The sequence below is a fragment of the Xanthomonas sp. WHRI 8932A genome (assembly GCF_035012785.1).
Classification (GTDB): domain Bacteria; phylum Pseudomonadota; class Gammaproteobacteria; order Xanthomonadales; family Xanthomonadaceae; genus Xanthomonas.
Window position 1 is genome coordinate 1 of sequence record NZ_JAYGQQ010000006.1, and the last position, 115343, is coordinate 115343.

Annotated in this window: 95 protein-coding genes, 5 other RNA genes and 1 pseudogene (1 of these 101 running past the window's edge); 55 read left to right on the forward strand and 46 right to left on the reverse strand. The window is 65.6% G+C overall.

The annotated features are described in order from the left end of the window. Window positions 1-190: 190 nt before the first annotated feature. Together VC212_RS10760 and rlmJ are read right to left on the reverse strand one after the other, a co-directional pair. Window positions 191-733, reverse strand: a complete 543-nt coding sequence (locus tag VC212_RS10760; RefSeq protein ID WP_055849802.1) for a GNAT family N-acetyltransferase — start codon at window positions 731-733, stop codon at window positions 191-193. 397 nt (window positions 734-1130) lie between these two features. Beyond that, window positions 1131-2039, reverse strand: coding sequence for a 23S rRNA (adenine(2030)-N(6))-methyltransferase RlmJ (gene rlmJ, locus VC212_RS10765; protein ID WP_055849804.1), 909 nt, complete (start codon window positions 2037-2039; stop codon window positions 1131-1133). 204 nt (window positions 2040-2243) lie between these two features. On the opposite strand from rlmJ, the gene creB reads away from it, so the two are divergent. Beyond that, window positions 2244-2948, forward strand: a complete 705-nt coding sequence (gene creB, locus VC212_RS10770) for a two-component system response regulator CreB (protein WP_193553230.1) — start codon at window positions 2244-2246, stop codon at window positions 2946-2948. A 49-nt stretch (window positions 2949-2997) separates the two neighbouring features. Further along, window positions 2998-4446, forward strand: coding sequence for a two-component system sensor histidine kinase CreC (gene creC / locus VC212_RS10775; protein WP_323515734.1), 1449 nt, complete (start codon window positions 2998-3000; stop codon window positions 4444-4446). Window positions 4447-4736: 290 nt separating this feature from the next. Here creC and VC212_RS10780 read toward each other — a convergent pair whose 3' ends face one another. Continuing rightward, a complete protein-coding gene (locus VC212_RS10780) occupies window positions 4737-5549 on the reverse strand; it encodes a C1 family peptidase (protein WP_323515732.1) in 813 nt (270 codons plus the stop codon). A gap of 442 nt (window positions 5550-5991) precedes the next feature. Between VC212_RS10780 and creD the strand changes: the two genes are divergently transcribed. The 7 genes from creD to VC212_RS10815 all read left to right on the forward strand — a co-directional run bounded on the left by creD (window position 5992) and on the right by VC212_RS10815 (window position 12789). Next, window positions 5992-7311 (forward strand): cell envelope integrity protein CreD, encoded by a 1320-nt coding sequence (gene creD, locus VC212_RS10785; RefSeq protein WP_323515730.1) that lies wholly within the window; start codon window positions 5992-5994, stop codon window positions 7309-7311. 7 nt (window positions 7312-7318) lie between these two features. After that, on the forward strand, window positions 7319-7741 hold the full coding sequence (locus VC212_RS10790; protein ID WP_323515728.1) for a hypothetical protein: 423 nt from the start codon (window positions 7319-7321) through the stop codon (window positions 7739-7741). A 51-nt stretch (window positions 7742-7792) separates the two neighbouring features. Beyond that, on the forward strand, window positions 7793-8395 hold the full coding sequence (locus VC212_RS10795; protein ID WP_323515746.1) for a GNAT family N-acetyltransferase: 603 nt from the start codon (window positions 7793-7795) through the stop codon (window positions 8393-8395). A gap of 70 nt (window positions 8396-8465) precedes the next feature. Continuing rightward, window positions 8466-9362, forward strand: a complete 897-nt coding sequence (locus VC212_RS10800; RefSeq protein WP_323515725.1) for a carbon-nitrogen hydrolase family protein — start codon at window positions 8466-8468, stop codon at window positions 9360-9362. 156 nt (window positions 9363-9518) lie between these two features. Next, complete coding sequence (locus tag VC212_RS10805; protein ID WP_055849814.1) at window positions 9519-10610, forward strand: DUF3616 domain-containing protein; 1092 nt, start codon at window positions 9519-9521, stop codon at window positions 10608-10610. Between the two features lie 243 nt (window positions 10611-10853). Next, window positions 10854-12257, forward strand: coding sequence for a glutamate--tRNA ligase (gene gltX, locus VC212_RS10810; RefSeq protein ID WP_323515722.1), 1404 nt, complete (start codon window positions 10854-10856; stop codon window positions 12255-12257). A 13-nt stretch (window positions 12258-12270) separates the two neighbouring features. Continuing rightward, complete coding sequence (locus VC212_RS10815) at window positions 12271-12789, forward strand: Fur family transcriptional regulator (RefSeq protein ID WP_323515719.1); 519 nt, start codon at window positions 12271-12273, stop codon at window positions 12787-12789. 490 nt (window positions 12790-13279) lie between these two features. Here VC212_RS10815 and VC212_RS10820 read toward each other — a convergent pair whose 3' ends face one another. Beyond that, complete coding sequence (locus VC212_RS10820) at window positions 13280-13900, reverse strand: TetR/AcrR family transcriptional regulator (RefSeq protein WP_055849822.1); 621 nt, start codon at window positions 13898-13900, stop codon at window positions 13280-13282. Between the two features lie 126 nt (window positions 13901-14026). On the opposite strand from VC212_RS10820, the gene VC212_RS10825 reads away from it, so the two are divergent. Genes VC212_RS10825 through VC212_RS10840 form a run of 4 tightly spaced genes read left to right on the forward strand, consistent with a single transcriptional unit; the run spans window position 14027 to window position 20559 of the window. Beyond that, window positions 14027-15226: an efflux RND transporter periplasmic adaptor subunit gene (locus tag VC212_RS10825; RefSeq protein ID WP_323515718.1), complete on the forward strand. Its 1200-nt coding sequence runs from the start codon at window positions 14027-14029 to the stop codon at window positions 15224-15226. Window positions 15227-15241: 15 nt separating this feature from the next. Then, window positions 15242-18388 (forward strand): efflux RND transporter permease subunit, encoded by a 3147-nt coding sequence (locus tag VC212_RS10830; protein WP_115528493.1) that lies wholly within the window; start codon window positions 15242-15244, stop codon window positions 18386-18388. Window position 18389: 1 nt separating this feature from the next. Next, a complete protein-coding gene (locus VC212_RS10835) occupies window positions 18390-19877 on the forward strand; it encodes an efflux transporter outer membrane subunit (RefSeq protein WP_323515716.1) in 1488 nt (495 codons plus the stop codon). Between the two features lie 7 nt (window positions 19878-19884). After that, window positions 19885-20559 carry a helix-turn-helix domain-containing protein gene (locus VC212_RS10840; protein ID WP_323515743.1) on the forward strand — a complete coding sequence of 225 codons (675 nt, stop codon included), beginning with the start codon at window positions 19885-19887 and terminating at the stop codon, window positions 20557-20559. Between the two features lie 88 nt (window positions 20560-20647). Here the strand turns inward: VC212_RS10840 and VC212_RS10845 are convergent, their stop codons facing one another. Next, complete coding sequence (locus VC212_RS10845) at window positions 20648-21550, reverse strand: LysR family transcriptional regulator (protein WP_323515715.1); 903 nt, start codon at window positions 21548-21550, stop codon at window positions 20648-20650. A 340-nt stretch (window positions 21551-21890) separates the two neighbouring features. Between VC212_RS10845 and VC212_RS10850 the strand changes: the two genes are divergently transcribed. Continuing rightward, on the forward strand, window positions 21891-22397 hold the full coding sequence (locus VC212_RS10850) for a cupin domain-containing protein (RefSeq protein WP_055849832.1): 507 nt from the start codon (window positions 21891-21893) through the stop codon (window positions 22395-22397). Window positions 22398-22540: 143 nt separating this feature from the next. Here VC212_RS10850 and VC212_RS10855 read toward each other — a convergent pair whose 3' ends face one another. Next, window positions 22541-23452 carry an AraC family transcriptional regulator gene (locus VC212_RS10855; RefSeq protein WP_323515713.1) on the reverse strand — a complete coding sequence of 304 codons (912 nt, stop codon included), beginning with the start codon at window positions 23450-23452 and terminating at the stop codon, window positions 22541-22543. Window positions 23453-23662: 210 nt separating this feature from the next. Between VC212_RS10855 and VC212_RS10860 the strand changes: the two genes are divergently transcribed. Then, on the forward strand, window positions 23663-23866 hold the full coding sequence (locus VC212_RS10860) for a hypothetical protein (protein WP_323515712.1): 204 nt from the start codon (window positions 23663-23665) through the stop codon (window positions 23864-23866). 252 nt (window positions 23867-24118) lie between these two features. Here the strand turns inward: VC212_RS10860 and VC212_RS10865 are convergent, their stop codons facing one another. Next, window positions 24119-25039, reverse strand: a complete 921-nt coding sequence (locus VC212_RS10865) for a LysR family transcriptional regulator (RefSeq protein WP_323515710.1) — start codon at window positions 25037-25039, stop codon at window positions 24119-24121. Between the two features lie 98 nt (window positions 25040-25137). Here VC212_RS10865 and VC212_RS10870 point away from each other — a divergent pair, with 98 nt between their 5' ends. Together VC212_RS10870 and VC212_RS10875 are read left to right on the forward strand one after the other, a co-directional pair. Next, window positions 25138-26346 carry an MFS transporter gene (locus tag VC212_RS10870; RefSeq protein WP_323515708.1) on the forward strand — a complete coding sequence of 403 codons (1209 nt, stop codon included), beginning with the start codon at window positions 25138-25140 and terminating at the stop codon, window positions 26344-26346. A gap of 156 nt (window positions 26347-26502) precedes the next feature. Beyond that, complete coding sequence (locus VC212_RS10875) at window positions 26503-27540, forward strand: aldo/keto reductase (protein WP_323515706.1); 1038 nt, start codon at window positions 26503-26505, stop codon at window positions 27538-27540. A 257-nt stretch (window positions 27541-27797) separates the two neighbouring features. On the opposite strand, the gene VC212_RS10880 is transcribed toward VC212_RS10875, so the two are convergent. The 5 genes from VC212_RS10880 to VC212_RS10900 form a co-directional block, all read right to left on the reverse strand. Continuing rightward, window positions 27798-28397 carry a hypothetical protein gene (locus VC212_RS10880; RefSeq protein WP_323515705.1) on the reverse strand — a complete coding sequence of 200 codons (600 nt, stop codon included), beginning with the start codon at window positions 28395-28397 and terminating at the stop codon, window positions 27798-27800. A 1-nt stretch (window position 28398) separates the two neighbouring features. Further along, window positions 28399-30141, reverse strand: coding sequence for a S8 family peptidase (locus VC212_RS10885; RefSeq protein WP_323515740.1), 1743 nt, complete (start codon window positions 30139-30141; stop codon window positions 28399-28401). Window positions 30142-30292: 151 nt separating this feature from the next. Beyond that, a complete protein-coding gene (locus VC212_RS10890) occupies window positions 30293-30904 on the reverse strand; it encodes a hypothetical protein (RefSeq protein ID WP_115528486.1) in 612 nt (203 codons plus the stop codon). A gap of 1 nt (window position 30905) precedes the next feature. Then, window positions 30906-32699 (reverse strand): S8 family serine peptidase, encoded by a 1794-nt coding sequence (locus VC212_RS10895; protein ID WP_323515703.1) that lies wholly within the window; start codon window positions 32697-32699, stop codon window positions 30906-30908. An 889-nt stretch (window positions 32700-33588) separates the two neighbouring features. Beyond that, a complete protein-coding gene (locus VC212_RS10900; RefSeq protein ID WP_323515700.1) occupies window positions 33589-35967 on the reverse strand; it encodes a TonB-dependent receptor in 2379 nt (792 codons plus the stop codon). A 289-nt stretch (window positions 35968-36256) separates the two neighbouring features. On the opposite strand from VC212_RS10900, the gene VC212_RS10905 reads away from it, so the two are divergent. Then, window positions 36257-36331, forward strand: a non-coding RNA gene (locus tag VC212_RS10905) — sX9 sRNA. 102 nt (window positions 36332-36433) lie between these two features. Here VC212_RS10905 and VC212_RS10910 read toward each other — a convergent pair. From VC212_RS10910 to VC212_RS10920, 3 genes are all read right to left on the reverse strand, one after another. Then, on the reverse strand, window positions 36434-37663 hold the full coding sequence (locus VC212_RS10910) for an MFS transporter (protein WP_323515697.1): 1230 nt from the start codon (window positions 37661-37663) through the stop codon (window positions 36434-36436). Then, window positions 37660-38082, reverse strand: coding sequence for a helix-turn-helix domain-containing protein (locus VC212_RS10915; protein ID WP_323515694.1), 423 nt, complete (start codon window positions 38080-38082; stop codon window positions 37660-37662). Before VC212_RS10915 ends, VC212_RS10910 begins: the two co-directional genes overlap by 4 nt. A gap of 454 nt (window positions 38083-38536) precedes the next feature. Then, window positions 38537-40603, reverse strand: coding sequence for a TonB-dependent receptor (locus VC212_RS10920; RefSeq protein WP_323515692.1), 2067 nt, complete (start codon window positions 40601-40603; stop codon window positions 38537-38539). A 159-nt stretch (window positions 40604-40762) separates the two neighbouring features. On the opposite strand from VC212_RS10920, the gene VC212_RS10925 reads away from it, so the two are divergent. Both VC212_RS10925 and VC212_RS10930 read left to right on the forward strand, forming a co-directional pair. Beyond that, a complete protein-coding gene (locus VC212_RS10925) occupies window positions 40763-41179 on the forward strand; it encodes a MerC domain-containing protein (protein ID WP_115529109.1) in 417 nt (138 codons plus the stop codon). Window positions 41180-41458: 279 nt separating this feature from the next. Continuing rightward, window positions 41459-41641 (forward strand): 30S ribosomal protein THX, encoded by a 183-nt coding sequence (locus VC212_RS10930; RefSeq protein ID WP_055849858.1) that lies wholly within the window; start codon window positions 41459-41461, stop codon window positions 41639-41641. Window positions 41642-41907: 266 nt separating this feature from the next. Here the strand turns inward: VC212_RS10930 and VC212_RS10935 are convergent, their stop codons facing one another. From VC212_RS10935 to VC212_RS10950, 4 genes are read right to left on the reverse strand one after another with little or no spacing between them, the layout of a single operon-like run. Further along, a complete protein-coding gene (locus VC212_RS10935) occupies window positions 41908-43245 on the reverse strand; it encodes a chloride channel protein (RefSeq protein ID WP_323515689.1) in 1338 nt (445 codons plus the stop codon). 45 nt (window positions 43246-43290) lie between these two features. Then, window positions 43291-44595 (reverse strand): ectonucleotide pyrophosphatase/phosphodiesterase, encoded by a 1305-nt coding sequence (locus VC212_RS10940; protein WP_323515686.1) that lies wholly within the window; start codon window positions 44593-44595, stop codon window positions 43291-43293. A gap of 36 nt (window positions 44596-44631) precedes the next feature. Further along, window positions 44632-45177, reverse strand: coding sequence for a methylated-DNA--[protein]-cysteine S-methyltransferase (locus VC212_RS10945; RefSeq protein WP_323515683.1), 546 nt, complete (start codon window positions 45175-45177; stop codon window positions 44632-44634). Beyond that, window positions 45174-46637 (reverse strand): AlkA N-terminal domain-containing protein, encoded by a 1464-nt coding sequence (locus VC212_RS10950; protein WP_323515680.1) that lies wholly within the window; start codon window positions 46635-46637, stop codon window positions 45174-45176. Before VC212_RS10950 ends, VC212_RS10945 begins: the two co-directional genes overlap by 4 nt. A gap of 145 nt (window positions 46638-46782) precedes the next feature. Between VC212_RS10950 and VC212_RS10955 the strand changes: the two genes are divergently transcribed. The 4 genes from VC212_RS10955 to VC212_RS10970 all read left to right on the forward strand — a co-directional run bounded on the left by VC212_RS10955 (window position 46783) and on the right by VC212_RS10970 (window position 49541). Beyond that, window positions 46783-47967: a hypothetical protein gene (locus tag VC212_RS10955; RefSeq protein WP_323515677.1), complete on the forward strand. Its 1185-nt coding sequence runs from the start codon at window positions 46783-46785 to the stop codon at window positions 47965-47967. 77 nt (window positions 47968-48044) lie between these two features. After that, window positions 48045-48299, forward strand: a complete 255-nt coding sequence (locus tag VC212_RS10960; RefSeq protein ID WP_323515674.1) for a hypothetical protein — start codon at window positions 48045-48047, stop codon at window positions 48297-48299. A 275-nt stretch (window positions 48300-48574) separates the two neighbouring features. Next, a complete protein-coding gene (locus VC212_RS10965) occupies window positions 48575-49114 on the forward strand; it encodes a DUF4019 domain-containing protein (RefSeq protein ID WP_055849873.1) in 540 nt (179 codons plus the stop codon). Window positions 49115-49139: 25 nt separating this feature from the next. Further along, window positions 49140-49541: an MAPEG family protein gene (locus VC212_RS10970; protein WP_115554187.1), complete on the forward strand. Its 402-nt coding sequence runs from the start codon at window positions 49140-49142 to the stop codon at window positions 49539-49541. Between the two features lie 209 nt (window positions 49542-49750). On the opposite strand, the gene VC212_RS10975 is transcribed toward VC212_RS10970, so the two are convergent. Then, window positions 49751-50071: a hypothetical protein gene (locus VC212_RS10975; RefSeq protein WP_323515671.1), complete on the reverse strand. Its 321-nt coding sequence runs from the start codon at window positions 50069-50071 to the stop codon at window positions 49751-49753. Then, window positions 50068-50304, reverse strand: a complete 237-nt coding sequence (locus VC212_RS10980; protein WP_311240144.1) for an RNA-binding S4 domain-containing protein — start codon at window positions 50302-50304, stop codon at window positions 50068-50070. Before VC212_RS10980 ends, VC212_RS10975 begins: the two co-directional genes overlap by 4 nt. A 426-nt stretch (window positions 50305-50730) precedes the next feature. Here VC212_RS10980 and VC212_RS10985 point away from each other — a divergent pair, with 426 nt between their 5' ends. The 3 genes from VC212_RS10985 (at window position 50731) to VC212_RS10995 (ending at window position 56122) form a co-directional block, all read left to right on the forward strand. Beyond that, window positions 50731-52650 carry a DEAD/DEAH box helicase gene (locus VC212_RS10985; RefSeq protein WP_323515668.1) on the forward strand — a complete coding sequence of 640 codons (1920 nt, stop codon included), beginning with the start codon at window positions 50731-50733 and terminating at the stop codon, window positions 52648-52650. 264 nt (window positions 52651-52914) lie between these two features. Next, on the forward strand, window positions 52915-55320 hold the full coding sequence (locus VC212_RS10990; protein ID WP_115562476.1) for an EAL domain-containing protein: 2406 nt from the start codon (window positions 52915-52917) through the stop codon (window positions 55318-55320). A gap of 79 nt (window positions 55321-55399) precedes the next feature. Next, the gene (locus tag VC212_RS10995) at window positions 55400-56122 is read left to right on the forward strand and encodes a pseudouridine synthase (protein ID WP_055849889.1); all 723 of its coding nucleotides are present in this window, start codon (window positions 55400-55402) and stop codon (window positions 56120-56122) included. A gap of 280 nt (window positions 56123-56402) precedes the next feature. Here VC212_RS10995 and VC212_RS11000 read toward each other — a convergent pair whose 3' ends face one another. The 4 genes from VC212_RS11000 to VC212_RS11015 form a co-directional block, all read right to left on the reverse strand. After that, window positions 56403-57350, reverse strand: coding sequence for a DMT family transporter (locus tag VC212_RS11000; protein WP_055849891.1), 948 nt, complete (start codon window positions 57348-57350; stop codon window positions 56403-56405). A gap of 57 nt (window positions 57351-57407) precedes the next feature. Next, a non-coding RNA gene (locus VC212_RS11005) (sX9 sRNA) lies at window positions 57408-57484 on the reverse strand. A 311-nt stretch (window positions 57485-57795) separates the two neighbouring features. After that, a non-coding RNA gene (locus tag VC212_RS11010) (sX9 sRNA) lies at window positions 57796-57871 on the reverse strand. A 110-nt stretch (window positions 57872-57981) separates the two neighbouring features. Next, window positions 57982-58815, reverse strand: a complete 834-nt coding sequence (locus VC212_RS11015) for a DUF72 domain-containing protein (protein WP_323515665.1) — start codon at window positions 58813-58815, stop codon at window positions 57982-57984. Between the two features lie 484 nt (window positions 58816-59299). Here VC212_RS11015 and rraA point away from each other — a divergent pair, with 484 nt between their 5' ends. The 6 genes from rraA to VC212_RS11045 all read left to right on the forward strand — a co-directional run bounded on the left by rraA (window position 59300) and on the right by VC212_RS11045 (window position 65921). Next, window positions 59300-59800 carry a ribonuclease E activity regulator RraA gene (gene rraA, locus VC212_RS11020; protein ID WP_323515737.1) on the forward strand — a complete coding sequence of 167 codons (501 nt, stop codon included), beginning with the start codon at window positions 59300-59302 and terminating at the stop codon, window positions 59798-59800. A 22-nt stretch (window positions 59801-59822) separates the two neighbouring features. After that, entirely contained in the window at window positions 59823-61418 is a 1596-nt protein-coding gene (locus VC212_RS11025; RefSeq protein WP_323515663.1) for a serine hydrolase, read from the forward strand. 194 nt (window positions 61419-61612) lie between these two features. Next, window positions 61613-62878: a cation:proton antiporter gene (locus tag VC212_RS11030; RefSeq protein WP_055849898.1), complete on the forward strand. Its 1266-nt coding sequence runs from the start codon at window positions 61613-61615 to the stop codon at window positions 62876-62878. Between the two features lie 288 nt (window positions 62879-63166). Further along, entirely contained in the window at window positions 63167-63763 is a 597-nt protein-coding gene (locus tag VC212_RS11035) for a plasmid pRiA4b ORF-3 family protein (protein WP_055849901.1), read from the forward strand. A gap of 75 nt (window positions 63764-63838) precedes the next feature. Beyond that, window positions 63839-63914, forward strand: a non-coding RNA gene (locus VC212_RS11040) — sX9 sRNA. 174 nt (window positions 63915-64088) lie between these two features. Further along, window positions 64089-65921 carry an ABC transporter ATP-binding protein gene (locus tag VC212_RS11045; protein ID WP_323515662.1) on the forward strand — a complete coding sequence of 611 codons (1833 nt, stop codon included), beginning with the start codon at window positions 64089-64091 and terminating at the stop codon, window positions 65919-65921. Between the two features lie 1000 nt (window positions 65922-66921). On the opposite strand, the gene VC212_RS11050 is transcribed toward VC212_RS11045, so the two are convergent. Beyond that, window positions 66922-68730 carry a DUF885 domain-containing protein gene (locus tag VC212_RS11050; RefSeq protein ID WP_323514977.1) on the reverse strand — a complete coding sequence of 603 codons (1809 nt, stop codon included), beginning with the start codon at window positions 68728-68730 and terminating at the stop codon, window positions 66922-66924. A gap of 234 nt (window positions 68731-68964) precedes the next feature. Here VC212_RS11050 and VC212_RS11055 point away from each other — a divergent pair, with 234 nt between their 5' ends. Both VC212_RS11055 and VC212_RS11060 read left to right on the forward strand, forming a co-directional pair. Next, window positions 68965-69321: a GFA family protein gene (locus VC212_RS11055; RefSeq protein WP_055849904.1), complete on the forward strand. Its 357-nt coding sequence runs from the start codon at window positions 68965-68967 to the stop codon at window positions 69319-69321. Then, window positions 69318-70121, forward strand: coding sequence for a DUF4349 domain-containing protein (locus VC212_RS11060; RefSeq protein WP_055849906.1), 804 nt, complete (start codon window positions 69318-69320; stop codon window positions 70119-70121). Before VC212_RS11055 ends, VC212_RS11060 begins: the two co-directional genes overlap by 4 nt. Window positions 70122-70444: 323 nt before the next feature. On the opposite strand, the gene VC212_RS11065 is transcribed toward VC212_RS11060, so the two are convergent. The 4 genes from VC212_RS11065 to VC212_RS11080 form a co-directional block, all read right to left on the reverse strand. Continuing rightward, on the reverse strand, window positions 70445-70738 hold the full coding sequence (locus VC212_RS11065) for a hypothetical protein (RefSeq protein ID WP_023903350.1): 294 nt from the start codon (window positions 70736-70738) through the stop codon (window positions 70445-70447). Window positions 70739-70819: 81 nt separating this feature from the next. Continuing rightward, the gene (locus VC212_RS11070; RefSeq protein WP_115560113.1) at window positions 70820-72253 is read right to left on the reverse strand and encodes a DUF2867 domain-containing protein; all 1434 of its coding nucleotides are present in this window, start codon (window positions 72251-72253) and stop codon (window positions 70820-70822) included. Between the two features lie 30 nt (window positions 72254-72283). After that, window positions 72284-72598 (reverse strand): metalloregulator ArsR/SmtB family transcription factor, encoded by a 315-nt coding sequence (locus tag VC212_RS11075; RefSeq protein ID WP_055849910.1) that lies wholly within the window; start codon window positions 72596-72598, stop codon window positions 72284-72286. Window positions 72599-72953: 355 nt separating this feature from the next. Next, window positions 72954-73889 carry a LysR substrate-binding domain-containing protein gene (locus tag VC212_RS11080; RefSeq protein ID WP_055849912.1) on the reverse strand — a complete coding sequence of 312 codons (936 nt, stop codon included), beginning with the start codon at window positions 73887-73889 and terminating at the stop codon, window positions 72954-72956. 170 nt (window positions 73890-74059) lie between these two features. Between VC212_RS11080 and VC212_RS11085 the strand changes: the two genes are divergently transcribed. Then, window positions 74060-74947: a DMT family transporter gene (locus VC212_RS11085; protein ID WP_055849914.1), complete on the forward strand. Its 888-nt coding sequence runs from the start codon at window positions 74060-74062 to the stop codon at window positions 74945-74947. Between the two features lie 45 nt (window positions 74948-74992). Here VC212_RS11085 and VC212_RS11090 read toward each other — a convergent pair whose 3' ends face one another. The 3 genes from VC212_RS11090 to trxA all read right to left on the reverse strand — a co-directional run bounded on the left by VC212_RS11090 (window position 74993) and on the right by trxA (window position 78447). Beyond that, window positions 74993-75940, reverse strand: coding sequence for a peptidylprolyl isomerase (locus VC212_RS11090; RefSeq protein ID WP_193552623.1), 948 nt, complete (start codon window positions 75938-75940; stop codon window positions 74993-74995). Window positions 75941-76137: 197 nt separating this feature from the next. After that, on the reverse strand, window positions 76138-76587 hold the full coding sequence (locus VC212_RS11095) for a DUF4442 domain-containing protein (protein ID WP_055849919.1): 450 nt from the start codon (window positions 76585-76587) through the stop codon (window positions 76138-76140). A 999-nt stretch (window positions 76588-77586) separates the two neighbouring features. After that, window positions 77587-78447: a thioredoxin gene (trxA, locus tag VC212_RS11100; protein ID WP_055849921.1), complete on the reverse strand. Its 861-nt coding sequence runs from the start codon at window positions 78445-78447 to the stop codon at window positions 77587-77589. A 162-nt stretch (window positions 78448-78609) separates the two neighbouring features. Between trxA and VC212_RS11105 the strand changes: the two genes are divergently transcribed. The 8 genes from VC212_RS11105 to VC212_RS11140 all read left to right on the forward strand — a co-directional run bounded on the left by VC212_RS11105 (window position 78610) and on the right by VC212_RS11140 (window position 86911). Beyond that, the gene (locus tag VC212_RS11105) at window positions 78610-79221 is read left to right on the forward strand and encodes a DUF998 domain-containing protein (RefSeq protein WP_055849924.1); all 612 of its coding nucleotides are present in this window, start codon (window positions 78610-78612) and stop codon (window positions 79219-79221) included. 72 nt (window positions 79222-79293) lie between these two features. Further along, complete coding sequence (leuS, locus tag VC212_RS11110) at window positions 79294-81936, forward strand: leucine--tRNA ligase (protein ID WP_055849926.1); 2643 nt, start codon at window positions 79294-79296, stop codon at window positions 81934-81936. A gap of 412 nt (window positions 81937-82348) precedes the next feature. After that, entirely contained in the window at window positions 82349-82996 is a 648-nt protein-coding gene (lptE, locus tag VC212_RS11115; protein WP_055849928.1) for an LPS assembly lipoprotein LptE, read from the forward strand. A gap of 166 nt (window positions 82997-83162) precedes the next feature. Next, a complete protein-coding gene (gene holA / locus VC212_RS11120) occupies window positions 83163-84191 on the forward strand; it encodes a DNA polymerase III subunit delta (protein WP_055849929.1) in 1029 nt (342 codons plus the stop codon). A gap of 188 nt (window positions 84192-84379) precedes the next feature. Next, a complete protein-coding gene (nadD, locus tag VC212_RS11125; protein ID WP_055850413.1) occupies window positions 84380-85057 on the forward strand; it encodes a nicotinate-nucleotide adenylyltransferase in 678 nt (225 codons plus the stop codon). Window positions 85058-85114: 57 nt separating this feature from the next. Continuing rightward, on the forward strand, window positions 85115-85525 hold the full coding sequence (rsfS, locus tag VC212_RS11130) for a ribosome silencing factor (protein WP_055849932.1): 411 nt from the start codon (window positions 85115-85117) through the stop codon (window positions 85523-85525). A gap of 11 nt (window positions 85526-85536) precedes the next feature. Next, the gene (locus VC212_RS11135) at window positions 85537-86652 is read left to right on the forward strand and encodes a J domain-containing protein (RefSeq protein ID WP_055849934.1); all 1116 of its coding nucleotides are present in this window, start codon (window positions 85537-85539) and stop codon (window positions 86650-86652) included. Between the two features lie 182 nt (window positions 86653-86834). Then, a non-coding RNA gene (locus VC212_RS11140) (sX9 sRNA) lies at window positions 86835-86911 on the forward strand. Between the two features lie 201 nt (window positions 86912-87112). Here VC212_RS11140 and VC212_RS11145 read toward each other — a convergent pair. Next, entirely contained in the window at window positions 87113-88648 is a 1536-nt protein-coding gene (locus tag VC212_RS11145) for an alkaline phosphatase PhoX (RefSeq protein WP_055849936.1), read from the reverse strand. 121 nt (window positions 88649-88769) lie between these two features. Between VC212_RS11145 and rlmH the strand changes: the two genes are divergently transcribed. Next, window positions 88770-89240, forward strand: coding sequence for a 23S rRNA (pseudouridine(1915)-N(3))-methyltransferase RlmH (gene rlmH, locus VC212_RS11150; protein WP_055849938.1), 471 nt, complete (start codon window positions 88770-88772; stop codon window positions 89238-89240). Window positions 89241-89304: 64 nt separating this feature from the next. Continuing rightward, a pseudogene (locus VC212_RS11155) lies at window positions 89305-89391 on the forward strand (23S rRNA (pseudouridine(1915)-N(3))-methyltransferase RlmH); the annotation flags it as partial. Between the two features lie 405 nt (window positions 89392-89796). On the opposite strand, the gene VC212_RS11160 reads toward VC212_RS11155, so the two are convergent. Both VC212_RS11160 and VC212_RS11165 read right to left on the reverse strand, forming a co-directional pair. Beyond that, complete coding sequence (locus tag VC212_RS11160) at window positions 89797-90471, reverse strand: energy transducer TonB (protein ID WP_055849943.1); 675 nt, start codon at window positions 90469-90471, stop codon at window positions 89797-89799. Between the two features lie 817 nt (window positions 90472-91288). Further along, complete coding sequence (locus tag VC212_RS11165; RefSeq protein ID WP_115528450.1) at window positions 91289-92026, reverse strand: SIMPL domain-containing protein; 738 nt, start codon at window positions 92024-92026, stop codon at window positions 91289-91291. A 130-nt stretch (window positions 92027-92156) separates the two neighbouring features. Between VC212_RS11165 and VC212_RS11170 the strand changes: the two genes are divergently transcribed. From VC212_RS11170 to VC212_RS11180, 3 genes are all read left to right on the forward strand, one after another. Then, complete coding sequence (locus VC212_RS11170; RefSeq protein WP_055849947.1) at window positions 92157-92729, forward strand: Maf-like protein; 573 nt, start codon at window positions 92157-92159, stop codon at window positions 92727-92729. Further along, on the forward strand, window positions 92729-94228 hold the full coding sequence (gene rng / locus VC212_RS11175; protein WP_055849948.1) for a ribonuclease G: 1500 nt from the start codon (window positions 92729-92731) through the stop codon (window positions 94226-94228). Before VC212_RS11170 ends, rng begins: the two co-directional genes overlap by 1 nt. A 143-nt stretch (window positions 94229-94371) precedes the next feature. After that, window positions 94372-98295, forward strand: a complete 3924-nt coding sequence (locus VC212_RS11180) for a YhdP family protein (protein WP_323514975.1) — start codon at window positions 94372-94374, stop codon at window positions 98293-98295. Here VC212_RS11180 and VC212_RS11185 read toward each other — a convergent pair. Continuing rightward, the gene (locus VC212_RS11185) at window positions 98283-99038 is read right to left on the reverse strand and encodes a DUF6065 family protein (protein WP_323514974.1); all 756 of its coding nucleotides are present in this window, start codon (window positions 99036-99038) and stop codon (window positions 98283-98285) included. The two genes, VC212_RS11180 and VC212_RS11185, sit on opposite strands and share 13 nt — an antisense overlap. 99 nt (window positions 99039-99137) lie before the next feature. On the opposite strand from VC212_RS11185, the gene tldD reads away from it, so the two are divergent. After that, window positions 99138-100583 carry a metalloprotease TldD gene (gene tldD, locus VC212_RS11190; RefSeq protein ID WP_115513378.1) on the forward strand — a complete coding sequence of 482 codons (1446 nt, stop codon included), beginning with the start codon at window positions 99138-99140 and terminating at the stop codon, window positions 100581-100583. Window positions 100584-100926: 343 nt separating this feature from the next. On the opposite strand, the gene yjgA is transcribed toward tldD, so the two are convergent. Beyond that, window positions 100927-101505 carry a ribosome biogenesis factor YjgA gene (gene yjgA, locus VC212_RS11195; protein WP_055849956.1) on the reverse strand — a complete coding sequence of 193 codons (579 nt, stop codon included), beginning with the start codon at window positions 101503-101505 and terminating at the stop codon, window positions 100927-100929. A 199-nt stretch (window positions 101506-101704) separates the two neighbouring features. Between yjgA and pmbA the strand changes: the two genes are divergently transcribed. Then, window positions 101705-103072, forward strand: coding sequence for a metalloprotease PmbA (pmbA, locus tag VC212_RS11200; protein ID WP_323514973.1), 1368 nt, complete (start codon window positions 101705-101707; stop codon window positions 103070-103072). 343 nt (window positions 103073-103415) lie between these two features. Continuing rightward, the gene (locus VC212_RS11205; RefSeq protein WP_055849960.1) at window positions 103416-103805 is read left to right on the forward strand and encodes a DUF4870 domain-containing protein; all 390 of its coding nucleotides are present in this window, start codon (window positions 103416-103418) and stop codon (window positions 103803-103805) included. A gap of 67 nt (window positions 103806-103872) precedes the next feature. On the opposite strand, the gene VC212_RS11210 is transcribed toward VC212_RS11205, so the two are convergent. The 5 genes from VC212_RS11210 to VC212_RS11230 form a co-directional block, all read right to left on the reverse strand. After that, window positions 103873-104970, reverse strand: a complete 1098-nt coding sequence (locus VC212_RS11210; RefSeq protein ID WP_323514972.1) for a M35 family metallo-endopeptidase — start codon at window positions 104968-104970, stop codon at window positions 103873-103875. A gap of 472 nt (window positions 104971-105442) precedes the next feature. Next, complete coding sequence (locus VC212_RS11215; protein ID WP_323514971.1) at window positions 105443-106318, reverse strand: farnesyl diphosphate synthase; 876 nt, start codon at window positions 106316-106318, stop codon at window positions 105443-105445. Window position 106319: 1 nt separating this feature from the next. Then, window positions 106320-106583, reverse strand: coding sequence for an exodeoxyribonuclease VII small subunit (locus VC212_RS11220; RefSeq protein ID WP_005995187.1), 264 nt, complete (start codon window positions 106581-106583; stop codon window positions 106320-106322). A 31-nt stretch (window positions 106584-106614) separates the two neighbouring features. Then, window positions 106615-107916: a tRNA lysidine(34) synthetase TilS gene (gene tilS / locus VC212_RS11225; RefSeq protein WP_323514970.1), complete on the reverse strand. Its 1302-nt coding sequence runs from the start codon at window positions 107914-107916 to the stop codon at window positions 106615-106617. A 323-nt stretch (window positions 107917-108239) separates the two neighbouring features. Beyond that, the gene (locus VC212_RS11230; RefSeq protein ID WP_323514969.1) at window positions 108240-109973 is read right to left on the reverse strand and encodes an alkaline phosphatase; all 1734 of its coding nucleotides are present in this window, start codon (window positions 109971-109973) and stop codon (window positions 108240-108242) included. A 115-nt stretch (window positions 109974-110088) separates the two neighbouring features. Between VC212_RS11230 and VC212_RS11235 the strand changes: the two genes are divergently transcribed. After that, the gene (locus VC212_RS11235; protein WP_115513372.1) at window positions 110089-111429 is read left to right on the forward strand and encodes a dicarboxylate/amino acid:cation symporter; all 1341 of its coding nucleotides are present in this window, start codon (window positions 110089-110091) and stop codon (window positions 111427-111429) included. Window positions 111430-111438: 9 nt separating this feature from the next. Next, the gene (locus VC212_RS11240; protein ID WP_323514967.1) at window positions 111439-112266 is read left to right on the forward strand and encodes a class I SAM-dependent methyltransferase; all 828 of its coding nucleotides are present in this window, start codon (window positions 111439-111441) and stop codon (window positions 112264-112266) included. Between the two features lie 7 nt (window positions 112267-112273). Here the strand turns inward: VC212_RS11240 and VC212_RS11245 are convergent, their stop codons facing one another. Then, window positions 112274-113005 carry a hypothetical protein gene (locus tag VC212_RS11245; RefSeq protein WP_323514965.1) on the reverse strand — a complete coding sequence of 244 codons (732 nt, stop codon included), beginning with the start codon at window positions 113003-113005 and terminating at the stop codon, window positions 112274-112276. 338 nt (window positions 113006-113343) lie between these two features. Here VC212_RS11245 and VC212_RS11250 point away from each other — a divergent pair, with 338 nt between their 5' ends. Further along, window positions 113344-113835: an acyl-CoA thioesterase gene (locus tag VC212_RS11250; protein ID WP_055849978.1), complete on the forward strand. Its 492-nt coding sequence runs from the start codon at window positions 113344-113346 to the stop codon at window positions 113833-113835. A 198-nt stretch (window positions 113836-114033) separates the two neighbouring features. On the opposite strand, the gene VC212_RS11255 is transcribed toward VC212_RS11250, so the two are convergent. Both VC212_RS11255 and VC212_RS11260 read right to left on the reverse strand, forming a co-directional pair. Then, entirely contained in the window at window positions 114034-114696 is a 663-nt protein-coding gene (locus VC212_RS11255) for a C40 family peptidase (RefSeq protein ID WP_323514992.1), read from the reverse strand. 196 nt (window positions 114697-114892) lie between these two features. Beyond that, window positions 114893-115343, reverse strand: partial view of a C40 family peptidase gene (locus tag VC212_RS11260; RefSeq protein WP_193552458.1) — the 3' portion only. 203 nt of this gene lie beyond the right edge of the window; 451 of the gene's 654 nt are visible here — the last part of the coding sequence; its start codon lies beyond the right edge, outside the window; the stop codon is at window positions 114893-114895.

Consider the following 115343-nt stretch of genomic DNA (forward strand, 5'->3'; position numbering starts at 1 on the left):
GCACCTACCGATGAACACGCCCGAAGGAAACCGATCAACGGTCGCGGATTGAGGTCCTGACCAACACAGTTGCTACAGGGACGTACTTGCGGCGTGTCCCGCGCTGGTAGGCGGGCAAGGACCCTGCAACCAGCAAGCACCGTAACGGCCTTTAGCGAATCCCCAATCCCGACCCCCCAATCCCAGCCCCTCAGGCATCCAGCTCCAGCACCATCCGCACCAGTTCCGGCGAATCCGGATGCGCCTGCGGCTTGAAGCCCAGCGATTCGGCCAGCTGCAGCATCGGGACGTTGCTCTGCAGCACGTCGCCGAACAGGCAATCCAGATACTTGCGGCGCGCCCACTTCACCAGCTTGCGCATCAATTGCCGTCCCAGGCCCTGGCCGGCGACGAAGCTGCTGACCAGGATGGTGTATTCGGCCTGGCGGGTGCCCGGCACCAATGCTGCGCGCGCCACCGCGCCGACCAGGGCTTCGCCCGGGGGCAACTGCTCGGCGGCGACCAGCACGATCTCGGTCTTGGGGTTGGGATGGGTCAGGCGCTGCACCATCTCCGGGGTGATTTCGGCGGAGGAGCGTACGAAGCGCGCGCGGATTTCCTCCGGTCCCAGCAGGCTGAATGCCCCTTGCAGCGGCGGGCCGTCCTCGGGACGGATCGGGCGGAGCAACAGGGTGCGGCCATTGGGCAGGCTGAAGTTTTCATGCCAGGGAGGCATGCGATTGCGAATGGCCATGACCGGTGTTCCTTAAAGATCGGAAGATTCTGGCACCAGCCCGGCGCGCAACCATGAATGAATCCGGTGCGCCGCTGAGGGCCATCAAGGGGTGGCAGTGCTTCCCAGACAACTGTAACGAGCGGAGCCGTGAGCCGGTCGTGAGCTTGCCCGCACGCGATCACCCCCGCAGTTGCCGCCTGTTGGCGGGGGCTGGATGGCGGCCTGCTGGATCGATCACGCCTGTTTGAGACCAGGCCCGGCGGTCGCGCCAAGGCCCTGCCTCATGCCAATGCCAGACTGCTGCGGCCATCAGCCAGCAGCCGATGCGCACTGACGCCGGTGCAAGGCGCACCGTGCGACGTGTGCCGTCGCCGCAACTGCGGCCAGGCGAATGCTCCACGGATTGCCGGGTGTATCAGGCGTCCTGGCGCAGCCATTCCAGCCGCGTGGAAGCGCCAAGTTCGCCAAGATGCTTCTTGAGCACCGGCAATGCCGGTGCCAGCACCTTGTCGAATTGCCAGGGCGCGTTGACGATCAATAGCCCGCTGCCGGTCAGGCGCAGTGGCGAGTCGTCCGGGCGCACCTGCAGCTCGGCCACCAGCACCGACTTGGCCGGCAACGTGGCCGCTTTGCGCATGAACGGCTGCAGGCTGCGACGCAGCTTGATCGGGTACCACACCATGCAGATCGCCTGCGGCCAGCGCGCCAACGTCTCGCGCACGCTATGGATGATCTGCTGGTATTCGGCGTCCTGCGACTCGTACGGCGGGTCGATCAGCACCAGCCCGCGGCCGATCTTGGTGTCGCCGGCGCGCGGCGGCAAAAATGCGCGGATGGCCGCATAGCCGTCGCCAGCATGCACGCGCACGCGGCTGTCCTTGGCGAACAGGGTCTTGAGCGCCTCCGCCTCGTCCGGCTGCAATTCGCAGAACGCCATGCGGTCCTGCTCGCGCAGGGCCTGCGCGGCCAGCAGCGGCGAGCCGGGGTAATGGTTGAGCTGGATGCCGGCGGTGGGGCGGGCCGGCTTTTGCCCAGGTACGGCGGGGCGGGCGACGGTCTGGTTGTCGGCCTGCACCGCACGCAGATAGCGCTCGACCACCTCCGGCAAGGTGGACTCGGCCATCAGCCGCATCACGCCGGCATCGGCTTCGTTGGTCTTGCGGCTTTCTTCGCCACCGAGTTGGTAGCGGCCGCGCCCGGCGTGGGTGTCGAGCACGAAAAACGGGGTGTCCTTGCGCTTGAGGGTGTCGATCAGCGCCAGCAAGGCGATGTGCTTGAGCACGTCGGCATGGTTGCCGGCATGGAAGGCGTGGCGATAGTTCATCGGGGAAGTGTAGAGCGTGCGCGGCCCTTTGCGCTGCGCGCGGGTGCGCGGCGTGGCGGGATGCACCAGCGGCATGGTCCTGAGGGCGGGGCGCCGGGAGCGCGCAGCCGCCCCGGCCATCTGTTGCCAACGTCTGTCGCCGACGCTTGCGTGCGTGCCGCGGCCTGGCAGCCTGCGCGCTATGGGCCGCGCCGGCATGCGGCTATGCTGCGCGCCATGTCCGACTCTCCCGCCCGCGTACTCGTCGTCGAAGACGAAGCCGCCATCGCCGATACCGTGCTCTACGCGCTGCGTAGCGAAGGCTATGCGGCAGAACATTGCCTGTTGGGCCGCGACGCGCTGGCGCGGTTGCGTGCCGACCCGGCCGATGTGGTGGTGCTGGACGTGGGCCTGCCGGACATCAACGGCTTCGAGGTATGCCGCAGCCTGCGCAGTTTCAGCGAGGTGCCGGTGATCTTCCTGACCGCGCGCAACGACGAGATCGACCGCGTGCTCGGGCTGGAGCTGGGCGCCGACGATTACATGGCCAAGCCGTTCTCCCCGCGCGAGCTGGTGGCGCGGGTGCGCGCACGTCTGCGCCGCCGCAGCGTGGCAGCAGTGGCCGAACCGGGTTGGCAGCCGCATGGCGCGTTCGCGATCGACCGCGACGGCAGCCGCATCCGCTACGGCGATGCCTTGTTGCCGCTGACCCGTTACGAATACGCGTTGCTGGCTGCGTTGCTGCAACGCCCCGGTGCGATCCTGAGCCGTGCGCAGTTGATGGATCGCGGCTGGGATGCCAGCGCCGACAGCGCCGATCGCACCGTCGACACCCATATCAAGACGCTACGCAGCAAGCTGCGCCTGGCGGGCGTGCCGGCCGACCCGATTCGCACCCATCGTGGCCTTGGCTACGCCCTGGAGCTGTAGCCGATGGACTGGCGTGTGTGTGGTGCGTTGAACCGAGTGGGGTGCTGACATGCGGCTCGGTCTCAAGCTGTTTCTGGGCTTCTTCCTGATCGTGGGCCTGGCCGCGTTCTTCGTGATGCGGGTGTTCGTCAACGAGGTCAAACCCGGCGTGCGTCAGGCGATGGAATCCACGTTGGTGGATGCGGCCAACGTGCTGGCAGAAATGGCCAGCAGCGACCTGGCCGCCGGGCACATCGTCGACGGCCGCTTTGCGCACAACCTGGCGCAGGCGCAGCAGCGCGACCCCAAGGCCTGGGTGTGGCGCTTCCGCAAGAACAATGTGGATTACCGCGTCACCGTGACCGATGCGCGCGGGGTGGTGGTATTCGATTCGCTGGGCCGCGATGTGGGACGCGACAACTCGCGTTGGAACGATGTCTACCGCACCTTGCGTGGCGAATACGGCGCGCGTTCCAGCCCGGAACTCGATGGCGACCCTAAAGCCACCGTCATGCATGTGGCCGCACCGATCTACGCGCCCGACCAACCCGGCAAGTTGATCGGCGTGCTCACCCTGGCCCAGCCCAATCGCAGCATCGACCCGTTTATCGAAGCCAGCCAACGCAACATCCTGCAGCGCGGGGCCTGGTTGATCGGTATTTCCGCGTTGATCGGCATCCTGATGACCTGGTGGCTGATGCGCGGCATCGGCCGGCTCAACCGCTATGCGCAGGCCGTGAGCGCCGGTATCCCGGTGCCGCCACCCAAACCGCGCGGCGATGAAATCGGCGACCTCGGCCAGGCGCTGGAAACCATGCGCCGCAAGCTGGAAGGCAAGGCCTACGTCGAGCATTACGTACAGTCGCTGACGCATGAAATGAAAAGCCCGTTGGCGGCGATCCGTGGCGCATCGGAGTTGTTGACCGAGCCGTTGCCGGAAGCCGATCGTCAGCATTTTGTCGCCAGCATCCGCGCGCAGGAACAACGGCTCACCGAAACCATCGACAAGCTGCTCGCGCTGGCTGAGGTGGAACAGCACGGTCGGCTGCAGACGCGCGCGCGCATCGCTGTGAGCAGCGTGCTGCAAGCGGCGTTGGAGGCGGTTGCGCCGCGTGCCGCCGCAGCGGGTGTGCAGCTGGAGAGTGCCGCGCCGCCCGATTCGAGCGGCGAGCAGCACGTATCTGGCGATGGATTTTTGTTGCGTCAGGCGCTGATCAATCTGCTGGAAAATGCGATTGCGTTTTCGCCGCAGGGCAGCAGTGTGCAGCTGCGTGCGCACATACATGCAGGGTACTGGCAGCTGTCGGTCGAAGACCGGGGCAGCGGGGTGCCGGACTACGCCATCGAACGCGTCTTCGAGCGCTTTTACTCGTTGGCGCGGCCGCAGACCGGGCAACGCAGCTCCGGCCTCGGCTTGCCGTTCGTGCGCGAGGTGGCGCGCCTGCACGGTGGCGATGTGGCGCTGGGCAATCGCGACGGTGGCGGTGCGATTGCGACCTTGCGGCTGCCGATCGGCTAAGCGCGGCTGACACAGCGTCGCGAGCAGTTGTCAGGTGAGTGTGGACGGCGTGCTCAGATCCGGAGAGAGGGCCATGCCGTATCGGCCGCGCCCGCCTGGCGGTGAGCGCAGGCATGTTGTTGGCCGATCTTGGTGTTAAGCAGAGCTTGGTGTTAAGTAGAGCTTGTGCAGCAGTAGGACGCCGAGAACGCACCATCGCTGCAGGAAATGCGGCATGCGGAATACGGCATGCACCAGCGCGCATGCCGTATCCGTATCAGCCGCACATCGCAGTGCGCTTCTGCGGTGCGCTAGTGCACCACGTCGGCGCCGGTGACGTCCTTGGCCACCACCGACCAGGACAGCTTGCCAAAGCCTTTGTTGCCCCACTCGGTGCCCCAGCTGTTTTCGACGATCAGCCCTTCGCTGTCGTAACCCAGCGCGATCACCGCATGCCCGCCCAGGATCGGGGTCTTGATGTCGTAGTCGACCTGATTCTTGGGGGTGAGGTCCTCAAAACCCTGCCGCACATAGAAGCCGATGGCGACCGGCGTGGACGAGGCCAGCGCCAGTTTGATCTGCTCGATCAGGGCGCGCCCGCCATCGCCGTTGCCCGCATACAGCACGGTGTACTTCCGGTAGGGCGTGGGGTTTTTGGCGGCGTTGGCGCGGTCGGCGGCGGTGGGTGGGTTCTTCCAGTTGTAGTTGCCCCACGAATAATGCTGCTCGGTAGCGATGCCTTGCGCCAGCGCAACTTCCAGCGGGGCTTCCAGCGTGGAGCCGTCATCGACGCCGCCGTTGACCTGGCTATAGAGATACATCGGGGCAAAGCGAGTTTGCGCCTGTTTGCTGGCATTGGCGTACCAGCCGGTCAAGGTGTGCGCGGTGGCCCACGACGCACACGATCCCACCTGGCCCTGATCGCCCGGCGTGATCGCCCAGGCGGTTAGGTCCACCGAGGCGGGAAGGGATTTGGCCGCGCTCGCGGTTCCGAATAGCGGGGTGACCGGCTGCATCAACGACGATGGCTTCAAACCCATTCCGTGCGTTGCCGCCTGCGCTGCGGCGGAGGACAGGCTCAGGGCGGCGAGCACGCAAAGCGCAAGTGAACATTGCTTGTTCATGGAAGACAGACTCCAGGGAGTAGAGGAATGCAGTCGTGCGCACTGTTGGAACCACGGCCGGCAAGCGGGCACACGGGTGGGACGACACCGATGCGGTGCACGCAGAAAAAAGGAAAGAGACGCCGAAGGCCGACAAAACCAGAAAGCCGTAAGCGGAATAACTCAGGAAAAGAAGGGATGGCCCTGAAGTGCGTAGCTGCGTGCTCATCCTTGCGCCTGGCGCGAAAGAACGCGGCGGTGATGCGAAGTGTCATCACTGAAACGGAAGCGTGCACTGGGCCTGCGTTGCACTTTTAAAGCGTAAAAACGCGATTTCCTGACTGGGTCACAGTGTCGGCCGGCGCGCGTGCAGAGGCGGCACTTCACATTCGCTTCAAATTCACCTCAAACCCTGGACACCGTCGCCTTGCACCCTGACCACCTCCCAGAATGAGGATGGCCGATGAAATCCCTGAAACTGTTGTTGCGGTTCGCCACCATCGGCGGGCTGATCCTGTTGTTGCTGATTCCCTTGTTGCTGATTCGCGGCACCGTGCAGGACCGTGCGCAGTACCGCGACCAGGCGGTGGAGCGGGTGGCGCAGAGCAAGGCCGGCGAGCAGCAGTTCATCGCACCGGTGCGGGTGCTGCCGTACACCGAAGATGTGCAGGTGACCGAGCCGGACGAGGAGGGCAAGTCGCACAAGGTCTGGCGCAAGCGCGATGGGCAGCTGCTGCAGACCCCTCGCACGCTCAACCTGAGCGGCGAGTTGCTGCCGTCCGAGCGCAAGATCGGCCTGTTCCGCGTGCAGGTGTATTCGTGGAAGGCCAAGCTCAAGGCCGAATTCGACCCGCTCGAGTATCCGGCCGTGGCCGGGCGCAGCTATGGTCAGCCGCATCTGGCCGTGGGCATTTCGGACGTGCGTGGCTTGGTCGGCACGCCAACGCTGCGGGTGGACGGCCGCACGCTGACGCTGGAAAGCGGCGCTGGCGGCCTGGCATCGCGCTCTGCCGGCATTCACGCCGATCTGCAGCCCTTGGGCGATCCGCTGGCCGGCAAGCTGGTCGATGGCAATGCGGTGGATATGGCATTCGTGCTGGATGGCACGCGCAGTCTGACCATCGCGCCGATTGCCGACAATAACGACATCGCGCTGCGCTCGGCGTGGCCGCATCCGTTGTTCGGTGGGCGCTTTCTGCCGAATGCGCCGACCATCAGCGAGCGTGGCTTCGATGCGAGTTGGTCGCTGTCGTCGCTGGCAACCGGTGCGCAGACGCAGCTGCAGTCGTCGCAGTCGTCGCTGGATACGCTGGAAGTGCGTCTGGTCGACCCGGTGGATGTGTATACCCAGGCCGATCGCGCCAGCAAGTACGGCATCCTGTTCGTGGTGTTGACCTTTGTGGCGTTCGTGTTGTTCGAGCTGATCAAGCGCTTGCCGATCCATCCGTTGCAATACCTGCTGGTCGGCCTGGCGCTGGCGATCTTCTTCCTGTTGCTGCTGAGCCTTTCCGAGCACATCGCGTTCTGGCAGGCGTATCTGGTGTCGGCGGCGGCGTGTATCGGCCTGCAGTTCTTCTATCTGTCCGGCGTGTTGCGGAGCTGGGTACGCGCTGCCGGGTTCTCGGTGATGCTGACGGCGTTGTATGGCGTGCTCTATAGCCTGCTGGTCTCGGAAGACAACTCGTTGCTGATGGGGGCGCTGCTGCTGTTCGGCATCCTGGCCAGCATCATGTGGGTGACGCGTAAGGTCGATTGGTACGAGCTTGGCAACAGCCTGCGCTGAGGTCGACATGCGCGCGCATGCACAGGTGTACCGGCGGGCGCAGCGTTTGCTGCCCGCCGGAATCGACACGGTGGCGCTGCTTCCCGCAGCGCCACTGTCGCAATGGGAAGGCTCGCCGCTGTCGGCGTTGCCGCTGGCGCGCGAGGGCCGCCGTGGGGTGATCGGCCTGCGCCTGCATGCGCGCACGGCGCAGGCCTTGCGTGTGGATGGATGCAGTTTTTTGCAGGCGTCGCGGCAGCAGCAGGCGCCGGCACCGGACGCACGTGTGCGCGGCTACGGGCCGTGGCAGCGCTTGAGTAACGGTAGTTACTGGGCGCGCAGTACCGATGCGCTGCTTGGGGTGCTGGTGGCCCAGGAAGAAGCGGCGGTGTGGTTGATGTGGCAACAGCCCGGCAACGCGGCCCAGCGCCATGACGGCTGGCTGCGTTGAGCCGCGGCAGTGCAGCAGCGCAACATGGCCAGGCTCGCTTACCATGGCCGCATGACCGGCACCTCCCTGATCGTTGAAACAGTTCACGGCAACGCGGTGTTGCCGTATCTGGATGCGCTAGCGCAGTTGCGCATCGCGGTGTTCCGCGCATGGCCGTATCTGTACGACGGCGATGCCGGCTACGAACGCGACTATCTGGCTGCCTATGCCGCTTCGCCCGATAGCGTGTTCGTCCTGGCGCGCGATGGCGATGCGGTCATCGGCGCCTCCACCGGCTTGCCGTTGCTCGACGACAGCGCCGCTTTCCACACGCCATTCAGCGCCGCCGGCATCGACCCGGCCAGCGTGTTTTATTTCGGCGAGTCGGTGTTGTTGTCGGCGTATCGCGGGCAGGGCATTGGCCATGCCTTCTTCGACAGGCGCGAGGCGCATGCCCGAGCATTGGGCCGCTTTACGCTCGCCGCGTTCTGCTCGGTGGAACGTGCAGCGGACGACCCGCGCAAACCTGCCGACTATCGCCCCAACGATGTGTTCTGGCGCAAGCGCGGTTACGCGCCGCAGCCAGGCATGCAGGTGCAGCTGGAGTGGGCGGAGTTGCAACATGGGCAGATCGACCACAGCTTGAGTGTGTGGACGCGCGCGCTGAAACCTTGAGCGTGGTGCAGTCGATTGCGTTGCTGCGCACGTTTTACGTCGCTATAGAGCCGTTAAAGGAAGCTTGCCGATGAATGCTCCGCTCACCATTGCCGTTGCCAAGTATCCGATCGGCAAACCCGTGGATTTCGCAGCCTTCGCCGCGCGCATGTCGGCACTGATCGGCGAGGCTGCGGCTGCCGGCGCGCGGGTGGCGGTGCTGCCGGAATATCTGTCGTTGGAGCTGGCGGCCACGTTCGGCACGCAGGTTTCGGCCGGCCTGCCTGAGTCGTTGGCGGCCATCCAGGCGCTGCGAACGGCGTGGCTGGAGCTGTTTGCCGGCCTGGCGCGGCAGCACCGGTTGCATCTGATTGCCGGGAGTTTTCTGCTGGATCTGGGCCATGGCCGCTATCGCAATCGCAGCGACTGGTTCACGCCCGACGGCGGCCACGGTTGGCAGGACAAGCTGCAACTGACCGGGTTCGAAAAAGCCACCGGGCTGATCGAGCCGGGCGATGCATTGAAGGTGTTCGAGCTGGACGGCGTGCGTGCGGCGATTGCGATCTGCTACGACAGCGAGTTCCCGTTGCCGGTGCGCGCGCAGTACGAAGCAGGCGCGCGCCTGTTGATCGTGCCCAGTTGTACCGACACTGCCGCCGGCGCCACCCGCGTGCGGGTCGGGTGTCTGGCGCGCGCACTGGAAAACCGCATGTTCGTCGCGCAATCGGTCACCGCCGGTGAGGCGCCCTGGAGCCCCGCGCTGGACATCAACACCGGCGAGGCGGCGGTGTTTGCACCGATGGATGTGGGCTTCCCCGCCGACGGCGTGCTGGCGCAAACCGATGCAGACACCGTCTGGGCGTATGCCGCGCTGGACTTCGATGCGTTCGAAGCCAGCCGCGCCCACGCGCAGGTGGCCAACGACCGCGATTGGTCGGGGCAGTTGGCGCCGGAAGTGGCGCGTGCCAAGCTGGCCGCGTTCGATTGACCAAGAACGATTGATCCCCTGCTCGCATCGTGCGCAGGCGCGGAGGTTGCAAACGCGGTGGGTGCGCTCAGCACCTGCCGCCGCATGCAGCGACCGCGCAGCTACGTGCGCAGGCCTTCAATCGCCCAACTTCGTAACACCACCCACCAGGTTCCCATGGCCAAGAAAACCCTGATTCCGCACAGCGTCCGGCTGGAGTTCGCACCCGGCGCGCTGGTGCACAGCAATCTGTCCGGCGCGGCGTTTACCGACGACTGGCTGTGGGTGGCCGGCGACGAAGCCTGCGCGGTGGATCGCCTGCGCAAGCTGCAGCCGACCCAGCGTGAGACGCTGCGCTTCGGTGAGGGCCAGAGTTTCCCACTGGCCGAGCTGCTGGATCTTCCGGGGGAGGACGCAGAGGAAGCCGATCTGGAAGGCATGGGCCTGTCGGACGGCTATCTTTGGGTGATCGGCTCGCATGGCTTGAAGCGCAAGAACGCCAAGCCCGGCCGCGACGATGCCGACAACGCCAAACGCCTGACCAAACTCAAGCTCGACGCCAACCGCCGCCTGCTGGCCTGCCTGCCGATCGAGTCCGATGCCGATGGCACGCCACGGCTGGTGCGCGAGGCTGCCGATGGCCGCCGCGCGCTGCGGCTCAAGGGCGACGCCAAGCACAACCAGCTCACCGAGCTGCTGGCCGACGACGCGCATTTTGGCCCGTTTTTGAAGATTCCCGGCAAGGACAATGGCTTCGATATCGAAGGCATCGTGGCCGACGGGAAGCGCCTGCTGCTTGGGCTGCGCGGGCCGGTGCTGCGCGGCTGGTCGGCGCTGCTGGAAATCCAGGTGGAAGCGCATGGCGACCATCTGCGCCTGGCGCCGCTGGACGACGACGGCACGCTGCTGCGCAAGCACTTCCTGCAACTGGGCGGGCTGGGCATCCGCGATCTGCATTATTCCGGCGACGATCTGTATCTGCTGGCCGGCCCCACGATGGTGTTGAACGGCGAGATCCGCCTGTTCAAATGGCCGGACGCACGCACCGTGCTGGCCGCCAACCGCGAGCCGGTGCGCTTTCAGCATGCCTTGTTGGAATCGGCGGTGCTGCCGCATGGCAAGGACAGCGACCGCGCCGAAGCCATCTGTAACCTGCCGCCGCAGCTGGCCGGCAAGGTTCCCAGCTGGCTGGTGCTGTACGACGCGCCCGGCCCGGCGCGCAGCGATGGCGAATGCGTGGTGTACGGCGACTTGTTGCGCAATCGCTGAGCCAGGCCGACGCCGGCCGCAGCGTGCAGTGCGCAGCCGGCGGTCGAGCTTCAAGGGTCTGATCGCAGCGCAGACGCGAGCGGCTGAAGGCGTTGCGCGGCAAGGACACGGGCATGCCGGCACCACCGTCGATGCGCGATGCGGCGCCGCTGCGGCACCCGACATCACCGCCGCCGCACCCGGCCGGGCAGGGCCACGCTGCGCAAGGTAAAATCGGCGCACTCCCGTTTCGCCGAGCGTTCCATGACCTGCCGCACCCGCTTTGCTCCCAGCCCCACCGGTTACCTGCACATCGGCGGCGCCCGCACCGCCCTGTATTGCTGGTTGGAGGCGCGCCACCGCGGCGGCGAGTTCGTGCTGCGCATCGAAGACACCGACCGCGAACGCAGCACCCAGGCGGCCATCGACGCCATCCTGGAGGCGATGGACTGGTTGGGCCTGGGCTACGACGAAGGCCCGGTCTACCAGACCCAGCGCATTGCCCGCTATCAAGAGGTGGCCGAGCAGCTGCTGGCGCAGGGCAAGGCCTATTACGCCTACGAAAGCCGCGAAGAGCTCGACGCCATGCGCGAGGCCGCGATGGCCAAGCAGGAAAAGCCGCGCTACAACGGCGCCGCGCGCGAGCAGCAGCTGCCGTACCGCGACGACCCCAACCGGGTGATCCGCTTCAAGAACCCGGTCGGCGGCACGGTGGTGTTCGACGACCTGATCAAGGGCCGCATCGAGATCGCCAACAGCGAGCTCGACGACATGGTGATCTTCCGCCCGGACGGCTTCCCCACCTATAACTTTGCGGTGGTGGTGGACGATTGGGACATGGGCATCACCGAGGTGATCCGCGGCGACGACCACATCAACAACACCCCGCGCCAGATCAACATCTATGAAGCACTGGGCGCGCCGGTGCCCAAGTTCGCGCACATGCCGATGATCCTGGACGAGCAGGGCGCCAAGCTGTCCAAGCGCACCGGCGCGGCCGATGTCATGCAGTACAAGGACGCCGGCTACCTGCCGCATGCGCTGATCAATTACCTGGCCCGTCTGGGCTGGTCGCATGGCGACCAGGAGTTGTTCAGCCAGCAGGAACTGCTGGACCTGTTCGATGTCAAGGACGTCAATTCCAAGGCTGCGCGCCTGGACATGGCCAAGCTCGGTTGGGTCAATCAGCATTATCTGAAGACCGATGACCCGGCCAGCATCGCGCCGCAGCTGGAATATCAGCTCGCCAAGCTTGGCCTGGACATCGGCGCCGGCCCGGCCGCTGCCGATGTGGTGGTGGCGCTGCGCGAGCGCGTGCAGACGCTGAAGGACATGGCCGAAAAAGCCGTGGTCTGGTACCAGCCGCTGGAAACCTACGACGAAGCGGCGGTGATCAAGCACCTGAAGCTCGGTGCGGAAGTGCCGCTGGGCAAGGCGCGCGAGATGCTGGCGGCGCTGAGCGAGTGGAGCGTGGAAAGCGTGTCGGCGGCGCTGCACGAGGCCGCCGCGGCGCTGGAACTGGGCATGGGCAAGGTCGCCCAGCCGCTGCGGGTGGCCATCACCGGCACCCAGGTCAGCCCGGACATTTCGCAGACGGTGTACCTGGCTGGTCGCCAGGGTGCCTTGAAACGCATCGATGCGGCACTCATCAAGATTGGAGCGGCCTGACGCCGGAGCCTGTATGACCAAGCACACGCACACCCAACCGCACGACCAGGACCATGCCTGCACGGCCCCGCATCATCACGTGGACGATGCCAACAGCTTCGTGCGCGCGGTGGAGCGCGCCTGCAGCGAGCGCGGCCTGCGGCTGACGCCGATCCGTGCCAACGTCCTGCGGCTGATCGCCGACGCCGGCAAACCAGTCAAGGCTTACGAACTGCTGGACTGGGTGCGCGAAGGCAAGGGCGTGGGCGCCGATGCCCCGCCTACGGTGTACCGCGCGCTGGATTTTTTGATGGCCAATGGCTTTGTGCACAAGCTCGAATCGGTCAACGCCTTCGTCGCCTGCCACCACCCCAACAGCGCCCAGCATTCGGTGCCGTTTTTGATCTGCGACCGCTGCCATAGCGCCGTGGAACTGGAAGACCGCGAGGTGGTGGCGCAACTGGAAGCCCGCGCCAAGGCGCTGGGATTCCAGCCGCAGGCGCAGACGCTGGAAGTGCATGGCCTGTGCGCCAAGTGCGCAGTGTCGGAGTAAGCCTCCCGCCAGGTCGCGCAACGCGCGGCTTCGGCACGCCCGCGGCGCGATGCCAGGGCAGTAGTGTGCGTAGTGGTGCAGTGAGGCGGCGGTAGCGCGCAGCCGGTTGAATGCGGCAGATCACCGGTTCCGATGCCGCCAAGTGGCGGCACCATGGGTGTCGCTGCGTGGTACAGCAACGCGTTGACGGCCCGCAGCGTTCAAGCCAGCGGGTCATCGATCATCGGTCAGCGAGCGCTCGCTTTCCCGATGCCTGACCTGCGCGCAGCGTCACCGACATTTCAAACCCGGTACGGCGCATGGAGTTCACGCGGCGCCTCCAGGCCGGGTTGGAACAGCGCGTTCGTTGAGCCGGTTCCATGCCTGATCGCGCTGACGGCGCGGTCATTTCAGTGTTCAACCACCACGCAAGCCGATGCACGCGTGATGCGCCCGCCTGCGCAGGTGATGGTGCGCGCAGCACAAACCGCAACGGCGCGGACGCAGCGCTTTAGGCCGTCTTGCCCGCCTCGCAGCCATACGCCGCCAGAAACATCTCCACCGCGCGTTGCGTGGCGTCGCGCAGATACTCGGGCGACGGATCTTTCAGCGCACCGAACAGGCAGGGCATCAGCGTTTCCGCTTCGAACAGGGCGCCCAGTTGGCGTGCGGCCAACGACGCGTCGGTACGCCGCATCAGGCCACGGTCGATCTGCAGTTGCAGAAAGTCGGCGACGCGCTGCATGCCTTCTTCCGGACCGGCATTGAAGAACAGCGCGCCGACTTCCGAGCGGCCGGAGACGCCGATGATGGTCTGCCAGATGGTGATCGAGGAGGGGGCGCACAGGAAGGTGAGGATGTCCTCGCCAAAACGCTGCAAGGCCACGGCAATGGGGCCGCTGCTCTGCGACAGCGCATCCAGCAAGGGGTCGATGTAGCTGTCGGACATGTCTTTGGCAAACGCAACGAACAGCTCTTCCTTGGACGGAAAATAGCCGTACAGCGTGCGCTTGGAGCCGCCGACCCGGGCCGCGATCTGCGACATCGACGCCCCTTCGAAGCCCAGTTCGAGGAATACCTCGCTGGCAGCCTGAATGATGGCGTCGCGCTTTGCTTCGGTTCTGACCCGCATCCCGTCCTCCTGCTAATTCATAAGTATACCAACTGGGCAGAAATGCTTGACGCCCACGGTTGAGCTTATTAGGATACCGAACCGTACCGTTTATATTTTTAATCGCGCGTCTTCGGAGACCTTCTCGTGCGTTCTCAAGCCTCTTACCGCCTGCCGTTGTTTGCTGTTGCCGCCACCGTCCTGCTCAGCGCCTGCGGCAGCCCGCCGGGCGGACCACCGCCAGAAGAGGGCACTCCCGAGATGGCGGTGCTGACCGTCAAGCAGCAGCCAGTGCCGCTGACCACCGCGCTGCCGGGGCGCACCGTGCCGTACCTGATCGCCGAAATCCGGCCGCAGGTAGGCGGCATCGTGCAGTCGCGCCAGTTCACCGAAGGCGGCGACGTCAAGGCCGGGCAGACGCTGTACCAGATCGATCCGGCGACCTACCGCGCCAGCTACGCCAGCGCCCAGGCCACGCTGGCCAAGGCGCAGGCAAATCTGCGCACCGCCAGGCTCAAGGCCGAGCGCTACACCGAGCTGGCGCAGATCAAGGCGATCAGCCAGCAGGAAGGCGACGACACCGACGCAGCGCTGGGCCAGGCCGAGGCTGACGTGGCGGCCGGCAAGGCCAGCGTGGAGACCGCGCGTATCAACCTGGCGTTCGCCCGTCTGGACGCCCCGATCTCCGGCCGCATCGGCCGCTCCAGTGTCACGCCGGGCGCGTTGGTGACCGCCAATCAGGCCACCGCGCTGACCACCATCCAGCAGCTGGACCCGATCTATATCGACGTCACCCAGCCCAGTGTGGCGGTGTTGCGGCTGAAGCAGGCGATGGCGCGCGGCGACCTGGAAAAGGCCGGCGAAGGCGCGGCCAAAGTGTCGCTGCTGCTGGAAGACGGCAGCCGCTATCCGTTGCAGGGCCAGCTGGCGTTCTCCGATGTCACCGTGGACCAGAACACCGGCTCGATCACCCTGCGCGCGGTGTTCCCCAACCCCAACGCGGATCTGCTGCCGGGCATGTACGTGCGCGCAGTGCTGCAGGAAGGCGTCAAGCAACAGGGCGTGCTGGTGCCGCAGCAGGCGGTCTCGCGCAATGGTGCCGGCAAGCCGACCGTCTTCGTGGTCGGTGCCGACCACAAGTTGCAGTTGCGCGTGCTGGACACCGACCGCGAAGTCGGGGACCAGTGGCTGGTGCGCAGCGGCCTGAAGCCCGGCGAACAGGTGGTGGTCGAAGGCGCTTCGCGTGCGCGCGACGGCATCCAGGTCAAGACCGTGCCATGGCAACCAAAGCGCAGCGACGCTGCGGGCGCGCCATCTGCGCCCAGCACGCCGCGTGCGGCAAATTAAGGCGGATCACACGACATGGCACGCTTTTTCATTGACCGTCCGATTTTCGCGTGGGTGTTGGCCATCATCGTGATGCTGGCCGGCATCCTGTCCATCGCCACCTTGCCGATTGCGCAATACCCCAGCATCGCGCCGCCCGCCGTCGCCATTACCGCCAATTATCCGGGCGCCTCGGCGCAGACGCTGGAAGACACCGTCACCCAGGTCATCGAGCAGAAGATGAAGGGGCTGGACCATCTCAGCTACATGGCCTCCACCAGCGAATCCAGCGGTGCGGTGACCATTACGCTGACCTTCGACAACGGCACCGACCCGGACACTGCGCAGGTGCAGGTGCAAAACAAGTTGTCGCTGGCCACGCCGTTGCTGCCGCAGGAAGTGCAGCAGCAGGGTGTGACGGTGACCAAGTCGGCCACCAATTTCCTCAACGTGCTGGCCTTCACCTCCGAAGACGGCAGCATGAGCGACTCGGACCTGTCCGACTACGTAGCTGCCAACGTGCAGGAAACCATCAGCCGTGTCGAAGGCGTGGGCGACACCACGTTGTTCGGTTCGCAATACGCCATGCGCGTCTGGCTTGACCCGGACAAGCTGAGCAATTTCAATCTCACCCCGGTGGATGTGCGCACTGCCATCCAGGCGCAGAACGCGCAGGTGTCGGCCGGCCAGCTCGGCGCGTTGCCGGCGGTGGCCAACCAGCAGCTCAATGCCACCATCACTGCGCAGACCCGGCTCAAGACCGCCGAGCAATTCGAAAACATCCTGCTGCGCACGCAGGCCGATGGCGCGCAGGTGCGGCTGCGCGATGTGGCACGTATCGAACTGGGTAGCGAAAGCTACAACACGGTAGGCCGTTATAACGGCAAGCCGGCCGCAGGTCTGGCGATCAAGCTGGCCACCGGTGCGAATGCGCTGGATACGGTGCGCGCCATCGACAAAAGCCTGGAAGAACAGGAGAAATTCTTCCCGCCGGGCATGAAGGTGCAAAAGCCGTACGACACCACACCGTTCGTGCGCATCTCCATCGAGCAGGTGGTCCGCACCTTGATCGAAGCGGTAGTGCTGGTGTTCCTGGTGATGTATCTGTTCTTGCAGAACTTCCGTGCCACCTTGATTCCAACCATTGCGGTGCCGGTGGTGTTGCTGGGTACCTTCGGCGTGCTCGCCGTCTTCGGTTTCACCATCAATACGTTGACCATGTTCGCGATGGTGCTGGCGATCGGCCTGCTGGTGGACGATGCCATCGTGGTGGTGGAAAACGTCGAGCGCGTGATGGGTGAGGAGCAGTTGTCGCCCAAGGACGCCACACGCAAATCGATGGACCAGATTTCCGGTGCGCTGGTCGGTGTTGCGCTGGTGCTGGCGGCGGTGTTCGTGCCGATGGCGTTCTTCGGCGGCTCCACCGGGGTGATCTACCGCCAGTTCTCGATCACGATTGTCTCGGCGATGACCTTGTCGGTGCTGGTGGCGATGATCCTGACCCCGGCCTTGTGCGCCACCTTGCTCAAGCCGGTGCACAAAGGCCATGGCATGGCCACTACTGGCTTTTTCGGCTGGTTCAACCGCGTATTCGATCGCGGCAATCACCGCTATCAAGGCGTGGTGCGGCACATGCTGGGCAAGGGCTGGCGGTACATGCTGGCCTATGCGGTGTTGCTGGCGCTGGTGGTGTTCGGTTTCATGAAGTTGCCGGTGGGCTTTTTGCCGGACGAGGACCAGGGCACGTTGTTCGTGCTGGTGCAGTTGCCGCCCGGTGCTACCGATACGCGGACCAACGAGGTGCTCAAACAGGTGGAGCATCACTTCCTGGTCGATCAGAAGGATTCGGTGTCAGGCGTGTTTGCGGTGTCCGGTTTCAGCTTTGCCGGCACCGGGCAGAACGTGGGGTTTGCCTTCGTCAAATTGCGTCCATGGGACGAGCGTACCGGCAAGGGCCAGAGCGTCACCGACGTAGCCGGCAAGGCTGGCGCTTTTTTCGCCAGCATCCGCGATGCCAGGGTATTTGCGTTCGCGCCGCCGGCGGTGTCGGAGTTGGGCAATGCCACCGGCTTCGATCTGATGTTGCAGGACCGCGCAAATCTGGGCCATGACGCCTTGATGCAAGCGCGCAATCAGTTGCTGGCCGAGCTGTCGCAAGACAAACGCCTGGTGGCGGTGCGCCCGAACGGGCAGGAAGACACGCCCGAGTTCAAGCTGGAGATCGACCCGCACCGTGCGCAGGCGATGGGGGTGTCGATCGCCGACATCAACAACACCTTCGCCAGTGCGTGGGGCAGCGTGTACGTCAACGACTTCATCGACAAGGGACGGGTCAAGAAGGTGATGCTGCAGGCCGACGCGCCTTACCGTATGAACCCGCAGGACGTCGACCGCTGGTTCGTGCGCAACAGCGCCGGCACCATGGTGCCGTTCAATGCCTTCGCGACTGCCAGCTGGCAATCGGGCTCGCCGCGGCTGGAGCGCTACAACAGCGTGCCGTCGGTGGAGATCCTGGGCATGGCGCTGCCCGGCGCGGCGTCCAGTGGCGAAGCGATGCAGATCGTGGAAGCGGCGGCGGCCAAATTGCCGCCGGGCATCGGCTTCGAGTGGACCGGGTTGTCGCGGCAGGAAAAATCCTCCACCGGCCAGACCGGCCTGTTGTACGGCCTGTCGATCCTGATCGTGTTCCTGTGTCTGGCCGCGTTGTACGAAAGCTGGGCGATTCCGTTCTCGGTGATTCTGGTGGTGCCGCTGGGCGTGTTCGGCACGCTGCTGGGCGCGATACTGACCTGGAAAATGAATGACGTGTACTTCCAGGTGGGGTTGTTGACCACCATTGGCCTGGCATCGAAAAACGCGATCCTGATCGTGGAGTTTGCCAAGGAGCTGCACGAGAGCGGCAAGAGCCTGATCGAGTCGGCGCTGGAAGCGGCGCGCATGCGTTTGCGGCCGATCCTGATGACATCGCTGGCCTTCATTCTGGGCGTGGTGCCGTTGGTGCTCGGCAGCGGTGCCGGTGCCGGCGCGCAGCATGCGCTGGGCACGGCGGTGATCGGCGGCATGTTGTCCGGCACGGTGCTGGCGATCTTTTTCGTACCGCTGTTCTTCGTGCTGGTCAGCGGGTTATTCAAGCGCCGCGCGCAACCTGCCACGCCCGCTACTCCGCAACCGACAGGACACTGACATGACACCGATTCGCATGACACTTGCCGCGATCGCGGTGGCCAGCGTGCTGTCTGGCTGCACCATGATGCCGCGCTACACGCGCCCCGATGCACCGGTGCCGGACCACTTCGCCGGTGCCGGCTCCACCACAACGCCCGATGCCGCCGAAACCGAACAGGCGCGCAACGTGGCCGATATCGGCTGGCGCGAGGTCTTCACCGACCCCGCGTTGCAGCAGGTGATCGCGCTGGCGCTGCAAAACAACCGCGACCTGCGCGTGGCCGCACTCAATATCGAAGTGGCGCGTGCGCAATACCGGGTGCAGCGCGCTGCATTGGTGCCGTCCATCGATGGCACCGGTACCTCCAACAATGCGCGCACGCCGTCCGAACTGGCCATCCCCGGGCAGCCGGCAGTGTTCCGCACCTACAGCGGTAACGTCGGCATCAGCGCGTACGAACTGGATCTGTTCGGGCGCGTGCGCAGCCTCAAGGAGCAGGCGCTGCAACAATTTCTGTCCACCGCCGAAGCGCGCCGCAGCACGCATATCAGCCTGGTCGCCGAAGTCGCCACCGCCTATCTGACGCTGGCTGCCGATCAGGCATCGCTGCAGCTGGCGCAGTCCACCTTGAGCAGCCAAAGCGACAGCTATCGCCTGCAGCAACGCAGTTTCGAGCTGGGCGTGGCCTCGCAGCTCACCTTGCGCCAGGCGCAAACCACGGTGGAAACCGCACGCGTGGATGTGGAGCGCTATACCGCGCAGGTGGCGCAGGATCGCAATGCCCTGGTGCTGCTGGTCGGCACGCAGTTGCCGGACGCCTTGTTGCCGCGCGCGTTACCCGATGGTGCCAGTGTGGACGGCAACGTGCTGGCCAGCGTGCCGGCAGGGGTGTCCTCGCAGTTGCTGCAACGTCGCCCGGACATCCTGGAGGCCGAGCGCAACCTGCGTGCGGCCAATGCCAACATCGGTGCAGCGCGCGCGGCGTTCTTCCCCAGCATCAGCCTCACCGGCTCGCTGGGCTCGTCCAGCAGCAGCCTGTCGAACCTGTTCGATTCGGGCACGCGCGCCTGGAGCTTCGTGCCGTCGCTGACCTTGCCGATCTTCAACGCCGGGCGCAATCGCGCCAACCTGGACATGGCCAAGGCCAATCGCGATATCGAAGTGGCCCGTTACGAAAAATCCATCCAGAGCGCGTTCCGCGAAGTGTCCGACGCACTTGCGCAACGCGACACGCTGGGCCGGCAATTACAGGCCCAGCAGGCGTTGGTCGATGCAACTGCCGATAGCTATCGGTTGTCGCAGGCGCGTTTCGAGCGCGGTATCGACAGCTATCTGCAGGCGCTGGATGCGCAGCGCTCGCTGTACAGCGCACAGCAGACCTTGATCGGCACGCAGTTGTCGCGCTTCACCAACTTGGTGACGTTCTACAAGGCGATGGGCGGCGGCTGGTTGCAGACCGCAGAACCGGAGATGGCCAGCGTTGCGACAGCGCAGCCCCGTGGGTGACGCCAGCCTGGCCGGTGATACGCCGCCACGCGCGCGTTCGCTATCCGGCAAACGTAGCGCGATCCTGGCGGCGGCGCGTGCGCTGTTTCAACATGACGGCTTCGACCGCACCAGCATGGACAGCATTGCCCGCCATGCGCTGGTGTCCAAGGCCACGGTGTACGCGTATTTCGCTTCCAAGGAGGTGTTGTTCCGCACCACGCTCGAGGCCTTGGCGCATGCCCCACGCAGTCATTGGGACGTGCTGCTGCAGGCGCGTGGTCCATTGGATCAGCGCCTGATTGCCGTTGCCAATGCGCTACTAAACGTTGCAAGCCGCGGTGCGCTGGACGATACCGCCTACGGGCTGGTGCGACCGCCGCTAGTGCCCAGCCAGATGCGCGAGGAGATGTGGATGCTGTGCTTCGAGCGCTACGACCGCATGATGCGCACCCTGTTGGCGCGTGAGCTCGACAAAGCTGCGTTGGCGATCGACAACCTGCCGGACGCATCGGTGCATTTCTTCGGGCTGATGACCGGCCTGCCGTCCAATGCGGCGGCACGCGAGGCGGCATCGCATGACCGCGCCGTGCGGCAAGCGGCCTATGTCAGCGGTGCGGTGGCGCTGTTCTTGCGTGCCTATCGTCCGGTGGCGGCACATCCGACGGCGCAACGTAAACGCGAGACACCCAGCGGGTTTTAGCGGCGATCCCGAGCAGCAGCGTGCCTGCGCGCGACGGGCGGTTGCGGGAAGGCTTCCTCGCGCGCAGGCGCCCGCCCACGAAACATGCTTATTCGCGCGTCAGACCTTGCCGTAGCGCATCGATCACCACGCGCAGTGCGGCGGAGGATTGGCGACGGCTGGGGTAATAGGCGTAATAGCCCTCGAAGGGCTCGCACCAGTCCTCCAGCACGCGGCGCAGCTGGCCGGCGGCGATGTGGTCCAGCACCATGGATTCCGGCAGATACGCGATACCCGCGCCGGCCAATGCGGCGCGCAACATCGCACTGCTGCTGTTGAAGGTCCATTGCCCGTCCACGCGCACCTTGACCTCGCGCCCGGCGTTGTCGAACTCCCAGGCCAGCAACCCACCGTGTGTGGGCAGGCGTAGGCCGATGCAGTTGTGCTGCGCCAGATCGGCCGGAACGGCCGGGATGGTGTGATGCACGAAGTAGCCCGGCACCGCGACCACCGCCATGCGCTGCGGTGGGCTGATCGGCACTGCAATCATGTCCTTGGCCACCTGGTCGCCCAAGCGGATGCCGATGTCGTAGCGCTCGGCCACGATATCGGCCAGACCGTAATCCACGGTGACTTCGATCCTGAGGTCCGGATAGTCGGGCAGCACTTTCGAAAGCGCCGGCCACACGTAGGCATCGGCGGCGTGGCCGGCGCTGGTGATGCGGATGGTGCCGGCCGGCTTGTCGCGGAAGTCGGTCAGCGCAGACAGCTCGTCGTCGATCTCCTGCAGCCGCGGCGCCACCGTTTCGAACAGGCGCGCACCGGCTTCGGTCATTGAGACGCTACGCGTGGTGCGGGTCAGCAAGCGGATGCCCAAGCGCGTTTCCAGGGCACGCACGGTATGGCTCAACGCCGATTGCGAGACGCCCAGCTGCGCGGCAGCGCGGGTGAAGCTGCCTTCGCGCGCCACCGTGACGAAGACCTGCAGGTCGTTGAGGTTTTCCCGAGCCATTGCTGCCAGTGCCCGCTCCAGGCATGCGATTCATGCGGCCAGCATCATGCGCGATGGCGTGTGATGGCCTCAATGTCGTGGCGGCCCGCAGCGCAGGCGCATTGATGCGCTGCGTTTCTAGCTGTATGCGGATTTGCAGGGGCAGTGCGCGCGCACATGCGCGCTACAGTGCAGGCCACCGGATGCAGGGCAGGGCGATGCTCAGCTGCCGACTGCCCTACCGATGCGGTTGCTGCTCGATCGCGCAGCAGCTACTGGTTCGCTTCGATCTGAGTGGCGCCCTGCGCGTCGCCCGGCGAGCGACCGCTACGTTGTTTCACTACGTTCAAGGAGTACTGCAATGAATCTGTTCGCAACTGCAATGTCGTTGTCGATGATGGCCGCTACCACCGCTCCGGGGGGTGAGGGGCAGGGTGGCGAGGAGCATGCGGGGCAGACGCAGGCACCGATCAAGGTAAGCCGTGCCGGCGGCGCGGCGTCGGCCGTGGGCCCGGCCGATTACTTCACCGGCAAGGTGCGTATCGATGCGCCGTTTCAGGCCGATGCGCCGGCACGCGTGGGCGGTGCCACGGTGACCTTCGAGCCGGGCGCGCGCACTGCGTGGCATACCCATCCGCTGGGGCAGACGCTCATCGTCACCGCCGGTGCGGGGCGGGTGCAGGAATGGGGCAAGCCGGCGCAGGAGATTCGCCCCGGCGACATCGTGTGGATTCCGCCTGGCGTCAAGCATTGGCACGGCGCAAACGCGACGGTGGCGATGTCGCACATTGCCATCGCAGAATCGGTGGATGGCTCGCCGGTGACCTGGCTCGAGCAGGTGACAGAGGCGCAGTACCAAGCCGATTGAGTAAGTAATCACGCTGCTGTGCTGGGTCTGCCGTTTCGACGGCACCTACTCACTGCATCGGCATCGCTGCTTGGGCAGCGCAGATGTCGCGCACAGCGCGATGTCCGCGTGCAGACGGCTGCAGCGAGGTCAGGCCAGCAGTCTCACGCCGCTTCCGTCGCGTCGGGCGCGCTTGCGCGTAACCGCTGCGCATCGCGCGCGGGCGGCTTGCCCAGAATGCGCGCGTAATCGCGGCTGAATTGCGATGCGCTTTCATAGCCGACCCGAAACCCGGCGTCAGCGGCGGTAAGCGCGTCGGCCACCATCAGCCGGCGCGCCTCGTGCACGCGCAGATGCGAGCGGTACTCCAGCGGTGTCATCGAGGTCACTGTCTTGAAGTGCGCATGGAAGGTGGAGCGGCTCATCGCCGACAGATCGGCGATCTGTTCGATGCTGAAACGCTGTGCGTAGTGCTCGCGCAACCACACGATGGCCTTGGAAATCTGGTTGAGGCGGCTATCGGCAATGGCCATCTGGCGCACTACCGTATTGGCGGGGTCGGCCATCAGGCGATACAGCAGTTCGCGCGTCACCAGCGGTGCCAGCGCGGCGATCTCCTGCGGTCGGTCGAGCAGGCCTGCCAGCCGCACCGCGGTGTCGTACAGCTGCGGTGTGCTGCGGTTGAGCAATAGACCGGCAGCTGTGGCATCGCGCTGCGGCTCGGCGAGTTCCGCATGGTGGATCGCCAGCTCGCTGAGCACGGCGGTGTCCAGGTCCAGGCAGAAGCACAGGTACGGGTGCGTGGCGCTGGCCTCGATCACCGAACCGACGATGGGCAGATCGACCGACGCCACCAGATACATCTGCGGATGATAGTGATAGGCCTGTGCGCCCAGCATCGCGCGCTTGCGGCCCTGCGCCACCAGGCACAGCATCGGCGTGTAGACGGTGGGGATGGCGTCGGTGGCGACGGCGCTGCGCATCACATGCAGCCCGGCGATCTGCGTGGCGTGCATGCCGTCGGCCGGCGCGTGGCGCAGCAGGATGTCAGTGAGGTTGGCGGTGGCGGATGGCATGCGGAACGCTCGTGCGCTGGCGCTGTGCGGCACAGCCGCGGTAGCGCGATCCTACAAGGGACGCCGTGGTGCGCCCATCAATGGCAGACTCGACAATGCCGCGGATGCTTGCGCGTGGCGGTGCGGGCGCAGCCATCAAGCCGCTGCCGCTGATCGATCACTCACGCACATTCCGTATTCTTGCGACCTGTCTCCGGTGCCCCGATCGTCATGCCTGCAAAACCCCGATCCCTAGCTGCTCCCTCCACCCCTGCCGACTGGAAGGCGATCGAGCAAGCGGCGACCGCCGAGCTTGCCAGGCGCACGCAGCTGGCGCACCAGCAGATCATCGGCCTGTTGCGCACGCACGGACATCTACTCAGCGACGCCCAGCGCCGCGCGCTGGGCAAACGCCTGCAGCGCAGCGGGAAATAAGGCGTTCGCGTCGTCGCGCCGCCAGCATCCTGGCCGCGTTGCGCCTACAGTTTGCTAAGTCCGCAGGCGGAAAATGTAGCGTGCGGCATGCGCGCAACACTCCGTAGCGGCCTAACGCCACGCCGCTGCGCGGCATCGCGGGCAAGGGGCAGAGGCCGCGCATCTGCGGGGCACTGGATCAGACCTCGGCGATCATCGCCGCGCTGCAGGACGACGACGCACACGATCTCTAGCGGGCCGTCATGCCGGTGCTCATGCGCCCGAGGTCGATTCCCATGGCGGCGTCTGGCCGAAGTGTTCGAGCAGGAACTCCACAAACGCACGCACCCGCGGCGGCTGCAGCTGGCGTGCGGGCATCACTGCGCTGATCTGCGAGGTGGGAGGCGGATAGTCGGTCATCACTTCGACCAGGCGGCCGGCGCGCAGGTCATCGGCGATATGCCAGTACGAATACATCCCGATGCCTTGCCCGGCGAGCACCGCATCGCGCACCAGTTCGCCGAAGTTGCTCTCGAAGCGGCTCTGCATGCGCACCCGTACCTCGCCGCCTTCCGGTGTCTGCAGGGTCCACAGGTCCTGGCGGCCAGTGCGGCCCATCAGCAGCACGCCTGGATGCTGCATCAATTCTTCGGGAGTGCGCGGTGTGCCGTGCCGCTGCAGATACGCAGGCGAGGCGGCCAACGTGCGGCGGTTGTCGGCGATGCGCCTGGCCACCAGGCCGGAGTCGTCCAGCGCGCCGATGCGAATGGCCAGGTCGAAGCCCTGCTGGACCAGGTCCACCAGGTCGTCGCTCAGGTGCGCGCTGATGCGCAGGCGCGGGTGGCGGGCCTGGAAGGCGGGCAGCAGCGGGGAAATGTACTGACGCCCGAACGAGGCCGACAGCGTGACCCGCAAGGTACCGCCGACATCGTGGGCGCTCTCGCGCAGGTCGTCGGCCAGCGCTTCCAGGTCGTCCACCAGCACCCGGCCGCGCGCTGCCAGTCGCTGCCCTTCCGGTGTGGGATGCAGGCGGCGGGTGGTCCGGTGCAGCAGGCGCACGCCGAGGTCGCGTTCCAGCCGCTTCAGGCGCTGGCTGGCGACCGCCACCGACAGGTCCAGGGTGTTGGCGGCGGCGGTGATCGAGCCCAGGTCCAGCACGCGCAGGAACAGCGCGATATCACCGAGACGGTCCATACATTGTCAACGTGGCATTGAAAGTGAATCAGCATAACAAGGCTTCTTGAAGAGGATCGCGTGGCGCAGGCTGTGCGCAGTCCTCCAGGGTTTCTGTCATGTCTTCTGCTGCTGCGTCCCGTCTGCCGCCAGCCCTGCTGGCGTTGACCATCGGTGCCTTTGGCATCGGAACAACCGAATTCGTCATCATGGGCCTGTTGCAGCAGGTCGCCACCGACCTGGACGTTTCGCTCACCGCGGCCGGCCTGTTGATCAGCGGCTATGCGCTGGGCGTGAGCATCGGCGCGCCGGTGCTCACGTTGCTCAGCGCTCGCTGGCCGCGCAAGTCCGTGCTGGTGAGCCTGATGGTCGTCTTCACCCTGGGCAATCTCGCCTGTGCCCTGGCGCCCGACTACGCCAGCCTGATGGTCGCGCGGGTGCTGACCTCGCTGGCGCATGGCACGTTCTTCGGCGTCGGCGCGGTGGTGGCCACCTCTCTGGTGCCGCCCGAGCGGCGTGCCTCGGCCATCTCGTTGATGTTTGCCGGCCTCACCGTGGCCACCCTGCTGGGCGTGCCGGCCGGTGCATGGCTGGGCCTGCAACTGGGCTGGCGGGCCACCTTCTGGGCGGTGACGGTGATCGGGGTGCTGGCCACGGCTGCGGTGGCGCTGTGGGTGCCGGCCGCCGCAGGTGCGGCCGCGCCGGTGTCATGGCGTCAGGAAGTGGCGGTGTTGCGGCGCGGGCAGGTGTTGCTGGCGCTGGCGATGACGGTGCTGGGCTATGCCGGCGTATTCGCGGTTTTTACCTACATCCAGCCGCTGCTGGTGCAGGTGACCGGGTTCGCGCAGGCGGCGGTGTCGCCGGTCTTGCTGGTCTTCGGTGTCGGCATGATCGTGGGCAATGTGCTGGGCGGGCGCCTGGCCGACCGGCGCGCCACTGCCGCGTTGCTGGGCACATTGGCCACGCTGGTGGCGGTGCTCGCTGCGATGGGCTTGGCCCTGCACAACAAGACCGCGATGGTGGTGGTTGTCGGGCTGTTGGGCGTGGCCGCCTTCGCCACCGTGGCGCCGCTGCAATTGCGTGTGCTCGAACATGCACGCGGTGCCGGCCAGAACCTGGCCTCCAGTCTCAATATCGCCGCATTCAACCTTGGCAACGCGCTGGGTGCCTGGCTGGGCGGTGTGGCGATCGCCACGCACGCCGGCCTGGTCGCTACTCCGTGGGTCGCCGCGCTGTTGAGCGCCGTTGGCCTGGGCATCGCGTTGTGGAGCGTGCACCTGCAACGCCGTCGCGCCGCTGCGCCGGACGCATGCGCGCAGGTGGGTTGATTCGATTCTTCAGGCGTAGCGCGCAGACCGCGCTACCGGCAGGCGTGCGGTCATTGCGCGGGTGATCGGTGAGCAGAGCGTCGTGCCTGGCACCGCGTGGTGTCGGATCGACCGGCATTGCGCGCGGGTTTTCTTTCGGTTCCAAGGAGCATTGCAATGGACACACGTTTTCTCGGCCGTTCCGGCTTCAAGGTACCGGTGCTCGGTCTGGGCACCGGCACGTTTGGCGGCAAGGGGCCGCTGTTTTCTGCGTGGGGCGATACCGATGTGGCGCAGGCGCGGCGCATGATCGATCTGTGCCTTGAGGCGGGCCTGAACCTGTTCGACACCGCCGATGTGTATTCCGACGGCGCCTCTGAAGAGATTCTTGGCCAAGCGCTGCAGGGCCGCCGCGATCAGGTGATTGTCTCGACCAAGACCGGTTTGCGCCTGGGCGATGGGCCAAACGATGCCGGTGCATCGCGCTTCCGTTTGCTGCGTGCGGTGGATGCGTCGCTGCGCCGTTTGCGCACCGACTACATCGACCTGCTGCAACTGCATGCATTCGATGCGATGACGCCGGTGGAAGAAACCCTGTCCACGCTCGATGAGTTGGTGCGCGCCGGCAAGGTGCGTTATCTGGGTGCTTCCAATTACGCCGGTTGGCAGCTGATGAAATCGTTGGCCGTGGCCGACGCACAGGGCTGGAGCCGCTTTGTTGCCAACCAGACCTATTACTCGCTGGCCGGGCGCGACTACGAATGGGAGTTGATGCCGCTCGGCATCGACCAGGACATCGGCGCGGTGGTGTGGAGCCCGCTTGGCTGGGGCCGGCTGACCGGCAAGCTGCGTCGCGGCCAACCGCTGCCGGACAACAGCCGCCTGCATGCCACCGCCACCGCCACCGCCGGCCCGGCGATCGACGATGCACGCCTGTTCGATATCGTCGATGTACTTGACGGCATTGCCGCAGACACCGGCCGCAGCGTGCCGCAGATCGCCATCAACTGGCTGCTGCAGCGGCCCACCGTGAGCACGGTGCTGATCGGTGCGCGCGACGAAGCACAGCTGCGGCAGAACCTGGGGGCGGTGGGTTGGTCGCTGACACCGGAGCAGCGTGCACGCCTGGATGCGGTGAGTGCGGTGGAGCCGCCGTATCCGTACTACCCCTATTGGCGCGGGCACTTTGCCGAACGCAGCCCGCTACCGGTGTAACCCGGGCTGTGCCATTGCACCACGCTGCAACCCGATCGCTGCAGCGTGGCCTGCGTCACCACAGCCGCTTCACAAGCGCGCAGAAAGCTGATCCTCCGGCATGGGGTGACCGGAGTGCTCGCCGACCAATGGGAGCAAGCGCACGCCAGGGTCGTCGTGCGACAACGCGTGCCCGCAGCTGCAGGCACGCGTGCCGATGTGTGTGAAGGGTGGCCGCCATGCGGGCCGATGCCGCTTAACCAGAATGGTCTGCGCCTTCAGCGCAGTCGTGGGACGGCCTGGATCACATGCAGGACCGCCTCACTGACGCCACCGCCACGACGTACCGTCGGTAAGGCCGCAAGGGCGGCGGGTACGGAGGGATAACCAATCATGCCAGTGCCGTCCTGCGCGGCCTCCAGTACCGTGCCGTTGGTCTGCCGTGCCAGCCGGGCAATGGCATCGGCGTCGCTCGCATAGACTTCAAGGCGTGGCGATGCAACGACGGGCTGGCCATTGCGTTGATTGACCGCCACCATCAACGGGGCCTCATCGGCAGTGCCAGCAGGGCTGCTAGCCGCGTTACGCGCTGCCTGGCCGAGCGTGAGCACATAGGGGCCGACGCGTGCGGGTATCCCGACATTGCCCGCAGCGCTGGCGCGACGCGCGCCGGGCGTGTCGAGTGCCTCGTTGCGCGAGCCTGCCTGCACCTGGCGTTGAATCCTGGCGCCGGGGACAAGCCTGAAGTCGGTGTCGCCGATTTTGAAACGTTGCCCGGTGGCGGCGCGCTGAAATTCCAGCCGTCCGGCTTGTTGCGCAGCTGCGGGCACGCTGGCGAGCATGCAGAGGAAGAGGGTCGTGCCGAGAATTAGCTTCATGTCAATGTCCCAGGATGCGCAGTTTGAAACCCGTCAATCGGGCGGAAACGTCCGAGCCGGTCATGTCCGTCACTTCCAATGTCCATGCGCCGGCAACGTTCTCATCGAGAAACGCATTGCTGGTGGAGAGTGGAATATCGAAGCCGGTTCCCTGTGTGATCGGGTCGAGCGCCTGGAACGGCGTCAGCACATGGCTACGCGTTCCGCTAGGTGAAATCAGCACCGCTCGCAGGTTGGTCGGCGTCTTGTGGGTGGTCTGCATCGACCATTGCACGGTGTCGACCTTGAGCGTGTCGCCCAGACGCAGCTGCAGCGTGGCCGGCGCGTCGGGCCCACCGATAACCGAGCTGCCTGCACGAGCGGCCTTCCAGCCCAGATCGCGTTGTGCCGGTAACGGTTTGAAGGAATACGCCCGATAGACCGCCTCGGCCGCGTCGACAAGGCCGAACCCGTACCAATTGCTGAAGGTGTGGCCGGCGGCGTTGGTGATCCAGCCCGGCTCAATCACGCTATCTCGGTAACGGACCACCGGTTGCGCCGGATCGATCTGGCGCGCGCTGGTGGCCAGGATATATTTGAGGTCGCGCGCGCTGAGCGAAGGGTTGGCTTGCAGGATCAGTGCGACCACGCCGGCCACCGTGGGCGCTGCCGACGAGGTGCCATTCATGGTGGCGGTGTAGTTGCAGGATGCATCGATCGACGAACTGCTGGTATCCAGGGCGTTGAGCGGTGGAGAATTTGGATCGTTCCTGTTGTCACCGACCGCGCAGCCGGTCAAATCGGTGGTGACGATGGCGGGGTCGTACAAAACGGCTCGCGGAAAATCACCAAAAAACCGGCGTTGCAAGCCGAATTCGCCGCCAAAGCCGCTGACCCACAATGCCGCGCCGGCAGAGGAGTAAGACGATCGAACGCCTTTTGCATTGACCGCGCCAGCCATGATGATCAAGGGTTGGTTGCTGACCGGATCGGTCGCCGGAGTGGAGCAGGTCACCTGCAACGATGCAGCCAACGCAGTGCATTGCTCGACGTCATTGCCCTGGGCATCCGGGATGGTGAAACTCTGGAACGTGTTGCCGCCTGATTGAATGTACAACCCGCCCTTGCCGCCTCTGCCGCTGCGCATCAGCCGCTCCAGCGAGCGCCCGGCCGCAGGAGACACGGTCGGGTAGAACGTCAGGTCGGCGCCAAAGCTGTTGTTGAAAACCTGCACATCGCGCGCTTCGGCAGCGTTGCCCCACGACGCACGCAGATTGGTATCGAAGTCGGTGGGGCTTTCTTCGGAAGACAGAATATTGAAGCCTTTCAGCCGTGCGCCGGGAGCAACGCCGCGGCCACCGATGCCGTTCCAGCCGACCGCTGCCATGATGCCGCCGACCATCGTGCCGTGCGAATCGCCGTTGCGTGGCGTCGGGTCGTTGGACCCGTCGACAAAATTCTTTGAACCACCGGGCACCACGTTGGCAAGCAGGTCGGGATGGCGCAGCTCCAGCCCGTCATCGACAACGGCCATGGTGATGCCTTGACCGCGCATGCCCAGCGTATGCAGCGGCTCGACATTCAGATCGATTCCTGCGGTGGGGCGCGTATCTGCAATCACCGTTTGCCCATTGTTGAGTAGATGCCATTGATAGCGAAACAAGGGGTCGCCTGCTTCCGGCGGTCTTGGTTGCGCCAGCGGCGAAGCAGTGGTTTGAGCCACCGCAGGTGCGATGGGCGTGATACCGCACAGGGCCAGCAACATGGCGGAAAACAGCCGTTGCCGTTGTGGGAGAGAAGTCATCAAGAGGGTCCCTTTGAATGGTGAGTGAGGATGTTGTGGTGGACGCGGAGATGGCCCCGCCGACGGCGCGCCAGAGGCCACGGCCGCAGGTGTCTGCCTGCGCCGTGGAAACTCACATCGGTTGCATGATCGCCTGCGTCACTACCAGCGATGCCTGCGCAATACCGCGACTGGCCTGCAGCTGGGTCGCTGCGCGTTGTGCCTGCTCGATCGAGGCATAGGCGATCACCGCATCACCATTCACCTGGGAGGCGTAGACGATGTTGCCGCCGGTCCCTCTGGCCGCCGTGGTCGCTGTGGCAGGTGTGGTGCCGGTCAGCTTCACCTGCGGCCTGACCAGCACCACCCGGTCGGTCCGCTCGTTCACTGCAGCGGCGAGCGTGTGCGTGGACGCGCCGGGTTGATTGCGCGCCGCGCCGGCAGGCGGATCAAGCACCACCAGGAAGCTGCCAATGCGTGCGATCACCTTGCTGCCCGGCGGCGGCGTGGCAGATCCCGCAGGCGCAACGCTGCCAGGCCCCACTCTCCGCTTGGCACCGACAGCGGATGTCTTCTGCTCGATGACCGTGGCAGTCAACATGCGGAACGTGTCCGTTCCGGAGCGGAAGCGTGTACCGGTAGCCGCTGCCAGCAGGGCCTGTGGATCGGTCGATTGCGCTGCATGCGCAACGCCGCTTGCAACGCTGCAGCCCATCAACAAGGAAACAATAAGCGCGATCTTCATGTCAGTGCCCCACGATGCGAAGGTTGAAGGACTTGAGCGCGGCGGTCTTGGTGGGTTCGCTCATGTCGGTGACTTCCAGTGTCCAGGTGCCGAGCGAGGACTCGTCCAGAAACGCATTGCTGGAGGTGAGGTCGATGTAGAAGCCGGTCTTGGCATAGGCCGCGGGGTCCAGGACCGAGAATGGCGTGGCCACCACACTGCGGGTGCCGCTGGGCGAGATGAGCACCACGCGCAGATTGCTCGGCGTCAGATGCGCAGACTGCAACGACAACTGCACTGCTTCGATCTTCATCGCCTGAGTGATGCGGATGCGCAGCGTGCCCGGCCGTGCCGGCCCGCCGATCTGGCTGGGCGGATTGGTGGACGCGACCCATTGCGTATCGCGCATGGGTGGCAGTGGAGTGAAGTGGCTCGCCTTGTAGACGGCTGCCGCGCCATCGGCCAAGCCGAACCCGTACCAATTGCTGAAGCGGTGTCCGGCGGCATTGGTGATCCAGCCCGGGTCGATCACGCTGCCCTGGTAGACCGCACGCGGCTGCCAGGGGTCGATCTGGCGTGCAGTGGTGGCCAGGATGTATTTGACATCGCGTGCGCTCAGTCTGGGGTTGGCACTCAATATCAGCGCCGCGACGCCGGAAACGGTAGGAGCCGCTGCGGAAGTGCCGTTCATGATGGCGTTGTAGTTGCACGATCCCTCGATCTTGGAGCCACTGGTGTCCAAGGCATTGATGGGTGTGAGGCCGTCGAAGTTGGAACCTGCAGAGCAACCGCTCAGGTCGGTGGTGACAATCGCCGGGTCGTAAATAGTCCGAAGGTCGATGTCTGGAGCGAACTTGCGCTGATATCCGTATTCGCCGCCAATTCCGGAGATCCAGAGCGCTGAGCCGGGCGTGGAGTACGACGAACGCACTCCCTTCGCGTTAACGCTGCCGACCACGATGGTGCCAACCAGACTGTTGATCGCCTCGATGTTGTTCAGCGTACAACCGACATTCAATGCGCGTGTCGTGTCAGGGCACAGATCGATGGTATTGCCTTCCGCATCGTCGATCAGGAAATCTTGGAAGTTGTTGCCTGACGACTTGACGTAGATGCCGCCAAGACCGCTGCGGGTCGAGCGCATCAATGCTTCCCAGGAGCGTTGTTCTGCCCGAGTAAAATCGAGGTAGAACGCTGCATTCGTTCCCCAGCTGTTGTTGAATACATCGATATTGCGCCCCTCCGGTCCCTCACCCCATGCGTAAAGGACGGCTGCGTAGTTTCTGGACGAATCGCGTGCCAGGAAGTCGAATCCTGCCAGCAGCACGTCCGGCGCCACCCCGCGCCCGCCGCGGCCGTTCCAGCCGACCGCGCCGATGATGCCGGCCACGGAGGTACCGTGGCCGCTACCCGGATCGATCGGCGTGGGGTCGTGCGAGCCGTCGCCAAAGTTGTAGGACCCGTTGGGCAGAATGTTTTCGGACATGTCTTCATGCGCCAATTCCAGTCCGTCATCCACCACACCGACGCGTACGCCACGGCCGCGGATGTTCAGCGAATGCAGGATGTCCACATCCATATCGACGCCGGGCACCGGGCGGCTGTCGGCGATCACGGCCTGTCCCTGATTGGAAATGTGCCATTGGTAGCGCAGCAATGGATCGTTGCCCTTGGAGCTGGCAGTGGTGGTGGCAGTGGAGTTGGCAGTGATGGTGGCCGCGGTCACTGGCGTATCGGCCAGTGCGGGGAGTGACGCGCCTGTGATCAGTAAGGCACCGATCAACAGCGCGAGAGGGCGCCTGCGATAAGAGTTCATTCCGTTTTAGTCCAGTCAAGGGTAGGCACGATCGACGCGACACAGTTCCCCTCCGGCCGATCAGACAATCGGCCAGTGCAACGGCTTCAACAGATTCGGGCGGTGCCTATCGAGCCCGAATCAGAAGCATCAGAGGACGTCTAAGTGAATCCACGCGGCAGCGGCCGCGGCGAGCAAAACCGATCAGGCAGCGCCGAACAGATGCGCTTGGCAGTGCCAGCACGCAGTCAGGGTCAGGTGGGATCGGATGAGACGTGCAGGAGAACAACGCGAAGAAGCAGTAACAGGGTCCATGTCCATGTATCCCGAAAGAGCCAGTGAAACGCATCGATCCGAAACGCTGGATGGATGCGGCCGGGTCATCAGTCGGCTCCCCTGAGCGCGTCCGCGCAGCCGACGCTGGCAATGCGAATGCAGTGGCAGCGATTCGATTAAAGAGGGCCCATTCCGCGCTCGCAAGCTGAGCGCCAGAAGACAGTCGCGTGACTGGTTGCGCAATTTATGCCAGGCATGCGTATTCACGCGCGCAAAGCGAAGTTTTCGGCCGCGGAATTGGCCGCAATAGTCTGAAATGTATTGCGTGCCCATAGGCACAACGCATCACGATGCGTGGGTCCGCTTCGCATCCGGGTCGGCGCACTGCGCAGATTGCGACGTTCATGCGCATCTGTCGCAGTGATGCGATGCCATACGATTCAGGACTGAGATGCTTTATGAGGGCGCGCGGCCAACGGCGCCTGGGCCGACATCCATGTCACCCGCATCGTTCAATGCAGCGTAGGGACGTGCCGGCCCGGTGACAGCATGGGCTGTCGCCATAGAAAAGGCGTCGATCCCGCGCGTGGCCCGGGATCGACGCCTTGATGCCGCGATGTCTTGAACCTGTCAGCTACCAGCGATACGCCACCGACATCTGGTACTGCCGCCCGGCAATCGGCCGGCCCATGAACACACCGCCGGTCGCCGCACCCGGCACGCGTACGTTGCCTTCGGTGAGCCCCAGCGTATCGGTAACGTTGCTGCCGCTGGCGGTCACTTCCCAATGCTCGCCTACATGCAGATTGGCGCCGATATCGACCATGTCGTAGGAGGGCAGGCGTTGGCTGTTGGCCAGGTCGGCAAAGCGATCGCCGATGTAGGAATACGTGGCAAATACCTTGAGATCGCCGAACGGCAGCATCCAGTAATAACTCGGCGTGAGCCGGAACTGCCGCTTGGGTTGGCGCATTACCTGGTTGCCGGTGAACTCGCGATAGTTGCGGTATTTCGAATCCAGCCATACCCCGGTGCCGGCCAGCTCGAAGCCGCCGAATGGGCGGATCGCGCCTTCCACCTCCAGGCCGCGCGCGCGCGAATCGCCAACGGCGGTGAAGTTATCGCCATTGGCCAGGAATGCCTGAAACGGCGAATTCTTGAACGTGTTGTAGAACGCGGTGAGATACAGATCGTAGGCGCTGGCACCGGACTTGAGGCCAAGCTCGTACTGGTCCACTTCCTGGACGCGGTTCTGACCATCGCGCAGGTTATCGAAGCCGGGAAACTTCACACCCGAGTTGACGCGTGCGAACAGGCTGTTGCTGTCATTGAGTTTGAAGTTCAAGCCGGCCGTCCACGAGAACGCCTCGTCGTCCTGATCGATGCGGCGTGTGGTCGCCAAGGCCAGCGAGGTGGCGTTGTCGTACAAGGTTGCCGGGTTGCCATCCAGGTCCACCGTGCTGGTGTCGTGCACATTGCCGGTCACGCTCTGGCGCTCGTAGCGTGCGCCCAGGTCCAATCGCAGCCGGTCGTTGAGTTCCCACTCGTCGGCCACGAAGGCGGCGATGTTTTCGCCGTCGTAGTTGGCGCGCAGATTCAAGAACGCGGTGCTGGTGAAGCCCTGGCGCGTGGCCTGGCGTCCATCGTCCAATGCCACGTCGATGCGACGTGCGTTGTTCTGTGCGGTGAGCAACATGGTGTTGCCCAGGTACCAGGTATCGGCCGAGGAATACTTGGCGTAGTACGCGCCCACGGTCAAGGTATTGCCGGCAAACAGCTCGCGGCTCAAGCGCAGATCGTTGGTAAAGGAATTCAGCCGCTTGTCCACCGACCACCAGCCGGCTTCGAGCACCTGTTGATTCGGGTCCACTGCGCCGCCGCCATTGGTATAGGTCGCGCTACCGCTGCTGCCGTAGCCGGCAATGAAATCGCTCAATCGCAGCGGCGCATCGCCGGTGAACAATGCATAGGTCGGCGCGCTGCCGCTCATCACGTTGAAGCGGTCGGCAATGGTCCAGTCGCCGATTTCCCAGTTCAGTTCGCCGCCGAACACATCGATGTTGACGCCGCGCCCATCGGCCAGGTCGCGTTGCACGGTCTCACCGTTCGGCCCGACCAGCAGATCCACGTTGCGGAAATCGCGACCGAGCAAGGTGCCGGTCTGCGCATTCAAGCCGGGGAAGCTGGACAAGTCGTTGCCGTTATTGCGCGAGAGCAGCGGAATGGCGGTATAGAAGGCATTGTTGTCGTCGGTATGCCGCGCATAGAACGACAGCTCGCCGCTGTCCCAACGCTTGCTCAAGGTGGCGCTGAACTGGCCGCCCTTGTCGGCAGAAAACTGCGGGTCGCGCACGCCATCGGTTTCGCGGAAGAAACCGCCCACGCTGTAGTACCAACCATTGCCCATCGGCCCGCTGTTGAACACGTCGATGCGGCGCAAATCATTGTTGCCGCCGGTCAGCCGCACGCTGCCCTCCGGCTCGTCCTGGCCCTTTTTCTGTATGAAGTTAACGGTCAGCCCGGGTTGCCCGTTGGAAAAGATCGGGCTGGAGCCGCCACGCAGCACTTCCATGCGCTCAACGGTGTCATCGACGCGGAACAGCGTGGAGTTCTCCAGAAACGACAGCGTCGGTGGCGGAAACAGCGGTGAGCCATCCAGTTGCATGGTCACAAACGGCGCGTCGCCTTCGGAAGGCATACCACGCACGAAGATGTTGGCACCGGTGCCGCCGCCGCTGGGTTCGGCCCACACGCCCGGTACGATCTTCAACAGGTCGGCAGTGCTCTGCGGCACCGCTTGCTGGATCTGTTCGGGGCTGGCGGTGGTGATCGAAAAGCTGGCATCGCGCTTGGCCAGTCCCTTGAAGCGCGCGGTACCGCTGACGATCACCGCATCTAGCGTGGTGGCGTCCTGCTTGGTTGTCTCTTGCGGTGCGGTCTGCGCGTGCGCCATCGGCGCAAGCAAGGTGGCGATGGTCAGCGATAACGCGTAGCGGGGCATGGATGAAGTCATGATGATTTCCTTCTGTCGCAGCAAGCGGTAGATCCCGTCGCAGTGGACGGCGTGCTGCCTGAAAAAGTGACTTGCCGCACAGGAATGCATCGATGGTGCAACAAGCCTGCACAGCGCGTGTTGCTGTTCTAACGGAGTCGCGCATAAAAGCTGTTGTGCGCCGCGTCAACGCATGCAGCGATCGACGTGTGCGTGATGCGCGAGCGTACGCATGGATCGAGCGGCTGTAGGGCAGCTCGGGAAACGGGTGTGCAGCTGCCAGGCGGACGCAGCTGATGCTCGCTGCGGCGTGTGCCACGCATACATCCCGATTCCTCCGCGTCGCCGCACCAAACTGACGACGGCTCGCTACGTTTTGGTAGCGGCTCTTGGCGCGCATGTTGACTCGAACGCATGCAGTGGCAACCACGTGCGATCGCTGCTGCGCGCAGCGTGACGAAGATGATTGCGTTGTCCTACGCGGGTCTTATGTCGCGGCAACGGTGCGCAGCGGCGCCGCTTCGCGAATCGGCAGGTTGATCAGCGCGGCCGCAACCGCAAGCACCATGTCGCCGTACCACATCCAGCTGTAGTCGCCGCTGTGTTCCAGCACCACTCCGCCCAGCCAGGCGCCGAAGAAACCGCCGAGCTGGTGCGAGAGCAAGGTCAGGCCGAACAAGGTGCCCATATAGCGCGGGCCGAACAGCTTGCCGATCAATCCCGCAGTCGGTGGCACCGTTGCCAGCCAGGTGAAGCCCAGCGCCGCAGCGAACAGATAGAACGTCAGCGGTGTGGGCGGTGCGAGCAGGTACACGCCGATCAGTACCGCGCGGCTGGCATACATCGCGCATAGCAACCACTTCATGCGCACGCGTTCGCCCAGCTTGCCGGCGACCAGACTGCCGGCCACATTGAACAGTCCGATCAGTGCGATCGACACTGCCGATACGCTGGCCGGCAACCCGCACAGCGCCACCTCGCCGGGCAGATGCGTGACCAGAAAGGCGATATGCACCCCGCAGGTGAAAAAGCCCAGATGCAGGCACCAATAACTGCGGTCGCGTACCGCCAGCCGCAGTTGCGCGCGCAGGCCGATGTCATCGGCGGCACGCACAGATGCGCTGCCCGCTGCGGATGGCACGCGGCGTAGCGGCCAGGCCAGCGGCAAGGTCAGCAGCGACACCAGTGCCAGACCGAGCATCGCCTTGGCCCAGCCGGCCGCGCCGATCATCACCTGCACCAACGGGGCGAAGACGAACTGGCCCAGCGAGCCGCCGGCATTGATCAATCCGGCCGCAAACGAACGCCGTTCCGGTGCGATGCGACTCGCGGTGGCGCCGATCAACACTGAAAAACTGCCAGCGCCGGCACCGGCTGCCGCCAGCACACCCAGCGACACGATCAAGCCCCATTCGCTGGCCAGCCACGGCGTCAGCGCCAATCCCAACGACAGCAACACGCCGCCGAATAGCAGCACCGGCAGCGGCCCGCGCTGATCGGCGATTGCACCGAATACCGGCTGCACCGCGCCCCAGACCAATTGCCCGATCGCTAATGCGAAGCTGATCGAGGCGATACCGATACCGGTCTGCCGATGGATCGGCTCGACGAACAGCCCGGTGGTCTGGCGCGCGCCCATGGTCAGCATCAGCATCGCCGAGGCGGTGAGCAGCAGGCCCCATTGCGCACTGGCGCGCGCTGTCGCCGACGCGCTCATGCGGCGGTATCCAGCACGGCGTCCAGGCGGTCCAGCGTGGCATGCAGCTGCGCGGTGGGCGCTGCACCGAACAGCGTCTCGATGCGTTGCTGTGCGGCGAGCCAGTGCGGTTGTGCGCGCCGCAGCAACCCACGGCCGCTGCGGCTCAGGATCAGCCACGTTTGCCTGGCATCCTCGCCGCGCTGAGTGGTGATCCATCCAGCGGCAAGCAAAGGCTTGAGATTGCGGGTGAGGGTGGTGCGGTCCATGCCCAAGGCCTGTGCCAGTGTGCCCAGCGACTGCGCTGTATCGAGCCGGCGCAGGATCGAATACGCGTTGAGGCTCAGCCCCACCGGTGCCAGCGCATGGTCGTACAGCTGCGATATCCGACGCGCCGCCCGGCGCAGATGAAAGCAGGTGCAGTTGGAAGTGCTGGACATGAACGCGCTCCGCAGGATGCGCGCATATTGCGTGTATATGCACTTATCTACAAGTGGCCAGCCGTGCTGCAGCTTCCCAGGCAACCGCGCCTTTTCATAAATGCCGTAGTCCCCCAACCAACCAACCAACCAACCAACCACGTAGGAGCGCACCCGGGCGCGACAACTCATGGGTTATCGCGCACTAGAGCGTGAACTGCCGCATGAAGCCCGCGGGCGAGATTCACCGGTGTTGCGAAACAGCCAGTGCTGTTACACAGGGACTACCGCTTTGCAGTGAAGCTGCACAACGCGTCCGCGTTGTCCCGGTGCCGGTCCGTCCGTGCGATTCGGGTTGCGACAAGCACTACATCCCAAGCGCGGCAATCCGATCGGCAATCGATTGACAACCCCACACAAAAAAGGCCGCCCGAAGGCGGCCTCGCTTCTACTCAGCGGGGGAGAGAGACCGCTGTCAGAAGAACATCCGCACGCCGAACGAGGCGCTGCGGCCAGGCAGCATCACATCGTCCTTGAGGAAGGAGGTGTGCACGCGTGCGTCCTGATTGGTCAGGTTGTTGCCGTCCAGAAACACTTCCCACGCATTGCTGCCGCGGTCCACGTGATACGCCAGATGCGCATCCACGAAGGTGTAGCCATCGGTCGGGGTTTCGTTCACCGCCACCTTGTCCTGCTTCATGGTGCGGGTGGCGCCAATCGAGGCGCGCCATGCATCGGCATTCCAGCGCATCTGCGCACCGAAGCGGCCCGGCGCGATGCGCGGCAGATTGTCGCCGTCCTTCAGGCGTGCACGCACGGTATCGCCGAACACGCGCAGGTCCCACGCGCCGGTGTCGTTGTTGGCCAGGTGAAACGTCGCTTCGCCTTCGAAGCCGTGGAAGATCGCATCGGCCTGCGTCCACTGGCGGATCGGCAGGAAGTCGTTGTCTTCTGCGTTGAACCACTGATTGCCGGTGTCGACGATGTAGACGAAGTCGTTGTAGCGGTTGTAGTACGCCGCCACCTTGGCATCCACCCATTCGTTCTGGAAGTTGAGCCCCAGCTCGGCCTGGTTGGCCTTTTCGGTCTTCAGATTCGCATCGCCGATCTCGAAAGCGAGCGTGGCGATATGCGGGCCGTTGGCGAACAGTTCTTCTTCGGCCGGTGCGCGCTCGGCGTGATCCAGGTTGGCGGTCAGGCGCCACTGCTCGTTGAAGCGGAAACCGCCGCTGGCCGAGAAGCTGGTCGGGGTGAAATCGCGGTCCACGCCGATGTCGGTCTGATACTTGACCTTGTCCACGCGCGCACCGACTTCAGCGGTGACACGCTCCCAGCTATTGCGCGCCACGGCGAATGCGCCGAGCGAACGGGTATCGGTCTTGGGGACGAAGGATTCTTCGCCCACCGCCTGGAAGGTGGTATCGCTGCCCTGCAGGCCGAACGCGGTCTGCCAGCCGCCACCAAAGGTGAACGAGGCTTCCACGCGGCCTTCGTTGGCGCGCTTGGTGAACACGGTGCCGACTTCGGTGCCTTCGAACTCGGTGTGCGCGTAGTCGGTATGGCCGAAGCTGTAACGCAGCGCGCTGCCTTCGCCCCACGGATCGGTCAACCCACCCTTGAGGTCGTAGCGGTCCTGCTGCAGCTTCAACGACACGCCACGCTCGCCGAGGGACGGGTCGCCCGGCTCACCGGGGTTGCCATAGTTGTCGCGGAAGCGCGAGGCCGACAGGCCGACAAAGCCCCAATCGCCGGAGAGCGAGGCGCCGATCGAGCCCACCTTGGAGTCGATCCAGCTATTGCGCTGGCGGCCTTGCGGGGTGTCGTAATCGTTCTGGTTGCGGTACACGCCATCGGCGTGGATCGACAGGCCGCTGCCGTTGCCTGCATCGACACGGAACATGTCGGTGTTGCCGTCCTTGTCGCCGCCATCGAAGCGCACTTCGGCGCGGCCGCTGAAGCCGTCCACCGGGGTTTCGGCAATGCGGCCATCGACCACGTTGACCACGCCGCCGATCGCGCCGGAGCCGTAAAGCAGCGTGGACGGGCCCTTCAACACTTCGATCTGGTTGGCCAGAAACGGCTCGATGGCCGGCGAATGGTCCTGGCTGACGGTGGAGACGTCTTGGGTGGACAGGCCATCGCGCAGCACCGCCACGCGCGGGCCGTCCAGGCCGCGAATGATCGGCCGGCCGACGCCGGGACCGAAGTTGGAGCTCTGCACGCCCGGCAGGCTGGCCACGGTCTCGCCCAGGCTCGAACTGCGCACCTCATCCAGACGCTCGCCGGCCAGCACCTCGACCGGGCGGCTCAGCTCGCCGGCCGCATCGCGCAGCGGGCTCGCGGTCACAACCACCTTGTCCAGGTCCTTGATGTGCCGGCCGCTGGAATGGGTGGCGTCATGCCGGGTGTCCGACGTCGGCGGCGTCTGCGGGTCGGCAACGTCCGGTGCGTCTTCGGCCATGGCCAGGGCAGGAGTCAACAGACTGGTCAGTGCCAGTGATAGGGCGGAGCGGCGCAGCGAGGGGATGAGCGTGGGGGCCATGTGGATCGGACTCTCTAATTGTTACTATATATCAATAGGATGGCGCAGCTTGCCTGCTGCGCCGACGGCAAGACCCGCTCTGCGCGATGCAGTGGTGCGGGCCTGGAACAAGGAAGATGTTATATTATTCCACGTCGCCGCGAGCACCTGCTGGAAGTCATGCCTCTGCCCACACTTCGCCATCTGCTAGACCGCTTCGGTGCGACCGGGTCGCTGCTGTGCGCCGTGCATTGCGCGGTGCTGCCGCTGGTGCTGGCCCTGGCGCCGTCGCTCGGGTTGTCGTTCTGGCTGGGCGATGGCGTCGAACTGGCGATCGTGATGTTCGTGACCCTGCTGGGTCTTTTCAGCCTGGTCCTGGGGTATCGCCGCCACAAGGCGCTGCATGCGCTGGCGCTGCTGCTGCCTGGCCTGGCGTTGCTTTGGGTGGGTCTGTTGTACGACCCGCTGCACCATTCGGTGGTGCCACACGCAGTGGTGATGACGCTGGGCGGCGCTTTGGTCGGCATTGCCCATCTGGTCAATCTGCGGCTGAATCACGGTCATGCGCATGTCCATGACGCGAGCTGTGCGCACTGATATGCGCTGACGCGCGACTGCGCGATGGTTGCAGTCGGTGGTGCAGACGGTCGTTTTGACGCTGTTGCCAGGCCGCTGCCGTGAGGTGACAGCCAGGCGCCTGCCGATGGTGTATGCGCTTCACGACCGGCTGGCTCACAGGCCTGCAGGCCGTCCGGGCTGCGCGGCCCCGGGCCGACGTGATAGGCTTATCGGCCTTGCGCGAGGGCACCGCCGGTGCAAACCTCGCCAAACCCGTGCCAGCACGGGAATTTGTATTCACATTCAGGAGTCGACGAAATGGGTAAGGGTGACCGTAAGACCGCCAAGGGCAAGCGCTACAACGCCAGCTACGGCAATTCGCGTTCGCACGCGGTGAGCAAGGTTGTCGTGGGTGCAGCTTCCCCGGTTGCCAAGAAGGGCGTGGTCAAGGCGCCGGCCAAGAAGGCTGTTGCCAAGAAGACCGTCGCCAAGGCCAGCTGACCCCAGCCCGCTTTGCGATCTGAAAACGCGGCGCTTGCGCCGCGTTTTTTTATTTGCGATTTCAGTGCAAAACGCTGATCGAATGCTTGCCGGGTTACCCGTGCTGATGCGGGTCTGAGCAGTGGCTGCGGTAGCGCGTCATCAGCGTCGGCATCCGTTGCGATGACGCGCAACGCATCCGAACAATGGCTCGCGCTACGTCATCAATCGGCGTTGTTCTTGATGCAGTCCGATAAAGCGCTGCGCGCATCGATAACGCCGCGTCCCTAGTGCGCTGTGTCCGCAGCCGGCGCTGGGTTCTTCGCCGCTGGCGTCAGCAACTGCTCGGCCAGTCCGCGATAGATCGGCGTCTTGCACACCAGCCCGGACACCGCGCGTGCAATCAACACGGTGGCCAGGATTGGCAGCAGCATCTGGCTGGTGTCGGTGAGCTCCAGCGAAATCACTGCCGAGGTCAGCGGTGCTTGCGTGACGCCGGTCAGGTAGGCGCACATGCCCAGCAACACGAATGTGCGTGGGTCCACGCTCGGCATCAGCACCGACAGGTTGTGGCCGATGCCGGCACCCACCGCCAAGGCGGGCGAGAACAGGCCGCCCGGGATGCCGGCCAGGTACGAGACCAGGTTGGCGATGAGCTTCATCAGGCCGAACTCATGGCCGACCACGGCATGCCCCTGCACCAGGCTGCGCGCCTGCTCGTAACCGGTGCCGAAGGCGCCTTGCCCGAACACCAGTGCCAGCCCGACCAGCGCCACGCCGCATAACGCGGCCAGCAGCACCGGGTGGCGCTGGCGCAGCGCGCCCAGCCAGCGTGGTTTGCCGCTGACGCTGGCCAGCACCAGCCGCGCGAAGATCCCGCCGAGCAGCCCGGCCACGCTGCCGCACAGCGCGATCGCCAGCCATGCCTGGCCCAGCGGCAAGGCCACCGCTACTTTGCCGAAGTAGGTGTAGTTGCCCAGCAATCCCAGCGACACCACGCCGCCGACGATCACCGCAGTGAGCAAGGTGCCGGAGAAGCGGTGCTCGAAGCGCCCGCTCAATTCTTCGATCGCAAAGACCACGCCGGCGAGCGGCGTATTGAAGGCTGCGGCAATACCGGCCGCGCCGCCAGCAAGCAGAAAATGCGAGAGCTCGCGCGGATCGTGAAAGCCGAACCAGCGCCCGAACACGTGCATCAGGCTGGCGCCGACATGCACGGTGGGGCCTTCGCGTCCGACCGATGCGCCGCCGAGCAGCGACAGCGTGGTCAACGCAAGTTTGCCCAGCGACACACGCAGCGACAGATTGGTATCGCGAAATGTTGGGTCCGGATGCTCCAGCGCGGCGATGACCTGCGGAATGCCGCTGCCGCGGGTGGGGCGCATTGCCCCGGAAGTGAGCCAGGCGAGCAGGGCGAAGATGCCCGGCGTCAGCAGCAGCGCCCACCAGATCGAATGCGCGGTGATGCGTTGAAATAACTGGAAGGCGGCATCGCTGGCCTTGGCGAACACGATGGCGACCAGGGCTACCGCAATTGCGCCACCCCAGAGTGCAGCGCGACGACGCCAGCCTTCGCTGGACAACAGCGGCCGCAAGCGGCGCGGCGAGGGATCAGAAGCAGACATCGCCCTATTGTCGCATCCGCTCGCCGCCGCGGGTGTGCGCAGTGCTCAGTGCGCAGCGTCCGGCGGCACGCGCAAGGCCGGCAGCAGGGTGGCCGGGTTACCGTCGTTGGGCGCTGCGGTGATGCCGAGCAGGCGCGTCATCAAGGCATACACATCGACGTTGTCGAACCCCGGCAAAGTCTTGCCCTGCGCCAGATCCGGGCCTTGCGCCACGAACACCGCACGCATCGAGGGCAATGCAGGATCGAACCCGTGCGAGCCGCGCATGCCTTGTTGCGCGCGCTTGGCCAATTTGTCGGGGAACAGTGCGTCCCAGCCTTCGTGCATCTGGCACACGATCGGCGGAATGCGCGGATGCGTGCCGTAATGCCAGCGCGCCGGCAGTTCGGTTTTACGCCAGCAGTCGTATTGCGCATGCGTGCCGAGCAGCATGGCCTCGGCGCTGGCCTGTTGCCCGGGCTGCGGATCGAAACCGATCACCTGACCATCGGTGACCGCGGTGGCAATCGCGGGCGGCGCGATGGCTTCCACGCTGATCGCATGCCCTGGCGCCACTTCGGCCATGCCGTGGTCGGACACCACGACGATGTTGGTGCGCGCACGGGTGCCGTCGCGCTGCATGCCGGCCAGCAACCGGCCGATGGCGGCGTCGACTGCGCGCACGCTGTCGGCGTATTCGCGCGATTCCGGGCCGTGATCGTGGCCGGCTTCATCCACGTGTTCGAAGTACAGCGTAACCAGACGATTGCGCTGCGCACCGGAGCGCGCGAGCCAGCCCAGCGTTTCGTCCACACGGGCGTCCAGGCCAACGCCTTCTTCGTAGTGACGCCATTGCGTGGGGCGCACGCCCTGGATGGCCGCCTCGCTGCCCGGCCACGACCAGGTCGCCGCATGCAAGCCAGCTTGTTCTGCGCCCACCCACAGCGGTTGGCCACCCCACCAACGCGCGTCGCCCACCGCGTCCGGCTTGCTTAGCCAGAAGCTGCCCAACGCGGGGTCGCGCATGCTGTTGTGCACGATGCCGTGGTGGTCCGGGCGCAGACCGGTGACCAAGGTGTAGTGGTTGGGAAAGGTCAGCGACGGATACGACGGCGTCATCCAACGCGCACGCACGCCATCGCGCGCAAGTTGGGACAGCGTCGGCGTGATGTCGCGATCGAGCATGTCTGCGCGCAGGCCGTCGATGGAGATCAGCAGCAAGGTGTGCGGCGTGTCGTCGGATATTGCGGCCGCCGATGTTGGCGGCGATGCGGTGAGCTGCGTCGAGGCGCTGCGCACGCCGTGCTGGGTGGAGCAGGCCGCCAGCAACGCGGTGGCTATCGTGGCAACTACAAGACGTCGATCGATCATGTCGCCAGTTTACGGCGCAGCGATGACCTCGCGAAGTCAGGGGGCCTGGGTTGCGCGCTGGTCGCCGAACAGATCGTCGGCACGCGCGATCTGGTGCGGCGACCAGCCTTCCAGTTGCAATAACGCCTGCTTGGTCGGCAGGCCGCCGCCGAAGCCGGTCAGGGTGCCATTGGCGCCGATCACACGGTGGCAGGGCAGCACGATCGGCAACGGATTGCGGCCGTTGGCGGCACCCACAGCGCGGCTGGCGGCGGGGCGACCTACCGCCTGCGCGAGCTGCGCGTAACTCCAGGTCTGGCCGAACGGAATCTGTGCCAACGTGTGCCAGACCTGCAGCTGAAAGGGCGTGCCGGCCGGTGCTAGCGGCAGGTCGAAACTGCGTCGCCCGCCATGCAGATAATCCAGCAGTTGCTCGCGCGCTTCGCGCACCAGTGCGGTATCGGGGGCATGCGTCCAGCGCGCACGTCCAGGCGCGTCGTAGCGGTTCTGTGCGAACAGGATATGGTGCACGGCGGTGGAATCGGCGGCCACGGTGAGCGCGCCGATCGGCGAGGGAAAGGTGTCGTAGTACAGCGTGGTCATGGGCGGGTGTCCTTGCGATCGACGGCGAGATGCCACAGGTGCAACACGGCATACGCGCGCCATGGGCGCCATGCCTGCGAACGTGCCTCGGTGGCCCGTTCGCTTAAACGTTCCGGCGCGCCGAGGACCTGCTGCAGGATCAGGTCGCCGGCCGGAAACGCATCCGGATGCGAGAGCGCGCGCATCGCGATGTAATGCGCAGTCCACGGGCCGATCCCGGGCAGCGCGGTGCAGGCGGCGACGAAGTCCGGCAGGCGCTGGCCGGCGCCGAAATGCAGCCGGCCTTGTGCGCAGGCCAATGCCAGTGCGCGCAACGTGGCCGCGCGTGCACGTGGCAGCCCGAGCTGTTCCAGTGGCGCGTCGGCCAGTTGTTCGGGCGTGGGAAAACTGCGGTCCAGCCCAGGCGGCATGTCGGCATGATGGCCGCCGTGGCGGTCGACCAGCCGCGCCGCCAGCGTTGCGGCACCGGCCACGCTGATCTGCTGGCCCAACACCGCGCGCACGGCCACTTCAAAGCCATCCCAGCCCCCGGGCACGCGCAGGCCGGGACGGCGCTGGATCGCCTCGGCCAACAGCGGTTCGGATTCAAGCGTGGCATGGACGGCCTGCAGGTCCGCATCCAGATCGAACAGCCGACGCACGCGGCGCACGATCTGCGGAATCTGGCGCGGGTCGGTGGCATCGATGCGCAGCAGCAGTTCCGCCCGCTGCGGCGCGGCGACGACCTCGATCAAGCTGGCGTTTCCAGGCGTGCCGATCACGCGCCGGTAGCCACTGGCATCGACCTGCTCGATCCCCGGAATCGCCCGGCGCTGCAAAAAGCCCAGCATCGCGGCCCAATCCAGCGGCGGGCGATACCCCAGGCGCAGACGCAATTGGCCGCCTGGCACTTCGGTGCGCTGCTTGCGTAGCGCCGACGGCGGCATGCCGCAGCCCTGCAGAAAGGCCGCGTTGAAACGCCGCAGGCTGTTGAAGCCGGCAGCGAGTGCGACCTCGGTGACCGGCAAGGCGGTTTCGGTGAGCAACTGCTTGGCCAGCAGTAACCGGCGCGTGCCGTGCACCTGGATCGGGGTGGCGCCAAGCCGCTGCACGAACTGCCGTTGCAGCTGCCGCGCACTCACCCCCACCGCATCGGCCAGCGTCTGCACCGGCTGCTCCTGCAGCACGCCTTCGGCAATCATCGCCAGCGCACGCTGCACGCTTTCTTCGCCCAGATGTTGCTGCGCCTGCGGCGACAGCTCCGGACGACAGCGCAGACACGGCCGGTAGCCGGCCGCACTGGCCGCCGCCGCGCTCGGGTAATAACTGACATTGCCTGGCTTGGGCGCCGGCGCCGGACACACCGGCCGGCAGTAAATGCCGGTGCTGCGCACCGCCGTGAAAAACAGCCCGTCGAAGCGCGCATCGCGCGCCAACCGGGCGCGGTCGCATTGGATTCGATCGGGCGTCAATGTCTGCATGGCGCCAGTCTATGCCCTGGCTTCGGCCGCAGCTGGCCGTTTTCGGACAGGGTTGCTGCAGAACGGCGTGTTCACGGCCGGGTCAAACCCGTGGCCCATTCAGCCATAGACTGAAGGTGAATCCGTCGCGCTCACAATCCCCATCATGCTCAAATCGCTTTGCCTGTCCGTTGCGTGTCTGCTCTTGCTGGTGGCGTGCGAACGCAGCGCGACGTCTGCCGATGCCGGGGCTGCACAGCAAAACAATGCCGGGCAGGCGGGCGATGGCGACCACATGGTGTCGGTAGATACGCCCGAGCCGGTGGCGCCACCGCCGCGTCCGCGCGCGCAGGCGGGTGAGGTAGGTTGGCCGCAGGCACAGCTGGAATCGGGCCAGGCGTGGATCAGTTGCGCCACCGATTACAGCAAGGAGGCCGGCGACGGCACGCTGCTGCCGGCACTGGATCGGGCCAGCGTGGAAGCGGCGCTGGCGCCGTGCCGCGAGACCGGGCTGGTGCGGGTGCGGTATGCGGGCAAGATCAATGCCGGCTTCGCTGCGCTGGTCTGGCGCCTGGCGGCGGTGGCCGAGCAACTACGGTTGCCGCATCGCATCGTGGATCTGGATTCCAGCGGCGGTCAGGTGGAGGCGGCGATCCGCGCCGGCGACACCATCGGCGAATCCAACTGGACCATCTGGGTGCGCGAAGGCTCGGTGTGCCACAGCGCCTGCGTGTTCGTGCTGGCGGCCGGCGATAACCGCCTGGTGGCCGGCAAGGTCGGTATCCACCGGATGATGCGGATCAGCTCCAAGGCGACGTCGCGCGCAGAGCTCAATCGCGAATTGCGCGAGGTCTACGGCAACGTCAAGGATTATCTGGAGCGCAACGGTGTGGCAGTGGCGGTGGCCGATCTGATGATGACCGTGCCTAACCGCAGCCTGAGGCTGCTGACGATGGAAGAACTACGCGAGTACGGTTTGGACGGCACCAATGCCGTACAGGACGACCTGGAGCGCATCCGGCAGATGCGCAAATGCGGCGATGCGTTTGTGCGGCGCAAGGATGCGTTTCTGGTGGCGTTCGATCAAAAGTGCAAAGGCGAGGGCGCAGATCTGGATGCGGTCAACGCGTGTGGGCTGGCCCTGAAGCAGCGCTTCGGTTTTCCGGATGCGGCCTGCCCGGAAGAAAGCCCGCTGGCCGAGACCGACGCCGCCGCCTTGCCGGCAACCCCGGCGGCCGAGACGCAGACCGGTTCCGCAGCGGATGAGCGACCACAGGCAGAACCGAGCGCCGCCGCGGCGCCGGATGCCGTAGAGACGGAGCCGTCGACGCCCGCGCACGCCGAGGGCTGAGGGCGGCGGCAAGTTTCACGCGTATCGCACTGCGCGCTGCCTATCGTCGCCCCATCACAACCGGGCCGGGGGGCACTATGCGAGGCAAGACCAAGGGCGTTGTACTGGCGTATCTGCCATCGGCGTTGCTGGTGCTGGTGGGCTTCGGCGTGGCTGAGCTGCTACGCGTCGCCGCCGCCGCACTGCATGCGCAATGGCCGGCCACGCTGGGGATGTGGCTGAGTCTGGCGGCGCTGGTGGCGGCCGTCGCACGCGCGTTCTGGGTCAGCTGGCGCCTATGGCGTCCGCGCGGCGTGGCTGCCGTGCCGCCTGCGCCCGGCGGAGAGCTCTAGCGATTCGATCCAGGCCGAACCAACCTGGTCTGGGTTAGGGCTGCGTTGAACGCGCGGTTCGCACTGGCTGCGCAGATCCGGCCTGCCGCCTGCGCTCTACCGGCGGATCAGGCGGCTTGTTACACGCCAACGCGACAGTGCCGTCCGGATCATGCAGTCAGCCGCTCCCGCCCGGATCGCGCGCCGCTTGTGTTGCGCAGGTCCGGCCATAGACTGCGCTACCCACCGCAATGTGTGCGGTCCATCTCTTTCCAACCCGTTCAAGGTGCTGTCCCATGCTCCGTCCTCGTTTGCTTGTCGCGTTGGTGTTGGCTCCAGCGCTGGCGTTTGCTCAACAACCGCAGCCGTCCCGCGCGGCCACTGCCCAGCCGGCGCCCGCGGCACAAAAACCGGCGGCGGGGCAGCCCGTACCAGCGCCCAGCGCGGCCCAGCAGGCGCAGGTCGCCAAGCAGGACGTGGAGATGACCCAGGCCGCCTTGCGCGTGGCGCAGATGGTGGATGCCAACAAGGCCGCTTCGCTGTGGGACGGTGCGTCCAGCGTGGCCAAGACTGCGGTCAAGCGCGATGCCTTCGTCGCCCAGCTCGCCGGCGAGCGTGCGCGTCTGGGTGCGATGGTCGGGCGTGGTCAGGGCTCGGTGACGCGGGTGAAGTACGGCCCCGGCGCGCAGGTGCCCGAAGGGTTGTACGTCAACGTCAGCTTCCCGACCCGGTTTGCCAACGCGCCGCAGCCGGTGCGCGAGCTGGTGTCCTTCCGTCTGGACGAAGACAAGACCTGGCGCGTTGCGGGCTACAGCCTGCGCACGGCGGCCAAGTGATGCGGCAGCTCACCAGGAGATTTGCGTGCAACTGACCATCGAACTGCAGATGCTGGGCTGGGCCATGGTGCTCGGGCTGGTACAGCTGCTGGCTGCATCGGTCAGCATGACCGCGCAGCGCGGCACCAAATGGAATGCCAGTCCGCGCGATGGCGATGCCAAGCCGTTGACCGGCGTCGCCGCACGGCTGGATCGCGCGTTTCGCAACTATCTGGAAACCTTTCCGATCTTTGCCGCAGCGGTGCTGGCGGTGACCGTAGCCGGTCGCACCAATGCGGAAACCGCCTTGGGCGTGCAGCTGTATCTGTGGGCGCGAGTGGCGTACGTGCCGGTTTATGCAGCCGGTATCCCCTACCTGCGCAGCGCGATCTGGGTGGTGTCGTTTTGGGGCATCGTCAAGCTGGTACGCGCGCTGCTGGGTGTGTAAACCAGTAAGGTTCTTGCGCATGTACGGCTGCCGTGCATGCGCTTTATCCCGGTCACGTGAAGCGCCGCGCCCTGGCTCCAGACCGGGCGCATCGGTAGTAGCAGCTGCACTGCATGCAACTGCGGGATAGCGTCATCCGCCGTCGTTTAGGCGGGCATATGCGTGCAAGCGGGCAGGCGCTACGAGCACGGCCGCCGCACTGGAACGCATCAGCGCCGCATTTGCACCCGCGCCACGATCGCATCGATCGCCGCCTGCGTATCGCCGCTGCGCATGGCCTCTTCCAGCAGCGGGATCGTCCAGGCGCACCCTGCATGGGTCAGATGCACGCGCCAATCGCCTCGCCAGCCGTCCAGCTCGTGCAACGCCAGCATGATGCAACCGCCACGGTCGGCATGGCCGCCATGGATGGATTGCTCCAGCCAGAACGGGCGCGCCGCGCCGAGTTCGATCGAAAAGACGTAGACGTCGTGCTTCGGATCTTCGGCCGACGGCGCGATATTGCGCTGTCCGATCTCGATCACCCTCATTCGTCGGACTCGGGGTCCATGGCCATGACGCGAATTTCCACGTCGTCCAATTGCACGAGTTGACCGGGGCGGATCTTCGCGGTCTTGCGCAGCTCCTGCACGCCATCGACGCTGACCGCGCCGCTGGCGACGATGGCCTTGCCCTGGCCGCCGCTATCGGCAATGCCGGCCAGCTTGAGCAACTGATTGAGTTCGATGTACTCGCCGTCCAGGTCGAATTCCAGGAATTGCATGCTGCACTCGGTCAAAAAGAAACCGATTATCCGCCCGGAACCGCCGCCGGCACCACCATGCGCAAGCCCGCACCAGACGCATGGTTGCGCGCAGGCAGCCGCAGCGCGCTGCCACCTTGCGGGCGATGCCGGCGTCGGCAGAGTGGCCGCCTACTCGCGGCGAAACCGCGCAATCTCCTCCAGCAAGCTCTCGGCCCCGGTCATGCTGCGGCCGGCTTGGGCGTCGTCGATTTGCGGGGCTGTATCCACGGGCTTGGCTCAGGTGCCGGGCAAGGCGGGGAAGTGCGTGCCAGGATGCTTCGCCGGGGCGGGCGAATCCTCACAACCTGAACAAAACGTCACGACCCTTCGACACGAAGGGGGGTAAGGGCGCACAATACCCTGCTTTGCGCCTGCCGGCTCCGTGCGGCGCCTCCGGAGTTACCCATGACCCAAGAATCTTCCGCGCCGCTGCTGTTTGCAGACCTCGGCCTCTCGGACGCTGTGATGAAAGCCGTTGCCAACGTTGGCTACGAGTCGCCGTCGCCGATCCAGGCTGCCACCATTCCCGCGCTGCTTGCCGGCCGCGACGTCCTCGGCCAGGCGCAGACCGGTACCGGCAAGACCGCCGCGTTCGCGCTGCCGGTGCTGTCCAACGCCGATCTGAACCAGCTCAAGCCGCAGGCGCTGGTGCTGGCCCCGACCCGCGAACTGGCCATCCAGGTCGCCGAGGCCTTCCAGAAATATGCCGAAGCCATTCCCGGTTTCCGCGTGCTGCCCGTCTACGGCGGCCAGCCGTATGCCCAGCAGCTGAGCGCGCTCAAGCGCGGTGTGCATGTGGTGGTGGGTACCCCGGGCCGGGTGATCGATCACCTGGATCGCGGCACCCTGGATCTGTCCCAGCTCAAGACGCTGGTGCTGGACGAAGCCGACGAGATGCTGCGCATGGGCTTTATCGACGACGTCGAAGCCGTGCTGAAGAAGCTGCCGGAAAAGCGCCAGGTCGCGTTGTTCTCGGCCACCATGCCGCCGGCCATTCGCCGCATCGCGCAGACCTATCTGAAGGACCCAGCCGAAGTCACCATCGCGGCCAAGACCACCACCTCGGCCAACATCCGCCAGCGCTATTGGTGGGTGAGCGGGCTGCACAAGCTGGACGCGCTGACCCGCATTCTTGAGGTCGAGACGTTCGACGGCATGATCATCTTCGCGCGCACCAAGGCCGGTACCGAAGAGCTGGCGCAGAAGCTGCAGGCCCGTGGCCTGGCCGCGGCCGCCATCAACGGCGACATGCAGCAGGCTGCGCGTGAAAAGACCATTGCCCAGCTCAAGGACGGCAAGCTGGACATCCTGGTCGCCACTGACGTGGCCGCCCGCGGCCTGGACGTGGAGCGCGTCAGCCACGTGCTCAATTACGACATCCCGTACGACACCGAAAGCTATGTGCACCGCATCGGCCGTACCGGTCGTGCCGGCCGCAATGGCGACGCCATCCTGTTCGTCACCCCGCGCGAGAAGGGCATGCTGCGCTCGATCGAACGCGCGACCCGTCAGCCGATCGAAGAAATGCAGCTGCCGAGCGTGGATGCCGTCAACGACACCCGCGTGGCGCGCTTCATGACCCGCATCACCGAAACGCTGGCCAGTGGCCAGATCGATATGTACCGCGATCTGCTGCAGCGCTACGAGGCCGAAAACAACGTGCCGGCGATCGAGATCGCCGCGGCGATGGCCAAGTTGCTGCAGGGCGATGCGCCGTTCCTGCTGACCCCGCCGGTGCGTGGCGCGCGCGAAGAGTTCACCCCGCAGCGCACCGAGCGTGCCGACCGTGGGGATCGCGGCGACCGCGGCGAGCGTCCGCGTTTCGAGCCGAAGTTCGAGCGTGGCCCGCGTGCCAACGACGGCGAGCGCGCACCGCGTCCGCCGCGTAGCGAGGATGCCGGCAGCGAGCGTCCGCGTCGTGACCCGGCCCCGCGTGGCGAGCCGGAGTTCGGCATGGAGAGCTATCGCATCGAAGTGGGTCACACCCACGGCGTGAAGCCGGCCAACATCGTCGGCGCCATCGCCAACGAAGCCGGTCTGGAAAGTCGCTACATCGGCCGCATCGATATTCAGGACGATTACTCGATCCTGGATCTGCCGGCCGACATGCCGCGCGAGCTGCTGACGCACCTGAAGAAGGTCTGGGTCTCCGGCCAGCAGCTCAACATGCGCAAGCTGGAAGAAGGCGAGGCGGCGGCGTCGCCGTCCAAGCCGCGCTTCCCGCGTGGTGGCAAGCCGTCCGGTCGTCCGAACGGCCCGGGGCGTCCGATGGATCGCGCCGGCGCGCCACACCGTAAGGGTCCGCCCAAGCCGCGCGGCGAGTAAGCCCCGCTGACAATCGGCTGCGCGGCGAAGCGCGGACGCAGCCGGGGTCAGTGCCGCTATTCCTTTCTAGGCATAGCCTGGCAATGCAAGCAAGCGTGTCCCGACAGGGACCGCAGATGGCGGATGGTCAGCCAGGCTGACCTTTTCCGCCGGCCGTCCGGCAAACGGACGCCGCCATACAGACTCGGCCATGACGGCCGCTACTGCCTTCAGGCGCCCACTGGGCGCCTGAATCGCATCGGGCGGCGGTGGACGAGGACGGCAATGGCGCAGGCAGCACGCAGCACACGCAGTGACCGGACCATGCACATGGTGCGCGGTTGGCTGACGCTCCCTCTGGCACTGCTGATTGCCGTGGCTGTCGGCATGGCCGTGCTCTCGGCACTGGCGATCGAAATCCAGTCCGGTGCCACCGCCTGGATCGTCGGCCAGAGCCATTGGTCCAACGCCCAGCAGGAGTCGGTGTACTGGCTGGAACGCTATCTGGTGAGCGGCGATCCGGCCGACCTGCAGGCCGCCTGCCGCGCGCTGGAAGTGCCGCTGGGCGACCGCGCGGCACGCGAAGCAGTCGAACAGCCGGTGATCGCCTGGACGGCGGTCTATGCCGGACTGGCGGCCGGCCGCAATGCCCCTGAGGACATGCCGCAAATGGTGCGTCTGTACCGCTACGGCCATGTCTTTCCGTATCTGAGCGACGCCATCGCGATGTGGAAGCACACCGATGCCGACCTGTTGAAGCTGAGTGCATTGGCCGACCGTGCCGCCTCCGTGCAGGCCGCCAGTACGCCGGATCCGCGCGCGCTGCAGGCCTTGCGCGACGATCTGCATCTGCTCGATGGCCGCATGCGCGGCGATGCGGCGCAATTCCAGGCGCTGCTGATCCGCTGCGCGCGGCTGCTGCACGACGTGATGGCGGCCTGCAGCCTTGCCACCTTGTTGTTGGTGCTGACCACCTGCGTGCTGGCGATGCGCCGTATCCGCGACTATCTGCTGTCGCACGAGGGCCGTTTTCGCACGGCGTTTCAACAAGCCGCACTGGGCATGGTCAAGTTCGATCTGCGTGGCCACGTGCTGGATGCCAACGCCTCGATGGCCAATATCCTGCGCTACCGCCCGGAGGAACTGCAGGCCCGCACGCTGGCCGAGGTGGTGCATCCGGACGACATCGTGCTGGACAGTCGCGGCATGATCGACTGGCCACGGCTGATGCAGTCCGGCGAGCTGCGCTTTCTGCGTGCCGATGGCGAGGTGATGTGGGGCCGCTGGAGCGCCTCGCTGGTGGAGCCGGGTCCGGAGGAACCCACGCTGGTGCTGGCGGTGATCGAAGATGTCTCGCACGCGCACGAGCTGGCCGACGAGGTCGCCTTCCACGCGCGTCACGATGCCTTGACCGGCCTGATCAACCGGCGCGAGATCGAACGCCGCCTGCTGCGTCTGATCGAGCCGCCGCAATCGCCGCAGCTGTGCCATGCGTTGTGCTTCGTGGATCTGGACCATTTCAAGCTGGTCAACGACACCTTTGGGCATGCGGTCGGCGACAAGTTCCTGTGCCACTTCGCCGACGTGATCACCATGCAGCTGCGTCCAGGCGACTGGCTGGGGCGGCTGGGTGGCGACGAGTTCGCGATTCTGCTGGCCAATACCGATCTGGTGCAGGCGCAGGCCTTGCTGGAACGTATGCATGGTGTGCTCGGGCAGCCATGGAGCCATCAGGGCGGCCGGCCGCTGACGCCGAGTTGCAGCTTTGGGGTGGTGGAAATTCGCAAGGGCGCCAGCGACGTCAATGCCTTGATGACTGCGGCCGATCTGGCCTGTCACGCGGCCAAGGAAGAAGGGCGCAACCGAATTCGGTGTTTTGGCGAGAACGATCTGGCATTGGCGCGGCGTCGGCATGACGGTGGCTGGATCAGCGCCGTGCAGCAGGCCATCGCCGAACAGCGGCTGCTGCTGTACGCACAGAAAATCCAGGTGCTAAGCGACCCCGGTCGCCTGCAGTACGAAGTGTTGGTGCGCATGCGCGCGCGCGATGGGCGTGTGCTGAGCCCTGGCGAATTTCTGCCTGCGGTGGAGCGTTACGGGCTTGGGCGCATGGTCGATGCCTATGTGCTGGAAACCTTGTGCGCGCAACTGGCCGACAACCCGATGCATGTGGCGACGCTGGATCTGTGCCATGTCAATCTGTCCGCGCAATCGATCGCGCAGCCGGACTTTCTCGATTTTGTCTGCGCCTTGTTCGAGCGCTATCCCACGCTGGTGCCCAAGCTGTGCATGGAGATCACCGAAACCGCGGTCATCGGCGATCTGGAACATGCGCAGCGCTTCGTGCAGAGCGTGCGTGCGCGGGGCTGCCACGTGGCGCTGGACGATTTCGGCAGCGGCCTGGCCTCGTTCGGCTACCTCAAGCAATTTACGGTGGATGTGTTGAAGATCGATTGCGGCTTCGTGCGCAATTACGCGCATGACGCGGTGGACCGCGCCGCGGTGCATTCCATTGCCCAGGTCGGCCTGGCACTGGGCATCGAAGTGGTGGCCGAAGGGGTGGAGTCGGAGGCGGATATTCCCGGCTTGCGCGATGCCGGCGTGGGCCAGGTGCAGGGCTTCAGCCTGCACCGTCCGTGCCCACTGGAAGACCTGATCGCGCCACAGCCGTTGCTGGCCGTGACCGGATAGGGCCTGCCGGCAGAGCCGGGCGCCACGCTGTGACTGCACAAAAGTACGTTGTCGGCTGTAAATCGCCGATAATCGAACGATGACAATCCGACTCAACAAACATATCGCCGACACCGGCTTCTGCTCGCGCCGCGAGGCCGACCGCCTGATCGGCGAACGCCGTGTCACCGTCAACGGTGTGGTGGCCGGCACCGGCGCGGTGGTGGGCGACGAAGACACCGTGTTGGTGGATGGCCAACCGCTGCGCGCGCGCGAGGCCAAAAAGCCCGGCGGCCGCAAACATGTCTATATCGCGCTCAACAAGCCGGTGGGCATCACCTGCACCACCGAGAGTTCGGTCAAGGGCAATATCGTCGAATTCGTCGGCCACGAGCAGCGCATCTTCCCGATCGGCCGGTTGGACAAGGAGTCCGAAGGGCTGATTTTGATGACCAGCAACGGCAACATCGTCAACGAGATCCTGCGCGCGGAAAACCGCCATCAAAAAGAGTATCTGGTGGCGGTCAACAAGGCGGTCACCGACGAATTCTTGCGTGGCATGGCACGCGGCGTTCGCATCCATAACGAAACCACGTTGCCGTGCCGCACCGCGCGTATCGCCAAGTTCGGCTTCCGCATCGTGCTGGAGCAGGGGTTGAACCGGCAGATCCGCCTGATGGCGTCCGAATTCGGCTACCGGGTCACCCAACTGCGGCGGGTGCGCATCGACAACATCAAGCTTGCCGCGCTCAAGCCTGGGCAATGGCGCAACCTGAGCGATGCGGAACTGCGCGGCCTGCTGCCGCAGCGCACCGACTGGTAAACCGGCCGGCCGGATGCGCTGCCGGATGGCAGGCGCAGTGGTCGCCATCCGGTGCTTCCGCTGCAGTCGGTATGGGCGTTCGCGTGCGGCCGCGGGGTGCGATAGCTGACCAAACGCTGCGCTTGGCGCCTTGTGGGCGCGGGCTTGGTCATCGTCATCCTCGGTAAGCGCCGGCCGCTGAAGCGCTCACGCGTTCGCTGCGAAGCGTCGGTCTCGGGTGTTACGCGACACTGCGGTCGCTGTCGGCCAACGCCGTGTCGCGGGATCTGGTGTCACTCACTCAGTCGACGATGTTCTTGGCTTCGGCGGTGCCAAGTAACTCCGGGTGCACCACCTTGCGCCGGCGTTCCAGCACCGGATGCAGAAACACCGCGCCCAGAATGATCGCAACGCCAAGATAGAACTGCAGGGTGAGCTCGCGCTGTTCGCCCAGCAGGGCGATGGCCAGCACGATGGCGTAGACCGGTTCCAGATTGGTCACCAGCTGCACCGAATACGCGCTGAGATGACGCAGCGCGACCAGCGCCAGCGCAAACGGCAGCAGGGTGCAGGCCAGCGACAGGACGAGCAGCAACACGCCATCGTGCAGGCTGGGAAGCATCAACAGATCGCCATGCAGCGATGGCAGCAGCAGCGGCATGGCCGGTGCCAGCACGGTCAGGGTCAGCGTGCCGGCGCCCAGCTCCAATGCAGTGACGGTGAGCGGGTCTGCATGCGCCACCATGCGCTTGTTGAGAGAGCCGAACAGCCCGACGAACACGGCCGAAATCGCGCCGACCACCACCCCTGCACGCATACCATCGGGCACGCCGCCGACCACCAGCGCCACTCCCGGCAACACCGCAAGGCCGAACAGCAACTCGCGCGGGCGGAACGGCCGCTGCGTCACCCAGGGCTCGATCACGGCAGTGAACACCGGCGCCAAGGCGATGCAGGTGGCTGCCACCGACGCGTTGGCCAGTTTGATCGCGCCATAGAAGGTCAGCCAGTGCAGCGCCACCAACGCGCCGATGCCGCAATAGCCCAGCACCACACGGCCAGACAAACCGCGCAAGCCGCGCCACACCCGCGGCCACAAGGCCAAGGCCACCACCACGATCAACATGCGCCACCACACCAGCGGCAATGCCTGCAGCGTGATCAACTTGCCCAGGATCGCGGTGATGCCCCAAAGCAGCACGCAGAAATGAATTTGCAGTTGCGCCTTGCGCAGGTCGGTCGTGGGCATGCGCCATTGTCGCCGAAAAGCCGCAGATCGGCGCCGTGCAATGAGCCTTGTTGGAGCGGCTGACAACACCTGGCGAGCAGTCGTCAGGTGGGTAGGGGCGGCGCGGTCAGACCCGGAGTGTATGCGTGGTACATGCCGCACCAAGCATCAACCGCGCTCGTCTGGCGGCTGCAAAGTCATCTTGTCAGCTGCTCTAAGCCCCTCTCCTGCGGGAGAGGGGTTGGGGTGAGGGTACGGTCTACTCCAGCGATTGACTCAATCGTGCGCAGGCCGCTTGGCAACTCAAAGAAGGCCGCGTCCCACCGAACGCACGTTGTAATGTTTTCACGACGTTGGCGCCCAACGACCACATTGCTCAAGACCATGCAGATAGCCGCTGGATCATGCGCTGCCGAACATCAGTCGACCAAGCATCCGCGCAATCACTCGTGGCCTGACCACAAGCAGCGAACGAAACGCAGCGTGCAGTCGTCAGGTGGGTGCGGACGGCGTTCTCAGAACCGCGTGTACGCCTGGTCCATGCCACACCGGCCGCGCCCGCCTGGTGGTGAGCGCAGTCGTTTTGTTGGCTGCTCAAAAACGTGTCGCCACACACGCCAGCCGGCCAGGGGATATCGCTGCCAGCAACACGTCATCCAGCAGACAGTTCTTTCAATAGCGCCATCGCCGCAGCCGGATTGCGCTCCTTCGCCGCACTGATGAAGAACACGAACACTTCGCGCGGCGTATTTGTGGCCTGTGGCGTGGAGTCGACATGCGGCAGGTCGGCCGGGTCGTCGCCGCGTCGCCAGGCCTGGATCCGCTCGGCCCAGCGCTTCAATGCCGGCGCCGGATAACCGGCATGCAGACGTGCCTGGCTACGCATCAGACGCGCGTAAACGAAATCGGTGGAGAGATCGGCGAAGGAGGGATGTTCGTCCGAATCGGTGAATACGGTGGCCACGCCGTGGCGGCGCACCTGCGCAAGTAGTGACGCATTCACCGCCGCAGGGTCGCGAATTTCGAGCACATGCCGCAGCGTGCGACCGCCTGCGCGTTGAGGCAGCAACGCCAGAAAGGCTTCCAGGTCGTCGGCCTGCAGCCGATGTCCTTGCTCGAATTGCCACACCAGCGGCCCCAGGGTATCGCCGAGCTCGACAATGCCGCCGACGAAGTCGTCCACCTGCGCCTTGGTGCCCGCCAGTGTGCGTGACTGGGTAATGTGCCGCGGCGCCTTGGCAGAAAACACGAAGCCGGGCGGCACGTCATCGCGCCATTTCGCATAGGTCGCCGGTTTCTGCGCGCCGTAGTAGGTGCCGTTGATTTCGATGGCAGTGACCTGGCGGCTGGCGTATTCCAGCTCGCGCCGCTGCACCAGGCCTTCGGGATAGAACATGCCTGCGCGCCATGGCGCATACACCCAGCCGCCGATACCGACATGGATGCCGTCGAGGACGGGCGGTGCGGAAGCGAACAGATCAGACATCGCAGAGAGACTCGCTGGCAAAGGTGTGCACGATGAGGTGCCGCAGTGGTGCGGCGCGGAGTGGCAGTCACAGCCTAGCGTGGCGTAGCCGGATTGGATGCGGTGTGACAGCGAAGCCGCCGGCTGGCAGTACGACCAACGGCAGCGCTCGCCGTGCCAGTCTGCGCGACGACGCACAGCCAGGCGGCATCTTCGCTAGCGCTCCCACGATGCAGGTCGCGATGACGTGCGACCGGCATTGCAACATTGGTGCAGCACCAAGCGAGGACGGCAGCGCCAGCGAATCTTTACCGCAAAGCCCGATATCCCGATCAAGCCCGGTCCAAGCGCGCCTATCGGTAGCCGCAGTCGTCTGTCGGTCGTTCTGCGCGATGCCAGCGCAGCAGGAGGCTGCCGAGCAGTCAGCGCCGAGACGACATCAACCGACACCCTGACCCCATCGCAGCCGGCTACCATGCCTGCTCAGCCGCTTGAGACCGCACCGATGACCTGGACCACGCCCGATCTGTGTGACCGCTTTCCCGAGGTGACCGTTGCCGAGCCGTTGTTCCGCCACTTTGGCGGGCGCAGCGTGTTCTCCGGGCCGATCGCGACGGTGCGCTGTTTCGAAGACAACTCACGCGTGCGCGAGCTGGCCTCTACGCCGGGCGATGGGCGGGTACTGGTGGTGGACGGCCAGGGCTCGTTGAAGCATGCGCTGCTGGGCGACCAGATCGCGGCGCAGGCGGTGGCCAATGGCTGGGCCGGCGTGTTGGTCCACGGCTGCGTGCGCGATGTCGAGATCCTGGCCACGCTGCCGCTGGGCGTGCTGGCACTGGCCGCCTGCCCACGGCGCACCGAGCGACGTGATCTGGGCGATGTGGATGTGCCGGTGAACTTTGCCGGTGTCCCGTTCGTGCCCGGTCATTGGTTGTATGCCGATGCCAACGGCGTACTGGTAACGCCGCTGCCGCTGTTGTTGGACAGTGCCAGCGTCGCAATCTGATCGACACTAAGAGAGCGTGAGAATGACCTTGAACGGATGGCTGACGGGAGGCGTGCTGATGCTGGCAACCCTGGTGACAACGACGCACGCGGCCGAGCTACCGGCCGGCATGCAGCAGTTCGATGCGCAGATGGAACGGGTGCGCAAGCAGTTCGATGTGCCCGGCATTGCGGTGGCCATCGTCAAGGATGGTCAGGTAGTGCTGGAGCGCGGCTACGGCGTGCGCGAGATCGGCAAACCCGAGTTGGTGCAGGCAGACACATTGTTTGCGATCGCCTCCAACACCAAGGCGTTTACCGCCGCGTCGCTGTCGATTCTGGCCGACGAGGGCAAGCTGTCGCTCGACGACAAGGTCATCGACCACCTGCCGTGGTTTCGGATGTCCGACCCTTATGTCAGCGGTGAAATGCGCGTGCGTGACCTGCTTGCGCACCGCAGCGGGCTGAGCCTGGGTGCCGGCGATCTGTTGTTCTGGCCGACCACCAGCTACAGCACCGAAGAGGTCGTGCAGCGCCTGGCCAAGGTGCCGTTGAAAGGCGGGTTTCGTGACCGCTACGCGTACGACAATATCTTGTACGCCGTCGCGCAGAAAGTGATCGAACAGGTCTCCGGGCAGTCCTATGCCGCGTTTTTGCAGCAGCGGATCTTCGCTCCGGTGGGCATGCGTGGGACGCGCTTCAATGCCGACCAGTTGCAGCCCGGCGACACCGCGGCGGTCGGCCATGCCAAGTACGACTTCACCGAGCTGCGCACGGCCGCACCGCTGACCTGGTCGAACAATTCCGGCGCCGGCGGCATCTATTCCAGTGCGCACGACATGGCGTTGTGGATGAACGTGCAATTGGCCGGTGGAGTATTGCCCGATGGGAAAGTGTTGTTCAGCGCCAAACGGCAGCAGGAGATGTGGTCGATGATCACTCCGATCGCGATCGCCGACCCGGCCGTGCCGGAGCTGGCGGCGGCACGCCCCAACTTTGCCGGTTACGGCGAAGGCTGGAGCCTGAGCGACTATCGTGGCCATCGGCTGGTGTGGCACACCGGCGGCTGGCCCGGCATGGTGTCGCGCCTGACCCTGGTACCCGACCAGAAACTGGGCGTGGTGGTGCTGACCAATCAGGAAGTGGGTGCGGCGTTCAACGCGGTGACGCTGCAGGTGCTGGATGCGTTCTTGCAAGTGCCGCCCACCGACTGGACCGACGCGTACGCCAAGGCCGTGGCCAAGGCCGACAGCGATGCCGACACCAGCTGGAAGAAGCATCAGGATGCACGCACCGCACGCTCGACGCCGTCGTTGCCGCTGCGCGGTTATGCGGCCACCTATCGCGACCCGTGGTATGGCGATGTGGTGATCCGCCAGGATGGCAAGCGGTTGCGGCTGCAGTTTGCCAAGACGGCGCAGCTGATCGGCACGCTGGAGCACTGGCAGCACGACAGCTTTATCGTGCGCTGGGACGACCGTTCCTTGAACGCCGATGCTTTCGTCAACTTCGCACTCACTTCGGACGGCGCGGTGCGCGAGATGCGCATGGAGGCGATCTCGCCGTTGACCGATTTCAGTTTCGATTTTCAGGATCTGGTGCTGACCCCGGTGCAGGCGGCATCGCCCGCATCGCAGTGACACGCGTCTGAGTGCGGCGCCAGCGCATCTGCCATGCGGTGCGCTCAACGCCAAGCGGAGGGGTGCCGTGTCCATCCAGAACAGCTGAATTGGCCTGCTGGCGAGGCAATCGCCGCGCTCGGTGGCCATACGGCTACCGTCCACCGGCGCGGCTCGCTATGATCCGCGCACTTCTCAGGGATGTCCCCATACGCATGACCACTCCGCAGATGTCGGTGTATTTTTTTCTGCAGGCTGCAGCGATCCTGCTGGTATGCCGGTTGGTCGGCATGCTGGCCAAGCGCCTCGGGCAGCCGCAGGTGGTGGGCGAGATGATCGCCGGCGTGATGCTGGGGCCGTCGTTGTTCGGCCTGCTGGCACCGGGTGCGCAGGCAGCGTTGTTCCCCAAGCAGACCATGGATGTGCTGTACGTGTTCGCGCAGTTCGGCGTGGGCCTGTACATGTTTCTGGTCGGTACCGACTTCCGCGGCGATCACTTCCGTGCGCGCTATCGCAGCGCGATGAGCGTGTCGCTGGCCGGTATCGCGGTGCCGTTTGCGCTGGCATTTGCGATGTGCCCGTGGTTGCTCAATGTGGAAGGCCTGTTCTCGGAAAAGGCCAAGCTCATGGAAGCCTCGCTGTTCCTGGGCGCGGCCATTGCGATCACCGCATTCCCGATGCTGGCGCGCATCATCCACGAGCGCGGCCTGACCAATAGCCCGTTGGGCACGCTGGCGCTGACCGCCGGTGCGTTCGACGATGCGGCGGCGTGGTGCATTCTGGCGGTGGTGCTGGCCAGCTTCGGCGGCAGCTGGGGCAGTGCGTACCTGGCCATCGGCGGCGGCGTCGCCTATGCGCTGTTCATGCTGTTTGTCGGCCGGCATCTGCTGCGTCGCCTGGCCGATCATGTCGTGCCGGATCAGCCGCTCAGCAACAGTATGCTGGCGATCGTGCTGATGCTGTTCTGCCTCAGCGCCTGGGCGATGGATGCGATCGGTATCCATGCCGTGTTCGGTGGCTTCCTGCTGGGCGTCTGTCTGCCCAAGGGCGCATTGACCGAGAAGCTGCGCGAGATGATGCAGCCGTTTGTGGTGGTGTTGCTGCTGCCGTTGTTCTTCACCTATTCGGGCCTGAAAACCCAGCTCAGCGTGTTGCTGCAGCCGCAGATCATGCTGGCCGGCGTCGCCATCCTGGCGGCATCGTTCATCGGCAAGGGCGTGGCCTGCTGGGCTGCGGCGCGCGCCACCGGCGAAAATAACCGCGACGCGATGGCGATCGGCTCGCTGATGAATGCACGCGGCCTGATGGAGCTGATCATCATCAATATCGGTTTACAGGCCGGGGTGATCGAGCAGGGCCTGTTCTCGGTGCTGGTGCTGATGGCGATCCTGTCCACGCTGATGGCCACGCCGCTGTTCAACTGGATCATGCGTCGCCACGCCAGCGTGACCGACGCGGTGCCGAGCCTGCAACAGCGCTGAGCGCCGGCAGCTGCTGCGCTGGCGAGGCAGCTGCGCTGCTGGTGAGATGTAGCGCTTGTCGGTTGCTTGGCCGTGCGGGCAATCCTGACGTTTGAAGGCTGCGCATTGGCTGCTGCACAGTGCGCGCGAGCGCACCGCGCCGTGCGCTGCGTGCTCCGAATGAACGCACCTGCTTGACCAGGATGGAGCGATGTCGGCTTGGTTGCTGGCGCAGCCGCAGTGCAGGCGCATTGAGGCGAGCATGCCACCGCCGCCATACTGGCGTCAGATATCAGTCATCGAGTCGTCATGACCAAGGCAAAAAAGAAGGCCGCCCAGCAGGCGGTGCAGGTTCCTGTGCCGATCTATCAGTTGCAGATCGCATTGGCGGGCAGTGCACCGCTGGTGTGGCGCAGCGTGCTGGTGTCCGGTGCAGTGCGGCTGGCGACCTTGCATCGCGTGCTGCAGCCGGTAATGGGCTGGAGCGGTGTGCATCCGTACGAATTCGACGTTGGTGGCGGGCGCTATGGCGAGTCCGGCCTGGATGTGCCGGATCGCGCGCGACTCAAGCATGCCGCGCGGGTCACGCTGGAAAGCGCGCTGGGCGAGCTCGATGCATTTGGCTATTTCTATGGGGCCGGCGCCGGCTGGCAGCACACCGTGCAGGTGCAGGCCGTCTTGCCGCCGGATGCCGGGCTGCGCGTGGCACGCTGCATCGATGGTGCTAATGCCTGCCCGCCGGAAAGCCGCGGCGGGATCGATGACTATCAGGAATTTCTGCAGATCATCGCCAACCCGGATCACCCGCAGCATGTGCAGGAACTGGCCACGCTCGGTGGGCGTTTCGATCCGGGTCACTTCGATCTGGTCGAGATCAACCGGCTGCTTGCGCGTGTTCGCGACTAAGAGCAGCGAACAAACCGACTGAGCTCGCTGTCAGGCGGGCGCGGCTGGTGCTCGGCGCTCGGCGCTCGGTGCGGCATGGACCACGCGTCCACTCCGATTCTGAGCGCGCTGCCCGCACCCACCTGACGATTGCTAGCTAGATTTGTTAGCCGCTCTAAAGGCGGATGCTTACACGGCTGCGCCATGCAGTGCCGGCGCCGCGGCATCCACAGCAGCACTGGGCACCCGCAGCGCGACCTCCCACGCGGAACTCGCCGCATCAACGCACTGCGGTTTGACGCCCAATCGGCTAGCCTGACCGCCCGGTGTTAGCGAAGTGCGTGCAATGTTCCGCTGGTTCGAGTCCCTGATCGATATCTTTCCGCCCATCGAGCGCGAGATGCCGCCCCGCAGTGTGTGGCGGTTTTATCTGCATTATTTGCGTCCGTTATGGCCGATTCTGTTGGCCACGCTGGTCGCAGGGCTGCTGCTGGCGCTGGTGGAAGTGGCGATGTTCGACTTCCTCGCTCGCATCGTGGATATGCTGGCCGAGCGACCGGGACCGGACTTCTTCCGTCGTCATGCGGGCGAGTTGCTATGGATGGCAGCGATCACGCTGGTGGCGCGGCCGCTGTTCACCGGGCTGCACAATCTGCTGGTCAATCAGGCCATTGTCCCGGGCCTGAGCAACCGCTCGCGCTGGTTGATGCACAACTACGTGGTGCGCCAGAGCCTGGGCTTTTTCAACAACGATTTTGCCGGCCGCATCGCCAACCGGGTGATGCAGACGGGCACCTCGTTGCGCGAATCGGCGGTGCAGATGGTCGATGCGCTCTGGTACATCGTGGTCTATACCGGCAGTGCCTTGTGGTTATTTGCGCAGGCCGACCCGTGGTTGATGGCGCCGCTGCTGATCTGGCTGGTGGTGTATGTCGCGTTGATGGCGTTCTTTGTGCCGCGCATGAAGGCGCGTGCCTGGGTCGCATCTGACGCGCGTTCCAAGGCCACCGGGCGCATCGTCGATGGCTATACCAATATTTCCACGCTCAAGTTATTCGCCCATGCAGGCCGCGAAGAAGCGTATGTGCACGACGCGCTCGATGAGCTGGCGGTCAAGCATCGCCGGCAGACACGGGTGACCACCGCCATGGATACGGCCATCGCGGTGGCCAACGGGTTCCTGATCGTAGGTACCTGCGCATTGTCGCTGTGGCTGTGGAACCGCGGGCAGATCAGCGTCGGTGCGATCACGCTGGCGACTGGACTGGTGATTCGCATCCACAACATGTCCGGTTGGATCATGTGGACGGTCAACGGCATCTTCGAAGACATCGGTAGCGTGCAGGACGGCATGCAAACCATCGCGCAGCCGCTGACCGTGCAGGACGCGCCGGATGCGGTGCCGCTGCGGGTCACCCAGGGTCAGGTGCACTTCGATCAGGTCCATTTCCACTACGGCAAGCGCGGCGGGGTGATCGCCGGGCTGGATCTGCAGGTGCGTGCGGGCGAAAAAATCGGCCTGGTGGGTCCTTCCGGTGCGGGTAAATCGACGTTGGTCAATGTGCTGCTGCGGCTGTACGACCTGGAGCAGGGGCGTATTTTGATCGACGGGCAGGACATCGCGCAGGTCACGCAGGAAAGCCTGCGCGGGCAGATCGGTCTGGTGACGCAAGACACCTCGCTGCTGCATCGTTCGATCCGTGACAACCTGCTGTATGGCCGGCCGCAGGCCAGCGACGCGCAGATTCTCGAAGCCGTGCGCAAGGCGCGCGCGGAGAGCTTTATTGACGCACTGGTCGATGGCGAAGGACGTCAGGGCTTCGATGCGCATGTGGGCGAGCGCGGCGTCAAACTCTCCGGCGGTCAGCGCCAGCGCATCGCCATTGCGCGCGTGCTGTTGAAAGATGCGCCGATCCTGATTCTGGACGAAGCCACTTCGGCGCTGGATTCGGAAGTGGAAGCGGCGATCCAGGACAGCCTTGATGCATTGATGGGCAACAAGACCGTCATCGCGATCGCGCACCGGCTGTCCACCATTGCGCGCATGGATCGACTGGTGGTGATGGACGCCGGCCGCATCGTCGAAACCGGCACACATGCGGAGCTGATCGCGCAGGGCGGGCTGTATGCACGCCTGTGGGCGCGGCAGACCGGTGGATTTGTTGCGGCGGATGGGTGAGGGGAACGATGCTTGAGTGCTTGAGTGCTTGAGTGCTTGAGTGCTTGAGTGCTTGAGTGCTTGAGTGCTTGAGTGCTCAAGTGCTCAATTGCTCGATGCGAGAGAAGTGAGGTCGCACGCCGGAGTCGTAACGTCGAGATCTAGCCCCTCTCCCAGCGGGAGAGGGGTTGGGGTGAGGGTACGGGGCGGAGCCGCTCGCTAGTTCGGCGACACTAGGCTTCGCTCGCGCCCTCATCCGCCCCTACGGGGCACCTTCTCCCGCGTGCGGGAGAAGGGAGAGAGTCAGCGCTTCATCCGTCTGTTGGAGCAAGCCCCTCTCCCAGCGGGAGAGGGTTGGGGTGAGGGTACGTGGCGGAGCCATTCGCTAGTTCGGCGACACCAGGCTTCGCTCGCGCCCTCATCGGCCCCTGCGGGGTACCTTCTCCCGCATGCGGGAGAAGGGAGAGAGTCAGCGCTTCATCCGTCTGTTGGAGCAAGCCCCTCTCCCAGCGGGAGAGGGGTGAGGGTACGGGGCGGAGCCACTCGCTAGTTCGGCCACACCACGCTTCGCCCACACCCTCATCGGCCCCTGCGGGGCACCTTCTCCCGCGTGCGGGAGAAGAGAGATAGTCAGCGCTTCAGCCGTTTGTTGGAGCAAGCCCCTCTCCCAGCGGGAGAGGGGTTGGGGTGAGGGTACGGGGCAGAGCCACTCGCTAGTTCGGCGACACCAGGCTTCGCTCGCGCCCTCATCCGCCCCTGCGGGGCACCTTCTCCCGCGTGCGGGAGAAGGGAGAGAGTCAGCACTTCATCCGTCTGCTGGAGCAAGCCGCTCTCCCCGCGGGAGAGGGGGTGGGGTGAGGGTACGGGGCGGAGCCGCTCGCTAGTTCGGCCACACCAGGCTTCGCTCGCGCCCTCATCCGCCCCTGCGGGGCACCTTCTCCCGCGTGCGGGAGAAGGGAGAGAGTCAGCACTTCATCCGTCTGTTGGACCAAGCCCCTCTCCCGCGAGGAGAAGGAAGTGCTTACTTGATCGGCTGATCCAGCATCAGCTCGCGTGCAAAGCGCACCGGCGGGGCGCCGTAGGACAGCATCTTGTCGTGGTACGCCTTCAGGTTGAAGTCCTTGCCCAGCTTCTCTTGCACCGCCTTGCGCGTGTCCAGATGTTCCTGCACGCCGACGAAGTAGGTCGGCAGTTGCGCCGACGATAGCTGCGCACGCACCCATTTGCCCGAGGCTTCGCTTTCCTGCTGGAAGGTGTCGTGCGTCATCAGGTGCATCGCCTTGTCGCGATCCCAGCCGTCCACATGCACGCCCTGGTCTAGGATGGCATTGGCAATGGTGCGCAGGTAGAACTTGAGCTGCACCAGGTGGAACAGCGGGTCGTTATCCAGGTAGCCCTGCTCCTGCATCATGCGCTCGGTGTACACCGCCCAGCCTTCGGCGAACATGCCCGAGCGCAGCACCGCGCGCAGCGTGGAGGGGAACTTGGCCGAGTGCCAGCCTTCCAGGTAATGGCCCGGCGTGCCCTCGTGGATGCTGAGCAGATGGATCATGCGGGTGTTGTATTCGCGCAGGAATGAATCGACCTGCTTGTCGTTCCAGTCATCCGGAATCGGCGACACCGCGTAGAAGGTCTTGAGATTCTTGTCGAGCGGGCCGGGCGAATCGCAATACGCCACCGCCACGCCACGCTGGAATTCCGGCATCAGGATGATGTCCACCGGCGAATCCGGCAGCGTCATCAAATCTTTCTGACGCACGAAGTTGGTGGACTGCGTCAGCGCTGCCTTGGCTTCGTCCACCACCTTGTCGCGCGCGGGCTTGTCGGCATACGCCAGTTCCAGCGCGGCTTCGATTGCAGCCTGTTGCTGATCGTCGGTCGGCGAGGCGGGCAGCTTCGGTGCGCCCGGTTTGTCCTTGAGCACGGTGCGCGCAATGCCGTACATCTCGCTGCGCACGCGTTTGAGTTCGGACTCCGCACGTTGTTTGATATCGGCGCGCGACAGCGACGACACCAGCGCGAATTTCAGCTTCTGATCGTACTTTTCTGCACCGACACGGAAGTCCCCCTTGGCATTGGGCACCAGCACGGTGTCCAGCCAGGTCTGCTGCTCGGTCACCGCCTTGCGCAGGTTGTCGATGGCCGCCTGCGCGCGCGCCGCTTCGATCGGGCCAAGCTGGCCGATGTTGGGCGCGATGAAGGTATCGACAATGCTCAAGATGCCCTTGTTCTGCTTGGCCACCGTCTCGGCGTGGATCTTGGGCACGCGCGCCGGGTCCAGGTTCTCGCGCGCCTGCGCAAAGATGCTCGGGATTTTTTCCATGCGCTGCGTGGCCGACGCCAGGCGCTCGGGCAGCGGCGCGAACTCGCGCGCCATCAGGCCGTACAACGCGCTACCGGCCAGGCCGTTGTAGACCTGCGGGTCCCAGGCCCAGCTCTGCAGGACCTCGGTATTCCAGATTTCCGATTGCAACTGGTTACGCAAGATCGCTGCATCGACCTGGTTCTCGCGCGACAGCTTGGCGATGTCGATCGCCTCCAGCTCGGTCAGCAGCTTCTTGCCGGCATCCAGGCTGCGCTGGCGCCCGGCGGTGCTGAGATCGTCGATCTGCGTATCAAAGCGGTGATCGCCGGTCTGGGTAGCGGTGACCGGCGACAGCTGCATCCAGGTGTCCAGGGCCTGCTTGGAGAGCGCGGTAAAGCGCGCATCCGGGGTCTGCGCGTCGTGCGCGCCGGCGGGCGGCGTGGTGCCGGCGCTTGGCGATGCGGGCTGCTGTTGGCAGGCACTCAGGCCGGCGATCAGGGCGAGGACAAGCAGGCGTTGACGCATGGTGGGTCCTGATGGAATCAATCCGCCAGCATAGGCAACTGTGCGGTTGTCCGCATCCACCATTGGTTTAGAGTGGCGATCGAATCGGTGCGCCGCCCACCAAGGCGGCCGCAGCCGTTGTCCGGCATCGGCCGGTAGCGGGCGAATCCTCGCCGCTGCCATGCCCGCTGTCGCGACCTACCGTTTGCCCGTTGTACGCCACAGTCAGGTGGCGCTTTCCAAGGAGGAAGACCCATGCTGTATGCCGGTAGTTGTCATTGCGGAAGTATCGCGTTCGAACTGGAGACCGATGCGCCGATCACCGAGGTCTACGACTGCAATTGCTCGCTTTGCCGTCGCCGCGGTGGTCTGCTCTGGTTCGGCACACGCACCCAACTGCGCCTGCAGGCGGCCGCGGAGGCGGTTGGCACCTACCGCTTCAATCATCACCATATCGAGCATCATCATTGCCCGCACTGCGGCATTGCGCCCTTCAGCGAGGGGGCCAACCCCAAGACCGGCGAAGCCAGCGTTGCGGTCAACGTGCGCTGCCTGCCCGCGCTGGATCTGACCACCTTGCGCGTGCAACAGGTCGATGGAGCCAGCCGATGAGGCGCGGCGTGCGCTGGCCCGGCATCGCGCTGCTGGTCGGCTGGGCCCTGTGCGGATGTGCGCGGCCTCAGGGAGAGATGGCCGCAGACGGCGGTGCGCCAGCGCCGGCGCCGCCAGCTGCGCAGGGCAATGCACTGGCTTACGAACACGATGTGCGGATCGAGTTGCCAGCCGATCAGATCGGCGAGCGCATCGCGGCGGTCCGTGCAGCCTGTCAGAGCGCACAGTTCGGCACCTGCGCGCTGTTGGCGGTGGAACAGGATGGTGGGCGCGAGCCCAGCGGCAGCGTTCGCATGCGCATGGTGCCCGAGGGCATCGAGCCACTGGTGCAACTGGCCGGCCAGCATGGCGATGTGGCGGCACGCAGCACGCACGCCGAGGATCTGGCCCAGCAGATTGCCGATACCGGTCTGGCACAGGCGCGGCTGCAGAAAGAACACGCGCGTCTGCTGGAATTGCAGCAACGTCGCGATCTGGCGGTGAGCGATCTGCTTGCATTGTCCAAGCGCCTGGCCGAGATCGAGGCCGAAGCGCAGCAAACCCAGCAAGAAGCGGCGCAGCAGCAACGCCGTATCCGCACCCAGTTACTGACGCTCAACTTCCGCAGTACCGGCGGGGAGCAGGGCAGAAGCGAGATTGCGCAGGCAGCTGCCGAGTTCGGTCAGGTGTTTTCGTCCAGCGTGGCGTTCGTGATCCGTGCGGTTGCGGCATTGCTGCCAGTGGCACTGGTGGCGGCGATCGTCGGCTGGCTGCTGTTGCAGGCGTGGCGCTGGCGCGCGCGGCGTCGCCGGATGTCCTGACCTGCGCGCGGCTGGGCGGCACTGCCGCACCAGCCGCGCGTGACTGGCGCCGGCGTATGTCTTTTGAAGCCGCGCTGGGTAAAGTAGTGCAGGACGCATGTGCAAAGCGCATGCAATTGCAAAGCGCATGCAATCTGGTATGTGCATCGACATGGCCGCGTGTTAACAGCGCTGTTCGACCAGGTCGCTTCCAGCGTGCTGTAAGCCTCCGGTGCGAGCACCGCTCGCTGAAACCAAGGCGCCAGCGGGCCGTAGGCTTCGTCGGGAAAAAGGCAGGCCGACTGCAGGCATCGAGCGATGCTGCAGTCTTGCCCAGCGCAGGCTCAGCCTTCGTCGACTTCGTATTCGACAAACACGTCCAGCTGCAAGGCCAGTTCCTGCACCGCGTCGCGCACCTTCTGCGCGGTGGCCTCGTTGCCGGCTTCCACTTCGAACTCGTGGCTGCCCGGACCTTCGTCGTCGGACAGGCCGGCCGAGCTGGAATCGTCGTCGTCCAGATGCGGCATCAGGTCGTCCACTTCTTCGACGTGCTCGATACCTTCGATGCTCTGCAGCAGATTGGCGATGGCACGTGCGTCGTCGTCGGTGCCGGTGATACGCATGCGAAGAGTCGGCATGGGAAAGCTTCCTTGGATTGGGGACCCAAAGCCTAGGCAGCGGTCAGGCAAGATCGGGTGATGGCTGCGTGCGCTGGTTGCTCACGCGCGCTTGGTTGTCGCCTGTGCCGGGGCGGTATCCAGCACCGGCACCAGCAGCGCCTGGGCGGCAGTGCGCAGCAGTGCCGGCGCGATGTAGCGATGGTGCACGCCGTCTACCAAGGCCATGTAGACGCGGCCAAACGTATTGCGGCAGGCCACCCGCGTCTCCAGGCTCAGCTCCACGCTGCCATCCTCCAGTACCTCCACGCCCACGCTGCTGCGGAAGACCAGGTGGCGGTCGTCGGCGCCCAGCAGTACCTGCACGCGCCGGTCCAGTGGCGCGGTGTCTTGCGCAAGCACCGGGAACCGGCCCGCGAACAGACAGTCGCGCTGCGGCGACAGCAATGACGACACCGGGCAGCCCAGCGGCGAGGTCCGCAACTGCAACGGTGCCACCAGCGCATTGCGCAGCCGCATCAGCCAGGTCACACCCGGCGGCGCGCGCTCGGTGAATCCTTCCAGCAGCAACGCCATCAAGGTGTGCGCACCGTGCTGACGCAACTGATGCGGTCGCAGGCGCAGACGCACGCTGTCCTGATGGTCGAAGCGTTGCAGATGCCGGGTCAGCAGCGAGCCGGGCTTGGGCTCGGCATGCACGCTGACCTGTGCCCGCTGCGGTGCCAGCGCAACAAACCCCACCGGCCGCCGCAGCCGGCTCACTGCCTGGCGCAGCCGGCCGCTGAAGGAGCGTAGCCGGCCGCACCAGGCAAACCGGCTGCTGCCCGGCGATGCGGCCAGCGACAGACCCACGGTGGGAATCTGCAGCGCACGCGCCTGCGCCGAGGCCAGCAGCGCAATCACTGACTCGGGCAGCGTTTCGGTGAGCGTTGCGATATCGGCGGTACCGGCCAGCACGCGTGCGCGCACCGCATCGCTCAACTCACCGCCGGCCTCATCGCTGTGGCAGGACAGTGCAAAAAACGCCGGGTGTGCGGCCTGCGCTTTCAGCGGTGCGAACTGGTGCCAGGTGCCGCCGCCAAAGCGCACGGTAAACAGGCAATCGGCTGGCAGATCGATGTGCCGCAACGCCGCCAGAAAGTGCTGCGGGTCTTGTTCGATCTGTTCCATCGAGGCGGTGCAAAAGCGCAGTTGCGCGCCACTGCTGCCGGTGATGGCAGTGAACATGCGATGCCCGGCGTGGCGATGGAACGGGTGGCCATTGGCGCCCACCGCAAACGAGAACAGCGCGGTCGATTCGCCGTGCGCAAAATCGGTGGCCGCCAGGCGTGCCGATGGCTCGTCCAGCGCATCGTGAAAGCTGGGATGCGCGCGCTGGCGGCGGCAGGCCTGGTCGATCAACGGGTTGCCGGCGCCCACTCCCAGCTGTGCGATCAGCGTGACCTCCACCGGCAGGCCGCCGCTGTAGGACTCCAGACGGACGGACGGAAAACCTGCGTGTGCGTCGGCAGGGCGGTGCTGGGGTGTGCTGAACATCGGCATGAGTCCTTTGCGGCCGGAGGTGAGTCAGGAGGTCTTCTTGGTCAAGGCACGCGCCTTGCGTTTGATCGGTGCCGAGGCCGGGCAGACCTCGAAGGCAAAGCTGCTGAGGGTGTTGACCAGGTTGTCCGGGGTGAGCCGGTAGATCACGAACTGGCCGCGACGCTCGCTGGACACCAGCCCGGCGGTTTCCAGCACCGACAGATGCCGCGAGATCGCCGGCGCGCTCATTTCGAACAACTGCCCGATCTGCCCGGCGGTGAGTTCCTGGTCTGCCAGGCACGCCAGCATCTTGCGGCGGGGTTGGGAGGCGAGGGCTTCGAAGACGCGGTCGATGGACATAAGGGTTTAAGTAATTAACGAATTAGCTAATTAATTGACTTTATGGCGGCCGATGTCAAGCGTTTTTTTTGGGGGGCGCTCCCGGGCTACGGCCGGGTGCATCTGGCGAATGCCGCAAGCATTGCTGCGATGGACGATGCCGCGGCGGCTCACGCCGGGAGCGCACGGGATCTACCGACGCTGTGGCGCAGGGTGCGGCCGATTGGCGATGAGCGCCTTTGTCGCCAGTGGCCTGCACGACTGGCAGGCCACCTCAATCCAGGAACAATAGCGCGCGCTTCGAGAACGTCACGCTCAGGTGATCCAATGATGCGACGTCTGGCCGGCGAGACTGCAGCGGTTCAAGCGGCCACTCTCACGCGGCCGGCAGTGCCACCAGTTCTGCCGGCAACGCGGGCATCGGGGTGCGTTCGTCCAGCGCTTCGCGTTTGAGCCAGTCGATGAACAACGCCGCCGCCGGGCTTGGCTCGCGGTGGCTGGGGTGCACGATGTAATACGCGTACCGAGCCTTGAGCGTGGGGCCTGGCAGCCGCACCAGTTCGTAGCGTTGCAGATAGGGCTGGGCGATGTGTTTGCGTGCCAGCACCGCGCCCAGACCGTACACCGCTGCGCGCATCGCATCGGTGCTGTCGTTGAAGGTATGCATCGGCGGCAGCGTGGTGCCGCGCACCTGGGCGGCGCGAAACCAGTCGCGCCAGCCTTGCGGCGACATGTCGCTCAGCAGCGGCAACTGGGCAATCTGCGCCGGCGTGCGCAGTGCCGCCACTTCCGGCAACGAGGGCGAGGCCACCGGGAACAGCTCATCGTCCATCAAATGGTGCGAGGTCAGCCCCGGCCATGCGCCTTGCCCATAACGGATGCCCAGTTCCGGGCCGCCTTCTTCGAAACGCGAGAACGCCGGGTCCGATTGCAGGTCCAGGCGGACATGCGGATGGGCGTGGCAAAAGCGCGGCAGGCGCGGTAATAGCCAGCAGTACGACAGCGAGCGCAGCGTGGTCACCCGCAGCGGGATGGCGTCTTCGCGCGGATGCAGGTTGCCGGCTACCGCGGCGATCTCGGCCAGTGCGGCGGTGGCGGCATCGGCCAGCTGACGGCCTTCGGCGGTGAGCTTGACCCCGCGCGGCAGCCGCTGGAACAGAGTGACACCGAGCAGCGCTTCGAGCTTGCGCACATGGTGGCTGACCGCGCTGGCGGTGAGATGCAGTTCTTCGGCCGCATGCGCGAAATTTTGATGGCGCGCGGCGGCGGCGAACACGCCCAATGCGGGCAGCAGGGTCGGGCGCAGATTCATCGAGACATGAGTCAGATTTGTGGCTGACCGCGATACTACGCGCTTGTCGGGCCTGCGGCGGCAGCCGATGCTGCGTCATCCCGTCGCGATGATCGTGCCATGTCCAGCTGTCCGCCCGAGCTTGTCTTCTGCCGTTTCAGCGCCGCACGGCATGCCGCGGGAGCACAGCCATGAGCGCGCACTCGTCGACGCAGCCGGTCGTTGCAACACGCGAATGGCGGACCCCGCTCGAGCTGGGTTTTCTCGGCATCGTGTGGGGGTGCTCGTTCCTGTTCATGCGTGTGGCGGCGCCCAAGTTCGGCACGGTGGCGTTGGTGGAAATTCGCCTGGCGCTGGGCGCGGCGGTCCTGCTGCCGTTTCTGTGGTTGGCGCGCGATCGGTTCCCCTTGCACCGCTGGCCGATGCTGGCGGCGATCGGCGTGTTGAACTCCGCGCTGCCGTTTCTGCTGTTTGCCTGGGGCGCGCAACATGCGCCGGCCGCCGTCGGTGCGATCTGCAATGCGATGACGGTGTTGTTCACTGCGTTGATCGCGTTCTTGTTCTTTGGCGAACGCATAGGTACGCGGCGCGCGCTGGCCTTGTTGGTGGGATTCATCGGCGTGCTGGTGCTGGCGACCGGCAAGTCAGCCGGGTTGAGCGTGGGCCCGGCGGCATTGGCCGGCGCAACCGCTTCGCTGCTGTACGGCATCGGCTACAACCTGGTGAAGCGCCACATGGGCGACCTGCCACCGGCTGCATCGGCGGCGTCCACGCTGGGGTGCAGTGCATTGCTGCTGGCACCGTTGGCCTGGCTGCAGTGGCCGACCACGCCGGTGCCGGCAGTGGCCTGGGCGTGTGCGACCGCATTGGGCGTGGTCTGCACCGGCTTGGCATTCTTGATGTATTACCGGTTGATCCAGCGCATCGGTCCGGCGCGTGCATCCACCGTGACCTACCTGGTGCCGGTGTTCGGTGCGCTGCTGGCGTGGTCGCTGCTGGGCGAACCGCTGACCTGGACCATGTTGCTGGCCGCGGTGCTGATTCTGGGCAGCGTCGCTTTCAGCCAGCGCGCCCGCTAAGCACGCGCGCCCCGCTTTTGCGATTCCCGATTCCCGATTCCCGACTCAGCCCGCGGGCGGTGTCCGCACCGGCAGCGGCACGTTGCACAGATCGATATGTCCGGCCGGACGCTTGTAGAAGTCGTCCTTGCGATTGCGGCGTGCTTCGGCCACATCGCGGAAGCTCTGGCTGTCGGTGCGCAACAGTTGCAACGGCGTGCGCTCCGGGGCCGGCACTTCGCTGGCCAGGCGTATTGCGCGGATCGGAGAGCGTTGCGTGGTGTCTTCGTAGAAGCCCATCGGGTCCGGCCCACGGGGGATCACGCTTAGCAACTCCATGCCCTTGACCACGCGGCCGACCACGGTGATGTTGCGGTCTAACTGCCGTGGCGACTGCCCGGTGACCACATACAATTCGGCGCCGATGCTGCTGTCTTCGTCATTGTTGCGCCCCGCGCCCAGCGTGCCGTAGCAATGCGCCAGCCAGGCTTTGCCGGTGGCGCTGTCGCGGCCTGCCGGGAAGCCTTCGACAAAGCCGACCTGTGGCGCCCAGCCATCGCTATCGGGCAGGCGCTGAAAATCCAGACCTTGCGCGGCGCGTTCGAACTCGGCAGGCAGATGGGTCTTGGCCGAGCCCAATGATTTGGCCTTGTCCGGCGTCTCGCCATCGGGGTCGCCGAACTGCACCACGAAATTATCCTGCGACCGATAGATGCTGAGCCCATCCCAGAAGCGCTCGTGGGCGAGCGTGCGGATGTTGCCCACGTGCTCGGGCGCAAATTGCGGCGCCAACTCGATGATCACCCGGCCGGTATCCAGTTCCAGGTAGAGCGTGCGATCGGGATCGAGCACGCGCCAGGCGTTGGCCGGCGAGCTGTCCAGGATCTGTTGCGGGCTGCGGTAGGCCGCATGCGCGGCAGCGGGCACTACCAGCGCGAGCAGGCAGGCAGAAACAACAGTGCGCAGCAGCATGAAGGCAACCAGCGAAGGAAAGGTGGTTGATTCTTGACCAATGCGCGCAAGGACGCAAAGCGGTGATGCGCACGCCACGACGCCGATGCGCTACGCCAGCGTCGTGGCAATGATGATTGCATGCCATTGCGGCGCACCTTGCGCAGACATGACGTGCCCGCATCGAGCGGGCGCGTCATGTCCGATTGGCGCATGGATTTATCGCTCTCCTGCTTTGCAGCAGAGCGACAGTGCTGCAGTTACTGTGCCGGTTTGCGCTTGACGTAGAGTTGCTTGCGCACTTGCGCAACGACCTCGCCATCGCGGTTGTGTATCGCGTTTTCGAACCAGCGCAGATGCTTCTCTCCGCTGGCGGTGGCGTCGCGCAGTTCGGCGAGCATGGCGTTGTCGATCACAAAATCCGCGCTCACCGTGCCGCGCCCGGGTTTGACGAAGTCGATGCTGCCGGCCTTGTCCCACACGTAGTAGTCGCGCCCCAGGTTCTGCATCACCAGCAGCATCCAGAACGGATCGGTCATCGCGAACAGGCTGCCGCCGAAATGGGTGCCGACGTAATTGCGATTCCATGGGCGCTGCCGCAGTTCCACACGCGCGAAGCGATAGTCGGCCGACAACACGGTGACGTGGATGCCTGAAAACAGATACGGCGGCCACAGGTTGATGCCGAGCTTGAACAGTGAAGCGCGCATGCGGGCCGGGTTCCATGGCAGGTCGGGTCTGCAGCATAACATTCGCATGCGTATGGTTGGCGATGAACGTCCGGGGAAGCGACTTTGCCCGTCATGTGAGTCTGTCCAGGCGTCGCGTCATCTCCGGCCGCGCAAGTCGCGCCGCCTCGCGCAGAAGGCTCGACCACCAGCGTTCTCTCGTAGGAGCGGACCTGGCCGCGACGTTGCATCACCGTTATCGGAGGAACGATTCATCGCGACCGCGGGAATGCCTCATCGCGGCCAGGTCCGCTCCTACGGGTCAGGGGGCGGGGTGGCTTGAAGTCGTCGTCGCTGCGCCGGGTGCCTTCTGCGCAATCTGGCGGGGACCGGCTCTCACGCTTTATTGCAGCGCTGCCTTACGCGTGAAGCGCCAGGGCGCCAGGGCTTGTAGGAGCGGACCTGGCCGCGACGGTGCATCACCGTTATCGGAGGAACGATTCATCGCGACCGCGGGAAGCCTCATCGCGGCCAGGTCCGCTCCTACGCGTCAGGGGGCGGGTGGCTTGAAGTCGTCGTCGCTGCGCCGTGTGCCGTCTGCGCAATCTGGCGGGGACCGGCTCTCACGCTTTGTTGCAGCGCTGCCTTACGCGTGACGCGTAGGGGAGCTAGGACTTGTAGGGGCGGACCTGGCCGCGACGGTGCGTGACCGCCACCGTTATCGCATGACGCTTCATCGCGACTGGGAATGCCTCATCGCGGCCAGGTCCGCTCCTACGCGTTCATGGGGTCGGCCGTCTTCGTCGGGTCGGTTTTCAGGATGTCGGAACTGTGGGCGGGGGACCTGTTTGGATAGGCCGGTCTGCGCGGCTTGGTAGCGGCAGGATGCAGGCCTCGCACCGCACCGCGGCGTGCCGGACCCTGTGACCGACACGCTGCGTGCAATGCGTGCAATCGACACGCTGCATGCAACCGATCTCAGCGCATGTAACCGCTCTCTGGCGTACGAAGCCGCGGCTCGCGCCACAGTGCCCGTCGCTATCAGAACACCAGCGCCGACATCTTGCGGCGGTAGCGGCCGACCAGGTCTTCGTCTTCGATCACGCGGAACGCATCGATCAGGCTGCGGCGCGGCAGGTTCTCGTCGAAGGCGCGATCCTGCCGCAGCATTTCCAGGAACTGTTCCAGCGCCGCTTCGTCGTTGCCGTCGAGCAGATGGCGCACGCCGAGCAGGTGACGCGCGCGCAGGTCGGCACCATTGGTATCCACGGTGGCCTGCAGCGCGCTGGCGTCCGGGGCGTCCTTGAGCACATTGGCAAAACTCAGGCGCGCCTTGGCACGCACCGCGCGGTCGTCGGTGGCCAGGTTGGCGGGCAGGGCGTCGATCAACTGCTCGGCCTCGGCGGTGTCGCCGGTTTTGAGCAGCGCCAGCGCCAGATCCAGCTTGAGCTCGTCCTTGTCCGGTTCGGCAGCGATCGCCTCGCGCAACGCGGCGGCCTGTGCCTGCGGGTCCAGCGGCGCCTCGGGCAGCAGCTCTTCGGCGATCTGCGGCTCGGCCGGCAGCACGCCGTGCTGGGTCAGGAATTCGCGCACCTGGCCTTCGGGCATCGCGCCGGGGAAGCCGTCGACGATCTCGCCACCTTTAACCAGGAACACCGTCGGCACCGAGCGGATCTGGAACGCCGCGGCGATCTGTTGTTCTTTGTCCACATCGACTTTGCCCAGCTCGAATGCGCCGTTGTACTCGCCTGCCAGCTTTTCCAGGATCGGCGTCAGCGACTTGCACGGCCCGCACCAGGTGGCCCAGAAATCCACCAGTACCGGTGTCGTCAACGATTTCTGCAGGACCTCGGTCTCGAAGGTGTCGGTGGTGGCATCGAATACATGCGGCTTGTCGGACATGGGCTTCCTGTATGAGGTGACGGCAACAATGGGTGGTAATGGTGGCAAACCCGGCCGACACAAGGCCAGTCCGGGACGCCGAAGGGGGTTCACGCCGTGTGCGCCCGGCACGACAATGCCGCGTCCTGGTGGCGCCAACGCGCCCCGCAGCGGAGCACCACAATGGGAAGTACCGACAGCGCGCAGCGCTACCTGGGCCTGATCGCGGCAACCGTGTTCGTGCTGGCGCTGGCCGGGTTCGGGGCCACGCTGCCGGGCTATCTGCAGGCCAGCCACCCGGTCGCGTTGCTGGGCGCGCAGGGTGTGCCGCATGCGCTGGGCTTCAATTTGCTGGCGTTCGTGCTGGTCGGTGCGCTGGGCATGATCACCGGCGTCAGCTTGCTGGCGCGCATGCCCCCCAAGGCCGGCTGGAGCCTGCGCGTGGGCGGGCAGCTCATCGTGCTGGCCGGGCTGGCTTTTGTCGGCATGGGCATGCTGCCGCTGGATCCCACCGATCTGGACGGCCGCGCCAGTCAGGCGCATGCCACGGCCTGGTTGCTGTGGGCGGTGGCGTTTGTGCCGGGCATGTTGTTGATTGCCGCAGCGCTGCTCAATACTCCCGAGACCCGCGCGCTGGCCTGGCTCAGCCTGGCGGCCGGGCTGCTGGTGGCGGTGCTGGCATTTGGCCCGCCCGGCCTGCTGCGGCAGGCCATCGCACAACGCCTGGCGTTTCTGGCCTGGGTCGGCTGGCTGGCTGTGGCGGCCTGGATCTGGCCGGCAAAGCCTGCGATCTGAGCGAGCGGTTTGGAGCACCTGCTGCACTGCGGTACCCTGTCCCGCTTTGCACCGCCCGAGCATCCGCTCCCAATGTCCACCGTCGAACCCAACGCCTACGACCCGCAGCAGGTCGAATCCTCCGCCCAGCAGTTCTGGGACGCCACCCGCGCCTTCCAGGTCGACGAGAACTCGGATAAACCCAAGTTCTATTGCCTGTCGATGCTGCCGTACCCGTCCGGTGCGCTGCATATGGGCCATGTGCGCAACTACACCATCTCCGATGTGGTCAGCCGCTACAAGCGCATGACCGGCCACAACGTGATGCAGCCGATGGGCTGGGATGCGTTCGGGTTACCGGCCGAAAACGCCGCGATCAAGAACAAGACCGCGCCGGCCAAGTGGACCTACGCCAACATCGAGCACATGCGCGGCCAGCTGAAATCGCTGGGCTACGCCATCGATTGGTCGCGCGAGTTCGCCACCTGCACGCCGGACTATTACGTGCACGAGCAGCGCATGTTCACCCGGCTGATGCGCAAGGGCCTGGCATACCGCCGCAACGCGGTGGTGAACTGGGACCCGATCGATCAGACCGTGCTGGCCAACGAGCAGGTGATCGACGGCCGCGGCTGGCGCTCCGGTGCCTTGGTCGAAAAACGCGAAATTCCGCAGTGGTTCCTGCGCATCACCGATTACGCACAGGAACTGCTCGACGGCCTGGACCAGCTGGACGGCTGGCCGGACTCGGTCAAGACGATGCAGCGCAACTGGATCGGCCGCTCGGAAGGGCTGGAAATCCAGTTCGACGTGCGCGACACCGACGGCGCTCCGCTGGACCCGTTGCGCGTGTTCACCACCCGCCCGGACACGCTGATGGGCGTGACCTTCGTGTCGATCGCCGCCGAGCACCCGCTGGCGCTGCATGCGGCCAAATCCAATCCGGAACTGGCAGCGCTGCTGGAAACGCTCAAGCATGGCGGTGTCTCCGAAGCCGAGCTGGAAACCCAGGAAAAACGCGGCATGGCCACCGGCCTGAGCGCAGTGCATCCGATCAGCGGCGAGCAGGTGCCGGTATGGGTGGCCAACTTCGTGCTGATGGGCTACGGCACCGGCGCGGTGATGGCGGTGCCCGGCCACGACCAACGCGATTTCGAGTTCGCCAACAAGTACGCCCTGCCGATCGCGCAGGTGGTCAAGCTGCGCGAGCCGCGCAATGAAGACGAACAGACCTGGGACGCCACCCAGTGGCGCGACTGGTACACCGAAAAAAGCCGCGAGCTGGAGCTGATCAATTCGGCCGAGTTCGACGGGCTGGATTTCGGCGGCGCCTTCGAGGCTTTGGCCGAGCGCTTCGAGCGCAAGGGCCAGGGCCAGCGCCGCATCAACTACCGTCTGCGCGATTGGGGCGTCAGCCGTCAGCGTTACTGGGGCTGCCCGATTCCGGTGATCTACTGCGCCAAGTGCGGCGCGGTGCCGGTGCCGGAAGACCAGCTGCCGGTGGTATTGCCGGAAAACGTGGAATTTGCCGGCACCGGTTCGCCGATCAAGACCGATCCGACCTGGCGCCAGACCACCTGCCCGGACTGTGGTGGCCCGGCAGAGCGCGAGACCGACACTTTCGATACCTTCATGGAATCGAGCTGGTACGTGGCGCGCTACACCAGCCCGAACGCACGCGACATGGTCGACCGCCGCGCCAATTACTGGATGCCGGCCGATCTGTACGTGGGCGGCATCGAGCACGCGATCCTGCACCTGATGTACTTCCGCTTCTATCACAAGCTCATGCGCGACGCGCGGCTGGTGGACAGTGACGAGCCGGTGACCAACCTGCTCACCCAGGGCATGGTTATCGCCGACACGTTCTATCGTGACGCCGACAACGGCGGCAAGGACTGGATCAACCCGGCCGATGTCGAGGTCCAGCGCGATGAGCGCGGCCGCGTCACCGGCGCGGTGCTGATCGCCGACGGCCAGCCGGTGCATATCGGCGGCACCGAGAAGATGTCCAAGTCCAAGAACAACGGCGTGGATCCGCAGTCGATGGTGGCCAAGTACGGCGCCGACACCGTGCGGTTGTTCTCGATGTTCGCCGCGCCGCCGGAGCAGTCGTTGGAGTGGAACGAAGCCGGCGTCGACGGCATGGCGCGTTTCATGCGCCGGTTGTGGGTACAGGTGCACAAGCATGTGGGCGAGGGCGCGGCCGTTGCGCTGGACGCCGCCAGCCTGAGCGCCGAGCAGAAGGCGATCCGCCGCAAGACCCACGAAACCATCGGCAAGGTCAGCGACGACTACGGCCGCCGCCACAGCTTCAACACCGCCATTGCCGCGGTGATGGAGTTGTCCAACGCGCTGGCCAAATTCGACGACGCCAGCGACCAGGGCAGGGCGGTGCGGCAGGAAGCACTGGAAGCGATGGTGCTGCTGCTCAATCCGATCACCCCGCATGCCAGCCACGCGTTGTGGCAGGTGCTGGGCGGTGGCGAAACGCTGCTGGAAGACGTGGCGTTTCCGCAGGTCGATGCCAGCGCCTTGGTGCGCGATGCGTTGACGCTGGCGGTGCAGATCAACGGCAAGCTGCGCGGCACCATCGAGGTGACGGCGGACGCAGCGCGCGAACACATCGAAGCGCTGGCCCAGGCCGAGCCCAATGCCGCGAAATTCCTGGATGGGCTGACGATCCGCAAGATCATCATCGTGCCGGGCAAGATCGTGAACATCGTGGCGGGGTGATGGCGGCTGATCGGTCCGGTTGCCATTGCCGCTCCGGGTAGTTTCCCGGAGCGGCGTGGCGACGCGGTGCAAGGTTGCTGCGGCGGTGTTGGCAACGTGTTGCACTGGCGCGTGGTGCTGCGCAGGTCCGCATGCTGCAGTGGTTCTCTGCGACTAACTGCGCTGGTGCGTCGCGACGCATGGGTGAAGTTGCCGCGATGGTTTCAGGTACTTCATTTCAGTCGCGCTTGGCGACGTGCAGGTGAGATTGTTGGGGTGGCTTCTGGTCATTCGTTTCACCGGCGCGTGGCGACGCGTTTGTCATTCCTGGGCGCCGCGTTGTTCCGCGGCGCCCTATCAAGCCCCGTTCACGCGGGCTGCGTCAGGCTAGCCGCCTGTTGCCGCCGCCGGGGCGCTCATCCAGACTGTGCCCATGATTCGATTTCCTACTGCTTTCGCTGCGTCCCTCGTGCTGGTCTCCAGCCTCACCGCCTGCGGCTTCCACCTGCGCAATTCGCTTGCGTTGCCGCCCGATACCCCGGCCGTGAAGGTGCAGTCCGCAGTGCAGTACAGCGAACTGGCCAAATTGTTGCGGCGTGGCCTCAAGGCTGCCGGCGCCACGCTGGCGGACGAAGACGCCAAGACCGGCTTTGCGCAGGTGCAGGTGTTGTCCGAGCGCTGGGGCGATTTGCCGATCGCCATCGACAGCCAGGGCCGTGCACAGGAATACAGCCTGCGCTACGCCGCCATCTTTACCGTCACCACCGCCAACGGTGCGGTGCTGGTGCCGCAGCAGGTGATCGAGCTGTCGCGCGACTACGTGTCGCCGCCGGTGGACGCCACCGGTACCGCCACCGAGCGCGAGATCCTGGCCGACGAGTTGCGCAAGGACATGTCGGCCTCGATCCTGCGCCGTATCGACAGCGTGGTGCGCGCCCGCGTGCAGCGTGGCGAGAGCCTGGAAAGCACGCCGACCGCGCCGCTGCCGCAGGCCACCACGCCGCCGGTGCAGCCGTCGACGCCCGAATCCAGCGTGCCGGCCTCGCTGCCGCCAGCGCCGCAGCCGTCGTCGAACAACTGAGCGTGGCGATCGCATCTCCTGCGTCTCTGTCAGGCAGGCGCAGCGGCTGTCCGGAACTGACAGGCGCGGCGCGTGCTTGCCGTGACCAGCGTCCCGTCGGCGCTCGCCTGCCGGCAGCGCGTGACGGCGTGTCGGCTAGCCTGCGACCTGGCGCGCGGTTGTAGGCATGGAACTTCGCCCAGAGCAGCTGGCCGGCCAGTCCAATCAGCCGTTGCAGCCGGCCTATCTGATCGCCGGTCCGGAAACCTTGCGCGTGCTCGAAGCAGCCGATGCGGTGCGCGCACGTGCGCGCGCCGAAGGCATCGGCGAGCGCGAGGTATTCGATGCCGACGGTCGCGAGTTCGACTGGAACCAGCTCGACGCCAGCTTCAACGCGCCCAGCCTGTTCAGCCCGCGCCGGCTGGTGGAAGTGCGCCTGCCCAGCGGCAAGCCGGGCAAGGACGGCGCCGAGGTCATCACCCGCTTCTGCGCCAACCCGCCGCCGGACGTGGTGCTGCTGATCACCGCCAACGACTGGAGCAAGGCGCACCAGGGCAAGTGGGCCGAGGCGATCGGCCGCATCGGCACCATTGCGGTGGCCTGGGCGATCAAGCCGCATGAATTGTCCGACTGGATCGAGCGCCGCCTGCGCGCCCAGGGCCTGCGCGCCGACGCAGCCGCGGTGCAGCGCCTGGCCGAGCGGGTGGAAGGCAACCTGCTGGCCGCCGCGCAGGAGATCGACAAGCTGGCCTTGCTGGCCGACGGCAAGACGCTGGATCTGGAGGCGATGGAATCGCTGGTGGCCGATGCCGCGCGTTACGACGTGTTCCGCCTGGCTGAAACCACCTTCTCCGGCCAGCCCGCCGCGGTGATCCGCATGCTCGCCGGGCTGCGCGCCGAAGGCGAAGCCGTCGCCGCGCTGATGCCGATCCTGATCAAGGAATTGCTGCGCACCGCAGCACTGGCGAAGGTGCAAGCCAATGGCGGCAACCTTGCGGCGGAAATGAAATCGCAGGGCATCTGGGAATCTCGCCAGGCCCCGTTCAAGCGCGCGCTGCAGCGTCATCCCGAGGCGCGCCGCTGGGAGCGCTTCGTCGCCGAGGCCGGCCTGGTCGACCGCATGGCCAAGGGCCGCGCCGACGGCGATGCCTGGGTTGGCCTGGAACGCCTCCTGGTTGCGGTGGCCGAAGCACGCGCGGTGAGATTGCTGGCGTGACAGCGGGGCAGGCCGGGCCTGGAAACCGCGCGTCCGCGATCCCGGACACGGGATCCGAAACCCGAACCACTGCACCGACGAGCCAAGACACGCAGGTTGTCGCTCCCACCAGCACTGCGACCAGCGCGTCAGTTCCCGGCCCCCAGCCGGCCGCACCGGCTCCTGGCCCTTCCGATTCCCCATTTCCGATTCCCGATTCCCGGCTCCACCTCTACTACGGCGGCACCTTCGACCCGATCCACCTGGGTCACCTGGCCATCGCCTGCGCGGCGCGCGACGAACTGGGTGCGCTCGTGCATCTGGTGCCGGCCGCCGATCCGCCGCATCGCGCCGCACCCGGTGCCACGGCCGCGCAGCGCGCGCAGATGCTGGAACTTGCGCTTGCCGGCCAGCCCGGGCTGCAGCTGGACAGCCGCGAGCTGCAGCGCGCCAGCCAACAGCTGGCGCCGTCCTACACCGTGGAGACCTTGCGCGAGCTGCGCGAGGCACTCGGGCCGACCACGCCCATTGCCTGGCTATTGGGTGCCGATGCTTTCGTTGGACTGCACCGCTGGCACCAGTGGGAGGCCCTGTTTGAGCTGGCGCACTTCGTCATTGCCGCGCGGCCGGGCACATCCCTGGACCTGAGCGATGCGCCGCACCTGGCCGCTGCGGTGCAGGGGCGCTGGGCCGCCAGCACCGATGCACTGCTCGCCGCGCCGGCCGGCCGGTTGTGGCAATTGCACCAGCCGTTGCGCGGCGAATCGGCCAGCGCGGTGCGCGCGCAGATCGCTGCCGGCGGCGCCTGGCAGGCGCTGGTGCCGGCTGCGGTGGCTGGCTTTATCGCCCGGGAAGGCCTGTACGGCTGCCCCCGCGCGCCTAGCTGAACACGCATCCGCCCGGACCGGCCTATAATTCACGCTAATTCCATCGAGTTGCCCGCTTTGACCAGTCAAGCCCAAGTCATCAAGACCTCCATCCCGAATCCGCCGCCGTCCGTGCCGGCCCTGCTGGCCACCGTGCGCGAGGCCGTGGAGGAGCTGAAAGCCAAGGACGTGGTCGAGATCGACGTGCGCGGCAAGTCCAGCGTCTGCGATTACATGGTGGTTGCCTCGGGCACCTCGACCCGCCATGTCAAATCGATCGCCGAAGAAGTGGTCAAGTTCGCCAAGCGCCTGGACGTGATGCCGTTGGGTGTGGAAGGCGAGCGCGAAGCCGAGTGGGTGCTGGTCGACCTGGGCGATGTCGTGGTGCACGTGATGCTGCCGCGCGTCCGCGAGTTCTACGCGCTGGAGCGTTTGTGGACCGTGGGCGACCAGCGTCCGGACGATGTGGTTGCCGATTCCGAGGAGTAACTGCCCCCGGCATGGCGAGAAAACTGCAAGCCACCCCGGATACCGCTGCTTCGCACGCGCTGCAGCGGTTGCAGAGTGGCGCTGCGCAGGCGTCCGGTGTGGCAGCGTCGCCGGCCCGCAAACGCTTTGACCGGCTGTTGCGTGACCTGGAACTGCATCGCGCCCAATTGCAGGCCTGGCAAGTGGCGCTTGCGCAATGGCGCGAGCGCTACAACAGCGAGCTGCAGCCCTTGCTCGACCGTCGACGCGATGCCGATATCGCCCTGGTCGAGGAACTCGATCGCGCGCACGCTTCCTACAAGCTGGGAAAGGCCGATCGCGAATTTTTGTCGGATCTGCTGTGCAACATCGCCGGTCCGCTGATCGAAGCCGGCCACGAAGCGCTGCGGCCGATCTACGATCGCCACAGTGTCGTCGGCTATGACCAGGACGTCTCCGAATCCGATGCGCTGATGAAGCAGATTCTCGGCCAGGCCTACGGACTGGATGCCGACGAACTGGATGCGATCGACTCGCCAGAAGAACTCTTCGAGCGCGTGAGCGAGCGCCTGGAGCAAGAGCACGCCCAGCAGCAGCAACGCCAGACGCAGCGCCGCAAACGCGCCGAGCGGAAGGCCACTGCCGCCACTGCCGAACCCCCGCCGTTGCGCGAGCTGTATCGCAAGCTGGCCGGCAACCTGCATCCGGACCGCGCCAAGAACGACGATGACCATGCCTCGCGCACCATCCTGATGCAGCGGCTCAATGCCGCCTACAAGGCTGGCGATCTGCTGGGTTTGCTCGAACTGCAGGCCGAGATCGGCCTGATGGACGCGCAAGGCGTGGACGCGATGAACCCGGCGCGGTTGCAGGAGTACAACCGCGAACTGGATCGCCAGTGCAAGGACCTGCAGCAGCAGGTGCAGCAGCAAGCGGGCGACTTCTGCGCCGAGTATGGATTGGACCTGCCGTCGCGCCCGAAGCCGGAGCGGCTGGGCAGATTGATGGCGCAACTCAAGCGTGAGGTCGAAGACGAGTTGATGGAGGCACGCCAGGGCCTGCGCGAACTGGGCGATCCGCAATTGTTCAAGCGCTGGTTGAAGATGCAGCGCGTCCTGTCGAGCGTGCCCGAAGCGCCCTGGTTCTGACCACGCGCGGCAACGACGCGAGCGGCTGCGCTGCGCGACCGAACGCGCGTGTATGTGCGCGGTTCCCAGCAGCCGGTGGTGCCAACCGGTGATGCCAACCGGGCGCCGGTAGCGAGGCTTTAGAGTGGCCAGCACAGCGACTGCGCATCCGTCAGGCGGGCGTGGCCGGTGCTTGGTGCGGCATACACCACGCGTACACGCCGGTTCTGAGCGCGCTGTCCACACCCGCCTGACGACTGCTCGCTACGTGTTGTTAGCCGCTCTTGGCTGCAGCGACCGACCACACTGACCGTGCGACCAGCCTGCCGCCACGCGCGACATTCGGAGGTGGCGCATCGACTGTGCGCCTGCATGCGCTACGTTTTCGCTGTTGGCCTGCGGGTCTTTCGGCACGCTTGACACCTGCCGGATGAGCGGTGATACGCCCTCCGGCAGGTGTCGCGTCGTGCAGAGAACAGGCTTACAACGGCCCGCGTTCCCATGGCCCGGTGATGGCCAAGGTAATCCCCGGTGTCTGGATGTTGACGAACAAGGTGCGTGCCAACGGGTCCCAACAGGCGCCGCAGAACTCGGTGTCGCGGTAATCGCCTTCAGCAATGGTCTTGCCGGCATCGGCGATCTGCTGCGAGGTGAGCTGCACGTTGTTCTTGGCCAGGTAGAACGATTCGCCGTTGCGGGTCAGGCCCAGCAAGCGCGCGCCGGGGCCGTATTCGTCCGGGCTTTCGCCGCCGTCTTCGCACAGCACCACGCCGCCGCGCGCACTGACGGTGACGTTGTCCGGGTTATGCGCCGCCAGCTGATTGCCGCTGACGAACAGCGCGCTCAGGCGCTGGGTGAACAGGTCCAGCACCCACACCGCGCCATTGCCGTAACCGCGCCGGCCCTGCGCATCCACACCGGTGCTGGTGTCGACGATGAACATCTTGCCGTAGCTGTACCAGATGCCTTCGCCGCGGCTCATGCGCAGCGCGCCATCGGCCCAGGCTTGCGCGAACGGCCCGCTCAGGGTGTCGTTGGCGCCGATGTCGGCAAAGCCCGCCGGTGCGGCGATGCTGTCCAGATCGGGCTCGCTGATATCCACCCATTCCAGCTGGAACTGCTGGCCGATGCTGGCCACGGTGAGGTCGGCATTGCGACGTCCGCGCACGCGCGCGGCCTGCAGCCGGCCGCCGTTTTCCAGCGAGCCATTGCGTCCGCGGCGGTCGTTGGGAATGAAGCGGTACAGGCCGGCCTTGTTGCGGTCGTCCTCGGTGAGATAGACGGTGCCGGTGCGCGGGTCGATCGCCACCGCCTCATGGCTGAAACGGCCCAGCCCCACCAACGGACGGCCGGTGGTGCGATGGCTGTCCGGGTCTACTTCGAATACATAGCCGTGCTTGCGGCCGGTGCTGGAGACCGCGTTGGTCTTGATCTCTTCGCAGCTCAGCCAGGTGCCCCACGGGGTCGGCCCGCCGGCGCAGTTGACCAGCGTGCCGCCCAGGCTCGGCTCCAGGCTGCCCCAGCCGCGGCGGCCGTAGCTCAGCGTGGTGGTGCCGCCGCCGGCCTGTTGGGTGCCGCTGACGATGCCGGTGTCGTACATGGCCGGTGCGCGGAACGGGCTGCCGGCGCCGCGTTCGTGGTTGCGGATCAACACGTATTCCAGGCCGCGCAGCGGGTCGCTGCCCGGGCGCCAATCCGGCCGGCGCAGGCCGACCACGGCCATGCCGTCGTGGCGGTCGGGGCAGGGCTGGCCATCGTCCATGCGGTCGCCGCTCCAACCGAACGAGCGGTAGCTGAAACCGCGCGGCAGCTGCAGCAGCGGCAGGCCGGTGCTCTGGTCGGCGACCGGGGCGAGCGGGCCGTAACGGCTAGGGACCGGTGCGAGCCGCACCGACGGTGACGTGGCGGCCTGTGCCTGGCGCGATTGCAATGCGCCCAAGCTGCCAAGGGCACCGGCGGCCATGACGGCGGCGCTGCCCTTGAGAACCTGGCGGCGGGCGGGATCGAAAATCGGCATCGAACGACTCCTGCGTGGCTGGGTGGTCGGGCGACACTAATTGCCGGCTGTAACCACGCCATGACACGCAACGACAAATCGCCACGGAGTGCCCAGGCTGTGACGCGGATATCATGTACGGATGAAATGCCGACTCATCGCCACCGGCGAACGCGCACCGGCCTGGGTGGCGCAAGGTTTTGCCGAATATCAAAAACGTCTGTCGCACTGGATGCCGCTGGAGCTGGTCGAGATCGAACCCGGTCTGCGTGGCAAGGGACGCGATGGGCAACGCGCCATCGACGACGAAGGCCGTCGCGTCATCGCCGCGCTGCCCAAGAACGCGCATGTCGTGGCGCTGGATGTGCCCGGTCGTCCGCTGAGTTCCGAGCAACTCGCCCAGCGCATGGAACACTGGCGCGGACAGGGGCGCGACCTGGCCTTCCTGATCGGCGGGCCGGAAGGCCACGCGGCCGAGGTGCTGAAAAATGCCAACGAAAGCTGGTCGATCGGCCCGCTCACCTTGCCGCACATGCTGGTGCGCCTGATCGTGGCCGAGCAGCTGTACCGCGCTGCGGCGATGCTGGCCAATCATCCGTATCACCGGGCGTAATGGCGTCATGCCGAGCGCGGTGCAGCTGGCGTCATCGGAGCGGCTGATCACCCAAACCCGCGAGATCGGCCCGCTCACGCTGCTGCACATGCAGGTGCATTTGAGTGTGGCCGAGCAGTTGCATCGCGCTGCGGCGATGCTGGCCAATCACTCGATTCAGCGCGTTGGACGGCATCTGAGTCAGCACGCAACGGCTTGCTCGATAGCGCGACTGCGCAACGCCTGCTCAGCTTCCAGACGAATGCGGTCCGAAGCGATGGCCGAGGTGTGTCGCGCGTTGTTGCCGGTTTTGATCGCGTCGGCGGGAGCCGTCGTGCCGCTCGCTCGCTTCCTTCTGTTGGCCGCCCCCAGCCCATTGATGCGGCGGGTCGTCACTGGCGCTCCCAGTGGTCATGCGGCAGGCGACGGACACTGCAGCGTGGCCGCTACGCTTGCTGCCTGGCGCGTGCGTTCGTAGCGGGATAGTTGCCGCCAGCGGGTGCATGGAGGTTCGCAGTGGTGCGGCGGCCGCAGTTGCGGGCCGCCGCGTCGGTCCACGCTTCAATTCAACGAAGCTTCAATTCAACGAAAAGCTCACCGGCACCAACCCGTAGGCCTGCACGGCCTGGCCGTTTTGCATCGCCGGCTGGAAGCGCCAGCTGCGCAGCACCTGGCTACGCGCGGCCAGATCGAGCGCGCGATGACCGCTGCTGGTTTGCACACTCACTTCGGCCGGGCGTCCATTGGTCCCCACCAGCACGCGCAGCAGCACTGTGCCTTGCTGCCCCGCACGCAATGCAGCCACCGGGTAACTCGGTGCGGGCGAACTCAGATACTGCAACTGCCCCGCCTCGATCGGCCCGCTCGGTGCAGCGATGGTGGGCGCGCTGTCCATCGCGGTGCCGGTCGCCGGGAGGGTAACTGACGCGGTGTCGACCACGGATGTCTGGTCGATGAGAGGAGTCGGCACCTGCACCGGGACCGGCACGGTCTTGGGTGGTGTATGCGTCTTCGGGGTGAAATTCACAGTGACCGGGATTACCAGCGGCGGTGGTGGGGCGGTCGGTATCGTGATCGGCATGACCCAACGCGGCTCGGGGGGCGCTTGCGGAACCGCCCGATAGGACAGCGGGATCAGCAACAAGCCACCGGCCAGCAGATGCAGCGCCACGGCGGTGCTCATCGCCAGAACGCGCGAGGTGTCGATGCCAAGGGGACGGGAAGAAACTTGCGATTGCGTGCGAACCATCATCCACCTCCAAAACGGAACTGCGGAAAGGACCTGCGCGGCCCGGACGCACTACACCATCCGGTAGCGTAGGTTTACCGCAGCTACCGCAGGAGTACAAGACTTAGCGAGCTTCAGTTTGTATCAGGAGAGCTTTAGAATTTGGAAGCCTAGTCTCTCCGTATTCAAGTCCGAACAATTGATGGTTTATTTTTTAAAAATTAAAATAATATTTGCAATATATTTTGTTATTTTTAATGGGTTCGTATGTATTGTAACGCTTGTCGAGGGTGTTGCTTCTGCCGCTATTTTCGTCCGGCAGGAGGGCGTATATGATGTTTTTTGAAAAATTCCGTCATTAGATTTTTAGCTGTTATATACCTTGGTTTTTCTGTGGGAACAGTTGCAGCACGCAGTGCTTCCCTCAATACCATTTATTGCGATTTGCGAAATAACGGGGTTGGTCAGAGCGTCTACACCTGCACCAATATTCATTGGCGTGGAGACAGCCAATCGGGGCAGTATCAACTCATGGTTCGCGGCGGGTATGGAAACATCCTGACTACCTGCAGCGACGGTAGCGCTGCGGTAGTGTGTCGCTACAGCAATGATTACAGCCTTAGTTCGTCTCTTTGAGGAAGCCATCCTGGAGCGACCCTGCAAGATGCTTGCACAATCTCTGGTGCATGTGGTTTTGACGATCTCGTCCTGATGGATAACTAGGGCTTCGCTGTTCAGCGAGTCAATTGATTTGACGCTGGTATTTACGTGGAATCGGCGACCAGTTAGGTCGCCGATTCTTTGGTGAAACTAAAAGTGCAATTCAGCATGCGACGCTTCTTCAGCGCCCCAATTCGAATGTCGCCTCCAGCGTGATCGACAGCGTGCTTTCGCCGGGCGCCACCTGGGTATCCATCTCGGCCTTGGCCGAACGCATCGAGGCGGCCATCATCATCGGGCGCACCACGCCGCCGCCGCTGCGGCCTTCGGAGATGCTGACGATGCGGCGCACCTTCAGTCCCAGCGATTTTGCGTAGGTCTCTGCGCGGGCTTGGGCTTTTTTGAGTGCGGCCACGCGGGCTTCGTCGTAGGCCGCTTCGGGCTGGTCGACGGAGAAGCTGGGGCCGTTGATGTCGTTGGCACCCTGGGCGACCAGCGTGTCGAGCACCTTGCCGAGCTTGGAGATGTCGCGCACCTTCAGGCTAACGGTGTTGCTGGCCTGATAGCCGATGATCTTCGGCGCTTCGTTTTCCTTGTAGGTGTATTGCGGGCTCAGGTTGATGCCGCTGGTCTGCACGTCCTTGTCGGCGATGCCGGCGGCCTTCACGGCAGCCATGACCTTGCTCATCTGTTCGGCGTTCTGGCGCATGGCGGCGTTGCTGTCAGCAGCCTGGGTGACCACGCCTGCAGACAGGGTGGCGATATCCGGCACGCGCTTGGCTTCCGCTTCGGCCGACACGTTGAGCAGGGTGCCGTCGTTGGGGATGGTGTAGTTCGACGCGGATTGCGCGTGTGCGGTCATGGCGGTTCCGGCAGCGATGGACAGGGCCAGCAACAACGGCTTGAGGGTGGTACGCATGAGATCTCCTTGTCTGTGGTGCGAGCGTGTTGGGAGGTCGATGAATATGTTGTGAGTCAAACGCCGACGCGCCACCGCCGCGCGGGTGCGAAGTCAGCGGGCGAGCACGGCCAACAGGTATGCTGGGCGGATGCTCTATCTCGCCTCCCGTTCGCCACGCCGACAAGAACTGCTGCAACGCCTGGATGTGCCGTTCCAGACCCTGGAACTGGACGTGCCCGAGCTGCGCGCGCGCGCCGAATCGCCCGAACAGTACGTGCAGCGGGTTGCGCTGGACAAGGCGCGCGCCGGCCTTGCGCAGGTGCAGGCACGCGACCCCGATGCGATCGTGCTGGGCTCGGATACCGAAGTGGTGCTGGGCGAGCGCGTGTTCGGCAAACCGGTCGATGTCGACGATGCGATCGCGATGCTGCGCGTGTTGTCAGGTCGCACCCACCAGGTACTCACGGCGGTGGTTCTAGTCTGTGCACAGCGCGCTCCGGCGCAGGCATTGGTGGTGTCGGAGGTGACCTTCGACACGCTCGATGACGCGCAGATCGCTGCCTATGCCGCCTGTGGCGAGCCCATGGGCAAGGCCGGTGCCTACGCGATCCAGGGGCGCGCAGAACGTTTTATCAGCCATTTGTCCGGTAGCTATTCCGGCGTGATGGGATTGCCGCTGCATCACACCTCGCAGTTGCTCACAGCCTTCGGAGCACATTGATGTCGGAAGAGATTTTGGTCAACGTCACTCCGCGCGAAACCCGCGTGGCGGTGATCGAGAACGGCATGCTGCAGGAGCTGCATATCGAGCGCGGTTGGCGCCGGGGCGTGGTCGGCAACATCTACAAGGGCAAGGTGCAGCGGGTGATGCCCGGCATGCAGGCGGCGTTCGTCGAAGTCGGGCTGGAGCGCGCGGCGTTCCTGCACGCCAACGACGTGGTGCGCCCGGCACCGGCACCGGCCAGCGTGGTCGATACCGAAGAAACTCCGATCCCGCCACCGCCGGCAGCGTCCGTCCCGATTGTCGAGCTGCTGCGCGACGGCCAGGACATCGTGGTGCAGGTGGTCAAGGACCCGATCGGCACCAAGGGGGCCCGGCTGACCACGCAGATCAGCATTCCCTCGCGCTACCTGGTGCTGCTGCCGCAATCCAAGATCGTCGGGGTGTCGGCGCGGATCGAGGACGAGGCCGAGCGCCTGCGCCTGAAGACCATCGTCAGCGAGGTCTCGGCCCAGCACGGTGGCTTTGGCTACATCATCCGCACCAATGCCGAAGGCCAGCCGGCCGAAGCCCTGGCCGAGGACATCGCCTACCTGTCGCGGGTCTGGAACGTGGTCGAGCGGCGCGGCCGCGAAGCGCCGCCGTGCAGCATCATCTATGAAGACCTGAGCCTGCCGCTGCGTGCGGTGCGCGACCTGATCCGCAAGGATGTGGAAAAGGTCAAGGTCGATTCCAACGAGACCTTCGTGCAATTGCAGGCGTTTGTGGCCAAGTACATGCCGGTGCTGGCCGAGCGGCTTGAGCTGTATACCGGCGACCGGCCGATCTTCGACCTGTACGGGGTCGAGGACGAGATCGGGCGCGCGTTGAACAAGCAGGTGCCGCTCAAATCCGGTGGCTATCTGGTGATCGACCAGACCGAAGCGATGACCACCATCGACGTCAACACCGGTTCGTTCGTTGGGCAGCGCAATCTCGAAGAAACCGTGTTCCGCACCAATCTGGAGGCGGCGCAGGCGGTGGCGCGGCAGCTGCGGCTGCGCAACCTGGGCGGCATCATCATCATCGACTTCATCGATATGGACGATCCCGAGCACCGCCGCCAGGTGCTGCGTACGCTGGAAAAGGCGCTGGCCCGCGACCACGCCAAGACCACGGTGTACGAGTTCTCGCCGCTGGGTCTGGTGGAAATGACCCGCAAGCGCACCGTCGAAAGCCTGGAGCGGCAGTTGTCGGAAACCTGCGGTCAGTGCGGCGGCCGCGGCACCATCAAGACCGCCGAAACGGTGACGTACGAGATCTTCCGCGAGATCACCCGTGCGGTGCGCCAGTTCGATGCCGCGCGGCTGCTGGTGATCGCGTCCTCGAAGGTGGTCGCGCGCATCACCGACGAAGAATCCGCAGCGGTGGCCGAGTTGGAAGAATTCCTGGGCAAGAGCATCCGCTTCCAGTCCGACGACCAGTATCTGCAGGAGCAGTTCGACGTGGTGTTGCTGTGAGGCGGGAATTCGGGATTCGGGAGTGGGGATTCGTAAAAGCGGGCGGGCGTTCTGCGTCGTGGTCTGATAATGCGCGCTGACGTGAGCGTGCCAGTCGATGCTGTAACCAATCCCCAATCTCCAATGCCCAATCCCCGCTCCTGATGCCCACCCCGCTGCGCCGCCGTCTGCGTCTGTTCCGCCGCTATGCGATCACTGCCTGCGCGCTTGCGCTGGTGGCGGTCGCGTTGCTGGTGGGCGCGGCCAGCCAGGCGTTGCCGCTGGCCGAGGAGCATCCGCAGCAGATCGCCGACTGGTTGAGCCAGCGCGCCGGGCAGCAGATCGCGTTCGATCATCTGGAGACCGAGTGGACCCGGCGCGGCCCGCTGCTGCGGCTGGACGGCCTGCGGATCGGTCCGCAGGGCGAGGTGCGCGTGGGCCAGGCGGAGATCCTGCTGGCGATGTACGCCGGGTTGTTGCCTGGGCACTCGTTGACCGAGGTACGCCTGCGTGGGTTGGCGCTGACCTTGCAACGCAGCGACGACGGCGTGTGGTCGGTGCAGGGCCTGCCGAGCGGGAAGGGTGCCGACCCGCTGGATGCACTGCGTCGGCTTGGCGAGATCCAGTTGGCCGAGGCACGCCTGAAGGTGAACGCGCCATCGATCGGCCTGGACACCGCCTTGCCGCGGATCGACCTGCGCCTGCGCGTGAGCGGTTCGACGGTCAGGGTGGGCAGCCGCAGCTGGATCGATCTCACGCGTGCGCCGCTGACCGCGGTGCTGGAGTTCGACCGTGACAGCGGCGACGGCAGCGCGTATGTGCAGGCCGAGCCGGTCGATCTGGCGGCCTGGGCATCGCTGCTGCAGGTCGGCGGCATGCGCGTGGAAGGCGGCGGTGGGCGTTTGCAGGCCTGGGCGCAGCTGCATGCACGCCGCATTACCGGCGTCACCGTCGATGCCGACCTCACCCAGGTCGCGCTGTCCGGGGCGCCGCTGGCGGACGAGACTGCCCGCCGCACGCTGCGCTGGGAGCGTCTGCAGGCACGTGCGCGCTGGCAGACCATCGACGGCGGTTGGCGGCTGGACGCGCCGTTGCTGCGGCTGGGGCAGGCGGCCACGTTGCAGCATCTGGACGGGCTCAGCATTGCCGGCGGGCGCCGCTATGCGGTGGCCGCCAGGCAGGGCGATGTCTCCGGCCTGATTGCCGCCGCCGCATTGAGTGATCAGCTGTCGCCTGCGCTGCGCCGCTGGCTGATCCTGTCCAAACCGCAGCTGCGCGTGGCCGATCTGCAGATCGCCGGCGAGCAGGGCGGCGCCGTGCGTGCGCAGGGGCAGATCGAAGACCTTGGTTTCCTGCCGGTGGGCAACTCGCCGGGGATCAGCGGTTTGCGCGGCCGCGTCGACGGCGACGCACAGGGCGGCGAGCTGGAAACCGCGCCGGACGCCACGGTGCGCTTCGACTGGCCCACCGGCTTTGGCGTGGTGCATGAGATTCAACTGGCCGGCAAGATCGTCGGCTGGCGCGAAGGAGCGGGTTGGCAGGTCGCCACCCCGGCCCTGCGTGTGCAGGCCAAGGACTACGGCGCCAACCTGCGCGGCGGGCTGTGGTTCCAGAACGACGGTACCCGCCCGCGTCTGCAACTTGCCGCGCAACTGGACGATGTGGCGCTGCCGGTCGCGCGCAAGTTCTGGATCCGCTCGAAGATGAGCAAGGCTGCCATCGACTGGCTGGACATGGCCGTGGCCGGCGGCGTGATCACCGGTGGCACCGGCCTGGTCAGCGGCGATCTGGACCAATGGCCGTTCGACGACAACGACGGGCGCTTCGAAGCGTTCGGGCAGATCCGCGACGGCGTGATTCGCTTCAACCCGGAGTGGCCGGCGATGGAGCAGGTGCAGGCCGATCTGCGCTTCATCGGCAATGGGTTTTCGTTGCAGGGCAGTGGCGATCTTGCCGGTACCCCGATCGCGCAACTGGACGCGGGCATTCCCAGCTTCAAGACGTCCGAGCTCTACGTGCGCGCCTCCACCCAGGCCGACGCGGCGCAACTGCTGGGCATGCTGCGCAAGAGCCCGCTGGAGCGCCGCTACGGCGATACCTTGCGTAATCTCACTGTGTCCGGCCCGGCGGCGGTGAGCTTCGACCTGCTGCGCCCGTTGCGCACCAAGGGCGTGGGCGGGCATCTGCAGGGCACGGTGGCCTTGCAGGGCGCCAAGTTGGCGGACGCGCGCTGGAATCTGGCCTTCGACCAGGTCAGCGGACAGGCCGAGTATCGCGATACCGGGTTTGCGGCCGAGCATCTGAGCGTGCAGCACCAGGGTCGCAGCGGCGAGCTGGCACTGCGCGCCGGTGGCTTTGTGCAGGACCCCAGGCAGGCCTTCGAAGCGCGCCTTGACGCCACCCTGGATGCCAGGGAATTGTTCGACCGCGCCCCGCAGATGGAATGGCTGCGCCCGTATGTACATGGCAGCGCGCCGTGGCAGGTGGGGGTGAATGTGCCGCTGCCGACGCCGGGTCAGGCGGATGCGCAGGCGCTGCTGACGCTGCGCTCGGACCTGGTGGGCACCACGTTGGACCTGCCCGCGCCGCTGGATAAACCGGCCACCCAGGCGCTGGACACGCAGGTCAAGGTGGCCCTGCCGGTCGGCGATGGCGATATCGACGTGGCCTTCGGCAAGCTGGTGGCGCTCAAGGCCAGCAGCCATGGCGAGCAGACCGGCGTGCGCGTGGTCATGGGCACCGACACGGTGACCGAGCGCCCGCCCGCCAATGGGCTGGTGGTGACCGGACGCACCGCCTCGCTGGATGCGATCGACTGGATCAGCCTGGCGCGCGGCAGCAGCGATCAGGACATGCCACCACTGCCGGGCCAGCCGGCAACGCCCAAGAAAGACGCCGTGCCGCTGCAGCAGGTGGACGTGCAGGCCGACAAACTGCTGATGATCGGCGGGGTGTTTCCGCAGACGCGGCTGCGGCTGCGCCCGACCCGCGATGCGGTGGCGGTGACCCTGGACGGCCCTTCGCTGGCCGGTCAACTCACCGTGCCCAACGCCGACGGCGGCATCGTGCAGGGCAAGCTCAGCACCGTGCGCTGGCAACCGGTGGCCGATGCGCCCGAGCCTGCGGCCCCGGAGCCCGGCGATCCGCTGGCCGGTGCCCTTCCGGAACCGGCACGCCGCGCGGTCGCCGAGTTCGATCCGGTCTCCATCCCGCCGCTGGCGCTGGATATCGACGACCTGCGCGTGGGCAAGATGACCCTGGGCGCGGCCATCCTGCGCAGCAGCCGGCTCACCGACGGCATGCAGGTGGATCAGCTGCAACTGCGCTCGGACGACCAGAGCATCGGCCTGACCGGCGCCTGGCGCGGCAAGGGCGATGCCGCCAGCACGCGGCTGTCGGCGCGGGTGGACAGCCGTAACCTCGGCAACCTGTTGCAGAACCTCACCCTGGGCGGCCAGCTGCGCGGCGGCGAAGGCCAGCTGGAACTCAACGCCGGCTGGCAGGGCTCGCCGACCGGTTTTGCGCTCGGCTCGCTGGACGGCAACCTGAAGGTGGATGTCCTCAACGGCCAGCTATTGGAAGTGGATCCGGGCGCCGGCCGCGTGCTGGGCCTGCTCAGCGTGGCGCAGTTGCCGCGCCGGTTGATGTTCGACTTCCGCGATTTCTTCTCCAAGGGCCTGGCCTTCAACACGCTGGACGGCGAGGTGCGCTTCGGCGACGGCTTCGCGCGCACCGACGCCATTCGCATCGCAGGTCCGGCCGCCGAGATCGCCATCCGCGGTCAGACCGATCTGCGTGCGCAGACCTTCGACCAGACCGTGGATGTGAACCCCAAGGCCGGCAACCTGCTGACCGTGGTCGGCGCGGTGGCCGGCGGGCCGGTGGGCGCTGCAGTGGGCGCGGCCGCCAACGCGGTGCTCGGTAAGCCGCTGGGCGCGATCGGCGCCAAGACCTATCACGTTACCGGGCCGTGGAAAGACCCGCAGGTGGACGTGGTCGAGCGCGAAACGCGCGAGCGTGCACCGAGCAAACCTGCGCCCGCCGGCAAGCCCGCCGCACCGCCGCGCGGACGTAATCAGTCGCCGTAAGCGTCATCGTCGCTGCCGGCACGCGTGAACATCGGCAGGCGCAGTCGCGCGCGGTGGCCCGGCATCACCGGCTGCTCCTGCCCCGCAACGCCGCGGAAATACCCGCGCTGCCACTTCTCGCGCGCCGCGGCCGATTGCGTATCGGGTAATTCATCGAGAAAGCGCGTGCGGCTGTGCGTCCAGTCGGCATGTTGCTGCGCCAGTTCCGGTGCTTCGGAAAGCGGCATCCACTGCGGCTGCACCTGCTCGATCATCTGCCGCTGCAGCGGGAACAGATGGCAGAACGGCTCACCTGCGTCGAAGCGCACCTGGCCGGGCCGGGTGAAGCGCCAGTTCATGGTGAAGGTGTACGGGCTCCAGTCGGTTTCCACCAGGCCGCTCAACGCGCCGATGCCGTCCTTGGGCCGGTTCAACGGGCCGGTGACGAACAGGTCGACGCCTTCGTCGGTGCGAAACAGGCACGGCACATGGAAGGTCAGCACGCCGTAGCCGAAGTGGCTGATCGCCGGCGCTGCGTTGCCGGCATCGGTGACGATCCGGATCGCGTCCAGCCCATCGCGGCCATCCCAACTGGCCTGGAAACCGGACTGGCACAGCAGCTCCCAACCATGCGCGTTCGCAATCGCCAGCGGCAGGCAGCGGTATGCATAGCGTTGATCGGTGGCGTCCATCCAGTCGCGCGCATGCGGGGCAGGGCGGATGTCCAGGGTGTGGCCATCCAGAACGTGGGCGATGAGCTTCATGCGCAGGCGATGGTTACAGAGCGAGCCGGCGATGATAGCTGCGCCACATGTTCAGCCGGACGACTTGTCTCCCCGGCGCGCGGGCCCCATCCTGACCGCATGACCGATAACGCTCTCACTCTGGCCGAAACCCGGCTGCTGCTTCCTTCCGGCCTGGATGCCGGCCATCTGGACCGCACCTTCGGCGCCCTGCTGGGCCCGGGCATCGACTTCGGCGATCTGTATTTCCAGCATTCGCGACGCGAGAGCTGGAGCGTGGAAGACGGCATCGTCAAGGACGGTGCGCATTCCATCGAGCAAGGCGTGGGCGTGCGCGCGATTGCCGGCGAAAAAACCGGCTTTGCGTATTCCGACGACATCCAGCGCGAGACCTTGCTGGAAGCGGCGCAGTCGGCACGTGCGATCTCGCGCGACGGCGGCGCGCAATCCACCCGCGCACTGGTGCGTGGCAATGGCCGCGCGTTGTATCCGGCCACCGACCCGATCGACGACATGGACAGCGCCACCAAGGTGGACCTGCTGCGCCGCATCGACCAGTACGTGCGCGCCGCCGATCCGCGCGTCAAACAGGTGATGGTGAGCCTGTCCGGCGGCGTGGACACGGTGCTGATCGCCCGCAGCGATGGCGTGCTGGCCGCCGACGTGCGCCCGCTGGTGCGGTTGAACGTGCAGGTGATCGTCGAACACGGCGGGCGTCGCGAGTCCGGTTATTCCGGCGGCGGCGGTCGTTACGGCTACGCCGAACTGTTTGCCGATGGCCGCCCGGAAGGCTTTGCGCGCGAAGCGCTGCGCCAGGCGCTGGTCAATCTGGATGCCATCCCCGCGCCGGCTGGCGTGATGCCGGTGGTGCTCGGCCCCGGCTGGCCCGGCGTGCTGCTGCACGAGGCGGTGGGCCACGGGCTGGAAGGCGACTTCAATCGCAAGGGCACCAGCGTCTACGCCGGGCGCATGGGCGAGCGCGTTGCCTCGCCGGGCGTGACCATCGTCGATGACGGCACTCTGGACGGCCGCCGTGGCTCGCTCAATATCGACGACGAGGGCACGCCGACGCAGTGCACCACGCTGATCGAAGACGGTGTGCTGGTGGGCTACATGCAGGACACCCACAACGCGCGCCTGATGGGCGTGGCGCCCACCGGCAACGGCCGCCGCGAATCGTTCGCGCACCTGACCATGCCGCGCATGACCAACACCTACATGCGCGCCGGCCAGCACGACCCGGAAGAAATGATCCGCTCGGTGAAGAAGGGCATTTACGCGGTGAACTTCGGCGGTGGCCAGGTCGACATCACCAGCGGTAAATACGTGTTCTCGGCCACCGAGGCCTACCTGATCGAAGACGGCAAGGTCACCGCGCCGGTGAAGGGCGCCACGCTGATCGGCAACGGCCCGGAAACCATGCAGAAGGTGCGCATGATCGGCAACGATCTGGCCCTGGACGAAGGCGTGGGCGTGTGCGGCAAGGACGGGCAGAGCGTGCCGGTCGGCGTCGGCCAGCCATCGCTGTTGATCGACGGCATTACGGTCGGCGGAACGCAGGCCTGAGATGCCGGGAATCGGGAATCGGGAATCGGGAATCGCAACGGCAAGCGCGCCCTTCCGGGTGTTTGGCGTTTGCGGGGCTCCGGTTCGGAGGTGGCGTGGATTGGTGCGTCGGGATGGGGGATTCGCAACGGCAGGGGCGCTAAGCAGTGCGTCTGGCGGTTGCGGTTCGTCGGTTCGCAGGAGGCGATTCGGCAACCGAGGTTGGACCGTTGCGACGGCGGGTGCGCGGCATCGCGTGTCGGGTGTTTGCGGGTCCTCGGTTCGGATGCAGGCCGTTGAGAACCGTGCGTCGGGCTGGGCGGAGGCGCGTGCTGCGCGGCTCCGCCTTTGCCCCGGTCGATGCCTAGGTGTCGTCTTCCGGGTCCAGATCGTCTTCCAGGTCCGGCTCCTCGCTCTCGATTCCCTGCTCCTGGGACAGGTCGCGCAGCACCTGGAACAGTTCGCGGTAGGCGCGCGGGGGCTTGTTCTTGGCGCGTTCGTGGATCGCGTTGCGCACCAGTTGGCGCAGTTGCTGGCGATCGGCAGCCGGGTAGGCTTCCAGCAGCTCGGCCAGCGCCACGTCGTTCTCGGCCAGCAGGCGCTCGCGCCAACGCTCGACGCGATGGATCGCCGCCACTTCACGGCGCGCGGTGTCGCTGTTGGCATCCAGCGCATCGCGGATGGCGGCCAGCGTCTCGTCGTCCTCGCGGCGCATGTGCTTGGCCAGAAACGCCAGCTGCCGCTTGTGCGCGATATGCGAGGTGATGCGCTTGCTCTCTTCGATATGCGGGATCAGCGACTCGGGCACCGGCAACTTGGCCAGCTGCGCCGGGGTGAGCGCCACCAGCTTTTCGCCCAGGTCGAAAATTTCCAGCGCCTCGCGCCGTTGCTGGCTGCGGCTGGTGCCACGAAATTCACCGGTATCTTCATCGCGTCCGCGCATTGCCACTACATCCCGAAACTTGGTTAGTTAAATTTCCGGCCACGAACGGCCGGACTCCGGCGGAAGACTCCGCACCACATTCAGACACTGCGGCCATGGATGGCCGAGCTTTCTGCGGACGGATCCGCATCCACATTCAGACAGTCCGGCCATGATGGCCGGGCTTTCGCGGACGGATCCGCATCCAAAGGATAAAGCATTGAACGCACTCTCCTCCGAAACCCGTGTCGCCGACGACAGCCTGCAGCGTCTGGACGCACTGACCGATATCTCGCAACGCCTGCTCGAGCGCGCCCGTGCGGCCGGCGCCACCCAGGCCGAAGTGAGCTGCAGCGAAGAGCGCGGCCTGGACGTCAACGTGCGCCTGGGCGATGTGGAAACGGTCGAATCCACCCGCGACCGCGGCATTGCGGTGACGGTCTACTTCGGCAAGCGCAAGGGCAGTGCCAGCACCGCCGACCTGCAGGATGCCAGCCTGGAATCCACCGTGGCCCAGGCCTGCGCGATTGCGCGTTACACCGAAGACGACCCGGCGTCCGGCCTGGCCGACCCGGCGCTGATGGCGCACGATTTCCCCGACCTGGACAGCTGGCACCCGTGGGCGCTGGACGCCGACACCGCAGTGGATCTGGCGCTGGCCTGCGAGGCCGCCGGCCGCGATGCCGATGCACGCATCAGTAATTCCGATGGCGCCTCGGCCAGCACCGGGCTCAGCCTGTCGGTGTACGCCAATTCGCACGGGTTCATCGGGCGCGAGCGCGGCACCCACCACGCGATCAGTTGTGCGCTGATTGCCGGGCAGGGCGACGGCATGCAGCGCGATGGCTGGTACAGCAGCGCCCTGGCGCGCGAAAACCTGGAAGCGCCGGATGCCATCGGCCGACATGCCGCCGAGCGCACCCTGGCGCGCCTGGCGCCACGTTCGTTGCCCACCGGCCAGCTGCCGGTGCTGTTTGCGCCGGAGGTGGCACGCTCGCTGGTCGGCCATCTGCTGGGCGCGGTCTCCGGTGGCGCGCTGTATCGCCGCGCCAGCTTTCTGCTCGACAGCGTCGGCACCAAGCTGTTTCCGGACTGGTTCAACATCGAAGAGCTGCCGCGTCTGCGCCGCGGGCTGCGCTCGGCCGCCTTCGATGGCGAAGGTGTCGCTACCCGGCAGTCGGCGCTGATCACCGACGGCGTGCTGCAGCGCTATGTGCTGGGCAGCTACTCGGCACGCAAGCTGGGCCTGCAGACCACCGCCAATGCCGGCGGCGTGCACAACCTGCAGGTCACCGCCAACGCGGGCGATCTGGCCGCGATGATCGGCGGCATGTCGCGCGGCCTGCTGGTCACCGAACTGATGGGCAACGGCGTCAACCCGGTGACCGGCGATTACTCGCGCGGTGCCGGCGGCTTCTGGGTCGAGAACGGCGCGATCGCCTATCCGGTGGATGGCCTGACCATCGCCGGCAATCTGCGCGACATGTTTGCCGGCATCGAAGCGGTCGGTAGCGACGTCGACCCGCGCTCGCACGTCAAGATTGGTTCAGTGCTGGTCAATCGGATGACCGTGGCGGGCGATAGCTGAGCCGTCGCCCGGGCTGAGGTCTGGCCATGCCTGACGGGCATGGTCGGCGGACTGGTCCGCGCCGACCATGCAGCGTTTTGCCTCCGGCCGGCCATGCGCGCGTGCTGTCCGGGCTCCCTGCCATAGGTGCATGGTGTGGGCCTATCCGGTACTTAGAAACAAAGAGTCGACCCCAACGCCACTGCGGCATTCCGCAGCGCGATCACTAGCGTCATCGCCTCGACGAAGGGTGTGCGCCATCGCCTCTAGTGGGTGAGGCAAACCAGACCATGTCTTCCCGCACTGGTGGCTGACTGAATCGTTGTTATAGTCCGCCGCACCACAATCATGTTCGGGGAGATCTATGAGCGAATTCGAGACACACGCCGCGCCGCCACCGCCGCCGGTCGGCACCAGCACGCCGTCGGAGGAGCGCACCCTCGCGCTCGCCGCACATCTGCTGGGCATCCTGACGTCCTTCATCGGCGCGTTGGTGATCTGGCTGATCAGCAAGGACGCCAGTCCGTCCAAGCCGTTTGCCACCGATCAGTCCAAGGAAGCGCTGAACTTCCAGATCACCGTGATCATCGCCTATGTGCTGGCCGTGATCCTGACCGTGGTGTCGTTCGGCATCCTGTTCTTCGTGCCGACGCTGGTGTGGGTCGCCAACCTCGTGTTCTGCATCCTGGCCGCGGTCAAGGCCAATAACGGCGAGCATTACCGCTATCCGTTCACGCTGCGCCTGATCAAGTAATCCGGTCCGCGTAACGCAAAGGCCCGGCATCGCTGCCGGGCCTTTGTCGTTTCAGACGTTGACGCGATCAATTCTGCGCCGGGGTGTTCTCGGCAAAGTACTCGTGGCTGTCGGCGTTGGTGATGGCCTGCGCCGGGTTGCTACGGGCCAGGCTGCGTGCGCCGCTCTGGCCGTAGACCACATCGTCGGTGCCGGCCACCACGGTGAAGTGGCTGGTTTCGTGCACCAGCGTGCCGGCCTTGGAGTCGGTGCCGGTTGTCGACGCACTCCAGAACGCATTGCAGACATGGATCTCGTACGGCTGGTTCGGATAGACGTAGGCGAAGGCGTCGGCCAGATCCGCTTCGCAGCTGCAGTTGATGGTGAGCTGGCCGTTGTTCTGGTCCAGCGCGTTGTCGATGTTGACGAAGTTCGAGCTGACCCGGCTGTAGCGCGAGGCGTTGTAGGCGCCAAACCAGGTGGTGTAGCGCGCACCGGTGCTGCCGGCGTTGAGGTAGTTGCGCGCGTTCTGCGAGTAATTACGCGCGGCAGTGACGCCACTGGCGGCCTGGTTGGTGCGCGTGGTGCTGCAGTTGAGATAGTTGATGCCGTTGACCACGGCGGTCGGGCCGATGGTCAGCTGCCGCTGCACGCCGCGGTTGGCGCCGTCCAGCCAGACGGTGAGCGGGGTGCTGGTGGCGACTGCAGGCAAGCCGTTGGCGGCCTTCATCAGGCTGCCGTCGGACAACGACGCGTATTGCAGCGACGAGCGCACCTGGATGGTGTAGTTGCCGCTGGTGGACAGGTCATAGGCACCGGCCAGATCTACCTCGCCCTTGACGCTCTGGCCCGGCTGCAGAATGGTGAAGTCGGCAGCCTTGGGTAGGCCGCGCTTGACCAGGCGCCCGGTGTAATCCACCGGCTTGCCATCGCGGCTCACGTCCAGGATGCCGTTGTCCAGCGACTTGAGCGGAAGCTGATAGGTCGGTACGCGGGCAACCTGGCTGCCGTTATTGGTGACCGTCACGGCGATCTTGCCTTGATGTCGCCCGGCCTGGTCGGCCACTGGCGCCAGTTCGATGGTCAACGGAACCGGGCTGCGTACGGACTGCGCCTGCGCCGAACCGAGCACGCCGACGACGGCGAGCGTACCTGCTGCAAACGATGCGAGAAAAACATTCTTCACCAGTGACTCTCCTTGGTCGGGGGATGCCCGCAAGCGCGGGCAGCCCAAACCTAGGTAGAGCGAGCGGGCGCGACAAGTTGTTCAATTAGCGATATTTCTGGATGTCGCGCATTGTTTATTCATCCAAATACATCACTGGTGTAGATAATTCATCAATAAAGTGTGTGGCTGGTCATAAAACTACGCCAGTTGTGTGTCGCCGACTGACACAAACGCTACTGACCAATGTGTCGTTCTGTGATCAGGCTCCCCTGTTGCCTGAATGGACCTGGGCAATCGACCGTGCGGTGGCGCACGGAATGCGCAAACCTGTTGCGCGAGGCGAAGTTGAGGGTGGGGTGGTGCGTGCGGCATCCGCTCTGAATGCGTTGCCGTCTGGCAGTGCCGTGATCTGGCACGGCGTTGTGCGTTCTCCGCTGCCCGCGCACCGATCGCACCCTGGCGGCGGCTCGCTAAGCGTGGTTAGCCGCGCCTAGTGGGCGCGGTCTACCGCAAACCGGCCCAGGGTCGCCAGGGTTTCACCCGGAGGACCATAGGGCTGCAGTACGTCGTGCATGCGGGTCGCCAGCTCGGCGAGCTTGGCTTTGGCGCCGTCCATGCCGAGCAAGGCAGGGTAGGTGGATTTGGATTGCGCGGCGTCCTTGCCGGCGGTCTTGCCCAGCTGTGCCGAACTCGATTCCACATCCAGGATGTCGTCGCGCACCTGGAAGGCCAGGCCCAGCGCATCGGCAAAGTCGTCCACGCGCTGCTGGTCGGCCGGCGCGGCGCTGCCGGTCAACGCGCCCATGCGCACTGCGGCGCGAATCAGTGCGCCGGTCTTGAGCGCATGCATGCGTTGCAGCGCATCCAGCGGTTGCAACTGACCGGTGGCATCGATATCCAGCGCCTGGCCGCCGCACATGCCCGCCGCACCGGCTGCAGTGGCCAGGCTCTGCAACCAGCCCACGCGCAGTTCGGCGCTGACTGGCGCGGTGGCCAGCAGTTCGAAGGCGCGGGTCTGCAGTGCATCGCCGGCCAGGATGGCGGTGGCCTCGTCGAAGGCGATGTGCACGGTGGGCTGGCCGCGTCGCAGCGCGTCGTCGTCCATCGCCGGCAGATCGTCGTGCACCAGCGAGTAGGCGTGGATCAGTTCGACCGCCACGGCGGGGGTGTCCAGACTGTCTTCATCGGCGCCAAACAGCGCACCGGTGGCATACACCAGCAGCGGCCGCATGCGTTTGCCACCGCCCAGCACCGCGTGCCGCATCGCTGCGTGCAGACGCTGCGGTGCCAGCGTGGCGCTTGGCAAGCCTGCGTCGAGGCTGCGTTCGGTGCGAGCGATCCAGTGTTCGAACAGCGCGGGACTCACCTCAGCCGCCGTCCAGCGACGGCGGCTCGAAGGCTTCGGCAAGTTCCGGGCGGGCCGGGTCGGTCAGCAGACGGACGCGCAGTTCGGCCTGTTCCAGCGCCTGCTGGCAATCGCGGTACAGGCCGATGCCGCGTTCGTAGGCGCTGAGCGATTGTTCAAGGCTCAGGTCGCCGACTTCCATTTTCTGCACCAGTTGCTCGAGTTCTTCCAGCGACTGTTCGAAGCGGGCAACCGGGGATGTTTCGTTCAAGGACTTCTTGGCCATCGCTAAAGTGTGCGGCGCGCGCGCAGGCGGGTCAATTCGCGTCGGCGTCGACGCGCCACTGCAGACGTGCGCCATTGGCCAGCAGCCAGTCCGTCAATGCAGCGGAAACGATGCGATCGCCTGCGGCTAGCACCTGGTCGTCGGCCCACAGAATCGGCAGGCGATCGCGGTGCCATGGCGGCAGATCTACCGTTTGCAGCACATGCTTGAGCCGATGCGAATGCGTGCGTTGCGGTAGCACGATGCGCTCCCCACCGTGTCGGGCACGCACCAGCAGCGGGTGCGCGAAGCGCAGCCCTGAGCGGCCATGCAAGTACAGCTGTGCGCCATCGGGCAACAGCAAGGGCTGCGCGCCATCCCACTGCGCGGACCACTGCGCCGGCCATGCCGGTGTTGGACGAAGCAGGTACAGGCAATGCCGCCAGCGCCGCACTTCGACCTGCTGCCAGGCAAAGCAGGCTTGGCGATCCGGTGCGTGGATGTCGATTTCCCGTTCCAGCGCAACCACGCCCTGCGCGGGCAGCGGCGGTGCACCGGCCGCGGTGGACCACGCACGCAGCAAGCGCGGCCGGCGTGTGACCGGCTGTGCACGCAGCAGGTGCAGGTCCAGTGCGCCGCTTGCGGTCATCAGACCGGGCAGCATGGCCTGATCGTCATGCTGCAGCAGATCGCTGGCGTCGGCGCTCAGCTGCGCGCTGCGTGCCAGCGCAGCGGCAGCCTGCGGCCAGCGTTGCTGCAGCAACGGCAGCACCTGCGTGCGCAAGAAATTACGGTCGTAGCGGGCATCGGCGTTGCTGGGATCGTCGATCCAGTGCAAGCCATGCAGGCGTGCATAGGCGTGCAGGTCGGCGCGCGGATGGGCCAGCAATGGGCGCCATAACGTGCCGGCGGCAAACGGGCGCTGCGCACGCATGGCCGCCAAGCCGTCCGGGCCTGATGCACGCAGTGCGCGCAGCAAAAACGTTTCGGCCTGATCGTCGCGATGGTGGGCCAGCGCCAGCCACTCGCCGGGTGCGAGCAGGTCGGCAAAGGCGGCGTGGCGCGCCTGGCGTGCGGCTGCTTCCAGCCCCAGACCGCTATCGCGCGCGACCTGTACCTGCACGATGTGCAGCGGCACCTGTAGCGCCTCGCAGGTGCGCTGGCAATGTGCGGCCCAGGCATCGGCATCGGCATGCAGGCCGTGATGCACGTGCAGCGCATGCACGCCGCGATCGCGGTACGCCGGCGTGGCCGCCAGCGCGTGCAGCAACACGCCCGAATCCATGCCACCGCTGTAGGCGATCAGCACCGGGCCGGGTGGGATAGCGGGCAGCAGGGGCGGTGTGTCGGTCACCGGGTGCTCAATCGATGCGGAACAGTGCTGGATGGGCAAACCACCGATGTACGCGAACAGTTGCGAACCGTGGACCGCACCGCGCGGCTTGGGAACATCGACGCTCCATCCACGTCCACATCCACGTCCACATCCACGTCCATGTCCATGTCCATGTCATGCTCATCGCAGCACGTGGCGCATTGGCAACCACGTGCCGATGCCGCGAAAAGATCACATCGCCGTACGTCATGCGAGACGCGGTCCGCCGATGCGGCAGACGTGTCCGGCACGGTGGCGCTGATCGCATGCCCCCCAGCCGCCACTGCGCCGCCATCTGCACATCAACGCTTCGCCGCCGCCTCGAACGTGGTCGGCGTGGGCAACTGCACCGGGACGCCGGCGTTGTCGCAGGTGCCGGCCTTGCACAGGCGCTCGCGCAGACGCGGGGTGGCCTGCACGATGACGTGGTAGATCACGTTCTCTTCCAGCGTGCCGCGGAATGCCGCGCTGCCCGGGCCGGTGGCCCAGATGCCGACGTCTTCGCCGCCATGGCTTTCGGACTTGGTCGGTACCAGCGATTCCTGCATGTAGCTGGGCGCTTCGGTATCGACATGGGTGAGGTCGGGGCGGCCGTGGGCCGGCTCGCTGCTGCTGGGCTCGTGCGGGTACTTCTTCGGGCCGGCCGGCTGTGCGTTGGTCGCGCCGGTGTGGCCGGGGCCGTTGGCGTAGCTGAGGGTGGTGTAGGGCTGGCCGGCCAGGTCGGTGGCCAACTGGCTGCGGTCGCCTTCTTCGCCGCCGGTGCCGCGCACCTTGCCCAGGATCGGGTTGCCGCGCACCGGGTAGCCGACGAAGTTGAGCGTGTGCGAATGGTCGGCGGTGACGATAATCAGGGTGTCGGCCGGTGCGGTCTGCACGGCGGCGCGCACCGCGTCGGATAGCGAGACGGTTTCGTCGAGCGCGCGGTAGGCATTGCCGGCGTGGTTGGCGTGATCGATGCGGCCGCCTTCGACCATCAGCACGAAACCATTCGGGTCGCGCGACAGCGACTGGATCGCGGTGCGGGTCATCTCGGTCAGGCTGGGCTCGCCCTGCGGGCCGCGGTTGCGGTCGTGGTCGAACTGCATGTGGTCCGGCTCGAACAGGCCCAGCAGCGCGGGTGCGCCGGCAGCGGCCTGCAGCTGCTGCTCGTTCCAAACGTACGCGCCCTGCGGATGCGCCTGTTTCCATTCGGCGACCAGATCGCGGCCGTCCAGGCGCAGGCCGACCTTGTCGTCGTACTCCGGGTCGCGCTCCTGCACGGTCTGGAACTGGCTGCGGCCGCCGCCGAGCACCACCTGGGGGCCGCGCCCGTAGCGGGCGGTGGATAACAGCTGCTGGGCGATGTCCTGGCAGCCGGCCGCGCGCGCCGGCTCGGGCAGGTCGGTATCGTTTTCCCAGTTGCGGTCCGGCGAATGCGCGTAGGTCGCTGCCGGGGTGGCATGGGTGAGACGGGTGGTGGTGACCACACCGGTCGCCATGCCGGCGCTGTCGGCCAACTGCAACCAGCTCAACAGCCCCTTGTTCAAACTCTCGGCGCAGTCGCTGCGGTTGCCGCTGCTGACGCCGATTGCGCCCATGTGCGACTTCACGCCGGTGGTGATCGCGGTCATGGTGCCAGCCGAATCCGGCGTCTGCGAATCGGTGTTGTAGGTCTTGCTGAAGGCGGTGGCCGGGAACTGCTCCCACGACAGCAGGTTCTCTTCGCCCGGCCCGCCCTTGCGCTGGCCGTCCAGGATGCGTGCGGCCGCCACCGTGGTCAGGCTCATGCCGTCGCCCAGGAACAGGATCACGTTGCGTGCCTTGCCGGCCATGGCGCCGTTGCCGGCCGCACGTGCGGCGCCGGAGCGGTACCACCACTGCGGGGTCTCGCCGGCCGGGTGCGTCACCGGCGGCACGTCCACGCGGATGGCGGCGGGTGCGGACGCGGTGGTTCCGGCAGTGGAGGCGCAGGCGGCCACGCACAGGGTGGTCAGGGCGGCGAGGGCAGGCAGGCGGTAACGCATCGGGTTCGAACTCGTGGCTGAATCAGTGCCCATTATGCCGGCCTGTGTCCGTCGCACAGATGACACGCTGCTGTTCCAGTCGTGGCCTCGCGGGCAAGCCAGGCCTGCGCTAAGGTGCATGCACTCTCCCCCCGGATGATTCGACGACATGAGACTGGTTGCGGCCTGGTTGCGCATTCCGTTCTGGCAGCGCGTGGTGGCCGGCTTCGTTCTCGGCGCGATTGCCGGTGCGGCGATGGGCCCGGCGGCCGAAGTGTGGTTTGGCCCGCTCGGCGATCTGTACGTCACCCTGATCAAGATGATTGCGATCCCGCTGGTGTTCTTCGCGGTGATCAATGCGATTTCGTCGTTGCACGGGCAAAAGTCGGTGGCTGCGCTCGGCGGGCGCACCTTCCTGTGGTTCGTGATCACCGCCGCGCTGGCGGTCGGCGTCGGCCTTGCGGTGGGCACGCTCATGCAGCCGGGCGCCGGGCACTTCAGCCTGAGTGTGGACTCGGCGTGGAAGCCGCGCGATGTGCCCAGCCCGATCCAGGTATTGCTGGATGTGGTGCCGTCCAACCCGTTCTACGCACTGACCGGCATCGGCACAAAGACCAACGCGGCCGGCGAAACCGTGCTGGCGGCCGGGCGCGGGTCGATCCTGCCGGTGATCTTCTTTGCCGCGTTGCTCGGCTTTGCGATGGTCAAGCTTGGCGAACGGGTGGCCGAGGCGCGCAAGCTCACCGGGCAACTGAGCGACATCATGATCCAGGTGACGCGCTTCGTGCTGGAGATGACTCCGCTCGGCACCTTCGGCCTGATTGCCGGGCTGGTCGGCAGCTATGGCTTCGCAAAGTTGCTGCCGTTCGGCAGTTTCGTGCTCGCGCTGTATGTGGCCTGCGCCATCCATATTCTGGTGGTCTACAGCAGCCTGTTGCTGGTGCACGGGCTCAACCCGTGGAAGTTCTTCCGTGGCGCGGCGCCTGGTATGCAGGTGGCCTTCGTCAGTTCGTCGAGCTTTGCCGCGATGCCGGTGGCGATGCGTTCGATCACCCACAACCTGGGCGTCAGCAAGGACTACGCCGCGTTTGCGGTGCCGCTGGGCGCCAGCATCAAGATGGATGGCTGCGGCGCAATCTACCCGGCGCTGTGTGCGGTGTTTATCGCCCAATACACCGGCGTGCCGTTGACGGCCAATCAATACTTCGTGGTGCTGATCGCCTCGGTGCTGGGCAGCTTCGGCACTGCCGGTGTGCCGGGCACCGCAGTCATCATGGCCACCGTGGTGCTCAGCGCGGCCAACCTGCCGCTGGAAGTGATCGGGTATCTGTATGCCATCGACCGCATCCTCGACATGATGCGCACGATGACCAACGTCACCGGACAGATGCTAGTGCCAGTGCTGGTAGCCAAGGAAACCGGTTTGCTGGACAAGACGGTCTATGAGTCGGCATCCACCAACGTGGGGCTGGAAGATCCGCCCGCCGACAGCGCCAAGCCGCTGCGCTGAGCGGCACGCATGACGGTTGCATTTCCCGTGTTGCGTGAGCGCCTGGCACAGCTGCCCGCGCTGGACAGCGTGGACGGCGTGTTCGTTCAACGCACGCTTGCCGACGATCCGTTCGAGGATCGCTATCTGGAGGTGCGGCGCAAGGAAGGCCGGCTATATACCGATGCGCAGGTCCGCAGCCTGCCGCGCCCCAGCGGCAAGCTTGGTGCCAGCCTGGAATGGCAGGTGCGCGCGCTGTCCAGCAGGTTGCTGGTGCAGCATCTGCAAGCACGTGCAGGCGAGGGCGCCATTCTCGAACTGGGGTGCGGCAATGGCTGGTTATCCCAACTGCTGGCGCAATCCCTGCAGCGCGACGTGTGCGGTATCGACGTCAATCGCACCGAGCTCATGCAGGCCGCGCGCGTGTTCGGCCACGACCAACGGCTGAGTTTTGTCGCTGCCGATATTCAGACCCTGGCGCTGCCACACGATGTCTTCGATGTCATCGTGGTGCCGGCATGCATCCAGTATTTTGCCGATCCTGCAGCCTTGGTGCGTCACCTGCTTGCGCAACTGCGCGACGGCGGCGAGTTGCACATCCTCGACAGCCCCCTGTATCCAGATCGGCAGCGTGCCGACCAAAGCGCTGCACGCAGCCTGCGTTATTTCACCGGCCTTGGCGTTCCTGCATTGGCCGAGCAATACCACCAGCACACCTATGCCGCTTTCGACGCGTTCGCAGTGCAATGGCTGTTCGATCCGCGCCATCTGCGTGCGCGTGTGCGCCGCCTGCTCAAACTGCGGCAACCGCATTTTCCGTGGTTGTGTCTTCGCAAGCAGGACAACCAGGGGCGGTAGCTCGGCGTCATTGCCCTTGTAGAGCCTCCATCAACGTCGTCGCTTGCGGCGCCTTGTGCTGCGCGACCGCGCCGACCACGATAAAAAACGTCAGCACGCCGATCAGCGGCCATAGCGTGTGGCGAACGCATAACCACCACCAGCCTTGCGCCTGCACGCCGCGCATGCGTCGATACAGCCCACCTGCGAGCGCCGCGTCCACCAGAAGCTCGGCCATCAACACCGGCGCCGACCACACCACCCAAGCGGCAGCAACGATTGCGACTGCGGCGGCGGCCAGCACTGCCACTATCGCCAAGATCGGCAGTCCGGCGTCGCCATCGACGAAGTCCGGCAGTGCGCCGTCCCCCGAGACATTCGAGTTGGATCGGGATGGCGCGCTCCATGTGCCGGACCTACCCGCGCCGCTGGAGTTGCCGCCGTGGCCGGCCCATCCCGAGGTGTCCTGCGTCTCGCTGCTGGCGAGGTCGACGCAGTCGCCCGCCAGTTCATCGTCTAGGTCGTTGCGCCAGCGTAGCCATGCCCACATCAGCAGCAGAAACAGGCCATAGGCGACCAGCGTCGCCATCGGGTAGCGCACCACCATCGCATCGACGCCGGCATTGCGCAGCAGGAACGAGGCCAGCAGCCCGCCTGTTGCCGTAGTCAACACGATGGCGCTCATCTGCAAGCGTGGCCAACCGTCGCGTTCCAGATGCTGCCTTGCATGCTCGATGGTGAATCGTCTTCGGTCCGACATGACGCGCTGCCTCCTGCTGCGGGCAGCCTTGCCCGGATGCCGAGAGTAAGTGACTTTCGATCAGGCTTGCACGCGCTTTGCTGCAGATGTGCGATTTGTCCAGGGACCGGTGGTCGGTGAGGATCTGCCCGGTCCGGAGCGCGTAAGCGAGCACGCGCCAAGTCCTGGGGGACGCACCTACGGTGTGTATGAGTCTCGTCATCACGTGCGGCGGGTGTGAGACCTGCAAGGCAGCCGCAGGGCCGCGCTTTCCGTCCGCGCATCCGCGTGCGCGGGGCGAATCCCTTCAACGCGCGCGCATGGCACACTTTCAGCCCATCCCCTGGTGAGAGCGTGCAGTGATTGGCCAACAGCGTGATCTGACATTTCGTTTTCTGGCCGAGCCCAGCGACGTCAACTTCGGCGGCAAGGTGCATGGCGGCGTGGTGATGAAGTGGATCGACCAGGTCGGTTTTGCTGCGGCCAGTGGCTGGAGCGGGCATTACTGCGTGACGGTGGCGGTGGGCGGCATCCGCTTTGTGGCGCCGGTACGGATCGGCGATCTGGTCGCGGTGTCGGCCAAGCTGGTCTACACCGGGCGCAGCAGCATGCATTTCGCCATCGATGTGCGTGCGCGCAGCCCGATGGGCGGTGACTCGCGCTTGTGCACCCATTGCATCATCGTGTTCGTGGCGATGGATCCGGACGGCGTCACGCCGGTGGAAGTCCCCTCCTGGCGGCCGGACACGCCCGAAGATCAGCGTCTGGCCGAGTACGCCCTCAAGGTGATGGAGCTGAGCAAGGGCATCGAGGACACCATGGCGCACTACAGGGCCGATACGTCGGGCTAAGTGCAGGCGCTGTCGGACCCATTCGCGCAGTGCCGCGGACAGCGTGCGCTGTCGCGCGAGCGCTTATCAGGCCCAGTTGCGGGAACGCTGGCGGTAGCGGCTGCCACAGGGCAGTCACATGACCGTTTCGATGACGACGCACACAAAAAAGCCGCGGGTTCGCCGCGGCTTTCTTTTAATCGTTTGAGGAACTCAGGCTTACAGCACCCGGCGCGCCTGGATGAACTTCTCGCTCCAGTAGCCACTGGCCAGCGAATCCACGCGCACGTCCTTGCCGCGGCTGGGCGCGTGCAGGAACTTGCCGTCGCCGACCACCAGGCCGACATGATCGATGCGGCCGCGCTTACCAAAGAACACCAGATCGCCGGCCTTCAGTGCGTTCGGGTCCTTGATCAGTTCGGCCGATTCGTCGCGGGCGATGTCGCGCGAGACGCGCGGCAGGTCGATGCCGAGTGCGGTCTTGAAGACGTAGCCGACCAGGCCGCTGCAATCGAAGCCCTCGGTGGACTCGCCACCCCAGACGTACGGGGTGCCGAGCAGGGCCATGGCACGCTGCAGGATCACCTGCACGCGGCTGTCGGCAACGGCGTTCTGCGCAGCATTGGCCGCGCTCTGCGAGACATCGTAATTGGCGAGCAGGCGGCTGAGGTCTCCGGCGAACATCGCCGAGCGGTCCATCAGCGGAATGGCATCATTGGCGGCCAGATGCGGAAGCAGGGCGGCCAGCGTAGCGGTGGCAGCGGCGTCAGCACGGCTGCGGGTTGCGGCTTTCTCGGCGGCGACGGCGCTGTCTGGCGTGGTCGTCTGTGCAGCGGATGGGGGGGTATTGACGGTCTGCGCCAGAGCGGGCAGTGCGGCAATCCAGAGAGCGGTAGCGCATAGCAGGCGGAGCGGTTTCCGGAGCGGAAGCGGTGCGGCGCCAGTTTTGATCTGTTCGTCGTTCGTCACGCGGGAATCACAATTCTGCTGTCGATGCGGGATGATGCCTTGGTGAACGAATCGTTACGTTCAAAAAAAGTTAAATTTCCGTTTGATTACTTGTGATGTGCGTCACATTTTAGTGTAAAACCCGCTTTGAACCTGAATAATGGTCACGCCAGTACGCGCCATCGAGGAAATCCAAGCGGACGGTACCGCCGGTGGTCGGGGCATGCACAAAGCGGCCTTCACCGACATAAATGCCGACGTGGCTCACGCTCCCGCCGGCGCCGAAGAACACCAGATCTCCGGTCGCCAGTTTCTCGGGCGCGATGCGCGGGCCCTGAATTGCGGCCAGGTCGCGCGAGGTGCGCGGCAACGACAGCGCCAGCACATCCTTGTAGACATAGGTGACCAGGCCGCTGCAGTCGAAACCGGTCTCCGGCGTATTGCCGCCGAACCGGTACGGCGTGCCGACCAGGCCCAGGGCGCGCATCAAGATGTTGTTGGCGGCAGCCGGATCTGCCGGCGGCACCTGCGGCCACACGCGTGACGACGGCGGCGACGCGGCGGCCGGACGTTTGACCGGT

Excerpts from the sequence above, each read along its gene's own strand:
- VC212_RS11235 (WP_115513372.1), top strand. The coding sequence starts at position 110,089 with ATGAGACTGGTTGCGGCCTGGTTGCGCATTCCGTTCTGGCAGCGCGTG.
- VC212_RS11170 (WP_055849947.1), top strand. The coding sequence starts at position 92,157 with ATGCTCTATCTCGCCTCCCGTTCGCCACGCCGACAAGAACTGCTGCAA.
- VC212_RS10790 (WP_323515728.1), top strand. The coding sequence starts at position 7,319 with ATGCGCGCGCATGCACAGGTGTACCGGCGGGCGCAGCGTTTGCTGCCC.
- VC212_RS10780 (WP_323515732.1), bottom strand. The coding sequence starts at position 5,549 with ATGAACAAGCAATGTTCACTTGCGCTTTGCGTGCTCGCCGCCCTGAGC.
- VC212_RS10960 (WP_323515674.1), top strand. The coding sequence starts at position 48,045 with ATGCGAGGCAAGACCAAGGGCGTTGTACTGGCGTATCTGCCATCGGCG.
- yjgA (WP_055849956.1), bottom strand. The coding sequence starts at position 101,505 with ATGCGCGGACGCGATGAAGATACCGGTGAATTTCGTGGCACCAGCCGC.
- VC212_RS11015 (WP_323515665.1), bottom strand. The coding sequence starts at position 58,815 with ATGTCTGATCTGTTCGCTTCCGCACCGCCCGTCCTCGACGGCATCCAT.
- VC212_RS10990 (WP_115562476.1), top strand. The coding sequence starts at position 52,915 with ATGGCGCAGGCAGCACGCAGCACACGCAGTGACCGGACCATGCACATG.
- VC212_RS10930 (WP_055849858.1), top strand. The coding sequence starts at position 41,459 with ATGGGTAAGGGTGACCGTAAGACCGCCAAGGGCAAGCGCTACAACGCC.
- VC212_RS11205 (WP_055849960.1), top strand. The coding sequence starts at position 103,416 with ATGAGCGAATTCGAGACACACGCCGCGCCGCCACCGCCGCCGGTCGGC.
- VC212_RS10980 (WP_311240144.1), bottom strand. The coding sequence starts at position 50,304 with ATGCAATTCCTGGAATTCGACCTGGACGGCGAGTACATCGAACTCAAT.
- VC212_RS11025 (WP_323515663.1), top strand. The coding sequence starts at position 59,823 with ATGACCTTGAACGGATGGCTGACGGGAGGCGTGCTGATGCTGGCAACC.
- rlmJ (WP_055849804.1), bottom strand. The coding sequence starts at position 2,039 with ATGAACTATCGCCACGCCTTCCATGCCGGCAACCATGCCGACGTGCTC.
- VC212_RS11145 (WP_055849936.1), bottom strand. The coding sequence starts at position 88,648 with ATGCCGATTTTCGATCCCGCCCGCCGCCAGGTTCTCAAGGGCAGCGCC.
- VC212_RS10800 (WP_323515725.1), top strand. The coding sequence starts at position 8,466 with ATGAATGCTCCGCTCACCATTGCCGTTGCCAAGTATCCGATCGGCAAA.
- VC212_RS11050 (WP_323514977.1), bottom strand. The coding sequence starts at position 68,730 with ATGCGTCAACGCCTGCTTGTCCTCGCCCTGATCGCCGGCCTGAGTGCC.
- leuS (WP_055849926.1), top strand. The coding sequence starts at position 79,294 with ATGTCCACCGTCGAACCCAACGCCTACGACCCGCAGCAGGTCGAATCC.
- VC212_RS11135 (WP_055849934.1), top strand. The coding sequence starts at position 85,537 with ATGGCGAGAAAACTGCAAGCCACCCCGGATACCGCTGCTTCGCACGCG.
- VC212_RS10900 (WP_323515700.1), bottom strand. The coding sequence starts at position 35,967 with ATGACTTCATCCATGCCCCGCTACGCGTTATCGCTGACCATCGCCACC.
- VC212_RS10805 (WP_055849814.1), top strand. The coding sequence starts at position 9,519 with ATGGCCAAGAAAACCCTGATTCCGCACAGCGTCCGGCTGGAGTTCGCA.
- VC212_RS10925 (WP_115529109.1), top strand. The coding sequence starts at position 40,763 with ATGCCTCTGCCCACACTTCGCCATCTGCTAGACCGCTTCGGTGCGACC.
- creD (WP_323515730.1), top strand. The coding sequence starts at position 5,992 with ATGAAATCCCTGAAACTGTTGTTGCGGTTCGCCACCATCGGCGGGCTG.
- lptE (WP_055849928.1), top strand. The coding sequence starts at position 82,349 with ATGATTCGATTTCCTACTGCTTTCGCTGCGTCCCTCGTGCTGGTCTCC.
- VC212_RS11180 (WP_323514975.1), top strand. The coding sequence starts at position 94,372 with ATGCCCACCCCGCTGCGCCGCCGTCTGCGTCTGTTCCGCCGCTATGCG.
- VC212_RS10845 (WP_323515715.1), bottom strand. The coding sequence starts at position 21,550 with ATGGCTCGGGAAAACCTCAACGACCTGCAGGTCTTCGTCACGGTGGCG.
- holA (WP_055849929.1), top strand. The coding sequence starts at position 83,163 with ATGGAACTTCGCCCAGAGCAGCTGGCCGGCCAGTCCAATCAGCCGTTG.
- VC212_RS10955 (WP_323515677.1), top strand. The coding sequence starts at position 46,783 with ATGCTCAAATCGCTTTGCCTGTCCGTTGCGTGTCTGCTCTTGCTGGTG.
- VC212_RS10950 (WP_323515680.1), bottom strand. The coding sequence starts at position 46,637 with ATGCAGACATTGACGCCCGATCGAATCCAATGCGACCGCGCCCGGTTG.
- VC212_RS10890 (WP_115528486.1), bottom strand. The coding sequence starts at position 30,904 with ATGAAGATCGCGCTTATTGTTTCCTTGTTGATGGGCTGCAGCGTTGCA.
- VC212_RS10920 (WP_323515692.1), bottom strand. The coding sequence starts at position 40,603 with ATGGCCCCCACGCTCATCCCCTCGCTGCGCCGCTCCGCCCTATCACTG.
- creB (WP_193553230.1), top strand. The coding sequence starts at position 2,244 with ATGCTGCGCGCCATGTCCGACTCTCCCGCCCGCGTACTCGTCGTCGAA.
- VC212_RS11220 (WP_005995187.1), bottom strand. The coding sequence starts at position 106,583 with ATGGCCAAGAAGTCCTTGAACGAAACATCCCCGGTTGCCCGCTTCGAA.
- VC212_RS10995 (WP_055849889.1), top strand. The coding sequence starts at position 55,400 with ATGACAATCCGACTCAACAAACATATCGCCGACACCGGCTTCTGCTCG.
- VC212_RS11030 (WP_055849898.1), top strand. The coding sequence starts at position 61,613 with ATGACCACTCCGCAGATGTCGGTGTATTTTTTTCTGCAGGCTGCAGCG.
- VC212_RS10850 (WP_055849832.1), top strand. The coding sequence starts at position 21,891 with ATGAATCTGTTCGCAACTGCAATGTCGTTGTCGATGATGGCCGCTACC.
- VC212_RS10870 (WP_323515708.1), top strand. The coding sequence starts at position 25,138 with ATGTCTTCTGCTGCTGCGTCCCGTCTGCCGCCAGCCCTGCTGGCGTTG.
- gltX (WP_323515722.1), top strand. The coding sequence starts at position 10,854 with ATGACCTGCCGCACCCGCTTTGCTCCCAGCCCCACCGGTTACCTGCAC.
- VC212_RS10860 (WP_323515712.1), top strand. The coding sequence starts at position 23,663 with ATGCCTGCAAAACCCCGATCCCTAGCTGCTCCCTCCACCCCTGCCGAC.
- VC212_RS10940 (WP_323515686.1), bottom strand. The coding sequence starts at position 44,595 with ATGATCGATCGACGTCTTGTAGTTGCCACGATAGCCACCGCGTTGCTG.
- VC212_RS11245 (WP_323514965.1), bottom strand. The coding sequence starts at position 113,005 with ATGTCGGACCGAAGACGATTCACCATCGAGCATGCAAGGCAGCATCTG.
- VC212_RS11085 (WP_055849914.1), top strand. The coding sequence starts at position 74,060 with ATGAGCGCGCACTCGTCGACGCAGCCGGTCGTTGCAACACGCGAATGG.
- VC212_RS10795 (WP_323515746.1), top strand. The coding sequence starts at position 7,793 with ATGACCGGCACCTCCCTGATCGTTGAAACAGTTCACGGCAACGCGGTG.
- VC212_RS11065 (WP_023903350.1), bottom strand. The coding sequence starts at position 70,738 with ATGCCGACTCTTCGCATGCGTATCACCGGCACCGACGACGACGCACGT.
- VC212_RS11240 (WP_323514967.1), top strand. The coding sequence starts at position 111,439 with ATGACGGTTGCATTTCCCGTGTTGCGTGAGCGCCTGGCACAGCTGCCC.
- rraA (WP_323515737.1), top strand. The coding sequence starts at position 59,300 with ATGACCTGGACCACGCCCGATCTGTGTGACCGCTTTCCCGAGGTGACC.
- VC212_RS11160 (WP_055849943.1), bottom strand. The coding sequence starts at position 90,471 with ATGATGGTTCGCACGCAATCGCAAGTTTCTTCCCGTCCCCTTGGCATC.
- VC212_RS11105 (WP_055849924.1), top strand. The coding sequence starts at position 78,610 with ATGGGAAGTACCGACAGCGCGCAGCGCTACCTGGGCCTGATCGCGGCA.
- VC212_RS11075 (WP_055849910.1), bottom strand. The coding sequence starts at position 72,598 with ATGTCCATCGACCGCGTCTTCGAAGCCCTCGCCTCCCAACCCCGCCGC.
- VC212_RS11000 (WP_055849891.1), bottom strand. The coding sequence starts at position 57,350 with ATGCCCACGACCGACCTGCGCAAGGCGCAACTGCAAATTCATTTCTGC.
- VC212_RS10965 (WP_055849873.1), top strand. The coding sequence starts at position 48,575 with ATGCTCCGTCCTCGTTTGCTTGTCGCGTTGGTGTTGGCTCCAGCGCTG.
- VC212_RS11070 (WP_115560113.1), bottom strand. The coding sequence starts at position 72,253 with ATGTTCAGCACACCCCAGCACCGCCCTGCCGACGCACACGCAGGTTTT.
- VC212_RS10875 (WP_323515706.1), top strand. The coding sequence starts at position 26,503 with ATGGACACACGTTTTCTCGGCCGTTCCGGCTTCAAGGTACCGGTGCTC.
- VC212_RS10975 (WP_323515671.1), bottom strand. The coding sequence starts at position 50,071 with ATGAGGGTGATCGAGATCGGACAGCGCAATATCGCGCCGTCGGCCGAA.
- VC212_RS11080 (WP_055849912.1), bottom strand. The coding sequence starts at position 73,889 with ATGAATCTGCGCCCGACCCTGCTGCCCGCATTGGGCGTGTTCGCCGCC.
- VC212_RS11185 (WP_323514974.1), bottom strand. The coding sequence starts at position 99,038 with ATGAAGCTCATCGCCCACGTTCTGGATGGCCACACCCTGGACATCCGC.
- VC212_RS10895 (WP_323515703.1), bottom strand. The coding sequence starts at position 32,699 with ATGAACTCTTATCGCAGGCGCCCTCTCGCGCTGTTGATCGGTGCCTTA.
- VC212_RS10985 (WP_323515668.1), top strand. The coding sequence starts at position 50,731 with ATGACCCAAGAATCTTCCGCGCCGCTGCTGTTTGCAGACCTCGGCCTC.
- VC212_RS10880 (WP_323515705.1), bottom strand. The coding sequence starts at position 28,397 with ATGAAGCTAATTCTCGGCACGACCCTCTTCCTCTGCATGCTCGCCAGC.
- tldD (WP_115513378.1), top strand. The coding sequence starts at position 99,138 with ATGACCGATAACGCTCTCACTCTGGCCGAAACCCGGCTGCTGCTTCCT.
- VC212_RS10820 (WP_055849822.1), bottom strand. The coding sequence starts at position 13,900 with ATGCGGGTCAGAACCGAAGCAAAGCGCGACGCCATCATTCAGGCTGCC.
- creC (WP_323515734.1), top strand. The coding sequence starts at position 2,998 with ATGCGGCTCGGTCTCAAGCTGTTTCTGGGCTTCTTCCTGATCGTGGGC.
- VC212_RS10815 (WP_323515719.1), top strand. The coding sequence starts at position 12,271 with ATGACCAAGCACACGCACACCCAACCGCACGACCAGGACCATGCCTGC.
- VC212_RS10830 (WP_115528493.1), top strand. The coding sequence starts at position 15,242 with ATGGCACGCTTTTTCATTGACCGTCCGATTTTCGCGTGGGTGTTGGCC.
- VC212_RS10910 (WP_323515697.1), bottom strand. The coding sequence starts at position 37,663 with ATGAGCGCGTCGGCGACAGCGCGCGCCAGTGCGCAATGGGGCCTGCTG.
- VC212_RS10760 (WP_055849802.1), bottom strand. The coding sequence starts at position 733 with ATGGCCATTCGCAATCGCATGCCTCCCTGGCATGAAAACTTCAGCCTG.
- VC212_RS10945 (WP_323515683.1), bottom strand. The coding sequence starts at position 45,177 with ATGACCACGCTGTACTACGACACCTTTCCCTCGCCGATCGGCGCGCTC.
- VC212_RS10865 (WP_323515710.1), bottom strand. The coding sequence starts at position 25,039 with ATGGACCGTCTCGGTGATATCGCGCTGTTCCTGCGCGTGCTGGACCTG.
- VC212_RS10935 (WP_323515689.1), bottom strand. The coding sequence starts at position 43,245 with ATGTCTGCTTCTGATCCCTCGCCGCGCCGCTTGCGGCCGCTGTTGTCC.
- VC212_RS10915 (WP_323515694.1), bottom strand. The coding sequence starts at position 38,082 with ATGTCCAGCACTTCCAACTGCACCTGCTTTCATCTGCGCCGGGCGGCG.
- VC212_RS11165 (WP_115528450.1), bottom strand. The coding sequence starts at position 92,026 with ATGCGTACCACCCTCAAGCCGTTGTTGCTGGCCCTGTCCATCGCTGCC.
- VC212_RS11035 (WP_055849901.1), top strand. The coding sequence starts at position 63,167 with ATGACCAAGGCAAAAAAGAAGGCCGCCCAGCAGGCGGTGCAGGTTCCT.
- VC212_RS11060 (WP_055849906.1), top strand. The coding sequence starts at position 69,318 with ATGAGGCGCGGCGTGCGCTGGCCCGGCATCGCGCTGCTGGTCGGCTGG.
- VC212_RS11095 (WP_055849919.1), bottom strand. The coding sequence starts at position 76,587 with ATGCGCGCTTCACTGTTCAAGCTCGGCATCAACCTGTGGCCGCCGTAT.
- VC212_RS10835 (WP_323515716.1), top strand. The coding sequence starts at position 18,390 with ATGACACCGATTCGCATGACACTTGCCGCGATCGCGGTGGCCAGCGTG.
- rng (WP_055849948.1), top strand. The coding sequence starts at position 92,729 with ATGTCGGAAGAGATTTTGGTCAACGTCACTCCGCGCGAAACCCGCGTG.
- VC212_RS11230 (WP_323514969.1), bottom strand. The coding sequence starts at position 109,973 with ATGGGCACTGATTCAGCCACGAGTTCGAACCCGATGCGTTACCGCCTG.
- VC212_RS11045 (WP_323515662.1), top strand. The coding sequence starts at position 64,089 with ATGTTCCGCTGGTTCGAGTCCCTGATCGATATCTTTCCGCCCATCGAG.
- VC212_RS11055 (WP_055849904.1), top strand. The coding sequence starts at position 68,965 with ATGCTGTATGCCGGTAGTTGTCATTGCGGAAGTATCGCGTTCGAACTG.
- trxA (WP_055849921.1), bottom strand. The coding sequence starts at position 78,447 with ATGTCCGACAAGCCGCATGTATTCGATGCCACCACCGACACCTTCGAG.
- VC212_RS10855 (WP_323515713.1), bottom strand. The coding sequence starts at position 23,452 with ATGCCATCCGCCACCGCCAACCTCACTGACATCCTGCTGCGCCACGCG.
- rlmH (WP_055849938.1), top strand. The coding sequence starts at position 88,770 with ATGAAATGCCGACTCATCGCCACCGGCGAACGCGCACCGGCCTGGGTG.
- VC212_RS10885 (WP_323515740.1), bottom strand. The coding sequence starts at position 30,141 with ATGTTGCTGGCCCTGTGCGGTATCACGCCCATCGCACCTGCGGTGGCT.